At 64.6% G+C, this 111139-nt stretch carries 116 protein-coding genes, 1 tRNA gene and 5 pseudogenes (1 of these 122 cut by a window edge); 41 read left to right on the forward strand and 81 right to left on the reverse strand.

Translation table 11 applies throughout. The annotated features are described in order from the left end of the window. Window positions 1–145 precede the first annotated feature (145 nt). Window positions 146–1088 (forward strand): annotated as a pseudogene (locus IPJ88_00005) (DUF3641 domain-containing protein). A 205-nt stretch (window positions 1089–1293) separates the two neighbouring features. After that, on the forward strand, window positions 1294–1479 hold the full coding sequence (locus tag IPJ88_00010; GenBank protein ID QQR90186.1) for a hypothetical protein: 186 nt from the start codon (window positions 1294–1296) through the stop codon (window positions 1477–1479). 24 nt (window positions 1480–1503) lie between these two features. On the opposite strand, the gene IPJ88_00015 is transcribed toward IPJ88_00010, so the two are convergent. After that, a complete protein-coding gene (locus IPJ88_00015; protein ID QQR90187.1) occupies window positions 1504–1764 on the reverse strand; it encodes a hypothetical protein in 261 nt (86 codons plus the stop codon). A gap of 447 nt (window positions 1765–2211) precedes the next feature. On the opposite strand from IPJ88_00015, the gene IPJ88_00020 reads away from it, so the two are divergent. The 7 genes and pseudogenes from IPJ88_00020 (at window position 2212) to IPJ88_00050 (ending at window position 8261) form a co-directional block, all read left to right on the forward strand. Beyond that, entirely contained in the window at window positions 2212–2766 is a 555-nt protein-coding gene (locus tag IPJ88_00020) for a hypothetical protein (protein QQR91916.1), read from the forward strand. 167 nt (window positions 2767–2933) lie between these two features. Then, window positions 2934–4001 (forward strand): inorganic phosphate transporter, encoded by a 1068-nt coding sequence (locus tag IPJ88_00025; protein QQR90188.1) that lies wholly within the window; start codon window positions 2934–2936, stop codon window positions 3999–4001. A 198-nt stretch (window positions 4002–4199) separates the two neighbouring features. Continuing rightward, entirely contained in the window at window positions 4200–4754 is a 555-nt protein-coding gene (locus IPJ88_00030) for a TVP38/TMEM64 family protein (protein QQR91917.1), read from the forward strand. Beyond that, window positions 4751–6296 (forward strand): annotated as a pseudogene (locus IPJ88_00035) (mercuric reductase). Before IPJ88_00030 ends, IPJ88_00035 begins: the two are co-directional and overlap by 4 nt. A 14-nt stretch (window positions 6297–6310) precedes the next feature. Next, on the forward strand, window positions 6311–6979 hold the full coding sequence (locus IPJ88_00040) for a TIGR04282 family arsenosugar biosynthesis glycosyltransferase (protein ID QQR90189.1): 669 nt from the start codon (window positions 6311–6313) through the stop codon (window positions 6977–6979). Beyond that, window positions 6976–7683, forward strand: a complete 708-nt coding sequence (locus tag IPJ88_00045; protein ID QQR90190.1) for a TIGR04283 family arsenosugar biosynthesis glycosyltransferase — start codon at window positions 6976–6978, stop codon at window positions 7681–7683. The genes IPJ88_00040 and IPJ88_00045 overlap by 4 nt, the downstream gene beginning before the upstream one ends. Then, window positions 7683–8261 carry a carboxymuconolactone decarboxylase family protein gene (locus IPJ88_00050; GenBank protein ID QQR91918.1) on the forward strand — a complete coding sequence of 193 codons (579 nt, stop codon included), beginning with the start codon at window positions 7683–7685 and terminating at the stop codon, window positions 8259–8261. The genes IPJ88_00045 and IPJ88_00050 overlap by 1 nt, the downstream gene beginning before the upstream one ends. Before the next feature lie 66 nt (window positions 8262–8327). Here the strand turns inward: IPJ88_00050 and IPJ88_00055 are convergent, their stop codons facing one another. From IPJ88_00055 to IPJ88_00190, 28 genes are all read right to left on the reverse strand, one after another. Then, window positions 8328–8636 carry a hypothetical protein gene (locus IPJ88_00055; protein QQR90191.1) on the reverse strand — a complete coding sequence of 103 codons (309 nt, stop codon included), beginning with the start codon at window positions 8634–8636 and terminating at the stop codon, window positions 8328–8330. Between the two features lie 173 nt (window positions 8637–8809). Next, window positions 8810–9040 carry a hypothetical protein gene (locus IPJ88_00060; GenBank protein QQR91919.1) on the reverse strand — a complete coding sequence of 77 codons (231 nt, stop codon included), beginning with the start codon at window positions 9038–9040 and terminating at the stop codon, window positions 8810–8812. A gap of 8 nt (window positions 9041–9048) precedes the next feature. After that, window positions 9049–9447 carry a gamma-glutamylcyclotransferase gene (locus IPJ88_00065; GenBank protein QQR90192.1) on the reverse strand — a complete coding sequence of 133 codons (399 nt, stop codon included), beginning with the start codon at window positions 9445–9447 and terminating at the stop codon, window positions 9049–9051. Continuing rightward, the gene (locus IPJ88_00070) at window positions 9444–9884 is read right to left on the reverse strand and encodes a gamma-glutamylcyclotransferase (GenBank protein ID QQR91920.1); all 441 of its coding nucleotides are present in this window, start codon (window positions 9882–9884) and stop codon (window positions 9444–9446) included. Before IPJ88_00070 ends, IPJ88_00065 begins: the two co-directional genes overlap by 4 nt. Before the next feature lie 109 nt (window positions 9885–9993). Then, complete coding sequence (locus IPJ88_00075) at window positions 9994–10911, reverse strand: amidoligase family protein (GenBank protein ID QQR90193.1); 918 nt, start codon at window positions 10909–10911, stop codon at window positions 9994–9996. Window positions 10912–11110: 199 nt separating this feature from the next. Continuing rightward, window positions 11111–11728, reverse strand: a complete 618-nt coding sequence (locus tag IPJ88_00080; protein ID QQR90194.1) for a hypothetical protein — start codon at window positions 11726–11728, stop codon at window positions 11111–11113. A gap of 109 nt (window positions 11729–11837) precedes the next feature. Then, entirely contained in the window at window positions 11838–12125 is a 288-nt protein-coding gene (locus IPJ88_00085) for a hypothetical protein (protein QQR90195.1), read from the reverse strand. Then, window positions 12122–12316 carry a hypothetical protein gene (locus tag IPJ88_00090; GenBank protein ID QQR90196.1) on the reverse strand — a complete coding sequence of 65 codons (195 nt, stop codon included), beginning with the start codon at window positions 12314–12316 and terminating at the stop codon, window positions 12122–12124. Before IPJ88_00090 ends, IPJ88_00085 begins: the two co-directional genes overlap by 4 nt. 71 nt (window positions 12317–12387) lie before the next feature. Next, window positions 12388–12660, reverse strand: a complete 273-nt coding sequence (locus IPJ88_00095; protein QQR90197.1) for a hypothetical protein — start codon at window positions 12658–12660, stop codon at window positions 12388–12390. A gap of 122 nt (window positions 12661–12782) precedes the next feature. Next, complete coding sequence (locus IPJ88_00100; protein ID QQR90198.1) at window positions 12783–13370, reverse strand: hypothetical protein; 588 nt, start codon at window positions 13368–13370, stop codon at window positions 12783–12785. Continuing rightward, the gene (locus IPJ88_00105; GenBank protein ID QQR90199.1) at window positions 13370–13606 is read right to left on the reverse strand and encodes a hypothetical protein; all 237 of its coding nucleotides are present in this window, start codon (window positions 13604–13606) and stop codon (window positions 13370–13372) included. Before IPJ88_00105 ends, IPJ88_00100 begins: the two co-directional genes overlap by 1 nt. Before the next feature lie 16 nt (window positions 13607–13622). After that, window positions 13623–14312, reverse strand: a complete 690-nt coding sequence (locus IPJ88_00110; GenBank protein ID QQR91921.1) for an N-acetylmuramoyl-L-alanine amidase — start codon at window positions 14310–14312, stop codon at window positions 13623–13625. A 44-nt stretch (window positions 14313–14356) separates the two neighbouring features. Next, window positions 14357–14791 carry a hypothetical protein gene (locus IPJ88_00115; protein ID QQR90200.1) on the reverse strand — a complete coding sequence of 145 codons (435 nt, stop codon included), beginning with the start codon at window positions 14789–14791 and terminating at the stop codon, window positions 14357–14359. A 10-nt stretch (window positions 14792–14801) separates the two neighbouring features. Continuing rightward, window positions 14802–16706, reverse strand: coding sequence for a hypothetical protein (locus tag IPJ88_00120; protein ID QQR90201.1), 1905 nt, complete (start codon window positions 16704–16706; stop codon window positions 14802–14804). 72 nt (window positions 16707–16778) lie between these two features. After that, a complete protein-coding gene (locus tag IPJ88_00125) occupies window positions 16779–18116 on the reverse strand; it encodes a phage tail protein (protein QQR90202.1) in 1338 nt (445 codons plus the stop codon). A gap of 10 nt (window positions 18117–18126) precedes the next feature. Further along, on the reverse strand, window positions 18127–18516 hold the full coding sequence (locus tag IPJ88_00130) for a hypothetical protein (GenBank protein QQR90203.1): 390 nt from the start codon (window positions 18514–18516) through the stop codon (window positions 18127–18129). 4 nt (window positions 18517–18520) lie between these two features. After that, the gene (locus IPJ88_00135; GenBank protein QQR90204.1) at window positions 18521–19216 is read right to left on the reverse strand and encodes a hypothetical protein; all 696 of its coding nucleotides are present in this window, start codon (window positions 19214–19216) and stop codon (window positions 18521–18523) included. A gap of 10 nt (window positions 19217–19226) precedes the next feature. Next, window positions 19227–19775, reverse strand: coding sequence for a hypothetical protein (locus IPJ88_00140; GenBank protein ID QQR90205.1), 549 nt, complete (start codon window positions 19773–19775; stop codon window positions 19227–19229). Beyond that, window positions 19775–21295, reverse strand: a complete 1521-nt coding sequence (locus IPJ88_00145; protein ID QQR90206.1) for a baseplate J/gp47 family protein — start codon at window positions 21293–21295, stop codon at window positions 19775–19777. Before IPJ88_00145 ends, IPJ88_00140 begins: the two co-directional genes overlap by 1 nt. A gap of 65 nt (window positions 21296–21360) precedes the next feature. Then, window positions 21361–21741 (reverse strand): hypothetical protein, encoded by a 381-nt coding sequence (locus tag IPJ88_00150; protein QQR90207.1) that lies wholly within the window; start codon window positions 21739–21741, stop codon window positions 21361–21363. A gap of 10 nt (window positions 21742–21751) precedes the next feature. Continuing rightward, entirely contained in the window at window positions 21752–22426 is a 675-nt protein-coding gene (locus tag IPJ88_00155; protein ID QQR90208.1) for a hypothetical protein, read from the reverse strand. Window positions 22427–22436: 10 nt separating this feature from the next. Next, window positions 22437–23015: a hypothetical protein gene (locus tag IPJ88_00160; protein QQR90209.1), complete on the reverse strand. Its 579-nt coding sequence runs from the start codon at window positions 23013–23015 to the stop codon at window positions 22437–22439. A gap of 13 nt (window positions 23016–23028) precedes the next feature. Beyond that, on the reverse strand, window positions 23029–24312 hold the full coding sequence (locus IPJ88_00165) for a phage late control D family protein (protein QQR90210.1): 1284 nt from the start codon (window positions 24310–24312) through the stop codon (window positions 23029–23031). Next, entirely contained in the window at window positions 24309–24650 is a 342-nt protein-coding gene (locus IPJ88_00170; protein ID QQR90211.1) for a hypothetical protein, read from the reverse strand. Before IPJ88_00170 ends, IPJ88_00165 begins: the two co-directional genes overlap by 4 nt. Further along, window positions 24650–25162, reverse strand: coding sequence for a peptidoglycan-binding protein (locus tag IPJ88_00175; protein ID QQR90212.1), 513 nt, complete (start codon window positions 25160–25162; stop codon window positions 24650–24652). Before IPJ88_00175 ends, IPJ88_00170 begins: the two co-directional genes overlap by 1 nt. 13 nt (window positions 25163–25175) lie before the next feature. After that, window positions 25176–27854 carry a phage tail tape measure protein gene (locus tag IPJ88_00180; GenBank protein ID QQR90213.1) on the reverse strand — a complete coding sequence of 893 codons (2679 nt, stop codon included), beginning with the start codon at window positions 27852–27854 and terminating at the stop codon, window positions 25176–25178. Between the two features lie 3 nt (window positions 27855–27857). Further along, window positions 27858–28049, reverse strand: a complete 192-nt coding sequence (locus tag IPJ88_00185) for a hypothetical protein (GenBank protein ID QQR90214.1) — start codon at window positions 28047–28049, stop codon at window positions 27858–27860. Then, window positions 28046–28822: a hypothetical protein gene (locus IPJ88_00190; GenBank protein QQR90215.1), complete on the reverse strand. Its 777-nt coding sequence runs from the start codon at window positions 28820–28822 to the stop codon at window positions 28046–28048. The genes IPJ88_00185 and IPJ88_00190 overlap by 4 nt, the downstream gene beginning before the upstream one ends. A gap of 81 nt (window positions 28823–28903) precedes the next feature. On the opposite strand from IPJ88_00190, the gene IPJ88_00195 reads away from it, so the two are divergent. After that, window positions 28904–29665, forward strand: a complete 762-nt coding sequence (locus tag IPJ88_00195; protein QQR90216.1) for a hypothetical protein — start codon at window positions 28904–28906, stop codon at window positions 29663–29665. A gap of 4 nt (window positions 29666–29669) precedes the next feature. Here IPJ88_00195 and IPJ88_00200 read toward each other — a convergent pair whose 3' ends face one another. The 20 genes and pseudogenes from IPJ88_00200 to IPJ88_00295 form a co-directional block, all read right to left on the reverse strand. Next, window positions 29670–30131, reverse strand: a complete 462-nt coding sequence (locus tag IPJ88_00200; GenBank protein ID QQR90217.1) for a phage tail protein — start codon at window positions 30129–30131, stop codon at window positions 29670–29672. Between the two features lie 14 nt (window positions 30132–30145). After that, window positions 30146–32368 carry a phage tail protein gene (locus tag IPJ88_00205; protein QQR90218.1) on the reverse strand — a complete coding sequence of 741 codons (2223 nt, stop codon included), beginning with the start codon at window positions 32366–32368 and terminating at the stop codon, window positions 30146–30148. Then, entirely contained in the window at window positions 32365–32721 is a 357-nt protein-coding gene (locus IPJ88_00210; GenBank protein ID QQR90219.1) for a hypothetical protein, read from the reverse strand. Before IPJ88_00210 ends, IPJ88_00205 begins: the two co-directional genes overlap by 4 nt. Further along, a complete protein-coding gene (locus IPJ88_00215) occupies window positions 32718–33620 on the reverse strand; it encodes an IPT/TIG domain-containing protein (GenBank protein QQR90220.1) in 903 nt (300 codons plus the stop codon). Before IPJ88_00215 ends, IPJ88_00210 begins: the two co-directional genes overlap by 4 nt. Beyond that, the gene (locus IPJ88_00220) at window positions 33620–34216 is read right to left on the reverse strand and encodes a hypothetical protein (GenBank protein QQR90221.1); all 597 of its coding nucleotides are present in this window, start codon (window positions 34214–34216) and stop codon (window positions 33620–33622) included. The genes IPJ88_00215 and IPJ88_00220 overlap by 1 nt, the downstream gene beginning before the upstream one ends. 3 nt (window positions 34217–34219) lie before the next feature. Next, window positions 34220–34861, reverse strand: a complete 642-nt coding sequence (locus IPJ88_00225) for a hypothetical protein (GenBank protein ID QQR90222.1) — start codon at window positions 34859–34861, stop codon at window positions 34220–34222. Further along, complete coding sequence (locus tag IPJ88_00230) at window positions 34858–35070, reverse strand: hypothetical protein (protein ID QQR91922.1); 213 nt, start codon at window positions 35068–35070, stop codon at window positions 34858–34860. Before IPJ88_00230 ends, IPJ88_00225 begins: the two co-directional genes overlap by 4 nt. Before the next feature lie 71 nt (window positions 35071–35141). Then, complete coding sequence (locus IPJ88_00235) at window positions 35142–35675, reverse strand: hypothetical protein (GenBank protein ID QQR90223.1); 534 nt, start codon at window positions 35673–35675, stop codon at window positions 35142–35144. Continuing rightward, window positions 35675–36313, reverse strand: a complete 639-nt coding sequence (locus tag IPJ88_00240; GenBank protein QQR90224.1) for a hypothetical protein — start codon at window positions 36311–36313, stop codon at window positions 35675–35677. Before IPJ88_00240 ends, IPJ88_00235 begins: the two co-directional genes overlap by 1 nt. A gap of 1 nt (window position 36314) precedes the next feature. Next, a complete protein-coding gene (locus IPJ88_00245) occupies window positions 36315–36710 on the reverse strand; it encodes a hypothetical protein (GenBank protein ID QQR90225.1) in 396 nt (131 codons plus the stop codon). A gap of 94 nt (window positions 36711–36804) precedes the next feature. Next, window positions 36805–37663 (reverse strand): annotated as a pseudogene (locus IPJ88_00250) (phage major capsid protein). A 24-nt stretch (window positions 37664–37687) separates the two neighbouring features. Further along, window positions 37688–37927: pseudogene (locus IPJ88_00255) on the reverse strand (hypothetical protein). 603 nt (window positions 37928–38530) lie between these two features. Further along, window positions 38531–40699, reverse strand: a complete 2169-nt coding sequence (locus tag IPJ88_00260; protein QQR90226.1) for a DNA adenine methylase — start codon at window positions 40697–40699, stop codon at window positions 38531–38533. A gap of 236 nt (window positions 40700–40935) precedes the next feature. Continuing rightward, on the reverse strand, window positions 40936–42021 hold the full coding sequence (locus tag IPJ88_00265; GenBank protein ID QQR90227.1) for a head morphogenesis protein: 1086 nt from the start codon (window positions 42019–42021) through the stop codon (window positions 40936–40938). Continuing rightward, window positions 41996–42295, reverse strand: a complete 300-nt coding sequence (locus IPJ88_00270; GenBank protein ID QQR90228.1) for a hypothetical protein — start codon at window positions 42293–42295, stop codon at window positions 41996–41998. Before IPJ88_00270 ends, IPJ88_00265 begins: the two co-directional genes overlap by 26 nt. Continuing rightward, window positions 42292–42546: a hypothetical protein gene (locus tag IPJ88_00275; GenBank protein QQR90229.1), complete on the reverse strand. Its 255-nt coding sequence runs from the start codon at window positions 42544–42546 to the stop codon at window positions 42292–42294. The genes IPJ88_00270 and IPJ88_00275 overlap by 4 nt, the downstream gene beginning before the upstream one ends. Then, window positions 42536–44347, reverse strand: a complete 1812-nt coding sequence (locus IPJ88_00280; protein QQR90230.1) for a phage portal protein — start codon at window positions 44345–44347, stop codon at window positions 42536–42538. Before IPJ88_00280 ends, IPJ88_00275 begins: the two co-directional genes overlap by 11 nt. Continuing rightward, window positions 44344–44553 (reverse strand): hypothetical protein, encoded by a 210-nt coding sequence (locus tag IPJ88_00285; protein QQR90231.1) that lies wholly within the window; start codon window positions 44551–44553, stop codon window positions 44344–44346. The genes IPJ88_00280 and IPJ88_00285 overlap by 4 nt, the downstream gene beginning before the upstream one ends. A gap of 249 nt (window positions 44554–44802) precedes the next feature. Beyond that, the gene (locus IPJ88_00290; protein ID QQR90232.1) at window positions 44803–44988 is read right to left on the reverse strand and encodes a hypothetical protein; all 186 of its coding nucleotides are present in this window, start codon (window positions 44986–44988) and stop codon (window positions 44803–44805) included. A gap of 97 nt (window positions 44989–45085) precedes the next feature. Continuing rightward, window positions 45086–46519: a hypothetical protein gene (locus tag IPJ88_00295; protein ID QQR91923.1), complete on the reverse strand. Its 1434-nt coding sequence runs from the start codon at window positions 46517–46519 to the stop codon at window positions 45086–45088. A 101-nt stretch (window positions 46520–46620) separates the two neighbouring features. Here IPJ88_00295 and IPJ88_00300 point away from each other — a divergent pair, with 101 nt between their 5' ends. Next, complete coding sequence (locus IPJ88_00300) at window positions 46621–47238, forward strand: tyrosine-type recombinase/integrase (GenBank protein ID QQR90233.1); 618 nt, start codon at window positions 46621–46623, stop codon at window positions 47236–47238. A 261-nt stretch (window positions 47239–47499) separates the two neighbouring features. Beyond that, entirely contained in the window at window positions 47500–47748 is a 249-nt protein-coding gene (locus tag IPJ88_00305; protein ID QQR90234.1) for a hypothetical protein, read from the forward strand. Between the two features lie 185 nt (window positions 47749–47933). Here the strand turns inward: IPJ88_00305 and IPJ88_00310 are convergent, their stop codons facing one another. From IPJ88_00310 to IPJ88_00375, 14 genes are all read right to left on the reverse strand, one after another. Beyond that, window positions 47934–49172, reverse strand: coding sequence for an AT hook motif domain protein (locus IPJ88_00310; GenBank protein ID QQR90235.1), 1239 nt, complete (start codon window positions 49170–49172; stop codon window positions 47934–47936). Between the two features lie 8 nt (window positions 49173–49180). Continuing rightward, on the reverse strand, window positions 49181–49972 hold the full coding sequence (locus IPJ88_00315) for a hypothetical protein (GenBank protein ID QQR90236.1): 792 nt from the start codon (window positions 49970–49972) through the stop codon (window positions 49181–49183). After that, window positions 49969–50307, reverse strand: coding sequence for a hypothetical protein (locus IPJ88_00320; protein QQR90237.1), 339 nt, complete (start codon window positions 50305–50307; stop codon window positions 49969–49971). Before IPJ88_00320 ends, IPJ88_00315 begins: the two co-directional genes overlap by 4 nt. Further along, window positions 50304–51437 carry a DUF4406 domain-containing protein gene (locus tag IPJ88_00325; GenBank protein ID QQR90238.1) on the reverse strand — a complete coding sequence of 378 codons (1134 nt, stop codon included), beginning with the start codon at window positions 51435–51437 and terminating at the stop codon, window positions 50304–50306. The genes IPJ88_00320 and IPJ88_00325 overlap by 4 nt, the downstream gene beginning before the upstream one ends. Further along, window positions 51437–52618, reverse strand: coding sequence for a PD-(D/E)XK nuclease family protein (locus tag IPJ88_00330; protein ID QQR90239.1), 1182 nt, complete (start codon window positions 52616–52618; stop codon window positions 51437–51439). Before IPJ88_00330 ends, IPJ88_00325 begins: the two co-directional genes overlap by 1 nt. After that, window positions 52615–53247, reverse strand: coding sequence for a hypothetical protein (locus IPJ88_00335; protein ID QQR90240.1), 633 nt, complete (start codon window positions 53245–53247; stop codon window positions 52615–52617). The genes IPJ88_00330 and IPJ88_00335 overlap by 4 nt, the downstream gene beginning before the upstream one ends. 54 nt (window positions 53248–53301) lie before the next feature. Continuing rightward, window positions 53302–53829 (reverse strand): hypothetical protein, encoded by a 528-nt coding sequence (locus IPJ88_00340; protein QQR90241.1) that lies wholly within the window; start codon window positions 53827–53829, stop codon window positions 53302–53304. A gap of 511 nt (window positions 53830–54340) precedes the next feature. Then, window positions 54341–55051 carry an ABC transporter ATP-binding protein gene (locus tag IPJ88_00345; protein QQR90242.1) on the reverse strand — a complete coding sequence of 237 codons (711 nt, stop codon included), beginning with the start codon at window positions 55049–55051 and terminating at the stop codon, window positions 54341–54343. A gap of 2 nt (window positions 55052–55053) precedes the next feature. Continuing rightward, on the reverse strand, window positions 55054–56265 hold the full coding sequence (locus tag IPJ88_00350; protein ID QQR90243.1) for an ABC transporter permease: 1212 nt from the start codon (window positions 56263–56265) through the stop codon (window positions 55054–55056). Continuing rightward, the gene (locus IPJ88_00355) at window positions 56262–57434 is read right to left on the reverse strand and encodes an efflux RND transporter periplasmic adaptor subunit (protein ID QQR90244.1); all 1173 of its coding nucleotides are present in this window, start codon (window positions 57432–57434) and stop codon (window positions 56262–56264) included. Before IPJ88_00355 ends, IPJ88_00350 begins: the two co-directional genes overlap by 4 nt. Before the next feature lie 5 nt (window positions 57435–57439). Further along, window positions 57440–57988, reverse strand: a complete 549-nt coding sequence (locus IPJ88_00360) for a cytochrome b/b6 domain-containing protein (protein QQR90245.1) — start codon at window positions 57986–57988, stop codon at window positions 57440–57442. 413 nt (window positions 57989–58401) lie between these two features. Beyond that, window positions 58402–58827 carry a hypothetical protein gene (locus IPJ88_00365; protein ID QQR90246.1) on the reverse strand — a complete coding sequence of 142 codons (426 nt, stop codon included), beginning with the start codon at window positions 58825–58827 and terminating at the stop codon, window positions 58402–58404. Next, window positions 58824–59261: a hypothetical protein gene (locus IPJ88_00370; GenBank protein ID QQR90247.1), complete on the reverse strand. Its 438-nt coding sequence runs from the start codon at window positions 59259–59261 to the stop codon at window positions 58824–58826. Before IPJ88_00370 ends, IPJ88_00365 begins: the two co-directional genes overlap by 4 nt. After that, entirely contained in the window at window positions 59258–59878 is a 621-nt protein-coding gene (locus IPJ88_00375) for a TetR/AcrR family transcriptional regulator (GenBank protein QQR90248.1), read from the reverse strand. Before IPJ88_00375 ends, IPJ88_00370 begins: the two co-directional genes overlap by 4 nt. Window positions 59879–60106: 228 nt before the next feature. On the opposite strand from IPJ88_00375, the gene IPJ88_00380 reads away from it, so the two are divergent. The 7 genes and pseudogenes from IPJ88_00380 to IPJ88_00410 all read left to right on the forward strand — a co-directional run bounded on the left by IPJ88_00380 (window position 60107) and on the right by IPJ88_00410 (window position 68796). Continuing rightward, on the forward strand, window positions 60107–60346 hold the full coding sequence (locus tag IPJ88_00380) for a hypothetical protein (GenBank protein ID QQR90249.1): 240 nt from the start codon (window positions 60107–60109) through the stop codon (window positions 60344–60346). A gap of 97 nt (window positions 60347–60443) precedes the next feature. Beyond that, window positions 60444–61283 carry a sigma-70 family RNA polymerase sigma factor gene (locus IPJ88_00385; GenBank protein ID QQR90250.1) on the forward strand — a complete coding sequence of 280 codons (840 nt, stop codon included), beginning with the start codon at window positions 60444–60446 and terminating at the stop codon, window positions 61281–61283. Between the two features lie 23 nt (window positions 61284–61306). Further along, the gene (locus tag IPJ88_00390) at window positions 61307–61540 is read left to right on the forward strand and encodes a hypothetical protein (protein QQR90251.1); all 234 of its coding nucleotides are present in this window, start codon (window positions 61307–61309) and stop codon (window positions 61538–61540) included. 3 nt (window positions 61541–61543) lie between these two features. Further along, entirely contained in the window at window positions 61544–62278 is a 735-nt protein-coding gene (locus IPJ88_00395; protein ID QQR90252.1) for a hypothetical protein, read from the forward strand. A gap of 23 nt (window positions 62279–62301) precedes the next feature. After that, on the forward strand, window positions 62302–64236 hold the full coding sequence (locus IPJ88_00400) for an ATP-dependent DNA helicase (protein QQR90253.1): 1935 nt from the start codon (window positions 62302–62304) through the stop codon (window positions 64234–64236). After that, on the forward strand, window positions 64220–65635 hold the full coding sequence (locus IPJ88_00405; GenBank protein ID QQR90254.1) for a DEAD/DEAH box helicase: 1416 nt from the start codon (window positions 64220–64222) through the stop codon (window positions 65633–65635). Before IPJ88_00400 ends, IPJ88_00405 begins: the two co-directional genes overlap by 17 nt. Further along, window positions 65632–68796: pseudogene (locus IPJ88_00410) on the forward strand (hypothetical protein). The gene IPJ88_00405 and the pseudogene IPJ88_00410 overlap by 4 nt, the downstream one beginning before the upstream one ends. On the opposite strand, the gene IPJ88_00415 reads toward IPJ88_00410, so the two are convergent. The 4 genes from IPJ88_00415 to IPJ88_00430 all read right to left on the reverse strand — a co-directional run bounded on the left by IPJ88_00415 (window position 68762) and on the right by IPJ88_00430 (window position 72224). Further along, window positions 68762–69988: a hypothetical protein gene (locus IPJ88_00415; protein ID QQR90255.1), complete on the reverse strand. Its 1227-nt coding sequence runs from the start codon at window positions 69986–69988 to the stop codon at window positions 68762–68764. The pseudogene IPJ88_00410 and the gene IPJ88_00415 overlap by 35 nt on opposite strands. Next, the gene (locus tag IPJ88_00420; protein ID QQR90256.1) at window positions 69930–71123 is read right to left on the reverse strand and encodes a hypothetical protein; all 1194 of its coding nucleotides are present in this window, start codon (window positions 71121–71123) and stop codon (window positions 69930–69932) included. The genes IPJ88_00415 and IPJ88_00420 overlap by 59 nt, the downstream gene beginning before the upstream one ends. A 67-nt stretch (window positions 71124–71190) precedes the next feature. Continuing rightward, window positions 71191–71877: an ImmA/IrrE family metallo-endopeptidase gene (locus tag IPJ88_00425; GenBank protein ID QQR90257.1), complete on the reverse strand. Its 687-nt coding sequence runs from the start codon at window positions 71875–71877 to the stop codon at window positions 71191–71193. Then, window positions 71877–72224, reverse strand: coding sequence for a helix-turn-helix transcriptional regulator (locus IPJ88_00430; protein QQR90258.1), 348 nt, complete (start codon window positions 72222–72224; stop codon window positions 71877–71879). Before IPJ88_00430 ends, IPJ88_00425 begins: the two co-directional genes overlap by 1 nt. A gap of 141 nt (window positions 72225–72365) precedes the next feature. Between IPJ88_00430 and IPJ88_00435 the strand changes: the two genes are divergently transcribed. The 5 genes from IPJ88_00435 to IPJ88_00455 all read left to right on the forward strand — a co-directional run bounded on the left by IPJ88_00435 (window position 72366) and on the right by IPJ88_00455 (window position 75375). Then, entirely contained in the window at window positions 72366–72569 is a 204-nt protein-coding gene (locus IPJ88_00435; protein ID QQR90259.1) for a hypothetical protein, read from the forward strand. 88 nt (window positions 72570–72657) lie between these two features. Beyond that, window positions 72658–73200, forward strand: coding sequence for a DUF2924 domain-containing protein (locus IPJ88_00440; protein ID QQR90260.1), 543 nt, complete (start codon window positions 72658–72660; stop codon window positions 73198–73200). Continuing rightward, entirely contained in the window at window positions 73197–73382 is a 186-nt protein-coding gene (locus IPJ88_00445; GenBank protein QQR90261.1) for a hypothetical protein, read from the forward strand. The genes IPJ88_00440 and IPJ88_00445 overlap by 4 nt, the downstream gene beginning before the upstream one ends. Beyond that, window positions 73379–74923 carry a recombinase family protein gene (locus tag IPJ88_00450; protein ID QQR90262.1) on the forward strand — a complete coding sequence of 515 codons (1545 nt, stop codon included), beginning with the start codon at window positions 73379–73381 and terminating at the stop codon, window positions 74921–74923. Before IPJ88_00445 ends, IPJ88_00450 begins: the two co-directional genes overlap by 4 nt. 158 nt (window positions 74924–75081) lie before the next feature. Next, window positions 75082–75375, forward strand: a complete 294-nt coding sequence (locus IPJ88_00455) for a hypothetical protein (protein ID QQR91924.1) — start codon at window positions 75082–75084, stop codon at window positions 75373–75375. Here IPJ88_00455 and IPJ88_00460 read toward each other — a convergent pair. Then, on the reverse strand, window positions 75339–78938 hold the full coding sequence (locus IPJ88_00460) for a TM0106 family RecB-like putative nuclease (GenBank protein ID QQR90263.1): 3600 nt from the start codon (window positions 78936–78938) through the stop codon (window positions 75339–75341). The two genes, IPJ88_00455 and IPJ88_00460, sit on opposite strands and share 37 nt — an antisense overlap. A 106-nt stretch (window positions 78939–79044) precedes the next feature. Here IPJ88_00460 and IPJ88_00465 point away from each other — a divergent pair, with 106 nt between their 5' ends. The 4 genes from IPJ88_00465 (at window position 79045) to IPJ88_00480 (ending at window position 83294) form a co-directional block, all read left to right on the forward strand. Further along, complete coding sequence (locus tag IPJ88_00465; GenBank protein QQR90264.1) at window positions 79045–79245, forward strand: helix-turn-helix domain-containing protein; 201 nt, start codon at window positions 79045–79047, stop codon at window positions 79243–79245. Window positions 79246–79315: 70 nt separating this feature from the next. Further along, window positions 79316–81550: a DNA methylase gene (locus IPJ88_00470; protein QQR90265.1), complete on the forward strand. Its 2235-nt coding sequence runs from the start codon at window positions 79316–79318 to the stop codon at window positions 81548–81550. Continuing rightward, entirely contained in the window at window positions 81547–82590 is a 1044-nt protein-coding gene (locus tag IPJ88_00475; protein QQR90266.1) for a hypothetical protein, read from the forward strand. Before IPJ88_00470 ends, IPJ88_00475 begins: the two co-directional genes overlap by 4 nt. Before the next feature lie 2 nt (window positions 82591–82592). Further along, complete coding sequence (locus tag IPJ88_00480) at window positions 82593–83294, forward strand: DUF3578 domain-containing protein (GenBank protein ID QQR90267.1); 702 nt, start codon at window positions 82593–82595, stop codon at window positions 83292–83294. Window positions 83295–83640: 346 nt separating this feature from the next. Here the strand turns inward: IPJ88_00480 and IPJ88_00485 are convergent. After that, a tRNA-Asn gene (locus IPJ88_00485) sits at window positions 83641–83716 on the reverse strand. A gap of 85 nt (window positions 83717–83801) precedes the next feature. Continuing rightward, a complete protein-coding gene (locus IPJ88_00490; GenBank protein ID QQR90268.1) occupies window positions 83802–87794 on the reverse strand; it encodes a zinc-ribbon domain-containing protein in 3993 nt (1330 codons plus the stop codon). An 88-nt stretch (window positions 87795–87882) separates the two neighbouring features. Between IPJ88_00490 and IPJ88_00495 the strand changes: the two genes are divergently transcribed. Both IPJ88_00495 and IPJ88_00500 read left to right on the forward strand, forming a co-directional pair. After that, on the forward strand, window positions 87883–88179 hold the full coding sequence (locus tag IPJ88_00495) for a cell division protein ZapA (GenBank protein ID QQR90269.1): 297 nt from the start codon (window positions 87883–87885) through the stop codon (window positions 88177–88179). Window positions 88180–88196: 17 nt separating this feature from the next. Continuing rightward, window positions 88197–88820: a 5-formyltetrahydrofolate cyclo-ligase gene (locus tag IPJ88_00500; protein ID QQR90270.1), complete on the forward strand. Its 624-nt coding sequence runs from the start codon at window positions 88197–88199 to the stop codon at window positions 88818–88820. Here the strand turns inward: IPJ88_00500 and gatB are convergent. Beyond that, on the reverse strand, window positions 88806–90305 hold the full coding sequence (gene gatB, locus IPJ88_00505; protein ID QQR90271.1) for an Asp-tRNA(Asn)/Glu-tRNA(Gln) amidotransferase subunit GatB: 1500 nt from the start codon (window positions 90303–90305) through the stop codon (window positions 88806–88808). The genes IPJ88_00500 and gatB overlap by 15 nt on opposite strands. Between gatB and IPJ88_00510 the strand changes: the two genes are divergently transcribed. From IPJ88_00510 to uvrC, 4 genes are all read left to right on the forward strand, one after another. Beyond that, window positions 90304–91827 carry a sigma-54-dependent Fis family transcriptional regulator gene (locus tag IPJ88_00510; GenBank protein QQR90272.1) on the forward strand — a complete coding sequence of 508 codons (1524 nt, stop codon included), beginning with the start codon at window positions 90304–90306 and terminating at the stop codon, window positions 91825–91827. The genes gatB and IPJ88_00510 overlap by 2 nt on opposite strands. Window positions 91828–91972: 145 nt before the next feature. After that, window positions 91973–92665, forward strand: a complete 693-nt coding sequence (locus IPJ88_00515; protein QQR90273.1) for a sigma-70 family RNA polymerase sigma factor — start codon at window positions 91973–91975, stop codon at window positions 92663–92665. A 28-nt stretch (window positions 92666–92693) separates the two neighbouring features. Then, complete coding sequence (locus IPJ88_00520) at window positions 92694–93755, forward strand: HD domain-containing protein (protein ID QQR90274.1); 1062 nt, start codon at window positions 92694–92696, stop codon at window positions 93753–93755. Between the two features lie 67 nt (window positions 93756–93822). Beyond that, window positions 93823–95712, forward strand: a complete 1890-nt coding sequence (uvrC, locus tag IPJ88_00525) for an excinuclease ABC subunit UvrC (GenBank protein ID QQR90275.1) — start codon at window positions 93823–93825, stop codon at window positions 95710–95712. A gap of 19 nt (window positions 95713–95731) precedes the next feature. Here uvrC and IPJ88_00530 read toward each other — a convergent pair whose 3' ends face one another. From IPJ88_00530 to IPJ88_00545, 4 genes are all read right to left on the reverse strand, one after another. After that, complete coding sequence (locus IPJ88_00530) at window positions 95732–97126, reverse strand: HAMP domain-containing protein (GenBank protein ID QQR90276.1); 1395 nt, start codon at window positions 97124–97126, stop codon at window positions 95732–95734. After that, the gene (locus IPJ88_00535) at window positions 97127–97570 is read right to left on the reverse strand and encodes a PilZ domain-containing protein (protein QQR90277.1); all 444 of its coding nucleotides are present in this window, start codon (window positions 97568–97570) and stop codon (window positions 97127–97129) included. A gap of 103 nt (window positions 97571–97673) precedes the next feature. After that, the gene (locus IPJ88_00540; GenBank protein ID QQR90278.1) at window positions 97674–98642 is read right to left on the reverse strand and encodes a response regulator; all 969 of its coding nucleotides are present in this window, start codon (window positions 98640–98642) and stop codon (window positions 97674–97676) included. Between the two features lie 129 nt (window positions 98643–98771). Further along, entirely contained in the window at window positions 98772–99377 is a 606-nt protein-coding gene (locus tag IPJ88_00545) for a hypothetical protein (GenBank protein ID QQR90279.1), read from the reverse strand. Window positions 99378–99440: 63 nt separating this feature from the next. On the opposite strand from IPJ88_00545, the gene IPJ88_00550 reads away from it, so the two are divergent. Together IPJ88_00550 and pyk are read left to right on the forward strand one after the other, a co-directional pair. Next, complete coding sequence (locus IPJ88_00550; GenBank protein ID QQR90280.1) at window positions 99441–100487, forward strand: Glu/Leu/Phe/Val dehydrogenase; 1047 nt, start codon at window positions 99441–99443, stop codon at window positions 100485–100487. Beyond that, window positions 100484–101887: a pyruvate kinase gene (pyk, locus tag IPJ88_00555; GenBank protein QQR90281.1), complete on the forward strand. Its 1404-nt coding sequence runs from the start codon at window positions 100484–100486 to the stop codon at window positions 101885–101887. Before IPJ88_00550 ends, pyk begins: the two co-directional genes overlap by 4 nt. A gap of 401 nt (window positions 101888–102288) precedes the next feature. Here pyk and IPJ88_00560 read toward each other — a convergent pair whose 3' ends face one another. From IPJ88_00560 to IPJ88_00585, 6 genes are all read right to left on the reverse strand, one after another. Continuing rightward, window positions 102289–102675 carry a group 1 truncated hemoglobin gene (locus tag IPJ88_00560; GenBank protein QQR90282.1) on the reverse strand — a complete coding sequence of 129 codons (387 nt, stop codon included), beginning with the start codon at window positions 102673–102675 and terminating at the stop codon, window positions 102289–102291. Window positions 102676–102684: 9 nt separating this feature from the next. After that, window positions 102685–103599 carry a cysteine synthase A gene (cysK, locus tag IPJ88_00565; GenBank protein ID QQR90283.1) on the reverse strand — a complete coding sequence of 305 codons (915 nt, stop codon included), beginning with the start codon at window positions 103597–103599 and terminating at the stop codon, window positions 102685–102687. A gap of 28 nt (window positions 103600–103627) precedes the next feature. Then, window positions 103628–104614 (reverse strand): PhoH family protein, encoded by a 987-nt coding sequence (locus IPJ88_00570; GenBank protein ID QQR91925.1) that lies wholly within the window; start codon window positions 104612–104614, stop codon window positions 103628–103630. 110 nt (window positions 104615–104724) lie between these two features. Then, window positions 104725–105447, reverse strand: a complete 723-nt coding sequence (locus IPJ88_00575) for a tetratricopeptide repeat protein (GenBank protein QQR90284.1) — start codon at window positions 105445–105447, stop codon at window positions 104725–104727. A 148-nt stretch (window positions 105448–105595) separates the two neighbouring features. Further along, window positions 105596–106381: an outer membrane protein assembly factor BamD gene (gene bamD, locus IPJ88_00580; protein ID QQR90285.1), complete on the reverse strand. Its 786-nt coding sequence runs from the start codon at window positions 106379–106381 to the stop codon at window positions 105596–105598. 2 nt (window positions 106382–106383) lie between these two features. Next, on the reverse strand, window positions 106384–107634 hold the full coding sequence (locus IPJ88_00585; GenBank protein ID QQR90286.1) for a hypothetical protein: 1251 nt from the start codon (window positions 107632–107634) through the stop codon (window positions 106384–106386). Between the two features lie 28 nt (window positions 107635–107662). On the opposite strand from IPJ88_00585, the gene IPJ88_00590 reads away from it, so the two are divergent. The 5 genes from IPJ88_00590 to IPJ88_00610 all read left to right on the forward strand — a co-directional run. Continuing rightward, window positions 107663–108094 carry a CBS domain-containing protein gene (locus IPJ88_00590; GenBank protein ID QQR90287.1) on the forward strand — a complete coding sequence of 144 codons (432 nt, stop codon included), beginning with the start codon at window positions 107663–107665 and terminating at the stop codon, window positions 108092–108094. Further along, window positions 108091–108936 (forward strand): hypothetical protein, encoded by an 846-nt coding sequence (locus IPJ88_00595; protein ID QQR90288.1) that lies wholly within the window; start codon window positions 108091–108093, stop codon window positions 108934–108936. The genes IPJ88_00590 and IPJ88_00595 overlap by 4 nt, the downstream gene beginning before the upstream one ends. Further along, window positions 108933–110105, forward strand: a complete 1173-nt coding sequence (locus IPJ88_00600; GenBank protein ID QQR90289.1) for an alkaline phosphatase family protein — start codon at window positions 108933–108935, stop codon at window positions 110103–110105. Before IPJ88_00595 ends, IPJ88_00600 begins: the two co-directional genes overlap by 4 nt. After that, window positions 110065–110316 carry a hypothetical protein gene (locus tag IPJ88_00605; GenBank protein QQR90290.1) on the forward strand — a complete coding sequence of 84 codons (252 nt, stop codon included), beginning with the start codon at window positions 110065–110067 and terminating at the stop codon, window positions 110314–110316. The genes IPJ88_00600 and IPJ88_00605 overlap by 41 nt, the downstream gene beginning before the upstream one ends. 90 nt (window positions 110317–110406) lie before the next feature. Further along, window positions 110407–111139: the 5' portion of an alkaline phosphatase family protein gene (locus IPJ88_00610; GenBank protein QQR90291.1), read on the forward strand. The gene runs 857 nt beyond the window's last position; only the first 733 of its 1590 coding nucleotides appear in the window; the start codon lies at window positions 110407–110409; its stop codon lies off the right edge, out of view.

A 111139-nucleotide genomic window follows, 5' to 3' on the forward strand; every position in this document is an offset into this window, starting at 1 on the left:
ATGTCCACCGCAGCCAGTCAGCCGCTCGGCTCCTGCCGCTATTCGACAGTCACCCATCCTTCGATCGAGCACTCCGAGCAGCAGCGCCGAGCCTCACTCAGGGCGGGTGCGAACGCTCCAAGTCAACGTCGGCAAGCTGTGCAACATGGCTTGTCACCACTGCCACGTCGAAGCCGGTCCCAAGCGAACCGAAGTATGTCGCGCGAGGTGGCCGATCGGTTTACCAACCCGCTCGTCAAAACCCTGAGGTGGAGGTCGTAGACTTACCGGCGGGGCACCTGAGCTCAACCCGAACTTTCGCAGGCTGGGTCGAGGCCACGAGACGCCTTGGCAGGCGAGTCATCGATCGCTGCAACTTGACCGTCTTGTTCGAGCCGAGCCTCCAGGGGTTGTCAGAGTTCCTCGCGGCCCACGAGGTCGAGATTGTCGTCAGTCTCCTTGCTACAGCGCAGAGAACGTCGAGAAGCAGCGTGGGCGCGGTGCGTTCGACAAGGCATCGAAGGGACTGCTTCGCTCAACTCCGCTTGGGCTACGGACGACCGGGCTCGCCGCTCAAGCTTGAATCTCGTCTACAACCCCGTCGGCGCCTCGCTTCCGCCTGCCCAGGCGAAGCTCGAGGCCAAGTACAAAGAGGAGCTGTCGCGGCACTTCGGAATCGAGTTTCACGACCTGCTGACGATCACGAACATGCCCATCAAGCGGTTCGCACGCGCTCGAACGGGCGAACAACCTCGAAGGCTACATGAGCCTCTCGTGAACCACTTCAGCGTAGGCACCGTGCCCGAGTTGAAGTGTGCCGTTCGCTCGTGAGGTGAGCTGGGCGGCGAGCTCTACGACTGCGACTTCAACCAAATGCTCGAGATCCCCTCGGCGCCGGAAATCGTACCGATCTGGGACGTCGAGTCGTTCGCCGAGCTCGAACAGGCTTACGGGTGGCGACCGCGAGCCACTGTTTCGGCTGCACGGCGGGAGCTGGGTCGAGCTGCTCGGGGCGCGCTGCGATGAGCCGGACGAAGCACTGCCAGGCTCGCGCCGGGCGACACTGCTCCTGCACTTCAGCTGCCCGCGATCGACGGCAGGACCTTTGACGTCGCAAGCCTCGCCGGTCGGCCCTACCTGCTGTCAGTTCTTCGCTTCGCGAGCTGCCCTTTCTTGCAACTTGCGGGTCCATGAGCTGGTGCAACGGTTCAGCGAGCTCGGCGGCAGAGCCTCGATCATTGCGGTCTTGACTCGCCGCTCGAGAACCTCCAGCGGCATGCACAGCGTCACGCAGCGCCGTTTCGATCTTGGCCGATGAGACGGGGTGCATACCGCGCCTACGCCATCGAACGCTCGCTGAGTGGGACGCTCATGGGGATGACCCGCCGCGCCCCCACACTTCTGCGGGCCATGGCTCGCGGGTACGTACCGACGTCACTGAAGGGAGCTTCATCGATGCCTGCGGACTTCTTGATTGACGGGGGTCGTGCAGACGGTTAGCTACTACGGCTGCGACGAAGGCGATCATCTGGCCTTCGACGTGGCGGTCAGATTCTCGAGAGAGCGCATCGCCCAGATGCCTTGGCGGCGACGGGAGGTGTCCGGTGACCAGGGGCGTGCTGTTTCTCTGCACGGGTAAGCGTGCCGCAGCCAGATGGCCGAAGGCATTGCACGAGCGATCATGCCTCCCGGCGTGCGCATCTTCAGCGCCAGGACGAAGCTAAGGGCGTGGACACCCGCGCCGTGCAGGTGATGCACGAGCTCGGGCTCGACATCGCCGGGCATCGATCAAGGCTCTTGACGATGCGTCGATAGGAGAGTTCGACCTCGTCGATTGCGTTGTGCGGCGATGCCGCCGAACACTGCCCGAGCGTGCCGGGGTGTCAACATACGAACACTGGCCCATTGTAGACCCAGCGGGCGCCGCGGGGTCCGAAGAGCAGGTACTCGCTGAATTTCCGGAGAGTGCGCGACGAGCTGTTGAAGCGCATCTCGGAGTTGGCGGTTCGGCTCGCTCCCGAGCCGGCGCTCGGTGTCATCGGCGGTAGCGGGTTCTACGAGCTGCCAGGGCTCTCCGATGCGCGCCGGGTAGCTGTCAGCACGCCGTTCGGCGATGCCTCTGGACCGCTCGTCGAGGGCCGACTTGCTGGGCGGCGCGTGGTCTTCTTGGCGAGGCATGGAGAGGAGCATCGCCTCGCCAGGTGAGGTGAATGCCCGCGCGAACATCCCACGCTGAAGCGGGCTGGAGTCGCGTCTGGTGTCTGTTTCTGCGGTCGGCTCGCTGCGCGGGAGATCGCGCCCGGCGACGTGGTGCTTCCGAATCAGTTCATTGACCGCACCATGGGGCGACCATCCACGTTCTTTGGGCAGGCGTGGTGGCGCACGCGAGCCTTGCGGATCCAGTCTGTCGCCACCTCGCTTCATCGATCGCCAGTGCGGCACGAGAGCACGGCGCGCGCGTACATCCGCAGGGCACGTACGTCTGTATCGAGGGCCCCAGTTCTCTCGAGCCGAGTCGGCGCTTTCGAGGAGCATCGGCGCGGACGTCGTCGGCATGATGAACTGCCCGAGGCTCGGCTCGCTCGTGAGGCAGAGCTCTGCTACGCGACGCTCGCACTCCCGACCGACTACGACTCCTGGCGCCCCGACGACGAGGTGCGCGTCACCGACGTTCTCTCGGTCCTGATGGCGAACGTGGCGCGAGCGAAGGCCATCCCGCTTCGGCGTTCGCCTCGCTTACAGCGAACGACTGCGCCTGTCAGCACACGCTCGACGCCGCGCTCCTGACACGGCCTGACTCCATCGACGCGGCGGCGCGGCTCCGGCTGCACGCCGTGCTCGCTCGCCGTCTCGGCGGCGACGTCAAGGGCATCGCGGGGGCAGCGTGACGCTTACCACAGGTAACACTGGCTGCCCTTGGCTTCGCGCTTGCGTTTGTGAATGGGGCAAACGACGTGTCCAAGGGCATCGCAACCCTCGTCGGGAGCGGGGTGTCCGAGTACCGGCGCGCGAGATTATGGGGCACGATCTGGACTGCGATCGGAGGCCTTCTCGGAGCAATCCTTGCGACCGCAATGGTGACGACGTTCGGCAACGGTCTGCTCGCGCCGGGCACGACGCAGTCCCTGGGGGCGGGCGTCGCAACCCTCCTCGGCGCGTCGGCATGGGTGCTCATCGCTACGCGCACCGGACTTCCGGTGTCCACGACCCATGCGATCGTCGGGTCGCTCGTTGGCGTGGCGGCCGTCGCCTACGGCGTCGATGGTGTTCGCTGGAACGCGCTGGGCGGCAAGGTGGTGTTGCCCCTGCTGCTCACTCCGATGCTCTCGTTCGCGCTCGTCACCGTGCTCCTGAAGGCGACCAGACGCTTTCGGGGTTCGGCGGTAGCGCACATGCCGGACTGTCTCTGCGCCGAAGTAGCGGCGACGGGACCCGCGCTCGCGGGCATCTCGCGCTCTGCAGGCCCGCAAGTTGCTCGTGCGACGGGGTTGCAGTTGGTCGTTGCTCCTCAGGCCGATTGCGCGGTGGAGCGTCCCGCGGCCGCGCGGCTGACGCTCGATCACCTTCACTGGTTCACCGCAGGTGCCGCAAGTTTCGCTCGTGGAATGAATGACGCCCCGAAGATCGTCGCGCTGGTGCTTGCTGCCTCAGCGCTCGGGGGGGCTGCGTCCATGGGACATCCGCCGCTCTTCCTACTCGTTACCGCGGGCATGGTTGTCGGGAGCCTCGTCGGGGGACGTCGTGTCACGCGCGTGCTCGCGGAGAAGGTCACACCCATGGATCATCGCGAGGGCTTCCTCGCTAACCTCGTTACCGCGGGGCTCGTGACCACGGGCGCGACACTCGGGTTGCCGATGTCGACGACGCATGTTTCCTCGGGTGGCATCATCGGTGCGGGCGCGCAGCGCTCGTCCCTCAATACGAAAACACTGAGGGACATCGTCCTCGCTTGGGTCGTCACCGTTCCCGCGGCGGCTGCGCTCGGCATCGGCGCGTTCCTCTTGGGACGGTGGTTGACATGACCAGCGGCCGCCCTGCTTCCAGCACCAGGCGCGCAGTTCGCGTGCTGATCGCGAGCGGGCTGCTTGTCGCAGTAGCAACGGGCCTCGTGCTCTTCCCGATGGGACGCTGGACGCTCGCGCTGGTGGAGTGGGTACGCGGTGCCGGTGCGGCGGGGAGTTGTCGTCTTCGCGCTGACGTACGTGGCGGCGACGGCGCTGATGCTCCCAGGCTCGCTGCTCACTCTCGGTGCGGGCTTCGCTTACGGCCCGGTCTGGGGAGCGTTGCTGGTCTCGCCGATCAGCGTGCTTGCCTCGAGCTTGTCATTTGCCCTCGGGCGATTTGTCGCGCGCGATTGGATCTCTCGCAGAGTCGCCAGGGACGGGCGGTTCGCGGCGATCGACGCTGCCGTGGGCGAGAGCGGGTTCAAGATCGTCACGCTACTGCGCCTGTCGCCGGTGTTGCCGTTTAACTTGCTGAACTACGCGCTCGGCCTAACCCGCGTTCGCCCGCGCGACTACGTCCTCGGATCTTGGGTGGGCATGCTCCCGGGCACGGTGATGTACGTCTATCTCGGCTCACTCGTCACGAGCGCGAGCCAGCTCGCGAGTGGCGAGCGAACGGACGCCGGCCCCTGGGCGCGCATCCTTTACTTGGGCGGACTCGCGGCCACGCTGCTGGTCACGATCATCATTACGCGGGTCGCTCGGCGGGCGCTCGGAACCGCACTCGGGCGCGCCTCAGCTGCAACGTCGCCGCAGGAGGGGCAAACATGAGCCTGGCCATGACAGCGACCTCTTCACCCCGCCCAACCATCGAGGTGCTGCCGGACGACGCCCATAACCGCGAGTTGGTCTCGCATGTCCATCCAAAGGGCTGGGAGAATCCGACGCCGAGCGGGCCGTACAACTTGGTCGTGATCGGTGGTGGCACCGCGGGGCTCGTCTCGGCGATGGGCGCGGCCGGCCTCGGCGCTCGCGTCGCACTCATCGAGCGACACCTTCTGGGCGGCGATTGTCTCAACTATGGGTGTGTCCCGTCCAAGGCGCTGATCCGTGCGGCACGGGCTGTGTTCGACGCGCGAGAGGTCGCGTCGTTCGGCGGTCGTGCTCCCGAGCCCATCGCGCTCGACTTCGCCGCTGTCATGGAGAGGATGCGCCGGCTACGAGCTGGCATCGCGCATCACGACTCGGCGAAGCGCTTCAAGGAGAGCGGGATCGACGTGTTCCTGGGAGACGCCAAGTTCGTGTCGCCTGAGGAGGTCGAGGTGGCGGGGGCGCAGCTTCGGTTTGCACGGGCAGTCATTGCGACCGGAGCACGTGCCGCGACGCTACCGATTCCCGGACTCGCCGAGGTGGGCTTCCTGACCAACGAATCGGTGTTCACGTTGACCACCCTGCCGCAAAGGCTGGCCGTCATCGGCGCGGGTCCGATCGGGTGTGAGCTGGCCCAGGCATTTCGGCGCTTCGGAAGCGAGGAGACGATCCTCAGCGTCGACCCACGCGTGCTGCCTCGGGAGGATCCTGACGCGGCCACGGTGTTGCACGCGCAGCTCACCGACGAGGGCATCTCGCTCGTCCTGGGCGCCAAGCTCACCAAGGTCGACGCAAGCCCCAAGGCAGCAGGCTCTCGTTTGACCGCGGCCGCGGCGACGAGGAGATCACAGCGGACGCCATCCTCGTGGCCGTCGGACGCGCGCCCAACGTCGAGGGGCTTGCTCTCGAGGCTGCGGGGGTGGCCTTCGACCGATCCGGCGTGAAGGTCGACGACCGCCTTCGGAGCTCCAACCCACGCATCTACGCCGCAGGGGACATCTGTAGCCCCTACAAGTTCACCCACGCTGCGGATGCGATGGCTCGCGTGGTGCTTCAGAACGCGCTGTTCATGGGGCGCAAGAAGGCCAGCTCGCTGGTGATTCCGTGGAGCACGTACACCGATCCCGAGATCGCCCATGTCGGGCTCTACGAGCACGAGGCCAGGATCGGGGGCTCTCCGTTAAGACCTTCACGGTCCAGCTCGGCGAAGTCGATCGCGCGGTACTGGACGGCGAGACGAAGGGCTTTGCGCGACTTCATGTCGACGAACGGGACGGGCGCATCCTTGGAGCTACCGTCGTTGCGCGTCACGCCGGCGAGATGGTGGGTGAGGTGTGCCTAGCGATCACGGAGGGACTCTCCGCAGGGTCCCTGTCCAAGACCATTCATCCGTATCCGACTCAAGCAGAAGTGTGGAAGCGCCTCGGGGATGCGTACGCCCGCACGCGGCTCAAGCCGTGGATCACGCGCCTCTTTGAACGCTACTTCAAGTGGCGCCGATAGGTGGAATGCAGATCATGAACTCCCGCGACACAACCTTGTGCATCTTCGCGAAGGCGCCACGTGCCGGTGCTGTGAAGACGCGTCTCGCCGCGACCATCGGCGCAGACGCCGCGGCTCAGCTGGCTGACGCCTTCTTCTGGGACACGCTCGAGGTCGCCGAGAAGCTCGCGTCAGTCCGCGTGGTGGTTGCGCTTTCCGGCAACGAGCTGTTGCTCCCCGCACTCCGTGACCGCGTCGACGTCTGGCACCAGGGCGAGGGTGATCTTGGCGCCCGCCTCCAGCGGAACCTCCGACGAGCATTGACCGAGAGTCCCCGCGTCCTGGCCGTCGGAACCGATTCGCCCGGACTTCCGGTCGCGCTCCTCGAGCAAGCATTGGTCGCCCTCGACACGCACGACGCAGTGCTTGGCCCAGCCGATGACGGGGGCTTCTATCTCCTCGGAACGAGGAAATGCCCAGAAGGTCTGCTATCCGGCTTGCCCTGGAGCAGCGCGGATACGAGAGAGAGGACTCTTGCGCGGCTTGAAGAGCGTGGACTGTCCGTAGCGCTCTTGGCTCCGTGGTTCGACGTGGACCGCGAGCGGGACCTCGAGCGCCTGCGCACCTTGCTTGTCGCGGGAGAGATTCACGCGCCAGCGACCTGTCGGGTCTTGGGGATCCGCCCCGAGGGAGTGGCGCAATGAACACCAAGGCGCGCCCGCGAGTCTCCGTCGTGATGCCGGTGCTGAACGAGGAGCGGCGGATCGCGCAGGCCCTCGAGAGCCTATTGACTGTCGCCGCCGTGCACGAGGTCATCGTGGTCGATGGTGGGAGCACGGACGCGACCGCCAACCTCGTCGGCGCGCATTCCCGCGTCGCCTTCCTTCGCGCGGAGCGCGGACGAGCGAAGCAGATGAATGCTGGAGCCCGAGCGGCGAGCGGTGACGTGCTGCTCTTTCTGCATGCCGACGTAACGCTCCCGGACGATGCCATCTCGCAGGCAGTGGGCGCGCTTCGTGATCCTGGCGTCGTCGCCGGCGCCTTCCGAACCTGGACGGTTGCGGATGGCGGCGCGGCACCGCTCTGGGCGCCCCTCCTGCATCTGGCCGACCTCCGGTCCCGGTATACACGCCTGCCTTATGGCGACCAGGCCGTCTTCGTTCGGGCCGCGGTATTCAGCGAGCTCGGCGGATTCCCTGACCAGCCGCTCATGGAGGACCTCGAGCTCAGCCGGCGGCTTCGCGAAGTTGGCGGCGTCGTCACGGTGCCCGCCTCCGTGCGTGTCTCGGGCAGGCGCTTCCCGACACGGCCAGCGTACTACACGTTGCTGGTGAACATCTTCCCGCTCCTGTACCGACTGGGGATGCCGCCGCGCGTCCTGGCAAACCTGTACGGGCATCCGCGATGATGGCTCGCGAAACCAAGGACCAAGCACAACGGGTGAGTGGCCTGTCCGCGCCGTCCGCGCCGCTTTGGGTTCGGGTGTTGTATGCGCTGCAGCGAGGCCGGAGCGGGGTCGTGCTCGAGCCCACCCGTGTCTGGGCGCGCGCACCTGCGGCCATGCGCGGCTTTCTTCATTTCGTAGCAGCAGTCGACCGAAAAAGTTCGCCCATCGAGCCCGCGCTTCGGTCGCTGGTCATGGTCAAAGTATCCCAGGTCAACGCGTGTGCCTTCTGCGTCGACCTCAACGCAGCGAGGTTGCAAGAGCGAGGTGTCAGCCCGGAGAAGGTGCTGGCCCTCGCCAACTACGAGGGGTCGACGCTGTTTTCGTCCAAGGAACGCGTCGTGCTGGACCACGCCGTCGCCATGACGAGAAGCGATCGGGGCGTCGACGACGAGATCATCAGCCGACTGCGGGAGTTCTTTGACGATAACGCAATCGTTGAGCTGACGGCGCTCATTGCTCTTCAGAACGCCTCGAGCAAGTTCAACGCTGCGCTCGGAATTCCATCCCAGGGCTTCTGCCCCGTGATCCCTGCGCGGTGATCGCTGGAGACGCGTACCCATCCAGCCCATTCAGAAGTCCGGAGACTCGATCGCTCGCCCGGCCAGTCACCTTTGTCTCACAAGCTTCGTCAGCAGCGCCATCCCCCGCTCGGCCTCGGCGGGCGTCGCGTCGGCCAGCTCGAGGTACACGCGGCCGCGGGCGTCGTAGAAGCTCTCGGTCTGGACGATCCAGCGCTCCCGCTCAGGCGTCGCCAGCTCGACCTCGGCGGCGAGCTTGTGGAGCGCGGCGCTCACCAGGCGGTGGGTCGTGCCCTTCGGGAGCCGGATCTCGATCTGCGGCTCGGCGGTCCCGTAGCGGCTCTCGCCCTGGCTCACCGTCTTCGTCGTCTGCGTGTTCTGGCTCGTGGTCTGCATCGTCGTCCTCGCGTTCTGCAGGGCGGCTCGTCGCCCGTTGCGAGGGACATACAGGCTTCTGTTCGCGCCCCCAGCAAGGCCAAGAACGTCGATTTCCGATGTATTTTCCGGCAGTTGGAATAGTTGCGAGGTTCCGCGCCCTTCGGGCTGCGAAGCCGACGGAGGCCGGTCGCCTACATCCGCTGCGTGAGCCCGGTGCGGAGCATCTCGGCGACGAGCGACACAGCCAGCGCCTCGTCGCTCTCGCCCTTCACGTCGAGCTCGACCTCCTCGAACTTGCGCGCGTTGGCGACGACCCATTCGATGTACTTCGGCACCGTGAAGTCCTCGACGCCGAAGGCGATGTCCTGCATCGCGCGGACGATCTGCAGGGCCGTGCCTTGGAACACGCGCCCGTCTCTCATCACGATCTTCATGCTCTCCACTCCTTGCTGCGCGCTCGCCAGCTGCCCGAGTCGATGACGGGAAGACCTTCGACCTGCTCGGGCGCGAGGAGGTAGGTCTCGACGGTGGCGCCGCCCTCGAGGGCGATGCGCGAGCGCCGGTAGAAGCGCGGGTGCCCCTCGAGTCGATCGAGCGCGGCGAGCGTCGGCTCGTCGACCTCATACACCTCGCCCGCCACCGCATGCTCGCCACCGCGCACAAGCCCGGGGAACGCGCCGAGGTCGCGCAGCTCGAACGCCGGCTTCGTCCTGGCCGCCGCGACGAGCCGCGCGCCGACGAGGAGCCGGTGGTTCGGCTCGCCGGCAAGGAGCGTCCCGTAGACGAAGACGCGCGTGGGCGCGCCACGCTGGCCCTTGGGCGCGTTCATGGCTCCACCCCTGCAGCGGTGGCCAGGGGCGCGACGTCGAAGCCCAGGCGATCGTACGCGCGCCACAGCACGCGGACGTAGCCGGGCTGCGGCGCCCAGGGCTCGAAGCCGTCCTCGGGCTGCAGGTACGTCGTCGCGCGTCGGCGCCGGCCGTGCTCGTCGAGCACCACCTTCACGACGCGCTCGTAGGCGAACGGATGGCCCTCGCAGCGGTCGAGCGCACGCAGGTCCGCCTCCTCGATGCGGTAGAGGAGCCCCTCGACGCGGGCGCCGCGTGCCCGCACGACGCTCGCGACGGCCCCGTCCCAGCGGTGGCTGAAGCCCCCGAAGGCGAGCGCGTAGTTGGGCAGCACCGCAAGCGCCACGGGCTGCGCGCTCGCGCACCGCGAGCGCATCTGCTCGTCGTCGAGGTTCGAGCCGTACGCGAAGTAGAGCACCTGTCCCATCTTCTCATCTCGCTGCGGGTCGAGACCCGCCGTAGTCATCCATCGCCTCCGTTCGCGGGCGAGTCCAGGGCCGGCGTGCTGGCCGGCCCCGCGCCCGTCCTCACGCTGCTGCTCGGGCATCGACCACCTCCTCGCTCGCCGGAGCGTTCGGGGCCAGGCGGCGGTCGCGGCGCTCGCCCTTCCACGCCGCGGAGCCCGCGAGCTTCTTCGTCAGGTGCAGCCGCGCCGTCTTGAACTCGTCGCCGATGAGCCCGAGGTTCAGGAGCACCACCCGGAAGTCGTACTTGGCGGTGGCCGGGTTGAACTCGCGGCGCTTGCTCGACGCGGCCTTCGAGCCGAGGGCCTTCGCCGCCATCGCGAGCGCCAGCTGCACGTAGGCCTTCACCTCGCCCGCGTGCAGCGTCCCGTTGAAGTAGCGCAGCTCGATCGTGCCCCGGAAGAAGAGGCTGTTGAGGTTGAGCCCGTGGTAGCGCGTCTGGTCGTAGCGCTGCGGGCTCGTGTTCCGGTACCCGTACCAGGCGTCGCTCACCTCCTGCATCGTCTTCGGGCGCCGCGCTTCGAGGCGCTGGATGAAGCTCGCGTCGATCGGGCGGCAGTAGCGGCTCAGGCGCGTCTCGCTGACCCCGAGCGCGTGCTCGAGGAGGCGCTCCTGCTTGTGCACCAGCTTCACCAGGTTCGTGACGCTCTTGGCGTCGAAGCGGCTGCCGTCGATGTGGATGTGGATGCCCGTCGAGGGGTCGGCCTTCGCGCCCGCGGTGCGCACCGCCCGGACGACGTTCTGCAGCTCGTCGATGTCGTCGTAGCCGAGGACCGGCGAGACGATCTCGCCGCTGTTCTCGCCGCCGCTGAGCGAGCCGTCCGGGACCACCTGCCAGCGGCGCCCGCGCGCGTCGGTGATGCGCCAGCTGCGGTACTCGTCGGCGACCGTGCCCCCGACCACGCTGTGGATGGCGCGGGCGAGCTTCTCGCGGCTCAGGCCCACCGTCTCGATCTCGATCCCGAATCGCAGCGTCTTCATCGTCGTCGTCCTCGCGTTTCGCGCGGGGCCCAGTGCCCGTCGCGTGAGGACATACAGGCTTCCGTTCGCGCCCCTAGCAAGGCCAGAACACGGCGCTTTCTGATGTATTTTCAGGCACTTGGAATAGGCGCGACCTTCCGCGGACTTGGGGCGTCGCGGCCGTCAGGCCACCGCGACGCCCCCCGGATCTCGGTGCCCTTCACGCGCTGGCTGCGCCCGCATTCGTGAAGAGCGCTGCGGCCTCCTCGGCGCCCAGGTGCGAGAGGTAGTGGCCGAGCGCGCGGCGGAAGAACTCCATGCGGTTCTTGATGCCGCGCGTGCGCCACGCCTCGTCCATGCGCTCGACGACCTCGGCCTCGAGTCGCAGCGGGAGGATCTTCACGTCGACGGGCTCGCCGTTGCGCTCGCGCGTCTTGCGCGGGCCGACCGGGATGCGGCCCTTCTCGGCCTCGCGGATCTTCCAGATGAGGTAGCGGCGGTCGTCGCTGCCCGTCGCGCGGCCGACCGCCTCGAGGTACTTCGCCTGCAGCTCCTCGATGCTCATCGACGTGAAGCGTCCCCTCACGTGCGTCGGCGTGGCCACGCTCGCGTCCGACGCGGCGCTCTCCTCGGCGGGCGTGTCGACCGCGGGCGGCGGGCTCTCGGGCGCGGCCGGCTGCTCCGCTCGGGCGGCGAGCGTCTCCTCGATGCGCCGGATGAGGAACTTCCGGTTCGGGCTCCGCGACGTCTCGCCCACCACCTCGCGGAAGCGCGCCTGCAGCTCCGGCAGGCGCAGTCGCTCGAGCTCGTTCCTGGTTCGCTTGTTTCGGTTGCTCATGGTCCGTCTCCTCGTCGGGCGCCGGGTACACGTCACCCTTCACGCGCGCGCCCTGGCTCGCGTGTCGGGCTGCGCTCCGCGATGGAGCGCTCTGTCGGTCAGTTCGTCGTCAGTCCTTCAAGTCGGCGAAGCACTCGAGGTCGATCGCGCGCGGGTCGCAGTGCACGAAGCTCGCGCTCCCGTCTGCGCGCACGTGCGCGACGTCGAGGCGATCGAGTTTCGTCACGCCGCCGAGTCGTGCGAGGACCTCGTCGTCCGTGAGGAAGTAGTCGTCCGCGTCGACGTTCACGTCGGGGCGCAGGGCGCCGCGCATCACGCCGAAGATGCGCACGCGCTGCCCGTTGAACCCGGGGATCTCGCTGCCGACGTACGTCGTCGTTGCGCCGATGACCTTCATCGCTCCTCCTTCTTCGCGGCGGCGAGCCCCGCCCGGTACGCGGCCTCGAGCGCGGCGCGCAGCTGCCACACCGCGAGGTCGTGGAAGTCGAGGCTGTCCGAGCGGCGCGTCTCGAGCGTCGAGAGCCCGAGATGCTGCTTCGCGATGTCCTCGATGACCTTGCTGTCGCTGGCTGATCGCTCGCGCTTCATGCGGGACATACAGGCTTCCGTTCGCGGGGCTAGCAAGGTCGTTCCGAGAAGAATCGACCTCGCTGCTCCACTCAGCGCGACGCGACTCGCCACGCGGCCTTCGAGCCGTAGCGAAGCTGCTGGCCCTCGACGAGGAAGACGTCGTTCGGCGCGGTGCCCTTCTCGTAGCGGGGCTCCTCGCGCTCGTCGTCTTCGCAGTCCTCCTCGTCGTCGTCGACGAACTCCTCGCGCACCGCGACGCCGGCGACGGCGTTCTCGAAGGGCCAGCTCTCCTGGCTCATGATCATCACCTCGGCGTCGGGGTCCTGGTCCTGCAGCAGCTCGATCAGCTCGCTCACCTTCATCGTCGTGCTCCGCTTCGGGGTGGTCCGTGAATGCGCCCCGTTCGCGAGGGACATACAGGCTTCCTTCTGCGGGCTATCCAAGGCGAAGAAGCGAGAATCGACCTCGCCAACGGAACTGCGCGTTACCGCGCGAGAAGCCCGGGCAGCCTCGCCAGATCGATCCACCCGCGCAGCACGCGGGCACCGACGCGGAGCGCGGTGGCGCCGACACCGAAGCTCGTCTCGCGGGCGCGCCCCGCGGGCTTGTTGACGCTGCTGTCCCAGAGCCCGTAGTCGAAGGTCGCGACGCGGCCGTGCTCCTCGTCGAGCCGCTCGAGCACGCAGACATGCTCGGGCGGTGCGAGGTACAGGATGTCGCCGGGCCTCGGTCGCAGGTCGCGCTTCGCCCAGACGAACGCGTCGCCGGTCGCGAAGACGAGCCGCGAGAGGTTCGTGCCGCTCTGCCACGGCGCGCGACCGCCGTCGTCGTCGCGATTGAGGACGCGCTCGTCGCGGAAGCCCAGCTCACGCAGCACGTAGTGCGCGAGGTCGCCGCAGGCCGAGTAGCCCTTCCAGCGGTTGCGCCCCTCGGTGACGAGCTCGAACACGGGGTCGCCGAGCACGCGGCCCGCGGCTCCGTTGCAGGCGAAGCGCGCCGCCTCGACGGCGGCGGCACGGAGCGTGGCCTCGTCGACGAAGCGACGCGCGGGCGGCGAGGCCTGCGCGTTCATCACGCCGCCTTGTCGTGCAGGTCCTCGATCGCGTCCTTGAGCGCGACGAGCGCGGCCTCGACCTTGGTGACGGCCTCCGTCTGCGCGCGGCCCATCTCCGCGACCTTGTCGAACAGCTCGCGGAGCGCGGCGTCCTTCTTCTCGTTGATGCGCCAGAAGGCCCAGCCGAGGACCGCCACGAGCCCGTAAGGGCCGGTCGCCTGAAGCCACGTCGCGATGGTGCTGAACTCGTTCATGTCGTTCTCCTCGTCGTCAGGCCACGGGCGTGGCGGGAAGCAGGTCTCGAACGTCAGCGGCGCGACGCACGCCCGTCGAGCGCCGCACCGCCTCCTCGAACGCGACGTCCGGAGCGAGCCCGACCTCGAGACGCAGCCACGCGTAGAGGACCAGCCACGCGCCGTCGGCGTGTCCGAAGTAGTGGTGCGCGAGCACGCCGGGTAGCGCCTTGCTTGCCTCGGCGAGCGGCCCGAGCTGGAAGCTCGCGGCACGCAGCCCTGGCCAGCGACGCGGCACCTCGAGGCCCGGCGCCGGCGCACTCGTCGCCCACCGCACGAGCGAGGCCACCGCCTCGGCCTGGGCGGGCGTCGGCAGCACGTACAGCCCCTCGTGTGCCCACGGAGCCTTGATGCTCCGCTCCCACGGGAGGCCCTTGCGGAGGAGCCGCGGGTAGTATGGGTTCACGACCTCCACGCCGAACGACGGGCCGTTGTGCGCGGGCCCCGCATGCCAGAGCACGTCGCTCGCGAGGTCGCCGTGCTGGGTCAGCGCGCCGTCCGGTCCCAGGACCAGATGCACGCTGAGCCCGCGCTTCTTCAGCACGGCGATCGTCGAATCGACGCTGCGCGTGACGGTCTCGTGGATGACGAGCTCGGTCGCGCGCGTGCGCTTGCCCTTCGACGCGAAGCGCGCCGTGCCGTCGTCGAGGAACGTCCGGACGGGCACGCTGTCGGGCGCGCTGGTAGCAAGGCCGCGGACGACAAGCCCGCTCACTGCCCAGGCTCCTTCACGCGGGCGGCCTCGGGAACGCGCGCCTCGATCTTCAGCCCACGCGGGAACCAGCGCGCGACGTCCTCGGCCGCCACCGGCTTCGCGAGCTTCGCGTCCACTCGCCCCTGCTGGTCCTTGAGCGGCGGGATGACCCGCTTGCGCTTCACCAGCTCGGCGTGGACCTCGTCGACGAGCATCCGGTGGAGGTGGCCGAAGCTGCCCGGCGCCGGGTGCCCGGGCTCGTCATCCGGCGAGCGAAGCAGGAACTCCGTCGAGCGACACGTCGGGCACGCGGGGAGCGGGACCACGCTCGCGTCGGTCTGGTCGTCGCGGGCGACTCCGACCTCGAGCGAGTCGAGCACGATGCGGTTCTCGGCGGCGCACTTGCCGCAGCGTTGAAGGACCTCGGTGGCGTTCAGCTCGTGGATCGACATCGAGGCCTCCTCAGGCGACCGCCGTGTACGTGCCGAACCACCAGACCGTCCCGAGCGCCGGAATGGTTTGGTAGCTGAAGTAGCCGAACCCATCGCGATCGACGGTGAACGTCGACGGGTTCCCCGTGAAGCCGCCCGACTGACTGAGCGACGAGAACGTGATCGACGACGGCGACGCCGGGAAGCGGTTGCGGAAGTTCGTCGCGCCGCCGCCCGCGAGCGTGCGCGTCGCGTTGTCGGCGTTCGAGTACTCCATCCCGAGGCGGCCGACCTCCTGGACGCTGCCCGTCAGCTCGAACGCCGAGTTCGTGGTGCTGCTCATCGGCAGATTCCACGAGCGATCCCACGTCGTGAACGTCGCCTCGTTGTTGAAGTCGTGGAGGAACTCGAGCGAGTTGCGACCGAAGCGGAAGGCCGCCGAGTTGTAGAGCGTGCTGTCGCGCGTCCAGCCGGCGCCGTTCCACGAGGCGTTCAGCGTGAACCAGACGGAGTCGCTGTCCGCGTAGATGCGCAGGTGCGTAGGCGCGGTGCCCGACGCATTCGAGTCGAGGATGAGCGCCTTCGAGCCGCCGAGCGCGGGCTGCCGGATCGTTCGGTGCTGGCCGGGGTTCGCCTCGTTGCCGCGGAAGTGGTCGCCCTCGACGGCGTCCAGGATCTCGGCGAGCGAGGTCTCGACGTTCACCGCGTTGAGGTTGTTGCCGGCGTCGGCGACGGAGATGGCCGACGCCGCGTGGGCGCCCGCGGCCTGGTTCACGTGGCCGTTGAGGCCGCCGAGCAGCGTCACGAGAGCCGCTCGCAGCGTGCCCGCACCGATGGCCGTGGGCGCGCCGGCGATGGCGTCGACGCCCACGAGGCCCGCGCCCGGAGCCGAGGCGCCGGTCGCCAGGAGGTCGGTGACGATCTCCTGCAGCTGCGACTGCACGTTGATGCCCGCGATGTTGTTGTGCGCCGTCGCAGCGATGGCGCTGGCTGCGTGCGCTCCGGTCGCAGCGCTCACGTGCGTGTTCAGGAAGCCGAGGAGCGCGGCGAGCTGCGTCTTCACGGTGCCAGCGGCCAGCGCGTTCGGAGCACCGGCCGACGCGTCGACGCCGACGCGGGTGGCACCGGACGAGCCCACGGCGCCGGTCGTGAGGTCGTCGACGACCTCGTCGATGGCCGCCTGCACATTGGCGGCGCCGACGAAGCCGTGCGCAACGTAGTCGACGGCGGTCGCGGCGTGCCGGCGTGCCGCCGCGGTGAAGTGGTCGCGCAGCTCCGCGTCCACCTCGTCGAGCGAGGCCTGCACCGTAGCCGCGAGCGGGGCGAGGATGCTCCAAGCCCCCGTCACGACGGAGACCGAGGAGCCCTGCGCGAAGATGAAGGCCTGCCGTCGCGAGGTGTCGAGGTCGGCGACGAGGATCTGCGTCTGCCCGGGGCGTCGCCGCACGTCGCAGAGCAGCAGCTCGTCGGCCTGCAGCGCCGCCTTGGGCGCGACGCCGATGGCGCCCTCGGGCGCCTGACGGACCACGAGCTCGAACGACTCGTCACGCCGGAAGAACACCTGCTGCGAGTTGCCGTCCGTCCGGGGATCGGAGAGCAGCCGCTTGAAGCGGAGGAAGATGCCGAGCCAGCGCTCGTTGCCGACGGTCGCCACGTCGGTCGGGATGCCGACGAGGTCGACGGCGCAGTCCACCGTCTGGCCGGTGCCGAAGAACATGCGCTGGCCGAGGTTGTCGTAGGCGCGCGCCGGTGCGGTCAGGTCGACCGTGAGGTCCGGTACCGGCGAGTGCGGCGCGGGGACAGCACCCGCGACGATGCCGTAGATGTTCAGGTCCGCGGCGAGGTCCCGGTCGGCCTTCTCGAGCAAGGCGAACGCGAGGTCGAGCTCGGCCTCGGTGACGCGCTGGCGGAAGTAGAAGTCGACGCGATCGGCCATGTCCTTGCCTCGGAGCGCACGGGGCCCTCCGGTGAGGCAAAGCCGGCCGACGCGGCTCTCGGGGACAGGCCTTCAGTGCAGGTCCGTGGTCTCCCCCAGGTCGCTGAGACCCAGCTCCCAGTGGTTCGGCAGGATGGGCGGGAGCGGCTCGACCAGATCGACGAAGTGGGTGTGCGCGGGCTTGAGGTACTCGACGATGGCGCGGAGCTGCCGGCGCTCGCGATCGGCCAGGATGCGCGCGACCTCGACGTTGAAGGCGTACCGGGCGAAGCGGTCCGAGGGCCCGAGGACCCAGTCGATGCCCAGCTCGGACTCGCCGAGGATGAGCGTGTCGGCGTTGAACGGCGAGATGGCCGAGATGTCGATGCCGAGGAAGAAGCGGATCGCGTTCTGGATGCCCTTCGCCGTCCCCTTCTGCCGGTACATCTCGACGAGCACCGACGCGAGTCGGCGCTTCCCCATGGTGTCGAGCTCGAACGGGAACGGGTTGCCGAGGTCGCGGAGGATGAGGTCGAGGAAGGCCTCGGGCGCGCGCTCGAAGTCGAAGATGTCCGGCCAGCGATCCACGTCGGCCAGCAGCAGGTCGGTCACCTCCTGCAGGCAGGCGATGAACCGGAAAAGGTCCCCGGTCTGATCGTCGCGGCGGTTGTGCTTGGGGAGCATCCGCCAGAGGTCGAAGCGGCGCGTCTGCGGTCGCGCGGGGCGGAACCCCGTGAAGGTCGCGCGGTCGTAAGGCGCGAGGACGACGTTGCCGAACAGGTCCGTGACGCCGAGCGCCACGACCTCGTGCACGACGTCCGGGGTCATCTCGGTGTCGAGCGTGAGCAGCACGACGCTGCCGTCGATGGCCGAAGCCACGACGGCCAACGGCACGGCCGGCGCTCCCATCGGCGTCAGGACAAAGCTCGAGCCGCCCGGGAGCAGGACGGGCTCGTCGAAGGCGACGCGCACCGTCTTCTGCGCGAGCGCCTGCGCTCCGACGACCCGCGGCGCCGTCCGGTCCTCGACGACGAACGAGTACACCTCGTCGACGGAGGCGGCACCGCCCACCGTCTGCCCGGCCACGCGCACCGAGACCGTGGCGAGGCTCGCCATCGGAACCACCGGGTGCAGCACGACGCGAAGCGTGTCCGCCGTCTGCGTGGCGCCGGCGAGCGGGCCGGCGAAGGCGGCGGTGATCTCCGGCAGCGCGCCGCCGTCGAAGGCCAGCACCCCGTCGACCCAGACGTGCACGCTGGCTCGGTTCACGCCGTCCGCGCCGGTGTCGATCAGCTCGAGGGCGAGCGTCGCGTCGACGGGCACGCCGGTCTCGCCCGGGCTCGGGTCACGGTTCACGACCACCAGCCGCGGCGTGCTCACGACGAGCGCGACGCTGTCGACGTAGAGCGCGGGAAGCTCGAGCGTGCTCATGCCGGTGCCCTCATGCGGTCACCAGCTCGAGGCGCACGCCTACTGTGTGCACACCCGACAGCTTCGAGACGTTGGCAGCGAGGTCCGTGACGAGTCGCTCCCGGCCCGGCTTCGCGCGCATGCGTGCGAGCGCGGTGCCGTCGACGACGAGGGACGCCTCCCATGCGAGCCACGCGGGCGTGCTCGCCGGCACCCGAAGCCGAAGCAGCGCTCGCACCAGCTTCACGCCCGTGAGGTCCGTCGACTGCGTCACCTCCGTGTGGTCGCCGAGACCGAGGTCGAAGAAGCGCCCCGGCTCTTCCTCGCCGAGCACGAAGGCGTAGTCGCCACCGGTCGCCTTCGAGGTGAGCAGGCGTCCCTGGCCTCGCCCGAGTCGGCTCGTGAACGCGGTGAGCGCCATCGACTCACACCTGCCGGAACAGCTCGACGTGGTCGAAGAAGGAGCGCCGGGTCACGTCCTTCACCGAGCAGCCGAAGCCGCCGCGCCCCGAGGTGAGCGGCTGGCTGCCGGAGTTGATGCCGAGGTGGTCGTCGATGAACTCGACCATCCCGGAGACCGGCTGCCAATCGGGCGGCGTGCCGAGGGCGTGCGCCGCGAGGTCGTTCTGGAAGACCTTGAGCACGACGTCGCCGTTCGTGTTCACGATGACGTCGAGCCGCAGATGCACCCAGGTCGCCTGCGCGAAGCTCGCCGCCGACTTGAGCAGCACGCCGGGACCATCGGCGTTCGGCAGGCCCACCGTGACGGCGCCCTTGCGGAGCACGATGCGGTGCGGATCGTCGTCGGACAGCCCGAGCAGGTACGCGCTGTCGTTGACCGAGTTCCCCTGGCAGCAGAGGAACAGGAACGGCGAGAAGCCCGTGGGCCCGCCGCCAGGGCCGCGCTGAACGACGCCGCGAATGGAGCCGCCCTTCGCCATCGGAGCGAAGCTCGCGAGGTTCGCGAACAGGGCTACCGCGCCATCGACGGCCGCGAGGGAGTTGAAGGCGTAGAGGAAGCTCCCGCCGCCCGGGGGTCGAGCGATGCCCGCGGTGACGCCGCGATCCACCGTCGCGATGTCGAGCCCGTCGTTCAGGTACGTCCAGTCTGCTTCGGCCATCGGTCACTCCTCAGAGGGTGGTCATGTTCGTCCAGGCGTTGTTGAAGTCCTCGACGGCCTGCACGCCTCCGTCGAACAGCGCGGTGCTCGCCGTCACCGCAGCCCACGTCCACGCGTAGACCTGGTTCGAGCGCCACTGGTCCTCGAAGTCCTCGCGCGGCTCGCCGTCGAACACGCCCGTCGCGGCCGTCACCAACGCCCAGTCGCGCAGGTACGGCACGTTGCTCCAGCCCGTCTCGCAGTCCTCGACGGCGCCGCCACCGAAGGCGCACGTGACGAGCTGCGCGGGCGGCAGCTCGTAGAGGTAGACCGCGTTGGCCCAGCCGCTGTCGAACTCCTCGTAGCCCTTGAGCGCGCTGTCGAAGAACGCGAGCACCACGGTCACGTCGTCGAGCGACGCGAGGAGCGCGAACCAGCGCTCGAAGTCCTCCCAGGCGTCCTCGGGCGCGGCGCCGAAGCCGGCGAGGACCTCAAGGCTGGTCACGGCGGTGAGCGTCCAGTGCTCGGCCTCGCCGGGCAGCGCCCCCTCGTCCTCGAAGCTCGGGTTGAGGAGCGCCATCAGAGCAGCTCCCCCGTGTCGCCGTTGCGAAGGGTCACGGTTCCGAGCACCGGGAACTCGCGCACGTTCAGCTTCACATCGGCGGGCAGCCCGTTGAGCGTCAGGTCGAGGCGTGCGTCGCCCATCTTGCGCACGCCGGGCGTGTCGCGGATGACGTTGAACAGATCTGACCAGGCGATCTCGCCGACCGCGTTCCCCTCGGCGTCCTTGATGTTGAAGCCGAAGTCGACGAGCGGGTTGGGCGTGCCGTCCTGCTCGCTGACGCGGAAGTAGCTCGCGAGGTTCGCGCGCACCCGGTCACGCACGTCGCTGCCGGCGAAGCCCTGGCGCAGGAAGAGGCGCGCAGCGACATCAATGACTCGGTAGACCGGGTCCTGCACGCTCACCTGGAAGGTCAGCGTGCACGGGTAGACCTCGGTGACCTGCCGCAGCACCAGGTTCTTCAGCGCGGGCGTCGGTACTGCCGCTCCCGCCGTCGACTGCGGGATGACGTAGAGGATGCCCGTGTTCTCCGCGATGGTCGGGTCCTCGTTCGAGGTGAGCATCAGCGCCCGCGCGACGCTCGGGAGCCTGCGCGCGTTGATCTCGAAGTCCTCCCTCGCGACCGTGCGCGTGAGCGCGCGCAGGCTCTCCGGGGCGAGCAGCTTCGCGGAGGCCACCGTCTGGCGATCGGCGCCGCCCGAGGCGGGCAGCGGGTTGCGGACGGAGACCTGCACCGGGTTGCCGTACGCATCCTTGAAGGCACCCTCGATGACGACGATGCGGTCTGCGTCGACGTTCCCGACGCTGCCGCCGCCCGTCTTGTAGGTGACCGAGACCGTGCCGCTCGGGGGCATGCCGCTCACGCCGTTGCCGAAGCGCAGCGTGGCGCGGTCGTTCTGGTCGACGGCCACGACCAAGTGGCGGTCGTTGGCGCGCGAGTCGAGGAAGCTGTCGACCTCGGTGAACGCGCCCTGCGGTGTGGTCACGAGCGCGGAGCCGTCGAGGTACGGGGCGTAGTCGAGGTGCAGCTCGAGGTCGGCGAGGCCGCGCGCGTCGAAGAGCTGGGTGTACGTCTTCGAGTTCTCGACCACGGCGACGACGCGCGGCGGGTCGGCTCCCGGGGCGATGACGGCGGGCGCGAGCAGCTGGAAGCGGACCGGCTCGGTGACCTCCTGCGTGCGCAGCACGGTGCCGGCCGGGATGGTGACGCTCGCGGCCGGAGGGCGCACGAGCTGCACAAGGACGTCGGCGGTCGCGGCCTGCGCGCCCTGCAGCCGGTAGCCGAGCATCTTCGCGAGGGCCATCACGCTCTTGCGCTGCGTGGCGGTCACGAGGCGCGACTCGCGAGCGAGGTTGTCCTGGTAGAACGTGAGCACGTCGCCGACGAAGGCGTAGAGCTCGACCAGCAGGTTCCCGAAGCTCGCGACGTCGAAGTCCGTCCAGTCCGGGAAGACGCTCTTCACAAGCGCGATCAGCCGCGCCCGAAGGGCGTCGAAATCCTTGTCGGTGTAGTCGACGGACTCGGGCAGCGTGGCCACGGCGGTAAGCCTCCGTGGAGGCAAAGCCGTCGAGCCTCGGCTCTCGGGGACCCGGCCCCAGACGGTCAGCGCTCGAAGGACACGGCCACGGCCGCCGCCACGTCCCGCTCGCGCACCCGCACGCGAAGCGTGAGGGCCGGCCCGTCCTGCTCGACGCTCAGGCTGACGAGCTGGGCGCCGGGCACCCAGCGCTTGAGGGCGTCGCGCACGTAGACGCGGGCCAGCTCCTTGAGGGCCGCGTCGTTGCGCTGGTGGCGCAGGAGCGCGAGGCCAGCCCCGAAGTTCGTCCGCCAGGGCAGCTCGCCCGAGGAGCGCGCCGTGGCGCCCTCGGTGAGCAGCGCCTGGCGCACCTTGGACGCGAGCAGCGCCTCGCCGCTGCCGACGGCGAAGTCGCGCTTCTTGTCGCGGCGGAACGGGATGAGGAGGTTCTGCGGCTGCTGGCTCATGGTCGTCTCCTCACGGCACCGGCACCGCGCTGCGCACGGTCTGCAGGGCCTCGATGATCGCGTCGATCGGCGGGATGACGTCGTCGAGCGGACGCCCGGCGAGGTTCGAGAGGTCCGGCACCTCGGGCCCACCCACGATGCCGAGGAAGATGTTCAGGATGCCGATGAGCTTGCCGAGGCTGGCGAGGGACTTGCCGACGTTGGCCGCCTCCTGCGCCACGTTCGCCTGAGCGCAGCTCGTGATGGCCATGAGCCCCGCGTCCTCGAGCTCGGTCGCACGGTCGATGGCGCCGAGGATCTGCTGCATCTGCTGCTGCAGGTGCATGAGCTGGCTGCGCGCCTGCCGGAGCGTGTCGATGACGAGGTCGATGATGCCGATGATGGTGTACGGCAGCGACAGCTGCGGGATGAGCCGCAAGAGCTTCGCCACCTTCTCGGCCAGCTCCGGGATGCACGCCGCGAGCGCGGTCGGGTCGGGAGGCGGGCCGAGCGAGTCTGGGATGGCCTTCACGCAGTTGAAGACGGCCACCACGGTGTCGATGATGTCGAACAGCGGCATCAGCGGTGTGAGCGCCGGCTGGATCGCCTGCATCAGGTTGATCTGCTGCATCGTCACGCCGCCCGGCAGCGTGATGGACAGCGGATCGGGGATCTCCGGAATCTCGAGGCAGATGGGCAGCGCCACGGCGTCCTCCTCAGATGGGCTCGGCGATGGGGCGGACCACCCGCCCGGCGATCGTGACCTGCGTGGCCTCGAGCGAGATGGCGCCGACCGCGCGCAGCGTGAGCGCCGTCGTCGCCTCGAGCGTGACCGTGTTCTCCTCGGCGTCGAAGATGAGGTGGTCGCCGGTCTTCTTGTTGGTGAGCTTGAGCTTCCGGCTGTCCTTCGACTCGTCGAGCTCGATGCGGAAGGTCTGCGTCGCGAAGACGCGGTTGTCCGGGGGCGTCTTCTGCGCCTCCTCGGGCACTTCGCTCTCGCCGTTCGGCTTCCCCCAGTGCGCGGCCAGGTAGTACGGAGCCTCGACGTTCCCCTGGTTGAAGAACACCGCGACCTCGGCTCCCTCCTCGGGAACAGCGAAGAGGCCGCGGTCCTTCGAACCGCCGCCGCCCGTGCCGAGCGGCCAGGCCCACGCGCTCTCCGGCTCGAGCACGCCGGGGATGCAGACGCGCACGCGCCCGAGCTGCTCCTCGTCGTCGCGCTTCGTCACGTAGCCGACGTACAGCCCGACGAGCCGGGTGTCGTGCGTGTGGATGTCGTCGTCGAAGGTGCTCATCGGTGGCTCTCCGTCATCGCGGCACGCTCATGCCGGCCTCTGGGTCCTCGGCGCCGATGGCGCGCCCGTCGCGCCGGTACTCGACGTGCGACGCACCGCTCGCCGGGTCGATGACCTCGACCTCGGTCATCGCGCCGCCCTCTGCAGGGGTCGCGCGATTGGGCGAGCCCCCCTGGGGCTGGCCTTGCGCAGCGGCCCCGGCCTGTCGCCGAGCCCCGGTGCCGTCGCGCGTGAGCTTCAGCTCCACGACGTAGCCGGAGGACGAGATGACGTGCTTCGCCTCGGTCACGTAGTACTTGCCCGAGAGCAGTCCGGAGATGCCGCGCACCTCGAGCACCTCCTTCGCGCGCAGCGTCGGATCGCCCACGACCTGCATCGAGAGCTTCACCGTCTCGCGCTCGGCGCGGCGGAAGCGCGCAGCCGACTCTCGCTCCGCGGCGGCCGGCGTCGGCGCCGAGGTCGGGTGGACGCTCGTCGTCGCGTTGCGCTCCTGCAGCGACGACGAGCCCGTCTCGGGGTCCACGACCTCGAGGACGTCGCTGAGCGTGGCGCGCTCGACGGTGCTGCTGCTTGCCCGCGACTCGATCGTCGCCTTCGTCAGCGGGTCGCGCCCGCGCACCTCGACGCGCCCTGTCCGGCGCGAGAGGTCCGACTCGACGTTGAGCGAGATGATGTCGCCTCGCCCCGGGTCGGAGAACCAGGTGAGCACGTGGCTCGGCGCGCTCGCCTGGTTCCGCGAGCGCCAGTGGAGCCCGCCGTCGTCGACGAAGTACTCGAACTCCTCCCGTGCAGCGAGGCGCCGGAGGAAGCGTGCGTCCGTCTCGGCGGTCTGGTTGATGGTGTCGAGCACCTCGCTCGAGTCCTCGACGTCCGCGAACTCGCCCTCGTAGCCGTGCTCGGCGGCGATCTCCTTGGCCACGTCGCTGCGCGACTTGTTCGTCCACGCGCGCGTCTTGGCCTCGCGGTTCATCAGCACGCTGGTGGCCTGGCCCTCGATGGTCAGCGTCTGGAAGCCCTTGAGCTTCTTCACGACCACCCGGCGCGGCGGGGCCATGTTGCCCGGGTAGCCCCAGGACACCTCGAGTGTGGCGCCGCCGATCAGCTCCTCGCGGTCGAAGAGCGCGAGGTCAAAGTTGTCGAGCTGGAGCGAGACCTTGTCGGCCTGGCGCTCGGCGTCCTCGTAGGTGAAGCCGATGATGCGGCCGTCGAGGTTGAGCGGCTCGCCGCTCGGAGCCCGCTCGTTCGAGAGCACGGTGATGCGGACACCGGGCCCGCTTCGGTCGACGAGCTCGGTCATGCTTCGACCCTCCGGCGCTGCTCGCTCAGGATGACGTCGGTGAGCACGCGCAGGCTCGGCACCAAGAGGCGACGGCCGACCTCCAGCTCGAGCGTCGGGTCGACGATCGGATCGGGCTGAAAGTCAGCGAGCACCCACCAGAAGCCGCAGGCCCGCGGGAGCGGCGCGAAGTAGCGCCCCGCAAGGTCGAAGAGCATGTCGCCCTGTGCGACGATGTGGACGCGCGTGTCCGTGTGCTCGCGAAAGCGGTAGGGCTCGCGCTCCGTGAGGAACAGCTGCGCGAGCTCGTCACGCACGCCGAGCGCGAAGGAGTGCCGGGAGCCGGTACGCGGCGCCATCACTCGACCTCCTCGCGCAGCTCTTCGCTGGTCACGCGCGTGTCGAGGATCTCCTCGAAGGAGACGCTCGCCGTGTAGACGAGCACCATCCCGTCGACGGCGAGCTGCTTGTACTGGAACTCCACGCTGGCGACGACGCACTCGACGGTGACGACGCTCGGCCAGATGAAGATGACGCGGGGCGGCGCCGTCGCGGCCACGCCCTCGGTGCCCTCGGGGGGCACCGTGAGCGCGCGCAGGAACGCTCGGAAGTCGAGGATGTTCACGTCGCCCGGCTGCTCGGCGGCGAAGAAGCGGTCGAGGTAGAACTCGACGCCCGAGAGCTGCCGGTTCGCCGTGCTCTGGAACTGCAGCACCTGATGCGAGAGCCCGGGCACCGCGAGGCGGTTCCAGTTCACCTGCAGCTTCTCGGTCACCTGCGTCGGGTTGAAGAGGCACTCGAGCGACTCCCCGCTCGTGACGTTCACGAGCAGGCAGCGAGGAGCGCGGGCGAGAGCAGCATCGAGCGACACGCGTCCTCCTTCCTCAGTACGCCGGGACCGGCGAGAACGAGCGGGTGGCCGAGTCGCGGTCCGCTCGATGGACCGCGGTGGCGAGGGTCGTGCCGTCGACCTGGAGGTTGACGGTGATGGGCGGCGACGCGGCCGGCGCGGCTGGCGTCATCGGGAAGGACGCGGGGATGGCGGGCGCCATCGCCGCGACCGCGGGCATCGACGACATGGCGTCGCTCGCCGGTGCGCCGGGCGCCGCGGTCCCCGGTCGCGTCGGGCGCGTGAACGTCAGGTCCTGCACGCCCATGCCCTCGGCCATGTCGGCGCGGAGCGAGTCGCGGAAGTCGCGGATGCCCTGCTGCCAGTGGGTGCCCTCGCCGAAGAGTCCGGTGAGCGCATCGACCACGCCCGCGATGGCACCGGCCAGCTCGAGCACCACGCCGATGATGGCGTCGACGACTCCGAAGGCGACGAGCTTCATGCCCATCCAGATGTCGCTCCAGCTGCCGGTGAAGATGCCGCCGATGATGAAGACGACGCCGGTGATGACGTCGGCGAGGCCCGAGAAGACCGACATCACGATCTGGATGGCTGCGCTGATGACGGCGACGGCCGCCGAGACGATCGACACGAGCACGCCGATGGCGCTGATGATCCAGCCGATGACGAAGGCGATGACGTTGCCGAGCGCGGTCCAGGCGCTGCCGTTCTGCTGCGTCGCCGAGGTGCTGCCGAACATGTAGTTGATGACCTCCTGGATCTTCGAGCCGAGCTGCGAGAGCGCGCTCCAGAGCACCGAGCCGCCAGCGCTGATCCACTCCCAGCCCTGCGCAACGCCCTCGGCGACCTCGACCACGGCCGTCATCGCCTGGACGATCAGCTCGAACACGGTCGCGAGCACGCGGCCGACCCGCTCGCCGGTGAGGCCGAACTCGCGGAACCGCGACGAGGCCGTCCCTGCGTCGTCCCGCTCCGAGAGGAAGCCGAGCGCCGTCCCGAGGCGCCGCAGCGCGTTCATGAATGCGTCGATCGTCGGGCGCGCGGCCTCGATGCCCGCGGAGAACCCCGTCGCGATGCCCGCGAAGAAGTTCCGGATGCGGTTCACCCAGAGGAACACGTTGATGAGGAAGTCCTTCAGCCCCTGGTTCTCGGCGCGGTTCAGCTCGTCGCGCACGGCGCCCGAGAAGCCGCCCTGGTCGAAGAGCTGCGTGAGCCCGCGGAAGGCGAGCGAGATGCGCGCTCCCACGCCCTGGAAGAAGTCCGCGATGCCGCCGACGTTGTTCCGGAAGGCGACGACGAAGCCGGCGACCGCGAGCGCGAGCACGCCGAAGATGAGCACCGCCGGCAGGATCGTCGCGAGCAGGCCGCCGAGCGTGATGCCCGCCGCCTTGAGCCCGATGATGAGCAGCGCGATGCCGGCCTTGGCAGCGATGACGGCGCCGACCATCGCGACGACCGCACCGGCTCCCACGACGAACGCCGCGAAGGCGCGCTTCACCGGCGCGGGCAGCTGGCGGAAGACGCCGAGCACGGCGTTCACCACGTCGACGACGATGGTGACGAGCGGACGGAAGACCTGCGCGAAGGGCTCGCCCGCGACGATCGCGAGCGTCTCGAGGGACCCCGCGAGGAGCCGCTTCTGCCCCTCGAACGTGTTGAGCATCTGCTCGCGGAAGCGCGCGGCCGTGCCGCCAGCGTTCTCGAACTGGTCGCGCAGGTACGCGATGGCCTGGGCGCCGCGGACGGTCTCGCCGGTGTTCGTGCGGATGCCGCTCGTGACCTGCGTGAGGATGGCGTTCACGCCTCCGAGCGCCTCGCGCCCGAAGGCCTGCAGCAGGAAGGCCGAGCGCTGCGACTCGCTCATGCGATCGAGCGCCGGCGCCATGTCGCCCAGCACGTCGAGGAACGCGCGGAAGCCGCCTTGGCTGTCGACCACGGCGACGCCGATGCCACGAAGCCGCTGCTGCACCTGCGGGTCCGCCAGACGCTCCATCGCCACCGCCGTCGCCGTCGAGGCGCGCTCGACACCGGGGATGACGTTCTTCACGAGGCCGAGGGCGATGAGCGTCTCGGAGAGCGACTGGTGCAGCGCCTGGGCTCCGCGCGAGGCGGTGCCGAGCGCCATGGGCAGCTCGCTCGCGTTGAGCGCGAAGACGTTGACCGCCTGCAGCATGCGGTCGACCGAGATCGAGGCCTGGTCCGTCGAGATGCCAAAGGCCTTCATCGCCTGCGAGGCGAGCCCCGCCGCCTGCTGCGGCGACAGCTCCCCGAGCGAACCTGCGGCGAGGTCGAGCACGGGGATGAGGAGCTGCATCGACTCCTGCGCGTTGAAGCCTGCCTGCGCGAGCTCGCGGAGCCCCATCGTCGCCTCGGTGGGCGAGAACTGCGTGGCGATGCCCGCGTCGATGGCCGCCCCACGGAGCTGCTCCAGCTCCACGGCGGTGGCGCCGGACACGGCGGCGACCGCGGCGATCGACTGCTCGAAGCGACCTGCGGCGTTGGCGAGCGAGAACGCTGCACCCACCGTGGCGGCGCCGGCCGTGAAGACCGCGAGGCCGACGCCGAGCTGCTGGAAGGCGCTCTGGATGTTCTCGGTGCCGAGCCCGACGCGGCGGTCGAGGCTCGTGAAGTTCCGCTCGAGGTTCGAGATGGCCCCGGAGGCCAGGTCACGCGCGGTGAAGACGAAGCCGAGGCCGAGGTTGTTGAGCGCCATCGGTCACCTCCGCTTCGCGGCCTTCTCGAGTTCCTTCGCCTCCCGGGCGCGCTGCTGACCGATGCGCTCGATCAGCCAGTCGCGATCCGTCGTCGGCAGCTCGAGCGCATCGTCGAGCGTCACTGCGAGGCCTGAGCCTCCGTGCTGCTGCCAGCAGAGCTGGAAGATGCCCTCGCGCCAGCTCTCCATGGTCACGTCGGGGAAGAGGTGCTCCGGGCTTTCCGCCTCGCAGTCCTGTCCCGGCCCGGCAGGAAGAACCCCTTGTCGAAAGGGAGGTCGACGTCCTGCGTGCCGAAGCACTCGGGGCACTCGATCTCGATGGTCGTGTCCACGCCGCAGTCGACGCGGTCGAACTCGTCGACCAGGAAGTCCGCGTCGCGGAGCGTGAGGTCCTCGAGAAACTGGCGCTTGGCCTTCGCCTCGAGGCCGTCCACGTCGAGCACGCGGTACGCGAGCACCGCCGAGAGGAGCTTGTCGGGCGCGGAGCGCTGGAGCGCCGGGAGCTTGCGCTCGTCCTCGCCGGTGAGGAGCCGGAAGCGCACGCGCTTGCCGGCGTCGGGCAGCGTCGTCTCGAAGCGGTTCCCGCCGACGAACGCGGCGCGGCTCTCCTCAGAGAGCGGGCGCACCGGGAGCTTGGTCAGCTCGACCTCCCAGTCGATGCGCGCGCGGCAGGCGTCGTTCCGGCAGCTGACACCGAAGGCGTACTCCGGCCCGTAGGTCAGCGCGCGTACCATTAGCAGGGCGAAGAACCGGTCGCCCTGGAGCACCTTGCCCCAGTCGACCTTGCCGCCCTCGCCGAAGACGTAGGGCCCCGGGTCGAGGGTCTCCTCCCAGCACGAGCCGAGCAGCTCGTCGATCTGCCCGCCGTTCTTGGCGAGCTTGCGGTCAGCGAGGACGCGCTCCTCGCGAACCTTCATGCCGCGAACGCGGCCCGAGAGCCCCGAAGGGCACGTGATGACGTCTGCCATGCGCTGCCTCCTCGGGGGCAAAGCCGCCGAGAAGGGGCGCCGGGGACAGGGACGACGAACGGTGCGTGGTATGGGTAGACGATGCTGGACCCAGCAATCAAGGCCGCGGCGGACGCCGTGCTCCGCGCAGTTCCGATGGAACTCGTGACGCTCTACACGCGATATGCACTGCTCCTGAACGCGCTGGACGTGACGCGGAAGGAGTACGAGAGCCGCGAGTCGGTGACTCTCTCGACGACGATGAACATCCCCGCCGGGTTGCGGCTCCCAGTCGAACCTGATGTTCAGCTCGATCGCGCAGGACTCGTCGAAGCCTACGGCGAGGAACTCCCCGTCGCCTTCTGCAGCGGCTTCCTCGTCGACCTCGTATCGCACTTCGACGCTTGGATGGAGGACGTCTACGAGCAGGTGCTCCCGATCCTAGAGCCCGCGTTGTCAGCGAAGGACATCGAGAGGAAGGTCCGCTCTGCGTGGACCGATTCCGGCGGGATGCCCGCCCTGCGTCGCACGTTTTTGGTGGACCTCGCGCTTCAAGCGCCCGCCGGAAAGATCTCGACGCCAAGCATGGTCTTCGACCGATACGAGGAGATGCGCGAACTCCGTCACGCGGTCATGCACTCCGGCGGCGCGCTCACACAGAAGCACGTCACGAAGCTTCAGGCACTCGGAGCTTCTGTAGCGGCTGGTGCCCCGGCCGGAGCGTCGACCGTTTCGACCGGGCTGGTACCGAGCGGGCTTGCAGTTGGTGCGAAGGTCGTCGTCGGTGCCGGGCAACTACTGGTCCTTCGGCGTTGGGCCTTCGACTCGCTCGCGTACTTCCTCAACTCGTTTCAGGTGTCGTAGCTGCTCACTGCACCAGCTCGAAGAAGTCGTACGTGAGCGTGACCTGCTCGATGACGTTCTCGTCGCTCTCGTTGTCCCACTCGCCGGCGACGAACTTGATCGGCCACGCGCGCGAGAGCGACCAGCGGCGCAGGGTCACGCCGTCGCGGTCCTGCTGCACGACGTCGAGGTTGCGCTTGTAGTTCACGTCGGTGAGCCCGAGGCCGCTCGACGTGATGGCGACGTCCTGGAACCAGTCGAAGAGGTCGCGGTCCTCGGTGGCGCCGCGCTCGAGGGTCACGTCGGAGAACGTGAGGCGGCCGGGGCTCTTGTTCGGGATGAGCGAGCCGCCCTCGAAGTACTGGACGTTCGCGACCTCGACGGACAGCTCGCTGCACTTCTGGAAGCCAGCGTGGCCGACGTCGTCGATCTCGACGATGAACTTGAACTTCTTGTGGAAGCTGCGCGGGTTGCCGATGACGGTCATGGGTTAGCTCCTCCTCACACGCCCGCCGCAGCCAGCTCGGCCTCGAGGGCCCGCGTGTCCTGGCTGATGCGAAGGATGATGAACTCGGCCGGCTTGTTCGTGGCGAGGCCCACCCGAGCGATGAGCTGGCCGGCGAAGATGACGGTGGGGGTGTTCAGCTGGTCGGAGACGTCGACGAAGAAGGCCTTGGCCGGCTCTCGCGAGCGGAACGCCCCGTTGTTCATCTGCGCGAGGAGGAACGCCGTGATCGTGCGCCGCACCTGCGCGCGGAGCCCCTCGGTGTTGTTCTTGTGCCGCGCGAACTCGAGCCCCTGCTTGAGACTTCGCTCGATGAAGATCACGCCTCGACGCTCGGCGATGTACGGGAAGTTGCCGTCCCCCTTGAGCGTGCGCGAGCCGTCGATGTAGCGCGGCAGCCCGGGCCCCGTGGTGAGCGGGTTGATGCGGTGCGGGTACACGAGGTCGCGCTTGCGCTCCTCGAGCACCTCGTCCGTCTCGAAGCCGAGCACGCCGAACATGCGCCCGGCGTCGATCCCCGCGGGCGGGTCGTAGACGCCGCCAGGGCGCGCGGAGTCGGTGCGCGAGTAGACGCCGGCGACGATGCCCGAGGGCGGGACGACGAGCTGCTCGGACGACCCGAAGACGCTCTTGGCCGGGTTGAGCACCTTCACGCGGGGCCAGTAGACGGCCGCGAACTCCGAGAGGTTCTCGAGCGACGCCGTCGTCGCGACGTAGGTCACGATGTCCGTCGCGCTCTGGTTCGCCGGAGGGTCCAGCACCGCGAAGACGGCGCCGTCGCGGTCCACCTCGGCGTAGCGGACCATCGCGTTGTGGACCGCCGGCGTGGCGCGCCCCGGCACGAGCAGCAGCGTCAGCTCCTGCACCTGGTCGAGCGCGTGGAGCCCGGTCTTGCCCACGTCGGAGCCGATGAAGTCGTTGTCGTCGAGCCCGACGAGACCGTCACCGCCGCCAGCCAGCGAGACGGTCTGCGGGGGCGGCACCGGCATGCCGACGAGGAGCTGGTCGATCGCGCGCACGTAGAGCGAGCCCGTGCGCGGGTCGTTCACGACGCGGTCCACGTAGCGGGCGTCGTCGGGGTTCATCGAGACGTTCGGGAAGGCCTCGCGGTAGACGCCGTCCTCGACGACGAGGAGGTCGAACGCGGTCGGCGAGCCGTTGGTCGCGGCTCGGACCTCGGCGTCGATCCGGTTCGCGTACGCGCCGGGGTCCTTGCCCTCGACGCGCACCGCGTTGGCGGTGCCGGAGGCCGCGCCCGTGTGAAGCGTCGTGTCGAGCCCGAACGCCGCAGCCGTCGCTGCGCGCGCCTGCACGCTCGCGGCCGGGCCGGTGGCGACGGTGCGGACGTCGAGCACGCCGCCGATGCCGGGCGCGACCACGACGGTCGGCATCGCCGCCTCGACGACGGTCTTCACTTCGAAGACGTCCACGGCGCGGAGGTTCGCGACGTTGCCGCCGCCCACCGACGCGGCGCCAGGGAACGCCAGGACGGCGTTCGCGGTGCCGCCCGTGACCTGCACTCGGCTCGAGGTGCCCTCGGTGTCGCTCGCGAGGCGGACGATGCCGCCCGGCGTCGTGGCGCGCCCTCCGACGATGACGGCGTTGATCGCCGCCGCGACCTCGGTCGCCGTGGCGTTGATGATGTCGGCGAAGTCCGCCGACGAGAATGCGACCGCCTGCTCGAGGCCGTTGTCGACCCGGAGGAGCAGCGTCATGCCGTCGGCGAGCGCGTACGGGCCTGCGCCGCCTGCGGCCATGGCGGCCGCCGAGCCGTTGAAGACGGCATCCACGTCGGCGCCGCCATCCACGGCGAGACGGATCAGGTCGCCGTCGACGAGCACGAAGGGACCCGCGGCGGCGCCGAGCAGCACGCCCGGCGTGGGGCCACCACCAGCCACGAGGAAGCCGGCAGCGCGCACGGCGGTGACCGAGGCGGGCGTGGCGACGTCGGTGTAGTGCGCCGTGCGGACCACCCAGAGCTGGCTGCCGCCGTTCTCGAAGAAGCCCATCGCGGCCAGCGCGAGGTCCGAGTCGGGCGTGAAGCCGCCGAACTTCGTCTGGAACTCGTCGAACGACGAGCAAAGCACGGCCTGCCCGATGGGCCCGCGCTCGGTGAGCCCGACCGCACCCGCGACGGACGTGGGAGCCGAGGGGATGCCGCGAACCTTCGGCTCCTCCTCGACGATGACGACCTTGGACGACAGGAGCTGTCCGCTCACGGTGCACCTCGCTTCTTCTTGGCCCTGCTGACGTCAGGGGGACGGCTGGCCTCGGGAGCCGAGGTCGGCGTGGGAGTCGTGGAGGGCGCGGGCCGCGTGGGCTCCGCGACGTGGCGCTTCACGGCGAGCTCGCCGCGCCGGACGGCGCGCACCACGTCGGGAACGGCGAGCACGGCGTCGTCGAGCGCGGGGCTCGTCACGCCCGTGGCGAGCGTGAGCGAGCGCGGGGTGCGCCGGGGAGCGCGGCCCTGCTCGACGTCGCAGGCGCACTCGCCGAGCGCCTTGCAGTACGTCTCGTGGGCCAGGACGAAGACCTGGCAGCGGTTGCTCGTGTTCGTGAGCGAGACGGTCACGGGGCACCTCCTGCGAACGGCTGCGTCTGCAGCTGCGGGTCGGTGACGGCCTTGCCGAGGTCGAGCGGTAGCCCCTCGTCGACGTCGAAGCCGCGCACGACGAAGCCGCAGGTGAAGGCGCGGACGTCGTCCTTGCCCCCGAGCTGGGTGCGGAACTCGCCATCGGCGTCCAGCTCCCAGCGCGCGACGCCGCGGGCTGCATCGTTCGGATCGCGGGGAAGCTCGAGCCAGCGGTTCCGATTCAGGAACGTCGCCACCGCGGCCATGAGGTTGAACAGCTCGGCGGTGCGCTCCGAAGCGGCGGTCAGCGTGAAGACGAGGTCCACCGTGTACGGCGGCTTGCGGCGCACCAGCTCGGGGCCCGAGGAGCCGGCGACCACGTCTTCGTGGGGAACGTTGGCCGAGTAGAAGCGATTCGGACGCAGCGTCGGGCCGGAGAGCACGAGCGAGGGCACCTTCGCCATCGCGATGACGCTGAGCCCGTCGATGACGGTGTCGTCGTAGTCGACCGAGACGGTGGCGCTCACGTTGGCGAGCACCTGCCGCTTCAGCTCGCGGAGCAGCTGGCGGACGATGCGGGTGAGGTCTGCTTCCCGGGCGACGGTGGCGCGCGCGAAGCGGTAGGCCCCGGCGAGCAGCACGGACTCCCCCGCGATCGGCACCTCGCTCGCGTCGAGGTTCTGCAGCTCGACGTCGGCGACGCCCGCTTCGTGAGCGGGCGTTCGCACGTCCACGAGGCTGGCACCGGCCTCCTCACGAACGGCAACGATGGTCGCGGCTCGCCCGCCGAAGCGGACGGCCACGCTCGGAGCGAAGCCGGTGCCGACGAGCCGCACGAGGTCGCCGCCGCTGGCGGGACCGGTGCCGGGAGTCGCCGAGGCGAGCGTCGGGATGGCCATCAGACGGGCCCTCCGAAGCCGAGCTGCTGCGCGACCCGCTCGAGGAAGCGACGGCTCGCGCCCTCGCGGAACTTCTCGAACGCGGGTCGCAGGAAGGGGCGCGCAGGTACCTGCACGACGACCACGCCGCGCCCGCTGCCTCCGGTCGGCTCCTTGCCGGCCTGCCGCAGCAGCGCGAACAGGAAGCGCCGCATCTTCGGTGTGATGGGGATGACGACGGGTGGGCCGCCGTACTCGTGGAGCTGTGCGAGATCGACGAGGCTCTCGCCGCCGCTCGAACGGGCCGAGCGCGGGACGCCGATGAAGGCCTCGTCGCCCTCGACGATGACGGTGATGGAGTTGCGGAGGTCGCCGCGAACGAGCAGCGCCTTCGTGCCGCCGAAGCCCTCGAGCTGACGCGCCGCGAGCGTGAGCGGAGCCGGCGGCTTGATGGGCTCGCCGCCCGGCGCTTGGCTCGTGAGCCCCTGGACGATCTCGTTCCGGAGCCCCTGCGCCTCCTGGCGAATGGCCACACCGATGGCCGAGCGCAGGCGCTGCGGTCCAGCTGCAAGCAGCTGCCGCGCGCGAGCCCAGTCACCGGTGCGCATCACCGCCATGGCTCAGACCACTCCCTTCGCGCGCAGGCGCGGCACGTGCTCGTCGAGCCAGCCGAGCGCGACGTGCGTCGCCTCGTTGATGACCGCGCCCTTGCGGATGGACACCGCGGAGAGCGCGAGGGACTTCGCCGCGACGTCCACGTCCTCCGGTCGGCAGCCGTAGTCGCCGAGCACCTCAGCGATGCGGCGCGCGGACGGCGTCGTGCCGTAGCGCCAGAAGTGCAGCTCGAGGTTCGAGCGGTAGGCCTCGGCTTCCCAGCGGGCACGCGCGGCGCGGTCCGCGAGGTACGAGACCTCGAACGAGAGCCCCTCGCGGTCGTGCTGCACGACGTGCTGGTGCTCGTGCACGCAGATGACGACCTGACTCCAGAGGTCCCAGCCGCCTCGCGGCGAGCCGACCTCGAAGGGCGTGTAGATGCGCCGCCCGAGGGTCGTCGTGAAGTTCCGAAGAAAGCGGTCGCGGCTCTGGATGCCAAGGGCGTCGAGCGCCTGCGCGACGAGCTGCATCTCGAACGCGTCGCGCTTGTTCACGACCGTCGTCCGGTAGTGGTCCTGCATGAAGCGCCAGAACGCCCAGACCTCCTCGGGCTGGATGTCGACGAACACCTTGCCCACGACGGGCAGTGACTGGAGGAAGCCCTTCATCGGTCGCTCCCGCCGGCTGCGGCGGCGTCGGCCGCGGGCACGCAGGTGTGGCCGGTGACGCGCCCGTCCTCGGTCGTCTCATCGACGAACGCGCACACGAACGGTGCGCCGCTCTGCTCGCTCACGAGGTCGCAGTCGGCGAGCTCGTGGTACGAGCCGTCCGCGTCGCAGATCTCCGCGACGTTGCCCGAGCACCGCGTCGCGCCCAGCACGCAGTCGTCGATCGGACGGCAGTGCGCGAAGAAGCACGCAGCGAAGACCGAGGCGATGGCACAGCTCTTCATGCGACGCTCCGTGCGGCAGGTCGGTCCTGGAAGGACACGAGGAGGAGGTTTCGGCTCGGGCGCCGCCGGTGGAGTCCGAACCCGATGGACCGCGCCTCGGTCACGTAGAGACCGGGCGGCGTGCGCACGGCCTGCACGAGCGCTCCGTCGAGCGCGTACAGCGCGCCAAGGCGGTCGCTCGGGCGAATGAGGGCATCGCCCGAGGCGGCGTCGACGAGGCCGAGCCGCTCGAGGTCCCTGAAGTGAAAGACCAGATCGAAGCTCGACCTGGGCGTGTTTCCTGAGGTCGCCATACGCAGAGCTTCAAAAGCCTCCGGCTCCACCTGGCAGGGGACGCGGACCGGTGGGTGCTCGCGACGAAAGGGCTCCGCGACGCCATCGTCATCGGCGTCGACCAAGACCGGCTCCTTGAAGTCGGGGTCGTAGCCGCCCGCGAGCGCGCCGGCGCCGTCCGGATCAACCGTCGCCATCGAGGCGGTGTCGAGCCGGTGCAGCTCGGCCAGGAACGGGAAGATGAGGCGGCCGCGCATCACGCCGCTCCGAGCGGCGACGGCCTCACGTAGGGCGCGAGCAGCGCGTCGACCTCCGGGTCGCCGGTGAGCTGGCGAGCGGCCTGCTTCGCGGCGTCGAGCCGGTAGCTCTGGTCGCGCGTTCGCTCCTCGATGATGCGCCAACGACTGCGGGCCTCGAACGAGGCGTCGTCCGCCAGCGGCGCGAGACCTCGGAGGACGAGCAGCAGACAGGCGCGACGGATCGCGAGCGGCGTGCGGCCCTCGGGCGTGCCGTCGTCCTCGGTGAACCCCCAGAGCCCCTCGACGACGACGTTGCCACGGCCTCGGGGGAACACGCGGCAGTGGCGCAGCGTCAGGCGGGGCGCATCGAAGCCGGCCTGCACCGGGGCGCCAACGACCACGAGGTCCTCGAACGCCAGCGACAGCTCGCTGTCGCCGAGGGCGAGGCGATCCACGCGGATGGGCGGTACCGGCGGCTCCACGGACGGTGCCCCGCGACCGTCGAGCCGGTACGTGACGGTGCGTGGCTCGAAGAACCAGCCCGTCACGCGGTCGATGAGCCGCGTCGCCTCGTCGAGCAGCAGCTCGAGGCGTGCATCGCTCGCCGCGGCCGCCGCCACGCCCTCGGCGCGCAGGTCGGCGACCGAGGCGTACACGTCACTCCCGCTCGCGCTTGCCGCGGCGAGCGTCCTTCTCGTCGTCCTTGGCGGCCGGAGCCGCCGCGGTCTTCGGGAGGTCGTCTGTGGTGAGGGCGCCTGCCGAACGAGCGGCCACCACCTTGAGGTCGTCGGTCGCGCTGCGCTTGACCTTCGAGGCCTCGGTCTCGGTTGACTCGAGCACCTTGGCCTCAGCCTCGGTGCACACGTCGAAGGCGGGCGGCGAGTGGCGGTCGCTCGGCACCTCGCGCACAGCGCGCAGGTACTCGGCAACCGGCTTCTCCACGCGGTACCAGCCGCGCTCCTCCTGGAACTTGATGCCGGCGTAGGTGTAGCGCCGGAGCACGTGGCCCCGCCGCGGGTCGAAGGGCTTGAGGCGAACGAGTAGCGTATCCATAGGTTCTCCTCAGCTCAGAGCTGGACGTTGATGGCCTTGGCCACGCCCGGCTCCTCGGCGAACTTCACGTCGAAGCGCAGGGTCGCGACGATCTTCAGCGTGCCCTCCGAAATGTCTCGGTCGGACTCGACTCGGATCTGGCGCCAGATGCCGACGTGGATGTTCTTCGGGTTGCAGAGCAGGATGACGGTCTGGTCGCTGCCGACGCCGAGGTTCTCGGGGAACAGCGGGATCGGTTGCACCGGCACGCCGGAGTAGAGGACCGGCGCATCGCCCTCGAGGAACTTGTCGCCGACGGCGGTGGCGCGCTCCGCGAGCGTGTTGCGGTAGTCGAGGTCCGCGTCGACGCTGGTGAGATAGCGCATCGCGCTCTTGTCGCGCAGGTGCTCGCTCGGCAGCGTCTTCACGAGGTCGCGCAGCAGGTCCTTCGAGATCGGGTTGCCTGCTGCGTCGACGACGTGGCTCGTCGCCTGCTTGAGCACGCCGTCCATCGTCGCGAGGAACGGGTCCGCCGACACGGTGTCGCCGCTGACGAGGACCTCCTCCATGTCGCGGGCGATGGCGTCCGCCATCATCTCCATGATCGTCTGGCGCAGCTCGCCGCGCTCGATGCTGTCCTCGAGCACCTCGTCGGAGAGGCGCACCTCGGCCTTGAACAGCTTGGCATCGAGCTCGACCTGCGAGAGGTCGGGTGCGGCGCGCTGACCGGCCGGGAGCGCGGTCGCCTCCTGCCCGGGCCGCAGGATGCGGGTGCCGAACTTGATCTTCGAGATCTGCTGCTTCGGCGAGGCCATCGGAACGACGGTCGCCTGCTGCATGAGGACGGACTGCTTGATGAGCAGGCGCATGAACTTCTGCGCCTGCGCGGGCTTGAGAATGCCGCCTCCCGCCGTCAGATCGGCGAGCGCGAGGTCGGCCTTCTCCAGGATGGTGCGGTTGTCGAGATAGCTCATGTCGCGGCTCCTTGAGACGGGGAATCAGAGGTCGTGGAAGGAGACCGCCTTGTCGACGTTCTCCCGGTCCTTCGGCTTGTTGAGATCGAGCGGCCATCCCACGTCCTCGACGCTGGCCTTCGACACGTGCTCGGCTGGCGCGGCGCTGTTCGGCAGTCCGAACTGCTTCTCCACGCGGCCGAGGCGCTGCTGCTGTTCCTTCACGGTGTCCGAGAGCGCGCGGAACGAGTCGGCGAGCTTCGAGAGGCTCTCGGCGACAGGCGCGCCGGGCTCGGTGGGTGCGGTGGCGGTGGGGGCCTCGCGCTTCTCCGTCTTCGCCGGGGCGGTCTTGCCGGCGAGCTCGGCGAGACGCGAGAGCGCCTGCTTGGCTGCGGCGACGTCGCTCGCGAAGGTGCTCGTGCCAGCGGGCTTCGCGGGGTCTTCGGTCTTCGCGCGCGCCTGCACGTCGGCCGGCGCGTTCGGGTCGACGGCGTCGCTCGGAGCCGCGAAGCCGGTTCGCTCCAAGATCTGCTCGGCGGTGGCGCGCAGCTGCTCGGCGAGCAGCGAGGCGCAGGTCGTTGCTGTCGGCGCCCAGGGAGCCGAGCAGCTCGACGATGGCCGTGAGGCTCTCGAGCGCGGCCAGCGCGGCCCCGAGCGGCGAACCATCGGTTACCGTCCACGTTGCGTCTGCGGACGGCGTCATCGAGGCATCGGCGCCGTCCGTGGTGGCCTTCTCGGCCGGGGTGTTGTCGTCCATGGCGTCATCCCTCTTCACGATGAGAAAGCGGTGCTTGTTGGCGGCGCGGTCGACGAGGGAGACCTCCTCGACGACCATGTCGATGAGCCGGTGCACGCCGTCGGCGCCCTCGGCCTTGTTGATCCGGTTCGTCATGCGGCCTCCGTCTGCGGCTGGGCGTCAGGCGTCGCGGGCGGCGGTGCCGGCGCCGGTGCGGGCTCGGGGACCCGGCGCGCCGAGCCGCCGATCGAGAAGCCGGTGAGGTCGCCGCTCTTCACGCGGTCCCACAGCTCGTCGGAGAGCACGCGCACCGCGAGCATCCAGGTGCCCTTGCGCACGGTGAGCTCGCCGATCGTGAAGTCGGTGGGCGCGAGGTAGCTCTCGAGCACCTTCACCTGGTCGTTCACCCGGAGCCGGTGCATCAGCCCGAGCCCGCCGAACTCCTCCATGAAGCGATGGGCGGCGGCGCGGATCTCCTCGGTCGAGTAGATGTCGCCCTGCGCGTCGACGACCTCGGGCTCCAGCACGATGCCGAGCACGTAACGCTCGTCGTTCGGATCGAGGCCCTTCACGAGCTGGGTCGTCTTGTCGAAGACCAGCGCGTCGAGGCTCGGATCGAGCGGCAGGTGCTCGCACTTGGCGACAAGCTCGAAGTCCTCGGCCTTGCGCACCGGGTAGTTGGCGACGAAGAGGCGCATCGCCTGCTTCACGCCGCCGCGGCCCGAAGCCTCGCGGACCTTGAGACGGAAGACGTGGCCGACCCGCTTGAAGGCCGCGACGTTCTCGGGCGTCGGGTTCAGGACCGCGATGAACTTGCCGCGCACCTTCGAGAGCGCGTCGACGAACTGCTCGAGGTCGATGACGTTGTCCTTGTCGAACCACTCGCCCGGGTACGGCGGGTCGATGAAGAAGAACGTGTCGGGCGAGTCGTAGGCCTTGAGCGTCTTTCGGTAGTCCTGCCGAAGCACCGTGACGTCCTTCAGCCGCTCGGCGGCCTTCAGGTACTTCTCCGGGTTCGTTGTGGAGCCGAGGTGCTGCTGCGCCGGGTGCGTGCCGTCGGGGCGACAGTCGCGGGCGTGCGTGCGGACGAAGACGAGCTTGTAGAAGCGCGCGACGTCGTCCTTCGGCGCCATGTCGCGCGCCTTGAGGAAGCTCTCCTCGGTGACGGTCCACTCGAAGCGGCGCCGCAGCTCCTCGATGCGCTCGGGCGTCATCGCCTTGATGCTCCGATGGAGGAACACGACGTCGTCGTCGAGGTCCGCGAGCACCTCCTTCTCGCTCGGCTCCTTCGCGTGCAGCACCGCCGCCGCGCCCGCGAAGGGCTCGACGTAGGTCTTGTGCGCCGGGATGAGCGGCACGATGCGCTTGGCGTAGTGGAACGAGCCGCCGAAGGTGCCGAAGGGCTGGGCCTTCTCGAGCTCGTCCGCGTCGGTCTCGACGACGCCGTCCCAGTCCTCGATGACGACGCTCTCGTCGAGCCCCTTGAGCGTGGGCTCGTAGTTCGCGACGAGCAGCTGCGTGAGCACCGACGAGCCGCCAACGCCGCGCATGGCGGCGATGGTGCGCGGGGTCCGGATCCGCTTCGTCCAGAAGCCGGAGTCCTTCACCATCGCGGGGAACTTCCCGCGGATGCCGTAGGTGATGAGGAACTTGCCCTTGAGCGACTTGAGGAGCTTGAAGAAGCGCTCCTCGTCGAAGTCCGACTCGCCGACGTCGACGTTGTAGCCGGGGTACGGCGGATCGAGGAAGAAGACCGTGTCCTTCGAGTCGTACTTGCGGACGACCTTCTCGTAGTCGCCGCCGTACACCTTCACGCGCTTCAGGCGCGGCGCGAACTGCTCGATGCGCTTGATGGTCTTGGCTTCGACTCCGACGACCGACGGGCTGAAGCTGCGCCCGCGCATCTTCCCGTAGGAGAAGTGCGTCAGGTACAGGAAGCGGTGCAGGCGCTCGACGTCGTCCTCGGGCTCGACATCGAGCAGCCCCTTGAACGTCTTCTCGTCGCCGGTCCACGGCAGCTTCTTCAACCGCTCGAGGTCGGCGGTCGTGAGCTTCTTGAGGAGCCGGTAGGCGTCGGCGATCTCCGGGTCAGCGTCGTTGATGACCTCGACGTCGGAGGGCTCCTTCGCGAACAGCACCGCGGCGCTGCCGGCGAAGGGCTCGACGTAGGTCTTGTGGGCGGGGAGCATCGCCACGAGCCGCTGCGCGATGCGCTTCTTGCCCGCGGGCGAGCCCCAGATGGTCTTCTCGACCGGCTCGCCCTGGCTCGCCGCGAGGACGCGACGGGCGTAAGCGATGGCCGCCTCGCGTCGGTCACGCATCGCGCAGCGCCTCCGGGTCGGAGCCCCAGAGCGGGTCCTTCGTGGTGGGTGCGTTCAGGTCCCGCGGCCAGACCACGGGCTCGTCGCGCTTCTGCTCCCGCGACGGCGCGGACGGAGCCTTGCCGTTCCCCTGGTCCGGGGCGGGGCTCTCTGGCTCGCGCGGCTTCGCAGTCTCGGGCATGCGTCGACCTCCGCTGGGGGCAAAGCAGCCGCCCGGAGGAAGCGGGGACACGTGCTCACACGACCGCGAGCGTCGTGGTGCGACAGAGGCCGTGGTACGGCGGGAAGCCGATGCCGACCTCGCGAAGGGCGCCATCGGAGGCCAGCGCCCGGAAGTCGCCCCGATCATCGCGGGTGCCGAAGGCCGACCGGGTCACCTCGGCGAGCGGGGTCCGGCCGGCGCCGCCGTCGACGTAGAGCCGCGTCCGTCCGGTCTCGGGGTCGAGGCTCTCGCGCACCCACGGCAGCTCACGCTTGATGTCCTCAGGCTGCTCCAGCCGCTCGACCCGCTCGAAGCGCTGGAGGGCGTCGGCCACGGCGAAGCTCTTGCCGTGCAGGTAGCGGCAGATGTGCGTCGTGCGCTCGTCCAGCACCGCCTCGATGACGTAGCGCTGGATGCCGGCCTCGGCGTAGCTGCTCATCTGGGCGAACGAGCGCCCCTGGCCCATGAACGAGCTCGCGACCACCTCCCAGTAGAACGGCGCCCTTTCGACGAGCGCCGCCCGAGCCGCACGCTCGAGGTCGGCCGCGATGTCGTCCCGTCCGAGACCCTGCTCGAGCCCGGCCGCGACGATCCTGCGTGCCTCCTCGCCGAGTCCCTCGACGCGGCGACCGTACTCGTCGCGCACGAAGTTGCCCTGAGAACTGACGACGTGGGTGACGACGCGCCGGTCGAGGGCGTTGAAGTCGGCGGCGATGGCCAGCCCCTGCTGTCGCCGGGCCTGCGTTCGAGTCGCCGCCACCACCGACTCGGCCGCGTCGCCGAGCGGCACCTGAATGCGCGCGGGGATGATGGCCGTCGCCCGGCCCGCGGCTGCAATCGCCTCGGAGACCAGCCGGCGCCTCTCGGCTGCGGTCGTGCGCGGCCAGTCGATGTCGAGGACAGCCATCGCGTCGCGAACCGCGTCCACATCGGCGCGCCCGGTGGCCCGCCGCAGGCGGGCGGCGAGGAGCGCGACGGCGCGATCGAACCCGCCCGGTGTTCCGAGGTTGATCGCCTTCCCGAGCGGCAGCCGCAGGTAGTCGCCGAGCAGCTCGTCGGCGGCGATCCGGGCCTCATGCACGACCAGGAGCCGGTCAGCGGTAGCGGACGTTCCGCACATCGGCGTCCTCCTCGAGCCGCAGCTCGCCGTGGCTCAGGTGCAGGAGCACCCGGCAGAAGGTGCAGCGCACCGCCCGCGAGAACGTGAGGTCGCCCGGGTCCGGCTCCTCGTCGATGTCGAGCCCCGCGTCACCGTTGAGCGCCGGGGTGACGAAGCCGCAGCGGGGACAACACACGTGGTAGCCGACAAGCAGACCGCCGCGGTCCTGCGGCACGCGCCGCACCTCGCCGCGCTCGAGCCGGCATGGGCGCTTGGTGGACGGCACGATCCTCACAGCCCGCCTCCGACCACCAGCGGGCCTCGTCGGCGAGCGCGCACCTCGACCCCAGCCTCGCTCGGCGAGAACACGACCTCGTGGCTCGACGCGCAGCGGTCGCAGAGCGCGAAGACGAGGAGGCCGTTCCGCCAGAGCGTGGTCGTCTCGTCGAGAGCCGCGTGCCTCCGGCACATGCGGCACTCGATGACGCCGCGCTCGGCGTCGAGCTGCGCTTGCTGCACCCACGCCCGCTGCAGCTCAGGTCGCATCGCGCGCCTCGCCGAACCAGGCGTCGAACTCCTCGCGGGGAACCTTCACGTGCTCGACGTCGAGGTACCGCCGCGCAAGGTCGAGGCGACCGTGGGCGAGGCGCTCCTCCTCTGCGCGGAGGTCTTCGCGGAGCGCGAGCAGCTGCTTCGCGCTCGGGAGCAGCGCGTCGGGCCCCGAGGCCTTCGGCTTGAGGTCCTCGACGCCCGTCTGGATGCCGGCGAGCGTCAGCGTGATCGGCCGCTTGGTCCAGTCGTCGCCGATCTTGCGGAACTCCCGGTTGAAGATGTCGCCGGCGAGCAGGCGCCCTTCCTCGGGCGTGAGCACACCAACGCGCACGAGCCGCTCGACCATCTCCGTCATGCGCTCGGGGTCGCGCGTGACCGGGGTCTGCGAGCGGAACCGCCAGAAGCGCAGGCCCATGTCGGCGAGCACCTTGCGGTTCATCAGGAAGTCGAACTCGTCGCGCTCGGGCTGAAAGACCTGGTCCTCGGCGAAGCGCAGCGCGCTCTCGGCCGTCGCGCGGTTGAAGTCCTTGCTCTCGCCGCGCAAGAGGCGCGGGAGGCGGAACGAGCTGCCGACCTTGTCGATGTTCCGCTCGTCGTAGAGCTGAAAGAGCGCGTCGTGCTGCTGGGCGTCCGTCAGCGGGCGCAGTTCGATCTTCGCGCGGCCCCCATCGCCGGTGCCGCCGCCGTCCGCCTCGAGGATCAGGATCTTGTGGAAGTTCGCCTTGCCCTTGAGGTTCTCGTCGATGAACCGCTCGATGCGTGGCACCGAGGCGTCCGAGAGCCGGCCGCCGGAGACAAGCAGCGCGAGCGGCGGCACGCTCTTGTTCTCGAAGTAGAGGTAGTTGACCTCCTCCATCTGGCGCGAGCCCAGCACCGACAGGAGCGTGCCCACCCAGCGCGGCACTCCATAGGGCGAGCGCGGCGAGTGGATCGCGAAGTGGAGCAGCTCGGTCGCGGGCCCGTCGTCGGCCTGCGCCGCCTTGAGCGCGGCGATGTCCGGGAAGACGCGGCCCGTGGAGCGGGAGACGACGCGCGGGTCACCGAAGGACTTGAAGTACACCCGCTCGGCGCCCTGGATCTGCACGTAGCGACGGAGCCGGCGCCGGGCGCTGACCGTGTCGAAGCTGATCGTGGAGACGCGGACGCGCTCGCGGACCTCGACAGCCTCTCGATCGAGCGGCAGCAGGCGCACCGTGTACGACGGCACGTAGACGAAGCGCGCGAGGTCGCCCTTGCCGTCGCGCAGCACCTCCCAGAACGCGTTGCCCGTCACCTCGAGGTCCTGGCGCGTGCGACGCCGGAGATCGACGAAGGAGTGGTCGAAGCAGCAGAAGTCGAAGAACGAGTCGAGCCGCGCCCGCTCGACCCGGGCGGCCTGGCGCAGCTCTGTGAAGCGCGCGGCCACCTCCTCTGCCGGCGGCGTGAGCGGCGTCCCCTCGGGCAGCGTGCCGGCGTCGCGCGCGGCGATGCGTTCGAGCATCAGCGCGTCGGACACCTTCTGCCGCGCGTCCTCGGCGTCGAAGTCGATGGCCGGCTCGAAGCGGTAGCCGAAGCCGTCGATGTTGGTCGCGTACGAGTCGACGTTCTGACGGAGCGAGTTCGAGTGCTCGACGAGGAGGCACAGCGCCTCGGGGTCGTAGGGCGGCTGCAGCGCGCCGGCCGCGACGAAGGCGGTCGACACCTCTTCGCCGCCTGGACGGCTCGCCGGGTCCTGCACCCGGGCGCCGACCACCACGGCCTTTAGGATGGTCTGGAGGTTGCGATCGGCCTCGTGGATCGCGTCGGGGCTCGTCACCGGCCCGCCTCCGCGTAGGCGACGAGCCCAGTCGGCGTGAACGACACGGCGCGCGCCCGCTGGCCACGCTTCGCGAGGTGGTCATGCGCGGCGGCGAGCAGCCCGTCCTCGGTGCGCGCCTCGAGCTCGACCTCGGGGCCGGGCTCGGGCGGCGTGCCCGGGGGCTTGCCTGCTGGGATGACGAAGATCTTGAGGGTGCGCCGCATGGTGGACTCCGCAAAACAGCGGAGGCGAGGCGCTTGGCCAGCCTGCGAGGAGGCAGTCCACCTGGGCACCGAGCAGCTGGACCGCGCGCCTCGCCTCCGGGGGAAGCAAAGCGCCGCGCCTGGGGCGGGGACAGCGCGGGTCGGTGGTGGGGGCAGCTGCGTGGCGCCGCCAAGGGCCGGCGCCGTCGGCGCGGAACGCGACGTCACGCATGCCCTGGACCGTCGAAGTCGCGGTAGAGCGGCGAACACTTACACGCGAGAGGCGGCTCGCGTGACTTCGTCGGCGCTCGACGCGCCCACTCCCGCCACCTCGAATGGCTTTGACGCTGCAGCTCGCGCGGGATGGCGTTCGCGTCCGCTTTGCGCACGGACGTCATGGACTTCGCGTTGCCCAGCCTGGGCCGGCCCAGCCAAGGCTCTCTGACAAGAACTCACCGGCCATGCCTGTTGCGTGGCCATCCCGTCGAGTAGAGGACGCAGGGGTCATCCGGCTATCCTGCATGTCTGGGCGGAAACGCTCAACGCTTCCGCTTCAGCCGATGACCCGCACGCCGATCTCTCCGGCCCTCGGCTTGTCGGCCTGCCGCTCCCGCTGACACGCGAGGGCGACCGCCCAGAACTTGTCGGCGTGCCCGCGGGCGTTGCGCTCGGCGTCGAAGCTGACCTTCCCCGAGGGCAGCACGCGGCGCTTGATGGCGTGGATCTGCGCGACGAGGTCGCGGTCGCGCGGCATCGTCACATCGCGCCGCTGGAGCAGGATCTTGAAGTCGGTCGCCCAGCGCTCCTTCGCCTCGTTGGTGAAGTTCTCGCCGATGACCTGGGGGAACTCGCGCGCGAGGTTCTCGGCGAGGTTCATGCCGATGCCACTGCGGTCGATCGAGAGCCGGGCGACGGGCAGCGTGCCGAGGAGGCGTCGCAGCTCGGCCTCCTGCTCCGCGAACGGCGTCCCCTCGAAGCTCTTGAGCATCCGGCACGTGAAGCGCCCCTCGATCTCCTCGAAGACGGCCAGCTCCGAGCGGTCGCGCGTGCGGCCCACGTCGAAGCCAGCGACGATGCGTCCTTCCGGTGCGCGCACGCTGGTCGGCTCGTCGCAGAGGACGAGGTCGTCGCTGGTGCACGGGAGGATCAGCTCGTAGGGGTAGAAGCTGTACGTCTCGTCGACGAAGCGCCCCTCGAACTCCTGCTGGAAGTCCTCGAGTGGCAGCGAGTCGAACTGCTCGATGAGCGTGGGCCGGCCGAACTTCGCGACGCGCTCCTCGGTGGGCAGGTTCGGCGCGTCGTTCGCGGCAGCCCGCACGTCGGCGCAGAAGAACCGGCACAGCCACCACGGCACCAGCTGCCGGAGGTGGTGCGGGTACTTCCGCAGTTCCTCGTTCGCGATCTCCCAGAAGATGCCGCGGCGCCCGAGCGGCGTGCTGCAGCCGGTGAGCTGCCCGTTCGAGCGCAGGATGAGCGCCGTCGAGCCCCGGTACACCTCGCGGTCGTTCACATAGTGCGCGAGCTCGTCGAGGTAGACGTCGCCCTTCTTGCCGCGAGGCGCCTTCGACGGATGCGAGAGGATGCGCGAGAGCCGCTTGTTCGTGCCGTTCGACTCGAAGGCCAGCTCCGTCTTCGAGTCGACGACGAGCCGCTTCTGGTAGGCGAGCGGCAGCTCCTCGTGGACCTGGCGCGCGACGAGGATCTTCTCCTTCGCGTCGTCGAGGTTGTAGCTGACGAAGACCGCCGTGTGCTTCTCGCGCAGGTGGCAGCGAGCGAGCGCTTCGAGCGCGAAGAGGAACGAGAAGCCGACCTGGCGGCTCTTCGTGACCCAGCGGAACCGGGAGCGGTTCTGCAGGAAGTTCAGCTGGTACTGCTCGAGCGCGATGGGCTCGTCGTCGTACGAGAGCAGGCCCTCGGCGAAGCCCCACTCGGTGCCGATCCAGTCCGCGAACTCCTCCTCGGTGCGCTTCACGATCCCGAGCGTCATGCCGCCCTCCGCGCGCAGGTCGCGCGTGACCTTGCCTTCGTCGCCGACGGAAGCCTGTATGGGCTCGTCCACCGCGCCGAAGCACCGAAGGGAGAGCCGCCATGACCGCCTACGCCGACACGATCTCGCGCCCCGCGCGCACGCTCACCGAGAGCGAGCAACGCCTGCTGCTCAAGTTCACGGGGCAGCGCCTCGACGGGTTCCGTGACCACGTCATCTACAGCCTCGCCCTCGGGGCCGGGCTTCGCGAGCACGAGATCCTCGCGCTCGACGTCGGCGACGTCTTCGACGACAGCGGGCACGCCAAGCGTCGGCTGGCGCTTCGGATCTTCAAGCGGTCGAGCGAGGAGCCCGCGCCACAGGAGGTGCTGCTGCCCGACGTCGTCCGCGCCAAGCTCGACAAGCTCCTCGCCGGGCGCAAGCGCGCCGGGGAGGCCCTCGCCGCCACGACGCCCGTGTTCGCGAGCCGCCTCGGGCGCCGGCTCTCCGCTCGGCAGCTGCGCCACGCCTTCGGCGTCTGGCAGAAGCGCGCCGGCTTCGAGCGCCACTTCAACTTCCACGCGCTCCGTCACACGGCCTGCACGAACCTCTACCGCGGCAGCCGCGACCTCCGGCTCACGCAGCGCTTCGCCCGCCACAAGTCGGTGCTGACGACCAGCATCTACACGCACCCCTCGGACGAGGAGCTGCTCCGCTCGGTCCAGGGGCTCATCTGCTGACGGAGTCCCCGAGGGCTCCGCTCGCGGGCTTGTGCTCAGTTTCGCGGGCACTCGCACGACGTAACCGAACGAGCCTCCGTGCTCAGTTCGGTCGCGCGCGTTCGATTCGCAAATCCAGGGCTGCTCAGTTTCCTGGAATTGACCCACTCGAAAACGGCCCCAGGCACTGCGCCGGGCGTGCGCGGCTGTGCGAAAAACGGACCCTCCCCCCCTACCTGCGGCAGGTTGTAGGCAGGTGCCGGCCTCCCGCGGCCCGGGGGCGTGGGCGGGCGCCGGCGCGAGGACGAGCACGAGGCCGACGAGCCAGGGAAAGCGGCCATTGGGGACGGCGCCCGAGCCGCCGAACAGGCCCCGCAAGCCCGCGACTTCACGCAGGGGCTCCGCGACGAACCGCCGCTTTTCTCTCTTAGCGGCGGTTCGCTCGGCGCCGTCGACGAGCCTGTCGGCGCCGGCCGCGGCCTGCTCGATCGCGGCGGCCTCGTCGCCGTGCGCGCGGCCGCGAGACTGTGAGCTCGCTGTGCTCGAGCACTCGGCCTCCTCGATCGCGCCAAGTCCGCGAGATTCCGAGGGGGCCGTATCGGAGGCGTGTTCTTCGGGCGCGAGGTGAGCCTGGTGGGCGCGACTGTTCGAGGCTCTCTCGTCGCCGCGTGGGGCGCGCCCTTCGGCCCGCACGCGCGCCGCTGCATCGGGAGCGCTCATCGTCCGTCCTCCTCGGCGTCCGCGCGCCGTGGGCCAACGTCGGCGCCCTGACGCGGGAGCAGGCGCGGCTCGACGCGCTCGACCGCGCGCAGGAGCCGGACCTCGAGCAGCGCCTCGTCGTCGGCCTCGGCCGCGTCCATCTGCTCGGCCAGCTCGCGGGCGAGGCGAACCACCTCGCGCACCTCGCGGGACACGTTCGGTTCCCGGGCGGCGTCCTCGCTGGGGGGCGGCGGGGGGTCATCGGGCGAAACTGAGCGCCCCGACGCGCTCGGAAACGCGTTCGGATTCGCCCGCTCAGTTTCGTTCGCGGGCACGCTGGTCACGTCGATGACGCCGGCCATCTCGGGCGTCGCTTCGCGCTGGTCCCGGAGCATCCGCGCGTAGCGCTCCTGGATGCTCTCGAGCGACAGGATGGTGCGCACCTCGGAGCGCGAGTCGGCGCCGCCGAGGATGAACGCCTTGAGCCTCGCGAGCGTGTTCACGTCGGTCGGGTTGTCGGAGCGGACGCGGCCTTCCTTCAGCGCCTTCTCGAAGCTGAGGAGGAACTCGTCGATCATCTGGACGAGCCGGTCCTCGCCGACCGCGATGGCCTCGGCGCGCAGCTCGATGAGCTTCTCCTCGGTGCGGACCGCGACGCGCGTCGCCGTCTGCTCGCGGCGCTTCATGCAGTTGTGGCTCTTCGCGTAGCTGGCGATCACGCTCGGGGCGACGCCGTAGCGCTCGGCGAGCTGGCGGTACGGCGGGTACACCGTCGTCGTCGCGCCGTTCTCCAGCACCTTCACCTCGCCGAACACGAGCAGCCGATCCAGCTCCTCGTAGGAGATGAGCGGCGCCTCGGCCTTGCGCGGGCGTCCCGGTCTCCGCTTCGGCTCGGGCTGCTCCGGCGTGGACGTGCTCGCCACGGACGCAGGGGGAGTCGGCCCGGGCGTCGTCGCGGCGGGTGCGGCCTCCTGGTCCTTGAGCGTGATGGGCTCGATCGGTGTGCCCGCCTGGAACGCGGCCTTCCGCTCGACGCAGCGGCTCTGCTTCGCGAACGCCGCGACGAGGCTCGGCGCCACCTTGAACCTCTTGGCCACCTCGCGCTGCGAGGGCCAGACGCGCGTCTCCGCGCCATCGGCACCGGCGATCAGCTCGCCCTCGACCAGGAGGCGATCGACCTCGTGGTACGGCATCTTCGGCCCATCCTCGCGACGCGGGCGTCCTCCCTTTCGCTGCTCCGGTTCGCGCTTCTCCATCTCGCTCCTCAGAAGCCGCTGGCGAGCAGCAGCGGGGACTGGCCGAGCATCGTCCGGAGGCGCCGCAGCACGCGGGTCCGCTGCCGCTTCAGCCGCTGGTACATCCGCTCGCGCTCGAGGTCGTCGTCGGGCGCGACGCGGTCGACGTAGCTGCGCAGCAGCTCTCGTCGCAGCACGGTGGCCGCGACCACCTCGAGGCTGCTCTGCGGGATGCCTTCCTCCGCGGCCCGCTCGAGCAGGAGCGCGAGATCGAACAGTTCCTCGTCGGTCGTCTCGAGGCGCCGAGCGTTGATGGACTCGGTGCCGAACATCGCCAGCTCGTCGGGGTCGGCGCTCGGATGCTGCTGCTCGCGCTCCTTGCGGAGGAACGCGAACACCTGGCGCTCGGTCCGCTGTCGGAGCCGCATCGCGATCCGGTCGGCGTGCTCGTCGACGGGCAGCTCGCCGAGCGCGGCTAGGAACGCGGTGATCACGACCTGGTCGAGCTCGTCGCGGGGCACGGCGTCGCTGACGAGCCGGTGCCGCAGCCTGCTCAGCATCGGGTAGTACGCGACGAGGAGCACCGAGGCCCAGAGCGCCTCGCCGCTCGCCCGGTGCTCGGAGAGCAGCGCTCGCGTGAGCGCGTCCCGCTCGGGGTAGGTGTGCTCGCGATCGTCGGCGAGCGCCGCCAGCACGGACGCGACGTCGGCATGGCCGGCGAGAGCAGCGTGTCGGGCCCGGCTCTCGTCGAAGACCCGGCGCGGCGCAGCGAGAGCGTCTCGCCGCAGCCGCTCGATGACGGTGCGGAGGGCGCTGCTCATCGGTCCCGCCGTTCCCACCACTCGCGGACGAGCTCGAGGAAGTCCTCGAGCTGCATCGTGACGAGCGGCGTCGCGTGGTCGTCCTTGCAGACGGCGATGGGCCAGCGCCCGGGCGGGCAGGCGTCGAGCGCCTGCCTCATCGCCGCGCGCACGTTGGTGCGGTGGTGGTGCTTCGCCTCGACCCAGAAGCACGGGACCTCGACGTCCGAGGCCTCCTCGCCCGAGCGGCACTGGAGCCCGCGACGGATGCCGGCGTCGGGCATCACCTCGCGGAAGCGGTGCACCAGCTCGCGCTCGAACGCCGCGCCCTTCCTGCGGGAGTGTGCGCCGCTCATGCGAGCACCTCCGTCTCGAAGCGAACCGGGATGCCGCGACGCTTCGCGTACTCGACCTCGCGCTTCATGCCGGCCGTGACGCGACCGCCGAACACGCGAACCTCGTCGCAGGTGTCGACCAGCTCGAGGCAGAAGCGCAGCGCCTGCTCTCGCTCCGTCGCCTCGTCGAGGAGCTGCGGCAGGTAGAGGTGCGGCGCGACGGGCATCACCCCGAGCGCGACGAGCTGGCGGCTGAGGCCGCGGACGCGCTCGACGTTGCCGGCCGGATCGTCGGCGAACGGGTGGCAGACGTAGACGCGCCGGAGCCGGCTGCGTTCGAGGCGACGGCGCCTCACCAGCTCGGCGGCGAGGTAGTGCAGCCCGTCGAGCAGCTCGGCGTAGGCCTCGCTCGGGTAGTCGCGCCCGTCGTCGACGCGCCACGGGCCGTACTGCCTGCGTCCCTGCTCGAGGCGCGAGAGCAGCGCATCGAACAGCTCTCGCTCGTCGCCGACGAGACCCGCGAGGCGACCACCGAGTCGCATGCGCTCGGAGAGCCTGCGTGCGACCTCGAGCGCGCACCTCGCATCGGCGAGCGCGCGATGCGGTCTCGGGCGGTCGAGCCCGAAGTAGGTCGCGAGCGAGTCGAGGGAGAGCGACGACAGCTCGCCGCCGGCGACGAGCGGCCACGCGAGGCTCGCGGTGTCGAGGCGGTGGTAGTCGACGCGCGGAAGCGCGAGCCCCGCTCGGCGGTAGCCGGCCTCGAGGAAGGCCCAGTCGAAGCCGACGTTGTGGCCGGCGACGAGTGCGCCTTCGAGGAGCGGCGCGACGGCGAGCAGCGCCTCCCGCAGCGACACCGCGTTCGTCCACGCGGCCTTCGAGAACCCGCAGATGGCGAGCGCCTCGGGCTGCGCGTCGTCGAGCCGCTCGGGGGTGACGAGCGTCTGGTACTCGGCGAGCACCTCGAGGGTGCGCGCATCCACGCGCAGCACCGCGACCTCGACGATGTCGTGTCGGGAGGGATCGAGGCCCGTGGTCTCGAGGTCGACGAAGGCCAACGCCTTGAGCGGCACGGGCACGTCCGAGCGCAGGACGTCGCGGCGAAGAACGAGCGCGGGAGCGTCGCGCTCCGGGAGGTTGAGCGCGGGCAGCATCACGCCACCTCCTTCGCCCAGAAGCGCGGCGAGTGCGTCTTGTCGGCGTGCGCTTCGAGCTCGGCCTTCAGCAGCGAGACGCGCGGCTTGTCGAGCTTCTTGCCGAGGCTCTTGAGGAGCGCGTCGAGGGCCTTCTTGTCGATGGCCCCGAGCTTCTCGAGCAGCTCGTCGCGCGTGAGCCCGGTCGCGTCGCCGAGCAGCGTGAGCGTCGGCTCGATCGGGTAGTCGAGGCTCGTCGTCGCGTACATCCGGTAGCGGACGCCGCCGAGGACGAGCTGGTCCTGCTCCTTGAGGTGCGCCTTGAGGATGTCCTCCAGCTCCTCCTTGCGCGCGTAGAGCGCCTTCGCGAGTCGGGCGACCTCCTCGCGCTCGCGAGCGACGGCCTCGAGATCGGCGAGGTCCTCGCAGAGGAACTCGCGCTTGCCGGCGAGCGCGTCGGCGTAGGCCGGGCAGTGCTGGCGGTGGTCGCAGTAGGAGCAGTTCGCGTTGAGGCGAGCCGGGTACTCCTTCGCGGTCTCGGTCTGCCGCCCGAGCGTCTCGACGTAGGCGAGCGCGTCGGCGAGCTGCTCCGCGGTGCGCGTCGTCTGCTGGCGGATGCCGTGCCGCAGCATCCAGAACGTGAGCTTCACCTTCTTCGCCCACGGCCAGAGGCGCTGCGCGGCGACGTGGTAGAGGCTCAGCTGCAGCGAGGTGTCGACCTCGTCGCGCATGAACAGCTGGCGGTTGGTCTTGTAGTCGATGACCTCGACGGTCTCGTCGTCGACCCAGTCGACGCGATCGATGAAGCCGAGCACCGTGAAGGGCCCGACCGGGAGCCGGAACTCCTTCTCGATGGCGAGGACGTCGCGGTGGTCGACGACGCCCTGCTCGCGAACGAAGTCGCGGAGGATCTTCAGGCCCTCCTCGAAGACGTCGACGCCGGTGAGCCCCTCGGCGGTCCAGGCCTCGCGGTAGACCTCGAGCGCGCGCTCCTCGGAGAGCGGGCCGGTGCGCTCGTCGTCGAGCACCTCCTTGATGAGCCGCTCGAGGACGGCGTGCACCAGCTTGCCGAAGCGGAGCGGGAGCCCGGGCTCGGCCTGGCGCTTCTCGATGTAGTGCAGCCGGTAGCTGAGCGGGCACTGCTCGAAGCGACTGAGTCGCGAGTACGAGAGATGGGCGTTGCGGAACGGTTCCGTGGTCATGAGCGCTTCTCCGGGCGCTCCGGGCGCTCATGGTTGGGGGTCTTCTCGAACGCGACGACGTGCGAGCCGGGGAACACCGAGAGCACGCGCATCACCGTCGCGGCGTGCTCGGGCGTGATCTCCTTGCGGGGCTTGCCGGTGTACGCGGGCACCAGCCACAGCTCGCCGTAGGTGTCCGAGTGCAGCTGCACCTCGACGCCGAGCGCCTTGAAGCTCTCGATGTCCTCCGTCGTGAAGCCGCGGAGCTGGTCGACATCGATGGTCGGCTCGGACGCGGGCCTCGCGGGCGCAGCGGTCATCGCCGACGCGGCGGGCTTCGGCTTCGGCGGCTCCTCCGGGAGCGCGACGGGGTTGCCGAACAGGTCGCGTGCGATCGAGGGAGGCTTCGGCGGCTCGACGACCACCGGCGTGGCGGCGACGACGGGTAGAGCGCGCTTGTTCGGTCCGTTGTGCTTCTGCCACTCGGTGCAGACGAACTCGTCCGGCAGCGCGCACGTGCCGCCCTGCTGGAAGTGGAGGCAGCGCTTGCCCTCGCCCCGCGTGTACTTCTCGCAGGTGATGCCGGGCGGGCGTTCCGCTGCCGGCGTGGGCGGCGGCGGTGCCGATCTGATGAGGTCCTTGAGTGCCATCGCGTTCCTGGCCGGCGCGTTCGGGGCGCCGGTGGGTGGGAAACGCGGGCTCGCTCAGCGAGATGGGACAGGCGCGGGATGACTCCCGACGAACTTGTGCGCCGAGGGGACGTGGACGATGACGGTGCGGCGCCGGTCCTCCTCGGGCCCGAACCGCATGCGCTCCGACCGGGCGTGGACGACCTCTCGGAAGTGCACCCAGCCGAAGTGGAAGAGGCTCCGCATCGTGCGCGCGGGGCACGTCGGGCGCTTCGCCTGGTGCAGCGTCTTGGCGATCGACTCGAGGTGCAGCGCCACGAAGCCGTTGTCGCCGTGGGCGAAGTCGGCTCCGTCCTTCAGCGTGCCGTCCTCGATCGCCAAGAGGATGGCCAGCACCAGCTCAGGGAAGGCGTGCCGCTTGTCCTCGGCACTCCTGCGCTCCTGGCTCATCGAGCGCATCAGGCGTGACGAGGACGCGCGCGAGAGCAGCCCCGCGCGCGTGAGCCGCGCAGCGAGGCGCTGGAACTCGAGGATGAGCGCGTCGCGCTCCTCCTTCGTGGGGAACGGGACGGGGGCATCGTCGGTGGTGGTGGTGTCGTTCATGGGGGGCAAACGCGGCCCCGAACGACGACCTGGGACACAGCGCGGAATGCCGGACGGGATGGCAGCGGCTCGGCTGACCACGAGCCCTGTCCGCCAGCATGTTTCCCGAGTTACGACGGCAGGTTGCGTGCGTTTTGGACAGCGGACGCCGTCCAGCGGGTAGCACCACACGCGCATCGCGAGATTTCTTTCGGTGCCTCGAAGGCTCGAAGGCGCCCTCAAAGAAATCGCGAAGTGCTCTTGAGTAGACCTACTCGAAGAAAGCTGTCCAGAGAGAGAAGAGATATCTAACTATTGAAGAAGAGAAGGGAAGAGGCTGGACAGAGCAGGTGTCCTGGCCAGACCCGCAGCCGGCAGCGCGTCCGGCATGTTCGAGTGCTGTCCCGGCGCCATCAACCTCCAGCGTCCCGCTGTGACGACCCCGGTGGCGCGGAGGGCCTCGCCTCACCAACTTGCCCGTCCCAGTTCCCGTGTCGCGCAGCGCCTGCGCTTCGGCGGTCAGGTGAGAGCCTCATGGCGCGGCAGCCGGCACCGGGCGCTCCTGTTGATGGGGGCGGATCCGCCCATCCTCCATCTCGTAGAGCACATCGAACACCTCGAGCGCTCGGTGGTCGTGGGTGACCACCAAGACCGCAGCGCCGCGGTCGTGCGCGACTTTTCGGAATAGCTCCATGACGCTTCGGCTGCGAACGCTGTCGAGTGCGGCGGTCGGTTCGTCCGCGAGGATCAGCGAAGGTTCGTTCGCCAAGGCTCTAGCGATGGCCACGCGCTGCTGCTCGCCGCCGCTGAGCATCTCGGGGTACGAGCGCTCCCGTCCGGCAACATCGAGGTACTCGAGCAGCTCACGAGCACGCTTTCTGCCATCGCTCTTGCCACCGAACTCGCAGGCGATCTCCACGTTCTCCCTCGCCGTGAGGAACGACGTGAGATTCGCCTTCTGGAACACGAAGCCAAGGTGACGCCTGCGCAGCGCGGCAAGGTCTGCCAGCGGAACGCCGTCCTTCACGACGAGGCGCCCCCCGAAAAACACCTCACCCGTATCGGCCGGCGAGACGAAGCCCAAGGCCTTGATGAGGGTGGACTTGCCTGAACCGCTCGGCCCAAGCAATGCGGCGACCGTCCCGCGGGCGATCGTCAGGCTGACGTGGTCCAAAGCCTTCACCGCGGCCGGCCCAGTTCCGTACGTTTTGCTCAGGTCCACGGCGCGGACTGCGTCTTCCATCGTCAGCCCTCCAGCGCGGTCGACGGGTCGATGCGCATCACGTGCGTGAGACCGAGGATGCTGGCGAGGGTGACGATGCCCATCGTCGCGACCGGCGCCACGAGCGAGATGGTCTCCGTGATGAGAACCCGACGAGGGAACATCGGGAAGACAAGCTCGCCCATCGCGAAGGCAACCGCATAGCCCAGCGCACCCAGCAGCCACGCCTGCTGCAGGATCAGGCCAAGGAGGCGGGTTCGCGGCGCACCCATGAGCTTGAGCACGGCGAGATCGTGCGTCTTCTCGAGCGTGAGGTTGTACATGACCATCATGATGATCACGGCAGCCGTGAGTGTGAGGATCACGGTGAAGAGCCCGATCTGCATCCGTGCGCGCTGGACGACGCCACCGAGGAGCAGTGCCTCCTCCTCGTCCTGCGAGTAGACGCTGACGTCGCCCCAGCTCCGCATGACCTCCCGCACTTCGGCGATCCGATGCGGGTCCGCTTGGACAAGCACCGCAGCCACGGGGGGCGAAGCAAGCGCAGGCGCACGCCAGCGCGAATCGGTCGCGAGGTCCTCGAGAGCGGGCTGCCCGCGGCCGAGGTCCGTGCGGCGCAAGCGTGCCACCACGCGCTGACGTTCGAGCACCGCCGCCTCAGCAGGCTGGTCGAAGGCGATGAGCTCGGCATCCGCGACGCTCACGAAGGCGACGGATTCGCCACCGGAGGTAAGTGCGTTCTTCGTGAGCCCCACCACACGGTACTGCTCGCCTGCGAGTGCGAGCGACTCCCCGATGCCGAGCCCGAGGGAGGCGTCGACGATCATCTCTCCGTGCGGTTGCTGCAAACGTCGCCCACGCACGAGCGGCAACGAGCGTCCCGGATCGTCTGGCCAGCCGAGCCCGACGAGGGCGATGCGCATGACGGCGCCGCGGTGCTCTCGCTGAATGAGCTGATATGTGTACGGCCGTGCTGTGCGCACACCGGGCACTGCCGCGGCTCGTGCCTCGACGCTTGGGTCGAGCCGCGAACCTTCCGCGAACGGTCCACGAGTGTCGCGCTGGACGAGCCACAGGTCGGCGTGCATCGCGCGGGTCAGGATCGTCGCGTCATCCACCATTCCCGCGTAGATGCCTTGCATCGCGACGACGACGCTGAGGAGAAGGCCAAGCCCAGCGGCTGTGCCGACGAACCGGGCGAGGTGCCTGCGGACGTCTCGGAGCGCCAGGTTCACTGTGCCACCCAGCGCCGCCCGAGCGGCAGGGTTGCGGCCGCACCGGGCGCAGCCAGGACGGCCTCGCCCTCCGCGAGTCCCTCGAGAACCTCGACCTGGTCGTTTCCCGTGAGGCCGAACCGTGGACGGACCAGCGCGACTCTGCCGCCGCGATCGGCGTACACGAAGGCACCCGTTGCGTCGTGGTGGACCATGCGGACCGGAACTCGTAGGGCACGGTCCCGGCGTCCGACTTCGACCCGCACGTCGGCGCGCTGGCCGATGGCAACGCGCCGCTCCAGTCGCTCGGGCGTGACCTCGACCAGAAGCTCGTGCGTCTGCCGGTCCGCCTCCCACGAGATTCTGCTTACGCGGCCCGCGACTGACGCAGCCGTGCCTGGAAAGAAGATCGCGGCGGGCTGATCCGCGGCGAGCAGCGGCAGCATCGTCTCGTCCACCGCGGCGTTGACGTACACGCGGTTCGTGTCGACGATTCGCAACACGGTCGAGCCGATGGTGACCGTGTCGCCGGGCTCGCGCAGCCTGCGCGTCACGAGTCCATCGAAGGGTGCCAGCAGTGTGGCGCGCACCATGGCGACCCGTCGCTGCTCGGCGCCGCCTGCCGCGACGTCGATGCCGCGTGTCGCCTCCGAACGCTGCGCGAGAACGCGATCGAGCTCGGCGCGAGCCACACGGAGGCGGTCGCTCGTCTCATCGCGCTGCTGCCCCGGAACCGCCCCCGCGTTGAACAGCGCGAGCGTCCGCGTCGCCTCTCGTTCTGCGGTCGCGAGGAGCGCCCGCGCACGCTCCTCCTCCGCAGCAAGTCGCTGCAACGAGGCGCGCGCCGCACCGATGCCGGTCTGTGCGGAGCGCAGGTCAGCTTGGGCCTGATCCGTCTCGAGCCGCGCAAGTTCCTGGCCGAGGGTGACGCGGGCTCCTTCATCGACCAGAACCTCGCTGAGCCTTCCCACGAGGTCGAACCCCACGGCAGCTTCGCGCTGGCTCTCGATGGTCCCGCGTCCGAACGCTTCCTGCGTGATGGTGCCGCGATCGATCCGAGCGACCTCCACGCTGACAGGCGACCAGACGCGGAACCACAAGACGAGCAGCACGACCCCGACGAGTACGACGACCCACAGGCCGCGGCGCACGATGCCGAGCGCTCGACGGAAGACGGTCGAAGCAGCCATGGGCCTCACCGCGCGTCTCGCTCGCGAATGGGCGACTCACCGCCCAGGAACGGCACCATCCGCCTGAGCACTCCACCTTTGCGAACCTGCTGGAGCATCACGCCACCCACGTGAAGGAGCACGAGGCCGAGCAGCGCGAACACGAGCGCCTCGTGCGCCTGACGGGACGCGAGCGCTTCCAACGCCGGAGCTTCATTGAGCTGCCCGCGCAGGTAGTCTGGCCACGCGCTTAGCGCTCCGGTGACGAATCCACTCGCGCCGATGGCGAAGGTCACCGCATAGAGGAGCGCGTGAATCACGCCGACCCCTCGGCGGTGAAGCTCGGAGACAGGCAGCGGTGTCACTGCAGGCCCGCGGCGCCGGACGACGAGACGCGCGACGGTGAGCAGCATCAGCGTCGCCCCACCGAGCGTGTGCATCCGCGAGATGAGCAGCCGCCCGCTCGAGTCAGCCGGAAGGTCCGTCATGACGAACCCTGCCGTCGCCAGTCCGACAATGAGTGCCGCCGCGAGCCAGTGGAGCGCGACGCTTGTGTTCGACCAACGCTCACGCATGGCGGCCTCCCTCGAACAAGCGGGGCAAGAGGAGCGCCTGCGCTACCCAGAACCCCGAGCGGAGGGTCATCGCGATCAGCGTCCGCGTCTCATGGGAACCGCCCGAGAGCACGTGAACCCCGAACGCCGCGAAGACGAGCAGCGTCGATATCGCGAGCCCTCGCGCCACCCAGATCTCCACCCGCGACCGAGCAGCGTGGCGAGCCCTCCGGCGACGTAGGCGAACCCGGCGCCAAAGTTGAACATCAAAACGAACGGGACGACGTTCCCGGCCTCTGCTCGCGCGTCGGGCCCACCCCAAAGTACGTTCCCACCCTCGAGCAATGTGGCGACGCCGAATACGACGGCCAGGCCACCGAGGAGCCAGCGCCCAGCAGCGGGGCGCGACCTGGGTCGAGCGACAGTTGCGGTGCTCATGTTGCAGCCCTCCCGTCGCCCCAGTGCTTCAGCGCCAGCACGCCGGTGAGCACGACCGAGGCCGTCATCGCCACGGCGCCGAGCAGCACGAAGATCGGCGAGAGGCCGAGGTACACCTCACCGAGGATCCCGGCGGGCATGAGGAGCCCCGCGAGGCCGAGCCCCGCGGCCGCGTTGCGCGCCCTGTCACTCGCCGCCGCGAGACGCACGAGCACGAACCCCAGCGCGAGGTTGAGCAGCGCGAAGAGGTTCCCGTGTACATGCGCGAGGCGCGCCTCGAAGTGCTTACCCACCGAGTAGCTGGCGACCCAGGCTTCCTTGTCAGGCGCGAAGTCACGCAGGTAGATGAGGAGGAACCCGTAGAGCATGAAGCCCGCCATGACGAGCAGGCCCACGCCGACGTTGTAGCGACCGGTCTTCATTGGTGGTGCTCCTCTCCGCGTCCGAGGTGATGAACGAGCAGCACGAGGTCGGTCCCGGTGTCCGGCTCGACGGAGTGCGGAACGTTCGGCGCAAGGACGACCGCGTGTGTGGGGTCGAGGCGCAGCCGCTCGGCGCCGGCCACCACGGTGCCGCTACCCTGAAGCGCCGTGATCGTCACCGGCACCTCGGAGTGGTGCGTCGGCAGCACGGTGCCGGCCCGAAGCACGATGCTCGCGAGCTTCAATGCGGGCTCGTCGACGAGCACCCGAACTTCGCGCGGCTCGCCCGCGCTCGGCGTGCCGGGGAGCTCGACGACGCGACTTGCTGGTCCGCCAAGCGTGGGTGCGTGGTGCTGCGCCGCGGACTGCGTGGCACAGCCGCCAAGCGACAGCGCAGCGACCGTGACGGTGGAGGAGAGAATCAGACGCATCATGGGGAACTCTTTCTGCTCGACGTGGGAGCGACAGCGGGCGAACGGAGGAGCGCGAGCAGGCTGCCCAGAACTGCGCGCGCTTCGGCATCTCGCTGCCGAGCCTTCGAGGGAGAGAGCGCCAGCATCTGCACCGTACCCATGACGATCGGTGCGAGCGTCTCGGCGGGTAGATCTGAGCGCAGCTCGCCTGCGTCCTGGCCCTCGCGCACGCACTCGAGCACGAACGCGCGTGTCTTCTGCACGCAGGCCGCAAGGCGGGCCGAGCCGCTCTGAGGGAGCGCGAGGAGGAACTGCTCCGAGAGAACGAGCCGCAGGATACCGAGCTGATTGCCCACGGCCGTGCTTCGGGCCTCGATGAAGCGTTCGAGGCGCTCGACGGGGGGAAGCGTCGACGGCGGGTACGTGGACTCGAGAACAGCTTCGACGCGCGTCACGACAGCGTCGAGCAGCGCTTCGAGCGATGCGAAGTGCCTGAAGATCGCACCGGTCGAGAGCCCGACCTGCGCCGCGAGGCTGCGGGTGCTCAAGGCCGCGATGCCCTTCGTCGCGATGATGTGCAGCGCGGCGTCGGTCAGCTCGACCTGTCGATCTTCGGATGTGCGGCGAAGCGCTCCCATGCACACGAGAGTAAGCACTTACTTGCTTCCGCGCAAGCGGGTGCGCGCAAGCACCGGGATCTCCGCCGTATTTTGGTGCGCGCTGGGGGTGCAACAGAAGTGGTTAGGGGATGGGGGAGAGGGATCCCGGAACCGGGCTGCTTTCCCACCCTGGCTTCCACCATCCCCTCACGCCCGACGCTGCCTCCTGTGCTCGCGGATGAACCGCGGGCCGCGAGGAGAGCAGCCATGCGTACCACGTCCACCAACACCACCGACTGCCGTTGCAAGAACTGCCAGGCCCTGCTGGCGAAGCACGACCGCGACGGCCTCAGCATCCGTCGCGGCGACATGCAGACCACGGTGACCGGCGCCGACTTCACCGTCGCCGTCACTTGCTACCGCTGCAAGACGCTCAACGTCCTCGCGTCGCCGCGCAAGCCGACGCCGACGCCCACGTCCGCGCTCCCGAGGGCGACGGCCGCGTAGCTCGCGGCCTGCCCCTCACCTCAAGTCCACCGAGCGCATTGACGCCCTGAATCGGCCACCAAGGAGCGCCTGACGCCCGCCGGAAAGGCGGCGCGTCATGCGCGCAAGCTGGGAGGCTCTGCACGCGGGCCTCGATCGTTCCGTTCGTACTCTTCAGGCAGATCAGGCGTTCCAACAGGCGAAGCAACTGCACCCGGCGCTGGCGGGGTTCGACGAGCCCAAGAAGCTCGTCGCGCACCTCACGAGCAAGGCCGGCGACCTCGACGAGAAGGACCGCATCCTCGGCACCCTCGTCACGCTGGTGCAGCGGCGAGAGCACCACGAGGTCGCGAGCGCGCTCCTCTGGCTCGGGCTCTGGCCGGGGCTCGACGCCGTCTACCGGCGCCGGCTCCGGCACTTCCGCGACCAGCCCGACGAGCTCGTTGCCGAGCTGGCCGAGGCCTTCACCGCGCTGGTCGAGCGCCTCGACCTCACCGCTGTTCACCGCGTGGCCGCGACGTTGGTGCGGAGCACCGAGCGCGACGTGATGGACCACCGCAAGCGCCGGTGGGCCGAGGTGAACCACGGCCTCGAGGGCGAGCCGAACGAGCCGCTCCGCGACCTCGAGGGGGACATCTTCAGCGCGAGCTGGTTCGACAAGGCGTCGCTCCAGCGCTGGGCAGCGTCCGACCACGATCTCCCGAGCCTCTCGTTCGACGAGGACGTCGCGGTCCTGCGCGCGTGGCTCGAGCCGATCGTCGGCGCCGACGCCGAGCTGCTGCTCGCGGTGCTGGTGCTCGACGAGACCCAGCGCGAGGCCGGCGAGCGCCTGGGGCTCACGCACGACGCGGCCCGCAAGCGCTTCCAGCGCGCGCTCGGACGGCTCCGCGAGCACCTCGCGACCTCCCTGTCCCACTCCGGCCGCGAGAGCCGCGTTTGCCCCCCACGCAACCGCTGAACCGCCCGGAGGAGCCCACCGACATGGACCACGCGCAGCCCATCACCAGCCCGACCGACGACGACGACTTCGTGCGTCTGCCGGGCCTCTTCCGCCGCTGGGAGCTCGAACAGGTCGTCGAGCCCGGCACGGACTTCCACCTCGAGGAGGCGGGTAACGCCTCCGACGGAACCCCGCTCTTCGCCGTGTACCGGCGCGAGCGGACGCAGACGAGCAGCACGAGCAGCAGCAACCCCAACCCCAAGAAGGAGCAGTGACCAATGGCACCGAGCATGTGGCAGCAGACCGAAGAGATGGCGAAGAAGCACGACCAGGGCGGAAGCCTCTGGCTCAAGCTCGGGAACGACGGCGACAAGGCGGTCGTCGTGTTCCTCGGCGAGCCTCACCCGCGTGAGGTCTGCTTCGTGGACGGCAAGTACATGCCGTTCGACGAGAAGCTGAAGGCGCAGGGGCTCAAGCCCTCGCTGCGTGTGGCGCTCAGCGTCGCGCTCTACGACTCGAAGGAGGTGAAGGTCCTCGAGCAGGGCGTGATGTTCTTCAAGGACCTCGTCCGCGTCCGCGAGAAGTACGGCCTCGAGAAGTGGGCCTTCGAGATCCAGCGCCACGGCGCCGCCAAGGATCCGAAGACGACCTACTCCATCCTGCCCGAGCACCAGCTCTCGGCCGAGCAGCAGAAGGCGTTCCACGCGCTCCCGCAGCACGACCTCGAGAAGCTCTACGCCCCCGAGAGCGAGGGCGGCAGCAGCGCGCCGCTCGGCAGCTACGACCAGAAGTCCGACGGCACCGTCGACCCGAAGGTGGCGCAGGGCATCGCCACGCAGCTCAAGGCGCTGCCGCGCGAGGCGGTCGATCGCTTCCTCCAGAAGTTCGGCGTGCAGCGCATCAAGGACCTGCCGGCCGCGCAGGTCGAGAAGGCGCGCGCGTTCGTCGAGCAGCTGCAGACCGAGCTGGCCGCGCCCGCCGCGACCGAGACCGAGGTCGATCCGTTCGCCTGAGCGCCCGGCGCGAGGAGCCACCCATGAATGACTACCTCTCCGAGGTCTTCGGGGACGGCGGGCTCTTCGCCTCGCGGTTCCCCGGCTACGAAATGCGCGAGGGCCAGGTGGCGCTCGCCCGCATGGTCGACGAGGCCATGCGCGGCGGGCGCCACGCCCTCGGCGAAGGGCCCTGCGGCACCGGCAAGAGCGTCGGGTACGCGGTGCCCGCCGTCTGGCACGCGCACCACGAGAAGAAGCGCGTCGTCATCGCGACGGCGAACATCGCGCTCCAGGAGCAGCTCGTCCGCAAGGACCTGCCGATGCTCGCGAGCGTGCTGCCGTGGCCGTTCACGTTCGCGCTCTTGAAGGGGCGCAACAACTACGTCTGCCTCGATCGCCTCGCAGAGTCCGAGGCCCGCGGCGAGCTGCGCGGGCTCTTCGACGACGGGCAGCAGCGCCAGCTCGACGACGTGCTCGCGTGGGCCGAGGCGACGAAGACCGGCGACGTCTCCGAGCTGCCGTTCATCCCGGCGCCGCAGGTCTGGTCCCGCTTCGCCGTGGGCTCCGACGAGTGCAAGGGCGACGGCTGCCCGTTCCGCGACGAGTGCTTCTCGGAGCGGGCGAAGGCGGTCGCTCAGGGCGCGGACATCATCGTCACGAACTACCACCTGCTGTTCGCCCATCTCGCGGTGCGCAGGGAGACCGGTCAGGACCTCGTGCTCCCTGCGCACGACCTGCTCATCCTCGACGAGGCGCACGAGGCCGCGGACATCGCCCGCGAGTTCTTCGGCTTCACCGTCTCCGAGCACACGTTCGCTCGGCTCGCGACGGCGGCCGCCGACTTCGGCCACAAGCAGCTCGCCGGGGAGCTGCGCCAGGAAGCGGGGCGGCTCTTCGAGCGGCTCGCCGACTTCGCGCGGTCGCCCCGGTACAAGAAGCGGCTCAAGGCCCCGGGCTTCGCCTCCGACGCGGGCGTCCAGCGCGCGCTGCGCTCGCTCGTGGCGCAAGCCACCGCGCGAGCCGAGGATGAGGCGCGGGACCAGAAGGAGCGCGCGACGGCGCGCAACGTGGCGCGCAACGCGGCGGTCGCCGGGGCGCGGCTCGACGAGGGGCTGCAGCAGACGGACGCCGACAAGGTCTACTGGCTCGACGTCGATCCGAAGGGCCGCGCGAAGCTGCGCGCCAAGCCCATCGACGTGAGCGAGCTGCTCCGCGCCGAGCTGTTCGCCCGCTGCCCTTCGGTGTCGCTCGTGTCGGCGACGCTCACCACCTCGGGCAACTTCGACTTCGTCCGCCGCGAGGCGGGCGTGCCCGAGGGGGCGCTCGAGGTCATCGCCGAGACGCCGTTCGACTTCGAGTCGCAGGCGCTGCTCGTCGTGCCGGAGCGCATGCCCGATCCGCGCGAACCCGGCTTCATCGATTCCGCCGTCGACATCTTCCGGCAGGTGCTCGAGGCCTGCGACGGCCGCACCCTCGGGCTCTTCACGTCGTACCGGAACCTGAACGCCGTCTACGACCGCGTCGTGGGCGGCAAGCACCGCGTCCTGCGCCAGGGTGACCTGCCGCGTGCGGAGCTGACCCGCCTCTTCAAGGAGGACGTCGGCTCGGTGCTGCTCGGCACGGAGAGCTTCTGGACCGGCATCGACGTGCCGGGCGAGGCGCTCACCGGGCTCGTCATCGACAAGCTGCCGTTCCCGCATCCGGACGATCCGGTCATCGATGCCATCTGCGAGCGCGACCCGCGGGCGTTCGACAACTACCTGGTGCCGCTCGCGATCATCGCGCTGCGCCAGGGCGTCGGTCGCCTCATCCGTTGCAAGACCGACGTCGGCGTCGTCGTGATTCTCGACAAGCGCCTCGCCGAGAAGGGCTACGGCAGGAAGTTCCTGAAGAGCCTGCCACCGATGCTCTCCACCCGGCGCCTGGAGAACATCGCCCGCTTCCTCGAGGAGGCCGCCTATGCGCGCGCGAGTTGATTCGGCGCTCACCATCGACGCCCGCGAGGTGCCGCCGAAGGTGGTCGAGCGTCTGTGCCGCACGCTCTCGTTCCCGAACCCGGCGTACCTGGATCGCCTGCGCCTCGGGCTTCACCCCGGCGCCGAGCTCGAGACGGTGTGCTTCGTGGAGCAGCTGGGCGGCGAGCTGCGGCTGCCCCGCGGGGCCATCCATGTGCTGCGCCGAGCCGGAGCGCAGGAGGGGCTCATCGTCGCCTGCGACGACGAGCGCGTGCTGCCGGAGGCGCAGCTCGACCCCCTGCGCGAGCTGCCGCTCCGCGGGTACCAGGAGGCGGCGGTCGACAAGCTCGCGAAGGTCACGCAAGGCACCGTCGTCATCCCGTGCGGCGGCGGGAAGACCCGCGTGGGCATGGGCGCCATCGCGCGGCTCCGCACGCCGACGCTCATCCTCGTCCACACGCTCGACCTCGCGGAGCAGTGGCTCGGCGAGCTGCGCGACAAGCTGGGCGTCGAGGCCGGCCTCATCGGCGACGGCGAGGAGCAGGTCGCGCCCGTCACGGTCGCCGTCATCCAGGCGCTCGTTCGCTGGGAGCCGACGAAGCTCGACGCGTTCCTCCGCGGGTTCGGGCTGCTCATCCTCGACGAGGCCCATCACGTCGCGGCCAGCACCTTCCACTCCGTGGTCGACCGCTGCCCGGCGCGCTACCGCCTCGGGCTCACCGCGACCCCCGAGCGCGAGGACGGACTCACCGCGCTGCTCGACCTCTTCCTCGGGGCGCCGCTCGTCGTCGTCACGCACGAGGAGTTGGTCGCTGCGGGCGTGCTGACGGTGCCCGAGATCCGCAGCGTCGAGACCGACTTCACGTACCCGTACACCGGCGCCGAGGACTACGCGCCGATGCTCGCCGCCGTCGCGTCCGACGGCGCGCGCAACCGGCTCATCGTCGACGCCGTCACCCGCGAGGCTCGGGCCGGCCACGTCTGCCTCGTGCTCTCGGGGCGCATCGACCACTGCGAGCGGCTCGCCGAGGGCATCGCCGCAGGCGGCGTGTCGGCGGCGGTGCTCACCGGCGAGGTGAAGCGCGAGCGCCGCAAGGTGCTCCTCGACGAGGCCCGCGCCGGCAAGCTGTCCGTCCTCGTCGCCACGAGCCTCGCGGACGAGGGGCTCGACCTGCCGCGCCTGTCGCGCGTGTTCCTGGCGTACCCGGGCCGGGCACGCGGGCGCACCGTGCAGCGCCTCGGGCGCCTGATGCGGCCGCACGCCGACAAGCAGGACGCGGCGCTGTTCGACTTCGTCGATCGCAAGGTGCCCATCCTGCGTCGCCACCACCTCGAGCGCCGGAAGCTCTACGCCGAGGTGCTCGGGGTTCCGGCCTCGAAGCTCGGCACGCGCAAGGCGGCCGGGGGCGCGCACGCATGAGCGGCCCGGCTCCGAACCCCGAGGTCATTCGCTCCACCTGGCGCTGGCTCGCCCACGGCGCGCACGGCGTCTCCGAGGTCCGCGTCATCCGCCCAGCCGGCGGCATCGTCGGCATCGGCTTCTTCGACGACGAGGAGGCCTTCGTCCGCGAGTGCGTTCGCACCAACGCGGCGGGCAATGTCTACGTCGGCATCCAGCCGCGGCCGAGGCGTCTGTTCGAGCTGGCGCCCAACGTCGTCCGGCCGCTCAAGAGCGGCGCCGGCCGCAAGGACGTCGAGGTCGTCACCGCCACGGTCATCGACCTCGACCCCGTGCGCCCGAAGGACACCGCCAGCACCGACGCCGAGCTCGGGCTGGCGATGGCAGCCGCCGAGGCGGCGTCGGCCTGGTGCGAGTCCGAGGGGCTCTCGCGGCCCCGGCTCATGATGAGCGGCAACGGGGCGCAGCTCTGGTTCGCGCTGCCGCCGACGCCGCTCGAGGGCGAGCGACGCGAGCGCCTGCAAGCGGGCCTCAAGAGCTTCGAGGCCACGGTGCGCGAGCGCGTCCAGACCGACGCCGTGCACGTGGACTCCATCCACGACGTCGCCCGCATCATCAAGGTCATCGGCACCGTGAGCCACAAGGGCGACGGCCAGGGCGACCGACCGCACCGGGTCAGCGCGGCGCTCTCGGGCTTCGACCGCCTCGAGGACGCGCGCCTCCTGGCTCGCCTCGACGAGGAGCCCAAGCCGGAGCTGCCGCTGACGCCGGCGCCGCGCGTGTCGCTGCCGGTGCTCGGCTAGGCACCCGCGCCGGGGACGGCGAAGGCGAACCGCACGCCGGAGGGCGAGTACGACTGGGAACACCCGGTCGAGATGTGCGGCCCGGTGCAGCGGCTCTGGGAGCAAGGCGGCGAGGACCGCAGCCTCGCCATCTTCAACATGGTGCGCTTCTTCGCGCACAAGGGGCTCGCACTCGACGAGCTCACGGACCTCGTGATCGAGTACGACCGCCGCGGACTCGGCAAGCTCAAGGGCCGCGACGGCCCGGCATACATCCGCAAGGCCCACGAGAAGGTGCTGGCGACAGCGCGCGAGGACGGCTCCATCGCGCCGCCGTGTCACTCGCTGCAGAAGCTCAACTACTGCCGCGTGAACCGCGAGCCCGGCGCGCGCTGCGACCTCTACGACTTCGTCTTCGACATCGAGAAGGCCATCGAGGCGGTGCCCGGCGATGTGCCCGCGCGCGAGCTGGAGTACCGGCTCAAGCCCATTCTCGACGCCATCGCGCACCGCGACCCTTCGGTGCAGAGCAAGTACCTGGGGCTCGTCGAGAAGCGCTTCGGCCTCAAGGCGAAGGACCTGCGCAAGGCTGTCGCCCGCGTAGCGACGGCGCCGCCGAAGGACGACGACGAGCGCGGCGAGGCCGAGAGCACCGACGACGCCATCGAGGGAGAGATCTACGAGGACACCTGCTTCTACTACTGCGTGACCGCGCGCGGGGAGTCGAAGGTCGTCTCGTCGTTCACCATCAACCCGACGATGCGCGTGGTCACCGAGGACGGCGAGCTGATCCTCGGCGAGGCGCACACCGACAAGGGCACGACGGTGCCCTCGCTGCGGCTGCCGCTGACGTCGTTCCACTCGAAGCGCGACCTGATTCGCCAGCTGCCCTCGGCCGACCTGCAATGGACGGGCAGCGACAACAACGTCCAGGGGCTGCTGCGCGTGCTCGCGCGCCGCCCGGTGCCACGTCGCCCCGGCTCGAACATGCTCGGCGACTACAACAAGGGCGAGCACCACGTCTGGCTCGGTCCGGACTGCGCCATCAGCAAGGACGGGTTCCTCTCGCCGTCGCCGGTCATCTACGTCCCGAGCGGCGCCTCGCTCGACAAGCGCGTCTCGTACACGCCGACCGACGACGACACGTTCCTCGAGATCGCGAGCACGGTGTTCCGCTACCTGCCGCAGGTGAACACGCCCGAGGTCATCCTGCCCATCCTCGGCTGGTTCTTCGCGACGCCGATGAAGGCGAGCTTCATGAAGGCGGTCGGCTCGTTCCCGACGCTCTTCGTCTGGGGCACGCAGGGCTCGGGCAAGTCGAGCCTGTGCATCGACATCATGTGGCCGCTGTTCGGCGTGCGCGACGCCGAGCCCTACAGTGCGACCGAGACGGAGTTCGCGCTCCTGAAGCTCCTCACCTCGACGCGCTCGGTGCCGGTCTTCATCGACGAGTACAAGCCCTACGACATGCAGCGGCAGCGGCTCAATACGCTGCACCGCTACCTGCGGCGGCTCTACCGGGGCGAGACGGAGGAGCGCGGGCGACCCGACCTCAAGGTGAACACCTACCACCTCCAAGCGCCGGTCTGCGTCGCCGGCGAGACGCGCCCGACCGAGGCTGCGCTGCTCGAGCGCATCCTCACCTCGAACCCCGAGAAGACGACGCTCAGGGAGAAGAGCGGCTACCGCGAGGCGCACCGGGAGCTGCGCTCCGTCGACCTCGTGCTCTTCGCGCCGAGGTACATCCAGTTCTGCCTGGGCCGCGACTTCGCCGCCGACCTCGAGGTCGCGCACGGCGTCTGCGAGGCGCTGCTGGGCGAGCGGAAGGTGCCCATCCGCATCGTGGAGAACCTCACCGCGATGCTGCTCGGCGTGCACCTCTTCGAGGAGTTCGCGAAGACCTGCGGCTGCGAGCTGCCCGACGAGCTCGGCGCCCGCGCCGCCGTGGATGCGATCCTCGAGGACGTGCTCGAGACGGACCACGGCGTGAAGAACGCCCTCGACCACTTCCTCGAGATGCTCGGCGTGATGGCGGTGCAGGGGCACCTCAAGCACCGCATCCACTACGTGTTCGACAACGGGCGTCTCGCCCTGCACCTCGAGAGCGCCTACGACGCCTTCCGCGCGCACTGCAAGCGCATCGACTACGAGGGCGAGGTCGTCGACCTCAAGGCCCTGCGCCGCCTGATCATGGAGAACAAGAAGCAGGGCGGCTTCGTTGTCGAGGAGAGCGAGCGCGTCGTGTTCGACGGCCGCGACGGCCGCCGCCGTGCGGTGCTCGTGGACCTCACGAAGACGAAGGTCGTGACCGCCGACGACTTCCCGCAGCCCGACGACTCCGACCGCGGCGGCTTCCGCGACAACTTCAAGTCGCGCTACGGGTGGAACGACGCGTCGTAGCCGGCGTCTTCACCGCCTCGGCGTCGCCGGGGACTCCGAGGCGCCGGCAGTCCCGCAGGAGGGTGGCCGCGTTCTGCAGGCCCTCCTCCTGCTTCTTCGTCGGCTTCGTCTTGGTGCCGTCCTTTTTCACCGTCGTGGTTGTGGCGACGAACTCGAGGCGCGCGAGCGACTCGTCGAACTCGATGTTCTCGGGCGGGACGCCGAGGCGGATGAGCCCCTCGCCACGCTGTACGCGGAGCAGTGCCTTGCGCTCATCCTCGCTCAGGCCCGGCAGGTCGTACTTCGAGAGGTCCACTCGCAGGTCGTTCAAGGCCGGGTCCTTGTCGCTTCCGTCGCGAAGCCGCGACTTGTCGAGCCAGCCGTCGTCCTTGCCGTTCTTACGGGCCGCGGCGAGCAGCAGCAGGCGCAAGAACTTCAGGTCGCTCTTTCGGCAGCCGCCGAAGTCGTGGCCGTTGATCTCCACCACGTGCCGGTCTCCCGGCCGCGTCGCGAAGCGCACCTTCACGTAGTCGAGATCCATCGTCTGGTCGGCGATCACGCGTGTGCGGTAGTCGGGCGTCAGTTCCTCCAGCGCTCGGACCAGTCCGAGGTCGCCGCGTGCCTCGTCGAGCAGCTCGAGCGGCGCGATCTTCTCGCTGGCGGCGAACGGCACGCGGGGGTTCCTCGCGACGAGCACGATGAGCGCGTCGTGGCCGAGCTGCGCGCGGAGTCCGCGACAGAGCTGCTCGAACCCGCGCGTCGCCGAACGGAGCCACACCACGGGCACCGACAGACCGCGACGACGCAACAGCCCCACGCCGACGAACGGCGGCGGCACCGCGACGGTGAGAGGCTCCAGTCCGTTGCGGGCAGCGAGCGCGGTGAACACGTCCTTCGCTCGGCAGCGCAGCCCCTCGACCTCGGTGCGCGCGACCCAGGTCCAGCCCGGCCAGCACGCGGGGTCGTTCGGGCAGGCCACCCCGACGAGCCGATCCTTCTTCCGCGTGTCGTAGTCGAAGTTAGGCGTGCAGCCGTGCTCGCAGCCGGCGGGCTCGTACCCGTCGTCCTTGCCGTACTCGAGGATGCGCTCCCGGACCATGAGCGCCGGCTCGGCGCCGGCGGCCAGGACCTCGTCGTAGCTCACCCGCGCGTCGTCACTGCGCCGCAGCTTCGAGAACAGCAGCGCCCACGGCTTCACGTCGTCCGCTCGCATCGATGCCCCACTCCTTCAGGTAGCGACGGATGACGCGGTCGCGCTCCGTGTCGTTCAGGTTCGAGCTGTTCGGGTTGAACAGGCTCACGGTGCGGTACTTCGTCCGGCCCTTGCCCTCGAAGCGAAACTGCAGCCGCACGCCGTCGATGGCGTCGACGCCGAGATCCACGCCGTGCTCGGCGAGCACCATGCGCACGCCCTCGACCGAGAGGCCGGGCTTCATCTCGATGGTCACGCGCTTCACGTCGCGGTGCCCGGGCTTCGCCACGACGCGCACGAGCGAGACCTCCTCGATCTTGTCGAAGCCGCGCGTCGGGAAGTCGAAGTCCGAGTCGCGCAGCGGGTCGAAGCAGAACTTCGGGCTCTTCGTCGCGTCCTCGAAGTACTCGGCGTCGCCGACGAAGATCTCCGCGAAGAGGTCGCGCAGCTTCTCGCGCTCCGTCGTGCGCGGCGCCTTCACCAGCAGCGTCGAGGTCTCGAAGTGGAAGACCGCGGCGAGCCGGATGACGGGGCGCTGCCAGTCCGGCTCGACGACTCCCTTGTCGTTGAAGCGATCGAAGGGCGCGACCTCGTCCTCGTGGAAGACGAACAGCGCGAACTTCTCGTCGTTGGCGAAGTCCTCGATCTGGCAGCGAGCGCCGAAGGCCGTGTCGCGGAAGTGGCTCGCCATGGCCAGCTTCATCCGAGCCTTCGCCTCGGGCGTCGGCTTCAGCGTGACGGGGTAGCGACCGTGGAACTCCTTGAGGTGCTCCATCATGTCGACCGCGTAGGTCTGGTGGGCGTCGGCGAAGCGCTTCTCGTCGGCGACGAACAGGCGCACCGCCAGGTCCTGCGCCGACCACGCGCGACTCTCGTCGATCAGCTTGGCGCTGCCGTTGGTCCACACCACGAGCGCGAGCTGCTCGAGGTAGGGGCGCGCGTGCGTCGCGCACATGTCGTTGACCGGCAGGAGCGCGGACTCGATGCGCTCGCGGTCATCCTCGGGCAGCGCCTTCCACGCGCGATAGACCTGCTCGCCGGGCGGGCCGTCGCCGTCGAGCGTGAGGTCCACGTCCGCCCACTCCTGCAGGATCTTCAGGGCGTCAGGGGTGAGGTGGCGGAAGAAGGACTTCGGGTTCCATTCGCGATTGGCCATGTGCTCTCCGTGGAGACTGTTGCCTAAACAGGGGACATCGAGGGCAAGCGAAACCGCTCTCCTGGCATCAGAGAAGGCTCCGCTGGGGGTTGGACGCGTCGGTGACCAGCTTCAGGGCGACGAGACGGATCTGCATCGCCTGGTTCGACACGTTCGAGAAGCTGCCGCGCTCGATGACCTCGGCGGCAAGAGACCTCAGCTCGGGCACCAGCTCGCCGGCCTTGCGACGCGCCTCGAGGCGATCGATGGCCAGGGGGTCGCCGGTCACCAGGCGCGCCGCGGCGCGGACATCGGTCGCCGGCATGAGCAGGTACGCGGCGAAGCGGTCGGCCTGGATCTCGGCCGAGTCTCGCTGCCCGTCGCGGCAGACGATCGCCGGCCCGGGCTTCGCGTTCGGCTCCCGCGCGAACAGCGGGACCGTGACCTTCTCCATCTCGATGATCGGCCGGTGCAGCACCCAGTGCCCGGTCTCGTGGGCGAGCGTGAAGGAGAAGCGCCCCTCGTTCCCTTCGAGCGAGGAGTCGATCATCACGTGCCCGTCGTCGAGCCACGTCGCCCCGAGCACGTCGTTCTTGCCGAGGCGGGTTCGAAGGTCGCCGATGCTGAGCGACAGCCCGAGGAGGCCCTCGACGATGTCGTCGACCGGGATGGGCGGCCGAGGCGGCGCGCCCTTCCACTTGGCGTACTTGCGCAGCAGCTCGGTGGCTGCGCTCTCCAGCTGGCGATCGGCCAGGAACGGGACCTTCAGCTCCATTACCGCTTCCCCTTCTTCTGCGCCTCAAGCAGCTTCATGAGGTCGTCGCCGGAGTAGTTCTGCTCCTTCGCCGACCGAAGGAACGCGGGCATGCCCGGATCACCCTTGATGACCTTCTCCACATCCTCCGGCACGCGGCCGGCGAGCTGCATCAGCTCGTCGAAGTCGTCGTTCAACAACGTCGCCAGCTTCTGGATCACGTCCTCGGCGGGCGGGGTCTTCTCGTCCATGGTCTCGATGCGCGATAGGTAAGTGGGGGAGATGCCGACCTTCGTGGCGGTCTCCCGGAGCCCGAGCTTCTGCTCGGCCCTCTTGCGGCGAATGCGTTCTCCAAGCCGTTCCTTCACGTCGTCCTCTCTGAACGCCCCGCGAGCAGCAGGGCGGCGATGTAGTGTCCCCTAAATACTAAACATCGTGGTCGAGATCAAGGGGCAACATGCCCGCCCGGCCGCGTCCCATCGCGAACTCCGCGCCCGCGTTTCACCCCCATGAACACGGGAACCGCGAGACCGCCGGCCATCGAGCTGGAGCCGCCCAAGATCGCCGAGGAGCGCCTGGCCGATCTCCGACGTCGACGGGCCGAGGCCGCCGACGTCCTGGCCGAGACCCTCCTCGACATCTGGCTGCGGGAACGCCGTGCCCGCCGCGAGGCAGGGCTGCGCGAGCCCCGCGAAGGAGGTCGAAGTGCCTGATCTCCCTCTGGTTCTCGCCTTGTCTTCCACCGGGGAAGAAGCCGTCATGCCCACCCGCGGGCATGGCGCCCGCGCCGAAGGAGGCACGATGTCAAAGACCACTGCACGAGCCCGAGCCAACGCGCGCGAGCTCGGCGACGTCCCCACGCAGCTCGCCGCGCTCGAGAAGATGAACGTCGGCCAGCTCGCCGAGAAGTACCGCGAGCTGTACGGCGAGCCGACCCGGACGAGGAACAAGGACTACCTGCGCAAGCGCCTCTCCTGGCGCGTCCAGGAGCTGGCCGAGGGCGGGCTCCCGGCGAGCGCCCTCGAGCGCATCGCCCAGCTCGGCGACGACGTGCCCGAGCGCTGGCGCATGCGGCAGTCGGCGCAGGAGAAGGACGCTGGCCCGGTGCAGGCGCTCGAGCCTCGCGATCCACGCATCCCTTCGGTGGGCGCCGTCCTGCGCCGCGTCTTCAACGGCGTCGCGCACGAGGTCACCATCTGCGCCGAGGGCTTCGACTACGCGGGCGAGCGCTTCAAGACGCTCTCGGCCATTGCGAAGCACATCACGGGCACGCCCTGGAACGGCTTCCTCTTCTTCGGCCTGAAGAAGCGCGTCGAGACGACGAGCGAGGAGAGCGCGGCATGAGCGACATCCCTTTCTACCGGACGCAGATGGGGCACCGCTTCTACGAGGCCACGGCGCCGTCCATCGCGCGCGAGCTGGCTCGCCTCAACGACAACCTCGAGCGGCTCCTCGCCGTCGTCGAGCGCGACACGAAGGCCGACGAGGAGCCGCCGACCGACGCGAAGCCCGAGGAGCCGCGATGACGAAGCGCACGCCAACCCCGGCGCCCGGGAGCGAGACCAAGCGGTGCGCCATCTACACGCGCAAGTCGACGACGATGGGGCTCGAGCAGGAGTTCAACTCGCTCGATGCCCAGCGCGAGTCGGGCCTCGCGTACATCCAGCGGCAGACCGGCTGGAAGGTCGTCGACGAGCGCTACGACGACGGCGGCTTCACTGGCGCCAACACCGACCGGCCGGCGTTCACGCGACTGCTTGCCGACGTCGAGGCCGGGAAGATCGACGTCATCGTCGTCTACAAGGTCGACCGCCTGAGTCGCTCGCTGCTCGACTTCGCCAAGATGATGGAGCGCTTCACGGCGGCGGGCGTGTCGTTCGTGTCCGTCACGCAGAACTTCTCGACGGCCGACGCGATGGGTCGGCTCACGCTCAACATGTTGATGAGCTTCGCCGAGTTTGAGAGGTCCATGATCTCCGAGCGCACGCGCGACAAGATCGCCGCCTCGCGCCGCAAGGGGAAGTGGACGGGTGGCCCGGTGCCCTTCGGCTACTCGGTGAAGGACAAGAAGCTCCTCGTGAACGAGGTCGAGGCGCAGATTGTCCGCGAGGCCTTCACGCTCTTCCTTCAGCACCGGCAGATGGCGATGGTCGCGCGCACGCTGACGGAGCGCGGGCTGCTGCCGCGGGGCTCGAGTCGCCCGCCGGAGGAAGGGCTGCGCTGGTCGAAGGACGCCATCGCGCGCGTGCTCCGGAACCCGCTCTACGCGGGCTTCATGATGTACGGCGACGAGCTGCACCCGGGCGAGCATCCGCGGCTGATCGACGAGTCCACCTTCCGCCACGCCGAGCGCATCCTCGCGGGCACCGGGCGCGAGCTGCGCTTCACCGGCACGAACCCCGACTACGTGCTGCGAGGGCTGCTCCGCTGCGGGCTCTGCCGCGAGGCGATGTGTCCGGGCTCGACGACGAAGAACGGGAAGGTCTATCGGTTCTACCGATGTTCGAAGCGCGACAAGCACGGCAAGGAGGCGTGCCGCGCACGCGCGCTGCCGGCGGGTGCGCTCGAGGACTTCGTCGCGCAGCGCATCACCACAGCGACGGCTGACGGCACGCTTGCCGTGCACGTGAAGGCCGCGCTCGACGCGCGCATCGACGGCAAGCGGAAGGCGATCGAGAAGATCCGCGCTGACCTCCCGGGCAGGGTGGCGGCCGCGTCGGTGAACGCGTCGAAGTACACCGAGGAGCTGGGCAAGTTCGAGGGCCGGGCGCGCGAGCTCGTCGAGGCGAAGCTCCGCGTCGAGACCGACCGGCTCGTGGCCGCCGAGCGCCAGCTCGCGGAGACGGAGCGCGACCGCCTCGACCTCGAGGTCGCCGACGCCGAGGCGAAGTGGATCGCTGACGCGCTGCGTGACTTTGCACGCATCTGGACCGCGATGACGCCCGAGAACCAGGGGCGCCTCCTACGCGCGCTCGTCGCCGCCGTCCGCGTGAAGGAAGAGAGCGGCGTCGTCGAGGTCGAGCTGGTGAACTTCGCCGCCGACCCGGGCGCCAAGGAGGCCGCATGACCCTCGAGCCCGCGACGGCGCCAACGACGGAGACGCCGAGCGACCGCCACATCCTGACGGGCACGCTGTTCCGCAGGCGCAGCTCGCGCGTGACGCTCGCCGAGACGCCGCCGCCCCCGAAGCCCGAGCCCGTTCGCCGGCCCGCCAAGGTGGCCCGGATGCTCGCCCTCGCGCACCACCTGCAGGGCGCCATCGACCGCGGCCTCGTGGCCGACCGGGCCGCCGTGGCGCGCAAGCTGGGGCTCACGCGCGCGCGGGTGACGCAGCTGCTGGACCTGCTGCTTCTGGCGCCCGATCTCCAGCTCGCGGTCCTGGCCCTCGAAGCGGTCGACGGCGCCGAGCCCATGAGCGAGCGCGCCCTGCGCGCCGTGGCGCACGCCGGGAGCTGGGTGGAGCAGCGGGTGGCCTTCAGCGTTCAGGCCGTGGCGACTGCCCGGGCCAGTTCCACGTAACGGCAGATCGCGTTCGCGAGCTGCATCTGCCTTGGGCTCTTGCATTCGGGCTCGAACAGGCGCGGGCTCGCGACAAGAATGCACGCGCAGCGCGCACGCGAGGTGGCGACGTTCAGGCGGTTGAGGCTGTAGAGGAACTCCATCCCGCGTGGCGCGTCCTCGGGTGTTGAGGTCGCCATCGAGTAGATGACGACGGGAGCCTCCTGGCCCTGGAACTTGTCGACGGTGCCCACGCGAACCCCGCGCCGGTCGAGCCGTTCGGAGAGCAGGGCGACCTGAGAGTTGTAGGGCGCGACGATCAGGATGTCGTTGGCCGTCATCGCGTGCATCGCTCCGTCGCTATCGATCCACCCCGCGTCGGGACGAAGCAGGCCCGCAACGATCCGGTCGATCACGTCGACCTCTTCGCTCGACGAGTTCTGGTTCCCTTCGTGCGCGACGGCGGCAACCCAGAGTCCGGATCCTTCGAACGGTGCTGTTCCAACGAGCACCTGCTGCTCGAGCCCGGCCCTCGCGTGGAGCCGTCCCTCGTAGAACACTTCCGAGGTGAACGCGCAGATGCTCGGCGCCAGCCGCCAGGTCTCCGGCAGGAAGATCCCACGATCGGCCGGGATGGTCTTGTGACCCCGCAGGATGTGTTCCAGCGCCGAGGCGTCGGCGCCCTCGGGGTGGGTGCCCTGCTGGGGCTGTTCGAGCTGCTGCGGATCGCCGAGCAGCACGACACTCCGCGCGGCCTGCGAGGCGGCGAGAACATTCGCGAGCGACATCTGACCCGCCTCGTCCACGAAGAGGACGTCGATCACGCCCAGCGACGCCGGGCGCGCCCAGAGCCACTGGGTCCCGCCGACCACGTGAGCCCGGCCGTCGCCGAGTCGGGCGATGACCTCGTCGTTGTTAGTGCACTCCTCCATGCTCGATGGTGGGTCGCTCTTGGTGGTGACCTTGTGAACGCAGTTGACCTGAACCCGGAGCCTGCCGGCAGCTACTGCGACGTCGTCGAGCAGTTTGCGAATGACCTTGTGGCTGACCGCAGTGACCCCGACGCGGGCGCCTCGTTGAACGAGCTCGCAGATCATCTGGGCACCAGTGAACGTCTTCCCGGCACCCGGAGGCCCCTGGATGGCGAGGACCGTATCGTCGAGATCTGCCGCGATGCGAACCGCGAATTGGATAGCGGTCTCGGCCGTTCCGATCTCAAAGGTCCCGGCTCGAAGTCGAGGGGGCCGACCAAGGAGGATCTCGCGCGCAGCGCGGTACTGAGTCCCGCCGGAAACACCGTGCTGAACCACGTCCTCGGCGATGCGCAGAAGCGCCTCGGCAAGCACGTCGGTATTCACGGCCGAGTGCGCGAACACGGCGGGGGGATGCACGTCAGCCTGTGCGCCGCGCTTCTTCACGTCCACCGTGCGAGTCACACGATCGATGGCATCGACGCCCCCGAAGGCCGTTCCGTCGGGTAGATGCAGTTCATCGCCTTTGCAAACGTCGGTCTCCTGGCGCGGGTAGTCGTAGCGATCGATCGGACTCTTCTTCGTCCCGCCGACGCGGGCAACAAAGTGCAGGCCGGAGAGCGCCGCCTTCTCGGCGAACAGCTCGTCCTCGGACAGATCGCGCAACCGGAAGAACTCCCACCAGGGCGCCTTGGCTTCGCGCCGATGCCAGTCGAGAAGATGCGCGAGCAACCACCGCCCCTGTTGATCATCATTCCGCTCGGCGCGATCCGCAGGAACGTCGTCCGTGAGCGCCGCCACGAGCGCTTGCACCCGGCGGGCACGATCGTCGAGCTTCTCCGGCGCCGCGCCATCCGTGGGTACCGGACGCGGGACCGGCGTCCCTGCGGCTTCGAGAGAAGCACGAAGCTGTTCTAGCCAGTCGCGCAGGCGCAGAGCCGAGACGCAATCGTCGCGGTTGTAGCCTTCGACCGCGGCCCTCACCTCGTCGGTGATCGCGTCCGCGGCGCCGAGCTCGAGCGCGCGTTCGATCACGCGCAGGTTCGTTCTCGCATCAGCGAGGGCAACGGTACGAGTGAAGCCGTAGAAGGGCTCGAGGTCCTTGATCGAATACCTCTCCAGGCTCGCGCGCAGCGAGTGCTTCACGACGGCGTACAGGTCCACGAACAACTCGGCGCGGAGCATGCGATCGATCTCGGTCTCGCGGGTCGCATGCCGGCCCATCAACCGCTTGAACGCCGAGGGCTCGTAGGGAGCGTAGTGGTAGACGTGCATCGTGGGGTTCACCGCCCAAGAACCGAGGATCTCGTCCACGACCGCCTCGAACGCCGCGCGCTCCTCGCTGTCCGAGCAGGCCCAGAACGCGCGCGCCGAGGTGGTGCCATCGGGCGCGACGGTTACCAGGCCGAAGAGGTACTCGCGCCCGCCGTCCCGCGCGAACGGATCGCCTTCGAGGTCGAGGAAGACATCACCGGGCGACGGGGGCGGCAGCCGAGCGAGTCCCTGGTCCGGCGTGATGGGGAGCAACTCGTGAACCGGGACGCCCTGGGTCCGACCCGCGAGCTGAAGCCGAGCTTGCTCGCGCACGCGGACGTACGTCTCGACGGCACCCCGTCGAGGCGTGAACTGCAGAGGCAAGGGGAGCGTGCCGAGCTGCGCGAGCGTGGTGACGCCCGCGGCCTGCAGCTCTCGGCTCTGGAGCCGCGCGATGCCGGCGACGAGCGATAGATGATCGTCGGCGCGACGCCGCTTGTCGCAGACACTCCACCACCGGCACACGTCGCAGTGCTCCACGGGCTCGGGGTAGTTCGCGGCCGCGATCGCATCGGGCTCCTGCTGCGCGGTCACCTCGAGGCGGGCGCGGATGAACCGGAAGTAGGCCGAGAAGTCCTGGACCCGGAAGGTTTGAACGGGCGCATCCGGATCCGGCGTGACGACGTGGAAGGTCTCGGGGATCGCGTCCTGAACGAGGCCCAGCATCTCGGGGTAGAGCGCGAGCTGGAGGACGGTGCCGCCTCGGGTCTCCTTGGCGAGCTTCGTGTCGACGACCTGATACGACCATTCGCCGAGCCCGCTCGTGGTCTCGACCCGTCGAAGCACGTCGGGCCGGCCGAACCAACGGCCATTCCGGAGCGCGGGCTGAAGGATGACGTTCGCGCCCGCGCGCATGGCGTCCAACGTGCGGGCCACCGCATCGTCGCCGCCTTGCTCGGCGAGGTCGACCACGACCAGCCCTTCGGCGCGAAGGGCGTCCGCGTAGCCCCGCTCGTGGTCGAGCCCGCGTTGCTGGAGGACGAGCATGACCGGGTCGACCCAGGTGGGCGCCTCGCGCTGGCCGTGCGCCACCGCCAGATCCAGGGCGGTCCGGTGCCGGCAGCCCAGGAACTGGGACAGGTCCGACGCGGACAGCTCGATCGTGGTGCCGGAAGAACGCACCGAAGCATCTTGCCACGGCGGACGGCGGGGGCCGAGCTCACGCTGCAGGACGGCACGAACCGCACCAAGCAGGCCGGCCTGGCGCTCGAAGCAGTCGACGGCGAGCGGGCCCTGCGTGCTGTGGCGCACGCCGGGAGCTGGGTGGAGCAGCGGGGGTCGTGGAGAACCGGTGCGCATCCGCCGGCAGCCTGATGTCACTGCGCACTTGACCAGATAGCGTTCGATGGAATACGTTCCCGTTCGGTGGAGTCTCGTTCCACCTAGCGGAGCGCACACCACGCCAATGGTCGAAGAAGTCCTCACCATCAAGGACATCGCGGAAATCCTGAAGCTTGCCGAGAAGACCGTCTACTCGATGGCGAGCAGCGGGGAGCTTCCGGCCTTCAAAATCCGAGGGCAGTGGCGCGTTCGGCGGGCGGATTTCGAACGCTGGATGACGGACAAGGCAAGCAATCGGGCGAAGTCCGACGAGGATGGGGTCTGATGCTGGCAGGAGAACATCTGTTCAGGTTCTCGGCATGCGATGGTAGCGTCGCGCGTCAGGAGGTATTCCAATGACGCGACGCATTACGGCAGCAGCCACGCTAGAGCCGTCGGGACTCGAGGCGGTCTTCGACGCAGCCTTCGCAACCGAACTCGCGCTGCGCGAGAAACAGATTCAGCAGAACTATCGACCAGTTATCGGAATCCACAAGTGGTTCGCCCGGCGCCCCGGTACCGTCTTCCGGTCGCTGCTGCTCGCTGAGTTCGCTGCAGAGCCGCTGCGCGACTCATTCTGGAAAGCACATCAGCTCTCCGGGGTGATTGGCGATCCCTTCATGGGCGGCGGCACCCCGGTCTACGAAGCCAACCGCCTGGGCTTCCACGTTGTCGGGTGCGACATCAATCCGATGGCGCACTGGATTGTGCGGCAGAGCTTGGCCCCGCTCGACATCGTCGCGTTCGCAGCCGATGCAGCAAGCGTCGTTGACGATGTCGCGGCAGATGTCGGCTCTCTCTACAAGACCAAGTGCGATGGCTGCGGAAGTGCTGCGAACGTCAAGTACTTCCTCTGGGTGAAGACAGCGCGTTGCCCTCACTGCGACGAAATGAACGACCTGTTTCCCGGCTACCGACTCGCAGAGGCCGAGCGTCATCCCCGCCATGTTCTCGCGTGCAGCGGATGCGGCGCGCTCAACGAGTACGAGACCCCGCCGACACGTGAAGCGCCGGGCAAGTGCACGGACTGCGGGCACGCGGTTCACATGGAAGGGAACGTTTCGCGCAAGAAGCTCGAGTGCCGCGCATGCAATAAGGCATTTTCCGTTGGGACCTTCGCGCAGGCGCCGGAACACCGGATGTGGGCTCTCGAGTACCACTGCGAGCGCTGCTACAAGGGGACGCCGGGGCGACAGTTCAAGCGACCGGATCGACAGGACCTCGCGAGAGTGAAGGACGCGGAACGTCGCCTTTCTCGCGAGGGCGCAAACCTTCCGATTCCTGACGACGAGATTCCGGCTGGTGATGAAAGCGACCGGCTTCATCGCTGGGGCTACCGGCGCTACCGCGAGATGTTCGGCACCAGGCAGCTCCTGGGCCTTGGGATTCTGCTCAAGCGCATTCGGTGCGTACGTGACGTCTCCGTTCGGCACGCGTTGCTGACCGTGTTCTCCGACACGTTGCGGTACCAGAACATGTTGTGCCGATACGATACCTACGCCCTCAAGTGCCAGGACATCTTCAGCGTCCACGGGTTCCCGGTCGGACTCGTTCAGTGTGAGAACAACCTGCTCGGTATCGCAGGGATCGGCTCCGGCTCGTTCCGTCACTTCGTCGAGAAGTACGTGCGCGCGAAGCAGTACTGTCGTGCGCCCTTCGAGACGCGCCACTCTGGAAAGAAGAAGGAAATTGTCCCCATCGCTGGAGAGACAATCGAGGCGTCGATGGTGGCGCACCTCCCGGACAGCAGGACCGTAAAGCAGGCGCTCCTTGTGAACGCGCCGTCTCAGAACGCTCCACTTCAGGCGAACTCACTCGATGGCGTCTTCACCGACCCACCGTACTTCGACAACGTCCAATACGCGGAGTTGATCGACTTCTGCTTCGCGTGGCTTCGGCAGGCTCTCCTCGACGAGGAGGAGTCATTCGTGAAGAAGAGCACGCGCTCCTCGGACGAACTCACAGGGAACGAGACCCTGGGCCGGGGAATCGATCACTTCGCGGCTGGCATCTCGGAGGTGTTCCAGCACTTCGCGAAGGCGCTGAAGCCGGGCGGACCATTCGTTTTCACGTATCACCACAACGATCCGACGGCGTATCTGCCCCTCGTGCTCGCCATCCTCGACGCGAACCTCGACTGCACCGCGACACTTCCGGCGGCTGCAGAGATGACAGCCTCTCTCCACATCGCGGGCACCGGCTCGTCGATCCTCGACTCCGTCTTCGTCTGCCGCAAACCGCTGGCGGCGCGACGCGCGAAGGCACGGCAAGTCGAGATGCCGTTGGATGTCAGCAATGAGTGCCGAGCAGCACTCGCCGCCGACGCAGCGGCGATGCGAAGCGGTGGCGTCAAGATCACCGTTGGCGACCTTCGCTGTTTGATCGCTGGCCATGTGGCTCGCATCGCGATTCGCACGCTGCGGCCTGCTTGGAACCGCGAAGCGCCCTTGCCTGAGCGGCTGCGGACGGCCCGCCAGTGCCTCGAGCAGATCACCCTCATGGCGGACGTCTCTTCGACGGTGGAGGTCGTGGCGTCTGGCGGCTCACACGCGCGCACCGCCAGTTCGTCACAACGGGAAGCCCGGCCATGACCCATCCCTTCGAACTCACTGCTGTCCAGCTTCAAGATCGCCTCGACGAGATGGTCGAGATGACCTTCGGGGACCTTCAGTCTCAGTTTCTGACTCTCCCTCGGGGCGCGGGGTTCATCGACTACGGTGACTTCCAGACCGCGTATGAAGTGCTGAAGAGCGAGACGCAGGCGTTCGCCACATTCACTGAGGACTCCGTGTGGAAGGCGCTTCGCCATGACGCGCTCACACTGGTAGTTCTCCGGACGATTCTCGGTTTCTCGCCGCCCGAGTGGGCGGACCTGGCAAGGTCCGAGCGCGAGAGTGACATTTCCCAGAACGCGGCGCGGACGCTCGATACGAAGGTGCGGAAGAACCGGAAGATGTTCGACCGTGGCGGCAACGGCGACGGCGCCACGATGACTAGAACACGCGCCTTGGTGTCCGTCGCAATCGAGTACATCACTCGAGGAGCGCCGGCAGCCGCACAGGACACCGTGCACCGGCTCGCCAAGGTCGATACAACGGCTGGACTGTCGTCGGTCCAGCACGCGGCGAACTTCCATGTGCCGTACGCGGTGCTTCTATACGAGCGATACTTGGGACGTCCCTTCGCAAGCCACCGCGACGCCGTTTCCGAGCTGGTCGGTGACGTGATGGAGAGCGCGATCGAGGAGCAGCTCGCGCGTCGTCGCATCACGTTCAGGAAGACCAAGCGCGCCGAACGCGTCGAGGGCTTCGAGCAGGCGCCCGACTTCTTCGTGCCGACTGAGTTCTCGCCGACGATCATTATCGAGGCGAAGATCACGGGTGACGACGGGACGGCGCGCGACAAGGTCTCGCGAATCCTTCGACTGGCCGCCATGCGTGACGAGCGCCAGCGTGAGGGCCGGCCGACCTTCGAGGTCGTCGCCTGCATCGACGGACGCGGGTTCGGTGTTCGGCGTCAAGACATGCGCGACATGCTCAAGGCAACTCGGGGCAAGGTGTTCACGCTGGCTTCGTTGGATCGGCTTGTCGAGAACACGCGCCTGAAGGAGTTCCTGCCAAAGGAAGCATGACGATGACGAAGGGGAAGCAGGTCGCGGACGGGCGAGAACGCAAGACTGACGAGATCCAGCGTGCGCTGGAGGCAATCGTGGGCCGCTACACGCGCGCGCGCGCCTACGAGGCATTCGGGAAGCAGAACCCGCTCTGGGCTGAGTTCGAACGCGTCGCTTCGGCACTCAAGGGTTCAGCCGACGTCGTCCGGTTTCCGAATGTCGTCGTCCGCTGGTCCGCAGGTCAGGGGCGCTGGGCGACGGTTCCGTGGATCGCTGCCCTCGACTCTCGAGAGACCAGCAAGACCAGCGAGGGCGTCTACGTCATCTACCTATTCCGCGCCGACATGTCCGGCGTGTACCTCACGCTCAACCAGGGAACCTCTTGGGTGATGGCAGGCTACGGCGGCAGCGGCCCCGCTCAGCTTCGTGAACGAGCGGCTCAGCTCCGGGCACGCTCAGGCTCGCTCAAGGCCGCAGGCTTCGATGTGAGCGAAGGGATCGACCTCAAGAGCGACGTGCCGCTGATCCGCGGGTACCAAGACTCGACGGTCGCCTACAAGTTCTACGCGCGAAACCAGATCCCCGATGACGCGGCTCTGCTCAAGGATCTCGCTGCCGTGCTCGCCGTCTACGACAAGCTCGTGCCGTCGCGAAGGATCCTCGGCCTGCCGGGCGAGGGCTCGATGCGCGACCGCCTTCGGTCGAACTACGAGGACGACTGAGCGACGGCGCGCGTGGGCGGCTGCGCTTCGTCCTCGCTGCGCGAGCCGCTGGCCAGTTAAACGTCAGCGGCTCCGTCCCGCGAAAACGGGCCTCGCTGTTAAACGCTCTCGGTTCCTCTCTCCCCGCGGGCCAGAAGAGAGAGCGCGAACGCCGTCCAGAACGCCCTCGTCGCGCGCTCCTTCACGCCCGCGGCGCTCTCTGCGCGAACGCTGTCCACGCGCGCGTCGTGCTCGCCGAGCGTCGAAGGTCGCGGAAACGTGGGGGAGAAACGCAACGGCCCCGGAGATCGCTCTCCGAGGCCGCTGTTAAAAAGTGCGGGGTCGCGTTTCCGCGACCCCGCGTGAATGGCTCCGGGAGCAGGACTCGAACCTGCGACCAGGCGATTAACAGCCGCCCGCTCTACCAACTGAGCTATCGCGGAAAAGTCTGCGCACTCTATCTCGACGACAGATCCTGTCAATACTATTTCAATCGATCAGTGAGATCAAAAAAGCACTATAAAACCACTAAGACCCGGAACCTTCCTGATTTTTGTAAGCTTTGATAATTGCTTCGACTTCTTCGCGGTCGATAGCGGTGGCTGGAGCAAGATCGAGATAATGCTGATAGTGCTCAAGGGCCTCTGCTCGGCGGTGCTCAAGCACAAGAGCTTCGGCAATAAGGCGATGTGCTTCGGATAACCAGTCCGGGGCGTCTGTCTCGGAGCTGCCCGCTTTAACGGCTCTTTCTAGAGCGTCTAATCCAGGCTTCACGCGGCCGCTTTCGATCATCAATGCACCCAAACGATACCACCACTGGCCCTTGCGCTCATCATAAGACACTGCTTGCTCGTAAGCTTCGATGGCTTGGCTTATCTTGCGAAGTTGATCGTAGGCATCGCCAAGGTCAGCATAAACTTCATAGCGGCTTGGCTTAATCTTTATGACTCGCTCAAAGTCTCGACGAGCATCTTCCACGGCGCCGGTTCGCAACATTACCTTGCCACGCACCCAATATGCATCACCAAGACTCGGATCGAGTTTGATGGCAGTATTGGAAAAATCCAGCGCAGAGCCAATATTTGTTCCAGCCTCAAGGGCCGCCCACCCTGCATACATAAAATATTCGCCTTGCTTCGAGTCAAGCGCCGTCGCTTTTCTAAACTCCTCGAGCGCAACGTTTAATTTTTTACGATCGAAAGCCACTCGGCCCATGAAAAAGGCAACCTCGGCCGAGTTAGGTCGAATTTCCCGTACCTTTTCCAGCGTCTCGGCAGCTGCATCGGTATGCCCGGCTTCGACTTGGCTTGCACCTAGACGCATCAAAAGATTCGAGTCCTGCGGGCTTTTCTCAAGTGCAGTTCGATAATTTCGCACAGCAGCCTCCCACTGACCACGTGCTTCAAAGATGCGTCCTTGCTCGACAGCTAGTCCAGGAAAAGAAGGATCTTTCTTCTCAACCTCGTTGAGCACCGAACTTGCTTCATCCAGCTTACCGGCGTGTCGCAGTCCCATGCCTAGATCAAAACGAGCAGGAAGATTGTCCGGTTCAAGTTCAAGAGCTGATCTAAACTGCTTTAATGCTGCGTCGATTTCACCTCTTGAAAGCTCAGCTCTACCTAGCATGCGCCGACGCTCGGCGTTGTCTGCGACTTTGCCCTCCGCATTACGCAAAATTCGAGCCGCATCTTCGGTCTTATCCATTGAGAAGAAAAGCTGTGAAAGAGCCAGGTATCCAGAGAAGTCATGTGGTGCGATTTTTATAGCTTCCCGATACAGCTTCTCCGCGACATCCGGATTTTTGAGAGCCTCTTCTGCCTTTCCAAGCCATAGTTTTACTTCTGGATCCTCGGGTAGCTCAGTCGCCAACGCTGCCATGAGTTCCTTAGCCGATTGAGCACGTTCGAGCTCCAGCATGGCTTGAGCCGCACCGAGCTTCGCACTCACCACGGGATCATTGCGATCGCCCGTGATCTGAAGCGGTTCCTTATCTTCGCTGGATTTCGAATTGATAACGGAATCAAAACGCGCAAGCGCATCACCAGGTCGTTTATCAGCAAGCAAAACTCGACCGGCGCCCAAGAGCGCTTCTGTTCTGCCAGCATCCGCCGCTAAAGCTTTCTCAAAAACCAACGACGCTTCGCCAATACGTCCTTCTTGCTCGTAAATCAAACCAAGCAAAGACCACGCTGCGCCGCGTTGATATTTGGAAGCTGCTAGCACTTGACCTTCCACTTTTTTGAGACCTGCTCCCTCGTTTGCAAGAGCCTCAATCTCAGGACTACTTTGCCCAAGCTTCTTCCAAAGCAACCGTGCTTTGGCCAAACGCGCCTCAACATGCAAAGGGCTACTCGCAAGCACAGCTTCTGTTTTCTTAATAGCATTAGCGTCCTGGGCTTTGAAAAAAGAAATCCTAGCCAAACCCCATTTTGCTGAGCTGCCGCCTCCGTTTTTCGCAGCGGCTTCAAAAGCCCGTTGAGCATCTTCAATTTTCATGCTTTTTAGAGCCAGTTCACCGGCGAGAAGCTCCACCATCGGATCATTTGGCAACTCAACCCTTGCCTCAGCGAGTTTGCTTAGACTCTCATCAAGCTTGCCTTTGTGCGCATCCGAAGCAGCAACGCCAAGTGACGCTGCGGGAGCATCAAATTGACGGTCTCTGAGCCGCTGCAAAATGCCTGTCATGCGCGTTGTGCTTGCTGCGTTTTCGCCAAAACGAATTTGATGGTAACTCTCATGAAACAAACTTTTGCTTAATAGCAGCCGATTGAGACCGAAACGGTCGCGTCCCTTAGCGAGAATTTGCAAAGCCTTTTTACTGTTCGCAAAGGTATCCTGCACCACAAGGGCTTCTGCTTGTGAAACGATTTGCTTTGCTTCCGCGGGCGTTCCTGCAGCCGGGTAAAAGCGTTCAATAGCATACATGCCAAAATAGCCATAAGGCGTAAAACCAAGACCCGCTCCAAGACCAAGCAACATCAACAAAATACCGCTAGCGATTATAACCGGCATGAACCGCTTTAACTTGCTCGGCCGCTCGTCGGTGTCGTCGATTTCATCGCCACCGAAATCGTCGATAACACCTGGCACTCCGGCTGCTACGTCAAACTCCACACCGCCAGCAGCTTGAGGAATGTCGGCGAATTCCATCGAATCACCCACTTCAGGGGCGCCTAAATCAACTTCACCAAAACCAAGGTCTGCGCTTGCATCATCTTGCTCGAAGCCAAGGTCAGCTTCCGCGCCAATATCGAATTCAGCATCGGGCGCCACGTGCTGCGAATTGTCTGCTGCCGGAGCGGGGCTCGATTGTTCACCAAAGAGCTCTGCAAATGCATCGGCTTCGGTATCGCTATGCCCATCGCTCGTAAGATCGGTCATCAAGTCAAGGGCACTCACATCCGATGGGACAGAATCTTGTCCAAAAATATCGCCTGTTCCAAAGGCGTCAGGCTTACCGCTCGTTCCCTGTAACTCAAAATCCCGATTACCCGAAGAAACTGAAGCCGGCGGATCAGAAAATCCCAACTCAAGATCTTGAAACTCAAGGCCAGCGCTTTCATCTGCTTCGGAAACGGGCATGCTCGGCATGGGGGCAGGTAAACCCGAATCGCCTCGAGGTCGGACCAAGCCTTGTACGTTTTGCGGCGACGGTAGCGCTGCTAGACTTTTAGGAGAAGGAAGGTCAACACCCAACGAAGCGGCGGGCAAATTCGGATCGTACTTGCCAACGGCTTTTGAACTTTCCTGACCCGGAGCAACACTTGGCGCTTTTAATTCCAGATCAAAACTTAGTTCAGATTCTGATGATTGTTCACTCGCTGCCTTTTTGGATGTTGGAAGATCTCGAACGGTGCTCGAGGCAACTCGGGCAGGCAAATCAACTTTCTGAGGAAGGCCCGGTAGTTCAGCAAATCCATCTTTACCAGGCATTTTTCCGGGAGCAGGAAGATCAACTACATAAGGGCCCTCGGATTGATTTTGCGCCGCGGGAATGCTCAAAGCGGGCAGATCGGCATCCAAAGAAGGCAACAACGATGCTTTATCAAAGCGAAGATTTTTAGATACAAAAGGTGGGCTACTTGCTCTGGGCGCTGGAAGATCGGCATTATCGCGAAGTGCAGGTAAATCCGGATCAAAGCCTGGAGATTTGGCTCTAATCGAAGGAGGCGGAGGTGGTGGCTTCTTTACCGCCGGCAGCTTGCTAACTTGTTTTGGATCGAAACCTTTGCGAATCGATGCAAGTTCGACCCGGCCGAGCACTGGGGGTACCGAAATTTCAACTTTGCGAGGAAGATCGGAAGTTTGCAATCCACGTGGCAGTGGCGTTGCGCGACGTGTTTTTTCATGAGGCAACGCAACACCCGGTTTTGATGCAGGCAGTTCCGCACTTGGCGCTGCAGGTGGTCTTACGGTAAACGAAGTACCACACTTTGGGCAGCGCATCTTTGTGCCGCCGGAAGGCAATCGTCGTTCATCTACATCATATGGCGCTTTGCACGAGGCACAGGTAATTTTCATGCCAATGGACCCCACGTTTTCATCTACAATTTGGATGCTAACACGCTTCTCCTTGACCTCGAACATCTCTGCAGCATAAATGAACGACATGAAGCACACTGTGAGCCTAGAAATCGGTGGTACTCGATACCGCCTGAGTGCAGACGCAGAGGAAGAACACCTACGAAAACTCGGTCAAATTGTGAATGATCGGATTGAAGCGCTAGGAAATGGGGCCGACCGCGCAAGTGCCGCCCAAAAATTGGTAGTGGTAGCGCTAGGCCTGGCCGATGACCTTCTGTCGCTGGAAAATCGCCAACGCGTCCTGCAGCAAACCACGAAGGATATCGTTCAAAGCGCCATCGATCGTATCGATCAACGCTTGGAGCTTGGCCAAAACGCCTAAGCTTGATCGTAAAAGCCATGGTACTCAAAGCGCTCGATCTTCCCGAAGACCAATTGCGCGCTCAGGTTAAGGCGCAGCTGCGTGCTCGCATGCAAAGCCTTCGCGATGCCCTTCCTTTGCAAGCAGGTCAGAAGCGTGCATCAAAAATTATCGAAACACTTAAAAATACCGCTGAGCTCAAAAAGGCGAAAACCTTAGCAGCATATTTACCTTTCGGAAGCGAGATAGAACTCAGACCATTCCTAGAGGATTGGTTGGCAAAAGGTAAAATACTTTTTCTACCGCGCTCGCAGCTGAGCAACCACACGATGAGCTTTCATCGCGTCTTTTCATTGCAAGCGCTGCAACCAGGAAGCTTTGATATCGAAGAGCCTGCTGGCGATGCGCCTCTTCTGGAAGACAGCTCCTTGGACGTCATCCTTGTACCCGCGCTGGCCGTTGATCCGACAGGACACCGCATCGGCTATGGACGAGGCTACTATGATCGATGGTTCGCGCAGTCCCAAACGACTGCTTTTCGCATCTGTCTCGTTTATGACTTTCAATTGATCCCAGAAGCTCCTGCCCACGAGCACGATCAGCTGGTTCAACTTGTTATTACCGACACCGCTAGCTATCGAACTAAGCTAGCTGCCAAGTAAACGTCGCAAACTTTCATTAACGAGTTTGGGATTAGCGGCGCCACCTGTTGCCCTCATCACTTGACCGACAAAGAAACCAATCAGCGACTGCTTGCCATCTTTGTATTGCGCCACTTTATCCGGATTCGCATCGAGAACTTTTTGTACCTCGGCATCGATCGCTCCCACATCGGTAACCTGCGCTAGCCCCTGCTCATCGACAATCTGCTTAGGCGTATGCCCGGTACTAATCATGGCGGAAAATACATCTTTCGCCATTTTTCCACTGATAACGTTGTCTTCCACCAAAATCAAAAGCTCAGCAAGATCTTGCGCCGTCACCGGTATATTGGCTTCTAAACCTGTGGTCTGCGTGTGTCTTAGGACTTCCCCTTGCACAAAATTAGCAACCCGCTTGCCGATCGCATCGGTTTTTTTCGAAGGCCACTGTTTCTTGCAAAGCTGCACGCTCTGTTCAAAGAAACCCGCTACAGCCGGATGGCCACTAAGAACCTCGGCGTCTTTTTCAGTTAAGCCAAGTTCACTTTGCCACCGCTCACGTTTGGCTTCAGCCAGTTCAGGAAGCTTTTCTTTTTGTTCAGCGATAAAGCTTTCTCTCAATACCAAAGGTGGTAGGTCGGGATCGGGGAAATAGCGGTAGTCATGCGCTTCTTCCTTTCCGCGCATCGCCAAAGTCTTGCCTTGCCCATCGCTCCATGTTCGCGTTTCTTGAACAACGGTTCCACCGCCTGAGATCAAGGCTTCTTGACGAATTATTTCGTATTCGATGGCTTTGCGAACGAAACGAAAGGAATTGATATTTTTTAGCTCGACACGCGTACCAAATTTTTCTTGACCCACAGGACGAATCGAGACGTTTGCATCACAGCGAAAGGAGCCCTCTTCAAGATTGCCATCGTTTACGCCAACAAAAAGCAGCACTTCACGAAGCTGCCGCAAATAAGCCTCTGCTTCGGCAGCGCTTCGCATATCGGGGTGACTAACAATTTCGATCAACGGAACGCCGGAACGGTTAAAGTCGACCAAGGTGTCGCTTCCGCCACCTGCGCCGTGAATATTCTTTGCTGCATCTTCTTCCATGTGGATTCGCTGAATCCGCAAAGTGCGGGGTTTGTTGTCGATTTGAATCTCGACTTTCCCCTCTTCAGCATAGGGACGATCGAATTGCGAGATCTGATAGCCCTTCGGTAGATCTGGATAGAAATAGTGCTTGCGATCAAAACGACTCCAAGGGCGAACGCTGCAGCCTAGAGCCAAAGCCGCTTGCACAGCCATTTCAACAGCCTTCGCGTTCAGGACCGGCAATGCACCAGGCAATCCCAGACACACGGGTGCGATCTGTGTGTTGGGAGCAGCCCCAAACGCAGCCGATGCTGTTGAAAACAACTTTGAGTGACTGAGTAATTGGGCGTGCACCTCTAGACCAATCACAGGTTCAAACGCAGACTTGCTGCTGGCATTATGCTCTTTTAATGCGGTAGACATGACGGAGCTTATACTGCAAGGTTCCTTTTTAGGCGAGAGCATGGCTGGGCAGATTCTAATTATCGATGATGACAAAGCTTTTGGCAGCGGACTTGCCAGAAACCTACGTGGCGACGGGCATGAAGTCAGTGTCGCGCGAAACGCAAAAGAAGCTCGCCTGGCCATGAGCCAAGAGGCCGACGCGGTCGTCCTCGACTATCAACTTCCCGACGGGAACGGCATCAACCTGCTTCAGGAGCTCAAATCGCTTTACCCCAACGTCATGTTTATCATGGTTACAGCCTTTCCCGACGTTGATATCGCTGTGCAAGCCATGCGCGGCGGGGCCTTTGACTACGTCTCCAAAGGCAGCGACATTCGCGAATCGCTGTTGCGTATTGAGCGCGGTGTTGACGTCGCTACACTAAAACGCCAGGTAGCTGAAACCGCTTTACAGGACGAGCACGGAACCCCTGCCGATCAAATGCTGCTAGGCAAAAGCCCACAAATGCATCGCTTGCGCGAAACACTCGATGCATTGGCGGTCGCCGACAATACAACGGTACTTGTCTCTGGAGAAACAGGCACCGGTAAAAGCTTGATTGCACGCATCGTACACGGACGATCAAAAAGGCGATACGAACCTTTTGTCGCAGTTGACTGCACAACAATTCCAACCACCCTCATTGAAAGCGAACTATTCGGACATCAAAAAGGCGCGTTCAGTGGTGCTATCAAAACGAAACAGGGCCGCGTCGAAGTCGCTGGCAACGGAACCTTGTTTCTTGATGAGATTGGCGAACTTGATCTTGCGATTCAAACAAAATTACTTCGACTAATTGAGGAGCGCGAGTTTACTCGAGTGGGAGGAACACATCCACTTAGCCTACGCGCACGCATTATCACCGCTACCAATCGCAATTTATCTCGAGCGGTAGAAGAAGGACGTTTTCGTCAAGACTTACGATTCCGCTTGGAAGTGTTCGTCGTTGAAGTTCCCACACTGCGTGAACGAAGCTATGACATTGCATTGCTCGCAAACCATTTCGTTCAGGAGCAAGCACGCGCACTTGGTCGAGAGGGACTAACCCTCGACGGCGAAGTGCTTGCTTTAATGGAGCGTTACCCTTTTCCAGGAAACATTCGAGAACTTAAAAACATGATCGCGCAAGCCGCTTTGCTCGCACGTGATGCTCTTTTGGGCATTGACGAATTTCCCGTGCTTCGACGTGTCAAAAGTGGTTGGTCCCCACCCATACAAAGCCAAAGACCGAGTAGCCGACCTTTGGATTCTACACCGCCACGCTATCGCCTTAGTCAGTCTCCAGAATCGACACTCAAAGACTCACGTCCTCTTTCAAGAGGCTCAAGACCACCTTACGCACTCTCCGAAATACGTAAAAAACATCAACTCACTGAAAAACAGAATTTGATTGAAGCGCTCAGCGCTACCGGGGGAAATGTAACCCAGGCGGCCAAGCAACTTGGTCTTTCGCGTTTTCAGTTAATGCGCCGGCTAAAAAAATACCAGCTGGATAAGTAAAAATCGTGCGAAACCGATCCGATATTGTGCGACTTAAAGCGCGCTTTCGCACGATCTCGCCCGTTTGAAAGATCTCAATCTAAGAATATCATTTGATTTCAGCCAATCTCAAGCTGGCACGAAGTTTGTATATCTAAAGGTCTAGATGGTTGAAAACCACCATAGCGCAACAAACCCGCGCGACCTTAGCTGGAGCGATACCCAAACCCGGGAGGCCCTTGCCCAATACAGGGGCCTCCTTATTCATCTTGCGAAAAAATACAGCTTTGCAGCACAGCAATGCGGCGGGCTCGACACTGAAGATCTGGTCTCCGAAGGACAAATCGCTACGCTGGAAGCATTACGCGACTTCCGCAATTTCGGCATGAGCGAAAAAAACTGGGTTGCTCTCAGAGTCCGACAACGCATGATCGACGCGATTCGTAGAATGGATCCCCGATCACGGACCACCACCTGCCGGTCCCAAACCCACGAGGCAGAAACAGCCAATCCGTCCCCTCCTCGACTGCGTCTGGTGCATGGTTATAAAAACACTCAAGAAAAAGCTCCGATCTACGATTACTCCCAAGCCATTCGTCTTGTGGCGGACTCAGATACGCCTACCGCTGACGACATCGTATACAGGAACTCACAGCGACAACTTATTGCCACTGCGTTAACCTATTTATCGGAACGTCAACGCATGGCTTTGCAACTAAAACTACAAGAGGATTTAGACCTTCAAGAAATCGGGATACGCATGGGGATAAGCATCTCCCGCGTCCGCCAATTGCAGCAACGCGCGATTGCAAATTTGCACCAACTTGTCGTTCACAATTCTGAAGCGCAAACGGCCTAGTAAACGGAAACTCAAGGAAACGAGAAGCATGTCGACAAACGAAAAATCACACAAACCACTACCGCGCGCTTCGATACTGCTTGTCGATGATGAACCTCTTTTTTTGAGAAGCATAAAACGTGACCTTATTCGCCTTGGTTACAGCACCGCCTCAGCGAGCGACCCGAGTATCGCCTTAGCCATGTTGGAAGTGCGGCACTTCGACGTTGTGGTTTCCGATTTACAGATGCCCATGCCAGACGGACAGGTATTTGCTGTCCATGCATCGCGTACGGCACCCACTACCCCCATTGTAGTTCTAACAGGCGAAGATAGCTTAAGGCGTATTCACGAATCGCTCGATCACACCACAGTTGAAGCTGTTATGCCCAAGCCCTATCAAACTCAGCAACTCGAAGAAGCCATTCAAAAAGCGCTAGTGCAAAGTCGCATTCGCTTGCAGAGCCATGAGGGTGAAGCGCGTGTTATTGCCACAGGTCTAGTGCGGGCACTGGCTCTTCGGGACATTGAGACTGAAAGTCATTCAAGACGCGTAGCCGCTTGGGCTGCTATTTTAGGGAAAGCCTTCGGTATCGATGGGGAAGAGCTTCTACAGATCGAACTTGGATCTCTTTTGCATGATGTGGGGAAAATAGGCGTCCCCGATTCGATTCTGCGTAAGCCTGGAAAACTCGACGCCGAGGAGTGGAATGAGATGCGCAAACATCCTGCCTATGGACGTGAAATGGTCAGTGGCATTGCAGCACTTGAAGGTGCCAGCAAAGTTATTTACGGCCACCATGAACGCTGGGACGGCAAAGGATATCCTCATGGCTTAGTTGGCAAAGACATTCCGATTGGCGCGAGAATTTTTGCGATTGTGGACACCTACGATGCCATGACAAGTGATCGTGTTTATCGAGCTGCACTTTCACACGACGATGCTGTCGAGGAGATTCGGAGTTTGGCAGAGGTACAGTACGATCCCAGACTTGTTGAATGTTTCTTGGCAATTGATCCAGACATGTGGCAGGACATTCGACAACGCTTTCGAGATGATCGGCTCTCTTTCGTTGAAATGGAGAAGCACGACGAAACGGCCGCTGCCTAAATCGTTACACCCCTTGAAATACGTTAAATCGGTGGCGCTCCTGGCGCATTGTGCGTAGATTTAGGACATGCATGCTTTGCTCAAAGGACTGATTTCTCGGCTTCCTCTAAAGCCTGGCGTGTACATCTTTAAAAACGCTCAGTCGGAATATCTTTATATCGGCAAGGCAAGCAACCTACGAAATCGGGTGCGCAGCTATTTCCAAGAGAGCACAACCGATACGCGCTTTTTCATTCCTTTTTTACACGATGAAGTTGAGAGCATTGAAACGATCGTCGTGGCCAATGAAAAAGAAGCTGCGCTTCTTGAAAACACGCTCATCAAACAGCACAAGCCCAAGTACAATGTTAAGCTTCGTGATGACAAAGAGTACCTCTCTTTACGACTTGACCCCAAGATAGCCTGGCCCCGATTGGAAGCGGTTCGAAAACCGCAGGACGACGAAGCGCTGTATTTCGGACCCTACCCGTCTGCGACTACCGCACGACGCACGCTACGCTTGATTAATCGACACTTCAGACTTCGAACCTGCACGGACCGCGAGTTCTCTTCAAGAAAACGCCCCTGCTTGCAATACCAAATCAAACGCTGTCCAGCACCATGCGTACTTTCCGTTGATAAAGCGCAATATGATGAACAGATAAAAAGTGTGGCTCTCTTTCTCAACGGTCAACACGATCGCCTTTTAAATTTACTAAACCAGCGAATGCACGAAGCATCACTGGACGAGTCTTATGAACTGGCGGCTATTTACCGAGACCAACTAAACGCCGTACAGAACGCCGTTGAAAAACAAAGTGTCGCTATGAACACGTCTTTGGATCAGGATGTGATCCATCTTTTTCGCGAAGAGAAAAACGCTGCTATTGCAATGCTTTGGATCCGTTCCGGAAAACTCATTCAAGTCCGTAATTTTTTCATCAAGAACATTCACATACCGGACGAGGAGCTTTTAAGCGCTTTTGTCTCTGACTATTACAGCAACATGTCGTTTGCACCGGATGAGATAGTAGTCCCACAAAAGCTTGAGCTGATGGATGGCATCCAAGCCATGCTTAGTGAAAAAGGAAAAAAAGCAGTCAAACTTCGAGTCCCGCAAAAAGGTATTCGCTTGAAGCTCCTATCCCTTGCACGAGACAACGCTGAGAAGAATTTCAAAGAACATAAAAAGCAGCAACTGAATCGTGACGCCATGTTGGCTTCACTTCAAAAACTTTTACGTCTTGAGACCTTACCGAGGCGCATCGAGTGCATCGATATCTCTCATAGCGCTGGTCAAGACACTGTAGCGTCAATTGTCTCGATGCAAGATGGTCTCCTTAATAGCGACGGGTACCGCAGCTTTACGATAAAGACAACAAACAGTGGCGATGACTACACCGCGATGCATGAAGCCCTTAGTCGACGCTTTCGTAGAGCGCGCGATCAAGAAAAAGGCTGGGAACTTCCCGACCTTCTGGTCGTAGACGGCGGCAAAGGTCAACTCAAGATAGCTGAGACTGTTCTAAGAGAAATGGCCATTGATAATGTCGCTATAGCAGGCCTTGCCAAAGGCCGCATCAACGCATTAGGACAATCGGTCGAGGAACGCATTTTTACTGTAAATCGAAAGAACCCTGTCAGCGTTTCGGATCACCGTGAAACTCTTTTTCTTACCACCTTACGTGATGAAGCCCACCGTCGCGCCAACCGTCTGCGGATCGGAAAAAACGCGCAGCGCTTCCGTATACAGCGCCTTGATCAAATAGCTGGAGTGGGAAAAAAGACTCGCATCAACCTTATCAAGGCACTTGGATCACTCGACGCTGTAAAAAAAGCGGACCTTCCGCAGCTGCTCGCAGCGGGAGCAAACAAAAAGCAAGCTCAAGCCATCTATGAGATCTTTCATGGCGATGCAAGCGCCGCATCTCAAGAAGCAGAGCTGAGCGCTGTTGATAATGCTTTTGACCTTGAGTAGGCAACTGGAGGAATAGTTTTTAGCTATCAACAGCCGGCAATCGCATCTCAAAACGTGCTCCGCCGTGAGCTGCTGCACCGGCGCTTATACTTCCACCTAAACTCTCAACAATGTTGTGACAAACCGCGAGGCCCAGTCCAGTTCCTCCGCCAACGTCTTTGGTGGTTACAAAGGGATCAAAAAGTTTCTCAGCGATCTTTGGATCAATACCTGGGCCAGAATCTGTCACTGCAAGAAGTACCATATTGCGGTTGGGAAGCGCCGATAACTCAATTTGGATACTACCTTCTCCGTCGATGGCGTCTGCGGCATTGAGCAGCAAGTTAAGGAGTACTTGAGTGAGTTCGTCTGCATCTCCTTTGACATGCGGAGTGCCTTCAACGATACGCCTTTCAATGGTGACATTGCTCATATCTTTTTGAGGCGTCACCAAGCGAACGGCGTGCTCGATCACTTCGGATAAGTTACTGCGTGACTCACTTGCTTTAGGAGAAGGCCCCTGACGGGAAAAATCAAGCAAGCCACGTATGATTTTATTTATGCGCTCAGTTTCACGTTGAATGCGGTCAAGAAATTCTTTGTTCTCTTCTTTGCTGAGCCTTCCCGCTTGAATCAACTGAACAAAACCCAGAATCGCTGCTAAGGGGTTGCCGATTTCATGGGCAACGCCTGCAGCCAAACGCCCTACCGATGCAAGCTTTTCACTGCGCACTAAATCGCGTTGCGCTTCTTTCAGCTTTTTTGTGGTTTCTTCTAAGCGACGAACACGATCGACCAAAGCTTCGCGTTCAGCGCGAAGCTGTTGCGCCATGTTGTTGTAGACTGCTGCTAAGTGAGCAATCTCAGCAACACCTTGCACGGGAACCGCTTCATATGCACCACCCATGGTCAAACGTTGCGAGGCGCGGGTGAGGCGCTCGACGGGCCGTACAATGCCATAGGTTAATGCAACAAAGGTAAGCAGCAGCATAAAACCACCAGCCACAATCACGTAGGGAATGAGCAAACGGCCAGCCGACTGGTGAACGGCATTGTCGGGACGTTTGACCCAAAGTCTAACTTCGCCGCCTTCTCTTAGCGGAGCACGAACGGCCTGTCCTCGCTCCGGGCTTCCCCAGACAAAGGTCGTTTTGCCAGCAGCATCAATACGGGCTGCAACAAGACCCGAGCCATGCGATAGCGCCGCTAAGATATCGCGCCAGGACTGCTGTTTTTGAATGTCATGCCCATCGTCAATCATCGCAGCAAGAACGCGTGCGTTGGCGGAGGCAGCTCGCATGCGATCAACTGATCGCACATGCTCCATAAGAGGCCCTGCTGCTACCCCGATGAGCAGAAAGGAGCCCGCAAATGCCACGCAAAGCACAATCATGATTTGTGCGCGCAAGCCAAGACGGGTGTAGTGGTGCAGCATTTAGCTCATCGCATGAAGCTGGGACTTCGCGTAGAAAATTCCCTGGACACTGGCTGCGTAATCTGGCCTCAAGCGACGTTTGGGCACCGGTGGGGCAAAGCCCTCAAGACGCGTCGATAGAAGATGCTTTGAGACGCGATCAAAGTACTTAAAGCGAATTGCAATGGCGCGACCTTCGTCACTGCGACGGTAACCGTGTATGGTGCGCACAACTTCGGCTTCTGCATCAAACCATAAATTGCCCACAGGTGATTTGAACGAGACGACCAGCTGCTCTCCCGGAGCAACATACTTGTCCGTCTCCACTTGCATCCCTTCGATGGAAAGATCCAAAGTACGTTGGCCAAGCAATTCAAACTGCGCGTCGGAAACGACCTGACAAGGCACATTCACTGCTCGACGAAGAACTTGCCGGTTAGAAGCTGTAAGCACAATTGAAGCCATCTTTCCCCTCCAGAACTCAGCATAGGGCTAGCGAAGTCCTGAGGTCCAAAAATGGCATACACATACCTACATCTGAGCACACAAAACGAAAAGCGCTTTATTTTCAGCGATCTAAACTGTCGATGCGCATCTTAAGATCGGCGTAGCGCCGTAAAAAAGCTTCATGGTGACGCCGAAAGGCCCGGATGTAGCGCCTTTCCTGCTGCAACTGTCGCAGCTCGTTGATTACAGACTGCAAGCGTTCGACAAGGTAGCCCGTTCCAGTAAAAGGCCGCTCAACATCAATCGCATGCCCGCCCTGATACCGTTCTAAATGGCCACCGTTTTGCTCCGAATAGAGTAACCCAATCGTTTCTGCGTGATAGTTTTGAATGGATTTTAAAAGGGTGGGACCGGGAAGGTCTTGAAGCTCCGCGCGCACCGCTACAATCTCGAAGGGCTGATCCGATGCTTTTTCAAGCGCAGCGCCGCCATTCATCTCCATATGCAAATCGCATTCCTTGGCGTCCATGCCGCGTCGGGCAGCCTCAAGAATTTCTTTGCGATCATCGACCAACAACACACGTGGTCGTCGCAGCATAATTGAATCCGAAGCATCTTTGTAAAGCACCCGCCCCATATCAAGCATAATCTTCATGGATTCTTCCAGTACCGACTGTACAGAACGTAAAAGTGTGCTGTCCGCGCTAAGTGAGCCGTGCTTGTCTACCTCACGCAGAACTTCGGCACGCAAACGCGGAATCTCCTCGGGAGTTTTCATGACCACGTCGATGACACCAAGCCGCATGGCAGCCACGGCAGCTTCAAAAGAGCGTCGTGAGGAGAGCAAAAGTACCGAGGTTGCCGGGCTGTGCTCTCGCAGAAAACGTACGAGTTCCAGGCCCGCACCCACACCGCCAAAATCGAGATCCACGATCGCAACAGAGAAAAACTTCCGAGTGGCTAGATCGCGCGCCTCCATGGGATCGACGACAACCGTGCACAAGTGCCCTTCTTTTTCAAAAAGCTGTTTCATTCCGTCGCGATCGCGACTTAGGGAATCAAGAACTATAATTTCCGAAGAATTTACCATGAAACTACTGCACTAAAGTGGTGCCTTATGACGGGAGTGTTGCAAGACGGAGCATAGCGTAGCTTACGCAGCACAACCACTTTGAAGTGCCCTCTGACAGATCAAAAGCGCAATTTCTACGCTTTGTTCTCAATTTCGGTAGGAAAACAGCTTGAAAAAATCTTTGAAACTTAGAAGCGCATAGCTCGTGAAATCATCAAAGGTAGAAAGACTGCCTGCATGCTCGGAGCCGAGTCCGTGCTGATAGCGAAAACCAAAACGGATAAACAGCCCGCTTGAGCCCTTCCCAAGCAAAATTGGCAGATCGAAGCCTGTTCCCAACACCAAGCCAAGTGCCGCTTCGCCCTCGCTCAGTACCGTAACGGTGCCGATTTCAAGACCAAACGAATCGATCCACAGGTCGATGTAGCGTTCCTGAGAGGAGCGGTTTGTAAAAAAACGCCATAAAAACAAAGGCCTAAGGTCGAGTGCGCTGATAAGATGGTATTCATCGGAAGCACGCATCTCGGCTGCCGCCACAAGACCGATCGAGTCAAGATAGCGGAGCCGAAGATCGGCGACGGCAAAGCCGCGGTGTTCTTCGTTTAGCTCGAGCCCTGCGCCCGCAGCGATGCTATAAGCAAAATCGCCATCCAATCGGCCATAAAGACCGTCTCCTTCGGCAGCCAAGGCCGAAGCGGAAATAAGCCAAAAAAGGCAAAGCGAAACCCCGTAATGAGTTTTGATGGCTGCCACGTTGAAGCTCTAGACACAATTCTGGTAGTTACCCGACCTACGATTATTTTGATGGGATAGCATATGGAACTCTTAGATGAAATGCAGGCTTTAACTTATGGCAACCTTTATGTCAGTGTTGAAGCAACGGCGAAGTTAAAAGCAATTATTGCAGTGCACGACACGCGTCTCGGCCCAGCGCTTGGTGGATGTCGTTTTGCAGCGTATCCGGATCAGAACTCCGCCATACGCGACGCCATGCGCCTTGCACGCGGCATGACATTCAAAGCTGCCCTGGCTAGACTTCCCCATGGCGGAGGCAAAAGTGTGATTTTGTTGCCCGACGGCGAATTCGACCGGGAGCAATTGTTCAAAGCCTTTGGTCGCATGATCAACCGACTCTCAGGTCAATATTACAGCGCCGAAGACAGCGGGACCACGACAGCGGATATGCTCGCGATACGTAGCGAAACACCTTACGTCACTGGCATTGACTCCCAGCACGGTGGCTCAGGCGATCCCTCGCCGTTCACCGCTCTCGGCGTTCGGCGCGGAATCGAAGCATGCATGCGCTTTATCAACGGAAGCGACAGTTTAGAAGGCATCCGTGTCGCTATCCAAGGCGTTGGCGCAGTTGGCTACCACCTTGCCAAAGAACTTCACGCGTTGGGTGCAAACTTAGTAGTGGCAGATACCAACAAAGAACGTTGCCACAAAGTTGTCGAGGAGTTTGGCGCCTCGATGCTAGGCGTTGATGAAATTACGAAGACTGCCTGCGATGTCTTTAGCCCCTGTGCACTCGGCGGCGCCATCAACGATCTCAGCGTTGAGCAAATCAAATGCAAAGTGGTCGCTGGAGCGGCAAACAATCAGCTCGCTACCGCCGATCAAGGCAATCAGCTAAAACGACGGGGCATTCTTTATGCACCAGACTATGCAATAAATGCAGGTGGTTTGATTAACGTTGCGCAGGAGCTTAAAACGTACGATGAAGGCATTGTACGTGAGCGCACTATGAAAATTTACGATACAATTTGGGAAATTTTAGAGCGCGCTAAAAAAGAAGATCGTTCGTCCGATGAAATCGCAGACCGAATGGCTCAAGCACGATTGGAAGAAGTACACTCATGAGACACGCAAAAATAGTTTGCACCCTTGGCCCTGCAAGTGCCACACCTGAAATGGTCGAGGCGCTTATTGTCGCTGGCATGGACTGCGCCCGCCTAAATTTCTCTCACGGGGATCATGAAACACACCGCAAAACCACGAAAATGGTTCGAGAGGCAGCCGCCAAACTGCGAAAATCCGTCGCTATCCTAAGCGACCTTACCGGCCCTAAAATCCGTGTCGGCCGATTTAAAAACGACAAGATCATCCTGGAACAAGACGCAGAATTCACCCTCACGGTTCGCAAAATACTTGGAAATGATAAAGAGGTTTCTGTCAACTACCCAGACTTCGCAAAAGATTTGCGCGAAGGCATGGACGTACTTTTGGACGATGGCCTTCTTCGTTTGCGTACCCTACGCATTGAGGGTGATGACGTAATTTGCAGAGTCGAAGTCGGCGGAGAGCTCTCGAATAACAAGGGGATCAATATCCCGGGCACGCCATTGAGCACACCTTCTCTTACCGCAAAAGATCGCGAAGATCTTGATTTCGCTGTCGGTGAACTCAAGACAGATTATTTAGCTTTGTCCTTCGTTCGAACAGCCGACGATGTGAAGCAAGCTCAGCATTTGGCACACGGCACGCCCGTGATTGCCAAAATTGAAAAGCCTGAGGCTATTGATAACCTCGCAGCCATTGCTGATGCAGCAGATGCAGTCATGATCGCACGCGGTGACCTCGGTGTAGAGGTGGGCTCTGAACGAGTCCCCGTCATTCAAAAGAAAATTATTCGCGAAGTTAATAAGCGCAACAAAATTGTCATTACAGCGACTCAAATGCTTGATTCGATGATTCGCAATCCACGTCCGACCCGTGCCGAAGCAGCAGATGTCGCCAATGCAGTTATTGACGGATCCGATGCGTTGATGCTCAGCGCAGAAACAGCCTCCGGCCGTTATCCTTTGGAGTCGGTACGCATGATGGACGCGATCATTCGCGAAGTAGAAAGCGAAGTGATTAGCGAAACACCTGATCGCGTCAAACCAGAAACACAAATCAGCGATCTCGGCTTTCCAAACGCCGCCGCCGGCGCTGCTGCTCTTTTATCGTCAGCACTTCCCATCAAGGCTATTGTGACTTTTACACGTGATGGGCGTACTGGAAATCTACTTTCCAGTTATAGGCCGCGCGTTCCAATCATCGCCATCACAACAGAGCCAAGCGTAGCCAACACTTTGGCCGTCAACTGGGGGGTCGTTCCTTACGTGGATATCCCGCCAACCGAACTTTCCGAAGCACTACGCATGGCAACATCACTTTTAGTGCGTGAAAAATTTTGCAAAAAAGGCGATGCATTCGTTCTCGTCCTAGGCTGGCCCCCCTCAGCCGCCACCAACACAGTCAAACTCCACCAGATATAGAATGGTGGAGGCATGCAGACGAGGGGGACGGTGCGCTTAAGCCTTCAAGACCACCAACTGCGGAAGGCTTAGAGTCAAAGTTCTCCCCTAACGTCTTAGTGCGCCACGTGCAGACGCTCCAGCGCACCGTCCCCCTCGTCTGCAGGCTAGCAAGACCGATTGCTGTATTTCCTCCAGCTACCTGTCAAAGCTAAACGCCAATTTGTGGATATTCAACGGCAACAGAAACCCAAGGAGGGTGGTGTTCCTGGGCGTCTGCATGTGGCGCACGTAGGTAAATATTGGGATAAAAGAAGTGGTCAGCCTTCCGCAGTTGGTAGTCTTGAAAGGTCAGGAACACCACCCTCCTTGGGTTTCTGTCTCAGCAGATGCTGCGACAAGAACAATTTCTAAGACTTATTCTATCGGCACTCGCCTGGGTTGTCTTTGGTAATTTCGGATCTTAGAGATTCGGTGTGCTCGAGCCATGCATCAATAATATTTTGAGGCACATTATGCTGCTCGAGAGTCTTTTTAAGAATCATTTTTCGACGATCAAACTGCCCGCCCATAATACGGTGCGAAGCATGGGCCTGAGTTAGTGGGCGGCCAGAATAACTTACGGGCCCCCCTAGCCATTGCGCTGCGTGCTCATACTCAAAACGAGTCAGACGTTCTTTGCTTATTGAGGAGAAAAAAAACCCTATCATTGGATCGGAAAAAAGCCTTTGTACAAAGTCAGAAATGATGCTTTTCAGCTTCGCTTTCCCGCCAATGCCCTCGAAAAAATTTGGTAGTTGCTGAGACACAAAACAACTCTAGCACAAATAGCGTTCGCCGGTATCGCAAAGGATCGTAACGATACGTTGATTGCTTTTGAGTTTCTCGGCAACCTGCAGCGCTGCATGAACGTTTGCGCCAGACGAAGGACCAATCAGCAAGCCCTCATCTTCCGAAAGACGACGAACCATACGTTCCGCATCGAGATCGCTTACGGTCACTATCTCGTCAACAAGGTCACGCTCAAGAATACTTGGCACAAAGCCAGCACCAATCCCTTGAATGGCGTGCGAACCCGGCTCAGCTCCAGAAAGGACTGCACTCGCCTTGGGCTCAACCGCAATCATTTTTATGGCATTGTTCTTTTCTTTGAACAAACGCGCGCTACCCGTGATGGTCCCGCCGGTCCCTACCCCCGCAATGAAAACATCGATTTTGCCCTCAGTTGCATCCCAAATTTCCTGCGCAGTGCCCGTATAATGTGCGTTTGGATTGGCCGGATTTTTAAATTGCTGAGGCATAAAGCTGTGCCTTTTTTGCTTGGCAATTTCTTCTGCTTTCGACACGGCTCCGGCCATGCCTTCTTCCGCAGGAGTAAGCACGACATCCGCACCATATGCTTTAAGCAAATAACGTCGCGCAGCACTCATTCCCTCTGGCATAACAACCGTACATTTATAACCACGCACTGCGGAAATCATAGCCAAACTGATCCCAGTATTTCCGCTGGTAGCTTCAATAATTGTCGAATCTTTTTTCAAAACACCTTGCTTCTCTGCTGCCTGAATCATGGCTAAAGCCGCACGATCTTTAACGCTGCCTGCTGGGTTTTGCAGTTCCATTTTCGCGCATATTTCCGCGCCGTTTTCGGGACAAATCCGCTTTAAACGAAGCATCGGTGTGTTGCCAATAAGTTCAAGAACATTATCGCTAATCACAGGATTATTTTTCATAACACATGATTCCGTTTGAGATGCTGCATTAATAGTTTTTTCCCTGGCTCGACGCTTGCGACGCTCTACTATCGTAAGCCTTAATAATTTTTTGCACCAAAGGATGCCTCACGACATCTGTTTCAGAAAAAGGACATACCGCAATATCACTGACTGAAGAGAGCAGGTTAACTGCATCCGACAGTCCGCTCTCTTTGCCCATCGGCAGGTCGGTTTGTGTGACATCTCCTGTGACTACCGCCTTGGAATCGTAGCCCAAACGCGTGAGAAACATTTTCATCTGATCAACAGTCGTATTTTGTGCTTCATCGAGGATAACAAAACTATCGTTGAGCGTACGTCCGCGCATAAACGCTAGTGGAGCAACCTCGATGATTCCGCGGCCAATAAAGCCCTGTGCTTTATCGACATCCATCATGTCGTGCAAAGCGTCATATAAGGGACGCAAATAAGGATTCACTTTTTCTGCTAAATCGCCAGGAAGAAAACCTAGTTTTTCGCCTGCTTCAACGGCCGGTCTTGCAAGCACTATGCGTTTGACGCGCCGCTCAAGAAGAGCCCGTACCGCCATCGCCATCGCTAAATACGTTTTACCAGTACCTGCAGGTCCAACTCCAAAGACCAATACATGCTTGCGAATTGCATGAATATATCTCTGTTGGGCAGCACTTTTGGGAACAATTACTTTGCGCGGAGACTGCAAAACAACCTCACGCGCAGCCTCACCAAAACTTGCATCGGGATCATTCTTTAGTGCACGTGTTATTCGAAGCACTTCGATTTCTGAAAGCGGTGAGCCCGCTTTTATTAGAGCAATCAGTTCCTGGATGACTTTACGGGCCAAGGCAGACTCTTTGTCTGAGCCTGAAAAAATCAGACTAAGGCCCCGTTGTCCGATGCCAACGCCGAGTTCTTTTTCAACAATTCTTAGATGTTCGGAACCAGGACCACACAGGGCGAGCAAAATTCCGGAATCTTCAAGCTCAAGCGAAGTGGTCGCGTTTTTTTCATCCATAGTCTTCGACACTTTTTCCTCTACCTAGTGCTCTGATACTACTGTGATTTGCTATTTGCGCAAATCAAATAGGCCAAGCGCCAGCGTAAAGAAGCAGTGGCGTGGCGATATCAGCATGCCGGGGGCATTTGGCTTCGACGTTCAAGCAGCTTCAAGAAGGCTTTGGCTGTCTTGTTCTCGGAATCGTACTCCAAAACGGTATTCCATTGCGAAGCCGCTTCTTTATCTAAACCTTGAGCCAACAACACTACCCCCAATGCAACTCGCGCCTGTAAATAGCTCGATTGCATGCTGATTGCCTTTTCAAGTTCCGCTCGAGCTTGATCAAGATTACCTATCTGTCGATAAAAACGAGCCAAACGCATACGAAGGTCAACAAAGGTGGGCCTAAGTAAAACGGCTTTTTGCATCTGCTCGATTGCTTGATCGATCATGCCGACGTCGGAATAGGCATGCGCTACCTCTGCATGCAAGTTCGCAATTTTACCAAGTGCGAAGGAATCCGCTTGATCGGGTGCAGGGCTGCTCGCACGCAACGCCTGATTGTAAACTTCTTTGGCAGCATCGTAGTTGCCCAAATCGTTATAGGTAATGGCAAGGTTTAATGCTGCCTCGGTATAACGAGGATTTGACTCTAGCGCTTTTTCGAAAACTTCTTTGGCTTCAGTGAATCGACCGCTTTCGTGAAAAATTACGCCTAGCATATTCAATACATCCGGCAGATCTTTGCGCTCGGCGTAAACTTGAGCAAGGTAATTTTCCGCCCGTTCGTAGTCCGCCTTGCGGTAGTGTTCTCTGCCTAAAGCAACCAGTTCTTTTATTTTTCCGTCCATCTTCTACTAGCGTACCTGCACGTCACGCCCTTCGGCAAGATAGCGGAACACACCTACAAGTATGTTGCTGTGCCAAAGCTCCAAACAGGGGAAAATTGAATCAATGAACCCAATTAGTCTCTAAGGTCGCAACTCGCTTATGTTAGCGCTAATGCAGCTCTATAAGATAGCTTCGCGCTTGCTCCGCGTATTCCGTTTTAGGATACCGCTGCAGCAGTACAGTAAAAGTCTCTTTGGCTTTGCTTTTTTCTTTTAGGCTAAGCAGTGTTTTTGCCAAAGCGAACATCGCACGCGCCTCAAGGCCACTACCTTGGTAGGCATTGAGTACTGTCTGAAGGCGACCAATCGCAGCTCGTGGCTGGTCTCGACTGAGATAAAACTCAGCAACAGAAAGCTCGTGTTGTGCCAATAAGGCGAGCGCTTTTCGTTGCATCGTTTTGGCATCTTGAAGGCGATCGTGATTCGAGTAATTCATCATGTAGTGGCGAAGCTGCTCAAGGGCGCGTCGTGTTGGCCCTTGGTCACGCTGATACGCGGGCGGAGAAAGAATCCAGCCTTCTGGAATTTGTTTATAGTACGCTTCGGCAATCTTGAATTCAGCGTAGGGCACTTCCGTATGAGAGGGTCGTGCTCTTAGAAAATCACGATAAGCTTGGATAGCTTCGACAAATTTATCTTCTGTGAACATGCAGTCTGCAAGCCGTAACTCTGCAAGCGCTGCATAACGACTGTAGGAATATTTACGTCGTATATTCCGAAATTGAGCCTCCGCATCAACACAGTTCTCGTCTCTAAAGTCATTCATGGCGACTTCATAGGCTTGTTTCGCCTTATCACCATAGCTTAAGTTAGTACTGGGCGGAGCAGAACCGCAAGCAAAACACAAAGCACACACGATCGCTGCAAAGCAGCCCAAACGGATAAAACGCATCATTATTAATCACACAAAGGTCGTTGTTGCTCAGTCGGCAAGTGCACCAAACGCAACGGAAGTTGAAGATTGACATATCCCTCGAGCACTGGAAGTTCGATGCTTTTTGCAGCACTTAGTAAACATTCACGCAAACTCACATCGCCAGTTTCATCATCCATAATACAAGACTGGCTGATCTCTCCATGAGGGTTGAACTGAATAGCGACCTTTACCACACCACCGGTCACACCCGTTCCACAACTGTGTTCAAGACAGCGGTGTCCCGCCTTATCAAGTGCTTTTTGAATGTTCTGCAACTGCGTCGCACTGAGTTCCGCAAAAGGTGCGCCCGGAGCAATAGCAGGCAGCCCCGAACACAAACCTTCTTTACTCCGCTGCTTTGCAAGTCCGGGTTTGCCTAAGGTTGCCGAAGCCGGAAGTACCACAGCAAAGGCAGTAGCGAGATCAAGTGTCGAAATTGCCTTTAACACACGGTGTATCTGCCCAAGCGCAATATCGTCTTCGGCAACCACATAGGCACCGTCGAAAACACCGTCATAAGCGTCTTTAACTCTCGCTAAAGCATGAGGCAAATCACCTATTGCAAGCTTGTCGGCAAAAGGAGGATTAATCGCTAGCGAAGTCGTGCGTGCATAGACGCCTTCGTCGGTAAGGAAAACGGCCAGGGCTTGCTCATGAAGATCCATGGGCGATGTCGTCAGCGCCACAACCTTCGGACCTCGAGCGGCACGGCCAAGCACGCCCCAACGCGTGTGGATTTGTACAGCTTCGATCGTAGCAAGCAGCGGATCGATGTCATCGACAGATTCCGGCACTGGGCGGTGCGCAACAGCCACATCAGCTCGAAACTGCCAAGGCTGCTCTTTTACATCAAGTAAACATCCGGCATCTGAATGTGTCTGACCGGCACTATCAAGCGCCTTGATCAGCGCTACGAGATCAGCAAAAGTCTGCTCAGCGCCGATCTCGCGGGCATCAGAGCCTTCAATAATTTGCTCAGGCTCCGGGAATAGCGATTCAGCACCCTGGCTGATACCAGACTCCTGCTCAGTTGGCATCTGAGCAGCTTCGCCTCCACAGGCCACGAGCACGAGAAGAGTCATCAAAAACGTTGGTTTTCGAGCAAGCATGCTCAACTCATAGACGCCTAAGAAAAGATAAGCAAGGGCCCGATCTTCGAAGCGGCTTTTTCGGCTGAATGAGCCCATTTTGGGACTGCGCTTTTGCTTTAGAAGAGTGTGTTTTTGTGCCATAGTCGCAGGCGACAAAGAGAGGTTTACCATGAGTCAAACGACCGTTGCCGATATTATGTCTAAAGGCGTGGTATCGCTTAGCGCAGAAGAAGAAATCGGCCTTGCTTCGGAAGTTATGGAACTGGGTCGCATACGACATCTTCCTGTAGTTAAAGGAGGTCGATTGCTTGGACTTGTCACGCACCGCGATCTCCTCATCGCGCAAGCCCACTTGCTCACCCATCTTGGTTCTGAAAACGACGAAACAACCTATGTCTCAGCAACAGCAGCAGACATCATGACCACTGGAATCCGAACCGTGCATCCAGACACTCCCGCTGTGCAAGCTGCAGAAATTCTCGTCGATCATAAAATCGGCTGTCTTCCAGTTATCGAAGATGAGCGTTTGGTAGGCATTGTAACCGAGGCCGATTTTCTCAAATGGACAATTCGTGAGCTTCAGAAAAACGAGTCGCCATGAACGATGCGAATCATTGTGCCACGACGATCAACCAAAGCAAAATCGCTCCGAGCCGTGTTTGGCTAATCTCTAAAAAGCATATCAACCACACATGCTTTGGCTTGGTATTTTTATGTGCTCTTAGCGCTGGCTGTCACCGCAACCCGGCGAAACAAGAGAACCCGCCCCACATCGACACGCGACAAAGCAAAGTTGAAAAACAAGAAAGCACATCGAAAATCATCGACAAAGGGATGCACGAGTACTTTGATCATAGCACGGTAGCTCGTGACGCCATCGTAGAAGGCGAATTAACTGAAGCAACTTCAGCCTTCAACCGCTTAGCGACACACACCATTAGCACAAAAAATGCGCCCAAGAACTGGTTGCCATTTTTGGAAACATGGCGCGCTACAGCACGAATTGGCTCTCAAAGCACCGAGCTGAACCAAGCAGCCGAAGCCGTTGGAAAGCTTGGCGCACAATGTGCAGCATGCCATCAAGCGACCCGTTCGGGCCCGACTTACGATCCAAGCGGTTGGGTTGAAGAAATTGTCAGCCTGAAAACGCATATGCTTTTGTTACGCTGGGCTACCGATCGAATGTGGGAAGGCCTCACCGAACCTTGGGACCGCGCTTGGATAGTCGGCGCAGAAACACTAACTGAGGCGCCTCTAGAGCTACACGAGTTTCACAAGTTCTCAAGTAACAAAGCAGCACAAGTTAAAGATCTGGCCGTCGAGCTAAAAAGCATTGCCACCCAAGCACTCAAACAAAAAAGCCCTGAAGGCAAAGCGGATGCCTATTCACGCTTGCTTGTCACTTGCTCCAATTGCCATCGCTTACTTGATCGCGAAAGATGATCCCTCCGCGACGGGTCATGATTGTGGGCATCGATTGCGCTGCTCCGAAGCTCGTGTTTGATCGCTTTAAAGATCATCTTCCGAATCTGACACGGATGCGTAAACGCGGGATGTGGGGCCCATTGCGTTCAACCATACCACCCATCACGGTACCAGCTTGGATGAGCATGGCTTCAGGCTACGATCCTGGCGCACTTGGTCTTTATGGTTTTCGTAAACACGAAGCAGGCTCTTACGATCTAAAGCTTCATGACAGCTCGGACATGCATTTGCCTTGCCTTTGGGAACGATTGAGCGCTCAAGGCAAAAAGGCTGCCTCACTTTTTGTTCCCCTAAGCTATCCACCAAAGCCGTTTAACGGATGGTCAGTCACAGGCTGTCTGACTCCCGATACCGAATGCAACTACACTTGGCCGCAGGATTTCAAACAAGAGTTCGAAACTCACTTTGGTCCTTACCTCATCGACGCCGCTGAACACCGCCAAGACGATCGCGCCACGCTCTTTGAATCATTGTGCAACATGAGCAAACAACGCTTTGCCGCAGCACGGTATCTATGGAGCAAGCGTCAACTAGACTTTCTTATGATGGTCGATATCGGCATGGACCGCATGCACCATGCGTTCTGGAAACACGCCGATCCGAATCATCCTGAACATGATCCGAGCGACCCCAACATTAATATCGTGCGAGATTACTACGCCTATCTTGATAGCGAAATTGGTCAGTTGCTAAGCCTTTGTGATGAAAATACCAGCGTCTTCGTCGTGAGTGACCATGGAGCCCGCAGCTTACTTGGCGGCGTTAACATCAACGAATGGCTAATTGAGCATGGCTTTTTAAAACTCAAACACCGCCCAAGTTCGGTGAGCGCACTTCATCCTGAGATGGTTGACTGGAAGTCCACAAGCGCTTGGGCCGAAGGCGGATACTACGCACGACTTTTTATTAATCTGCAAGGGCGTGAGGCTCAGGGCTGCGTGCCTGCCGAGAACTACGAAGCCTTGCGAAATAGTCTTATGGATAAGCTCAGCTCAATTGATATTGCCGGCAAACAAGCGATTGCAGCCAAGGCGCTTCGAGCCCAAGATTGTTACGCCAAAGTCGCTAGGGCTGCCGCCGGACTTGATGGTGTTTTTCGACGATCTCAACTACCGAGCCATTGGTAGTGTCGGTCACGCTTCGTTGTTTAGTCCACACAACGATCGCGGTTTCGATAGCTGTAACCACGACTGGGACGGCGCCCTAATCATGGCTGGCGCGGGCATCCCAGCCCAGGGTTACATCGCGCACAGCCAGATCACCGATATCGCACCAACGGTGTTAACACTTATGAATCAAGCCATTGATCCAAGCATGGCAGGCAAGAGCTTACTTTAGCGGCTTTGAGCAAAACTACGGGCAGATGCCTCATGATTTAGAGCGTAGCCATTGATGAATTCTCTGAAGCTCGCTAATTGCTTGGGCACTATGCCAGCTTCATCTCTCATCATTGGCCTGGACGGTGCTGATTTGCATCTTGTTCAGGCTATGGGCAAAGAACAACTTCCCCATTTACATGCATTAATGGAACGAGGAGCCAGTGCGCATCTACAAAGTGTGCTTCCGCCAGCGACACTTCCGAACTGGTGTACCTTTCTTACCGGCCTAAACCCCGGCAAACATGGCGTGTTTGATTTCACAACCCGTAAAAATTATCGCGTCGCGTTTAGCGGAGGCACGCTGCGCGAAGCACCCACGGTGTTTAAGCGTCTCGATGCGCTCGGCAAGCGGTGCGCATGTCTTTTCTTCCCGGCGACTTGGCCACCAGAAGAGCTGGAGCACGGCTATTTTATTAGCGGTTGGGATGCCCCAGTTGCCTTTGAAGCTGACGATTCCTACATCTGGCCTCCAAAGCTGCGAGACACGATCAACAGGAAATTTGGCAAAATTAATTTCGATACCGTCGATGAATTCCACACCGAAGCCAAAGATTGGCACGCGCAGCTTCCTGCAGCACTTTGCACCCGCATCGAAAAGAAAACCGAACTTGTAAGTTTTCTCTTGGATCAAAAACTCTGGGACGCCTTCGCCGTTTATTTTGGCGAAAGCGATACAGCATCGCATCATCTTTGGAATTTTTACGATGCCAATTCACCGAGACGACCAAGTGCGCTAAGCCCGCAAATGACAACGGGCTTAGTAAAGGTTTATGCCGCTTTGG

This window comes from Myxococcales bacterium (genome assembly GCA_016699535.1).
Lineage (GTDB): Bacteria > Myxococcota_A > Polyangia > Polyangiales.

Excerpts from the sequence above, each read along its gene's own strand:
- IPJ88_00355 (QQR90244.1), bottom strand. The coding sequence starts at position 57,434 with ATGGCTGCTTCGACCGTCTTCCGTCGAGCGCTCGGCATCGTGCGCCGC.
- IPJ88_00200 (QQR90217.1), bottom strand. The coding sequence starts at position 30,131 with ATGACCGTCATCGGCAACCCGCGCAGCTTCCACAAGAAGTTCAAGTTC.
- IPJ88_00130 (QQR90203.1), bottom strand. The coding sequence starts at position 18,516 with ATGGCGCTCACCGCGTTCACGAGCCGACTCGGGCGAGGCCAGGGACGC.
- IPJ88_00075 (QQR90193.1), bottom strand. The coding sequence starts at position 10,911 with ATGAAGACGCTGCGATTCGGGATCGAGATCGAGACGGTGGGCCTGAGC.
- IPJ88_00440 (QQR90260.1), top strand. The coding sequence starts at position 72,658 with ATGTCAAAGACCACTGCACGAGCCCGAGCCAACGCGCGCGAGCTCGGC.
- IPJ88_00095 (QQR90197.1), bottom strand. The coding sequence starts at position 12,660 with ATGAAGGTGAGCGAGCTGATCGAGCTGCTGCAGGACCAGGACCCCGAC.
- IPJ88_00385 (QQR90250.1), top strand. The coding sequence starts at position 60,444 with ATGCGCGCAAGCTGGGAGGCTCTGCACGCGGGCCTCGATCGTTCCGTT.
- IPJ88_00445 (QQR90261.1), top strand. The coding sequence starts at position 73,197 with ATGAGCGACATCCCTTTCTACCGGACGCAGATGGGGCACCGCTTCTAC.
- IPJ88_00295 (QQR91923.1), bottom strand. The coding sequence starts at position 46,519 with ATGACGCTCGGGATCGTGAAGCGCACCGAGGAGGAGTTCGCGGACTGG.
- uvrC (QQR90275.1), top strand. The coding sequence starts at position 93,823 with ATGCATGCTTTGCTCAAAGGACTGATTTCTCGGCTTCCTCTAAAGCCT.
- IPJ88_00135 (QQR90204.1), bottom strand. The coding sequence starts at position 19,216 with ATGGCCGAAGCAGACTGGACGTACCTGAACGACGGGCTCGACATCGCG.
- IPJ88_00450 (QQR90262.1), top strand. The coding sequence starts at position 73,379 with ATGACGAAGCGCACGCCAACCCCGGCGCCCGGGAGCGAGACCAAGCGG.
- IPJ88_00370 (QQR90247.1), bottom strand. The coding sequence starts at position 59,261 with ATGATGCGTCTGATTCTCTCCTCCACCGTCACGGTCGCTGCGCTGTCG.
- gatB (QQR90271.1), bottom strand. The coding sequence starts at position 90,305 with ATGTCTACCGCATTAAAAGAGCATAATGCCAGCAGCAAGTCTGCGTTT.
- IPJ88_00120 (QQR90201.1), bottom strand. The coding sequence starts at position 16,706 with ATGGCCGATCGCGTCGACTTCTACTTCCGCCAGCGCGTCACCGAGGCC.
- IPJ88_00375 (QQR90248.1), bottom strand. The coding sequence starts at position 59,878 with ATGGGAGCGCTTCGCCGCACATCCGAAGATCGACAGGTCGAGCTGACC.
- IPJ88_00320 (QQR90237.1), bottom strand. The coding sequence starts at position 50,307 with ATGAGCGGCGCACACTCCCGCAGGAAGGGCGCGGCGTTCGAGCGCGAG.
- IPJ88_00325 (QQR90238.1), bottom strand. The coding sequence starts at position 51,437 with ATGCTGCCCGCGCTCAACCTCCCGGAGCGCGACGCTCCCGCGCTCGTT.
- IPJ88_00030 (QQR91917.1), top strand. The coding sequence starts at position 4,200 with ATGCTCCCAGGCTCGCTGCTCACTCTCGGTGCGGGCTTCGCTTACGGC.
- IPJ88_00570 (QQR91925.1), bottom strand. The coding sequence starts at position 104,614 with ATGGATGAAAAAAACGCGACCACTTCGCTTGAGCTTGAAGATTCCGGA.
- IPJ88_00360 (QQR90245.1), bottom strand. The coding sequence starts at position 57,988 with ATGCGTGAGCGTTGGTCGAACACAAGCGTCGCGCTCCACTGGCTCGCG.
- IPJ88_00500 (QQR90270.1), top strand. The coding sequence starts at position 88,197 with ATGGTACTCAAAGCGCTCGATCTTCCCGAAGACCAATTGCGCGCTCAG.
- IPJ88_00365 (QQR90246.1), bottom strand. The coding sequence starts at position 58,827 with ATGAAGACCGGTCGCTACAACGTCGGCGTGGGCCTGCTCGTCATGGCG.
- IPJ88_00390 (QQR90251.1), top strand. The coding sequence starts at position 61,307 with ATGGACCACGCGCAGCCCATCACCAGCCCGACCGACGACGACGACTTC.
- IPJ88_00115 (QQR90200.1), bottom strand. The coding sequence starts at position 14,791 with ATGTCGATCCACGAGCTGAACGCCACCGAGGTCCTTCAACGCTGCGGC.
- IPJ88_00515 (QQR90273.1), top strand. The coding sequence starts at position 91,973 with ATGGTTGAAAACCACCATAGCGCAACAAACCCGCGCGACCTTAGCTGG.
- IPJ88_00165 (QQR90210.1), bottom strand. The coding sequence starts at position 24,312 with ATGACCGAGCTCGTCGACCGAAGCGGGCCCGGTGTCCGCATCACCGTG.
- IPJ88_00520 (QQR90274.1), top strand. The coding sequence starts at position 92,694 with ATGTCGACAAACGAAAAATCACACAAACCACTACCGCGCGCTTCGATA.
- IPJ88_00050 (QQR91918.1), top strand. The coding sequence starts at position 7,683 with ATGGCTCGCGAAACCAAGGACCAAGCACAACGGGTGAGTGGCCTGTCC.
- IPJ88_00415 (QQR90255.1), bottom strand. The coding sequence starts at position 69,988 with ATGCGAGCGGACGACGTGAAGCCGTGGGCGCTGCTGTTCTCGAAGCTG.
- IPJ88_00380 (QQR90249.1), top strand. The coding sequence starts at position 60,107 with ATGCGTACCACGTCCACCAACACCACCGACTGCCGTTGCAAGAACTGC.
- IPJ88_00150 (QQR90207.1), bottom strand. The coding sequence starts at position 21,741 with ATGAGCCAGCAGCCGCAGAACCTCCTCATCCCGTTCCGCCGCGACAAG.
- IPJ88_00235 (QQR90223.1), bottom strand. The coding sequence starts at position 35,675 with ATGCGCGGCCGCCTCATCTTCCCGTTCCTGGCCGAGCTGCACCGGCTC.
- IPJ88_00015 (QQR90187.1), bottom strand. The coding sequence starts at position 1,764 with ATGCCCGGCGATGTCGAGCCCGAGCTCGTGCATCACCTGCACGGCGCG.
- IPJ88_00160 (QQR90209.1), bottom strand. The coding sequence starts at position 23,015 with ATGAGCACCTTCGACGACGACATCCACACGCACGACACCCGGCTCGTC.
- IPJ88_00170 (QQR90211.1), bottom strand. The coding sequence starts at position 24,650 with ATGGCGCCGCGTACCGGCTCCCGGCACTCCTTCGCGCTCGGCGTGCGT.
- IPJ88_00285 (QQR90231.1), bottom strand. The coding sequence starts at position 44,553 with ATGCGGCGCACCCTCAAGATCTTCGTCATCCCAGCAGGCAAGCCCCCG.
- IPJ88_00085 (QQR90195.1), bottom strand. The coding sequence starts at position 12,125 with ATGAAGGTCATCGGCGCAACGACGACGTACGTCGGCAGCGAGATCCCC.
- IPJ88_00080 (QQR90194.1), bottom strand. The coding sequence starts at position 11,728 with ATGAGCAACCGAAACAAGCGAACCAGGAACGAGCTCGAGCGACTGCGC.
- IPJ88_00300 (QQR90233.1), top strand. The coding sequence starts at position 46,621 with ATGACCGCCTACGCCGACACGATCTCGCGCCCCGCGCGCACGCTCACC.
- IPJ88_00455 (QQR91924.1), top strand. The coding sequence starts at position 75,082 with ATGCTCGCCCTCGCGCACCACCTGCAGGGCGCCATCGACCGCGGCCTC.
- IPJ88_00590 (QQR90287.1), top strand. The coding sequence starts at position 107,663 with ATGAGTCAAACGACCGTTGCCGATATTATGTCTAAAGGCGTGGTATCG.
- bamD (QQR90285.1), bottom strand. The coding sequence starts at position 106,381 with ATGATGCGTTTTATCCGTTTGGGCTGCTTTGCAGCGATCGTGTGTGCT.
- IPJ88_00090 (QQR90196.1), bottom strand. The coding sequence starts at position 12,316 with ATGAAGCGCGAGCGATCAGCCAGCGACAGCAAGGTCATCGAGGACATC.
- IPJ88_00125 (QQR90202.1), bottom strand. The coding sequence starts at position 18,116 with ATGAGCACGCTCGAGCTTCCCGCGCTCTACGTCGACAGCGTCGCGCTC.
- IPJ88_00340 (QQR90241.1), bottom strand. The coding sequence starts at position 53,829 with ATGAACGACACCACCACCACCGACGATGCCCCCGTCCCGTTCCCCACG.
- IPJ88_00315 (QQR90236.1), bottom strand. The coding sequence starts at position 49,972 with ATGAGCAGCGCCCTCCGCACCGTCATCGAGCGGCTGCGGCGAGACGCT.
- IPJ88_00465 (QQR90264.1), top strand. The coding sequence starts at position 79,045 with ATGGTCGAAGAAGTCCTCACCATCAAGGACATCGCGGAAATCCTGAAG.
- IPJ88_00595 (QQR90288.1), top strand. The coding sequence starts at position 108,091 with ATGAACGATGCGAATCATTGTGCCACGACGATCAACCAAAGCAAAATC.
- IPJ88_00060 (QQR91919.1), bottom strand. The coding sequence starts at position 9,040 with ATGAGAGACGGGCGCGTGTTCCAAGGCACGGCCCTGCAGATCGTCCGC.
- IPJ88_00495 (QQR90269.1), top strand. The coding sequence starts at position 87,883 with ATGAAGCACACTGTGAGCCTAGAAATCGGTGGTACTCGATACCGCCTG.
- IPJ88_00435 (QQR90259.1), top strand. The coding sequence starts at position 72,366 with ATGAACACGGGAACCGCGAGACCGCCGGCCATCGAGCTGGAGCCGCCC.
- IPJ88_00260 (QQR90226.1), bottom strand. The coding sequence starts at position 40,699 with ATGCGTGACCGACGCGAGGCGGCCATCGCTTACGCCCGTCGCGTCCTC.
- IPJ88_00225 (QQR90222.1), bottom strand. The coding sequence starts at position 34,861 with ATGAAGGGCTTCCTCCAGTCACTGCCCGTCGTGGGCAAGGTGTTCGTC.
- IPJ88_00065 (QQR90192.1), bottom strand. The coding sequence starts at position 9,447 with ATGAACGCGCCCAAGGGCCAGCGTGGCGCGCCCACGCGCGTCTTCGTC.
- IPJ88_00530 (QQR90276.1), bottom strand. The coding sequence starts at position 97,126 with ATGCTGCACCACTACACCCGTCTTGGCTTGCGCGCACAAATCATGATT.
- cysK (QQR90283.1), bottom strand. The coding sequence starts at position 103,599 with ATGAAAAATAATCCTGTGATTAGCGATAATGTTCTTGAACTTATTGGC.
- IPJ88_00490 (QQR90268.1), bottom strand. The coding sequence starts at position 87,794 with ATGAAAATTACCTGTGCCTCGTGCAAAGCGCCATATGATGTAGATGAA.
- IPJ88_00605 (QQR90290.1), top strand. The coding sequence starts at position 110,065 with ATGGTGTTTTTCGACGATCTCAACTACCGAGCCATTGGTAGTGTCGGT.
- IPJ88_00010 (QQR90186.1), top strand. The coding sequence starts at position 1,294 with ATGAGACGGGGTGCATACCGCGCCTACGCCATCGAACGCTCGCTGAGT.
- IPJ88_00470 (QQR90265.1), top strand. The coding sequence starts at position 79,316 with ATGACGCGACGCATTACGGCAGCAGCCACGCTAGAGCCGTCGGGACTC.
- IPJ88_00265 (QQR90227.1), bottom strand. The coding sequence starts at position 42,021 with ATGTGCGGAACGTCCGCTACCGCTGACCGGCTCCTGGTCGTGCATGAG.
- IPJ88_00335 (QQR90240.1), bottom strand. The coding sequence starts at position 53,247 with ATGGCACTCAAGGACCTCATCAGATCGGCACCGCCGCCGCCCACGCCG.
- IPJ88_00215 (QQR90220.1), bottom strand. The coding sequence starts at position 33,620 with ATGGCCATCCCGACGCTCGCCTCGGCGACTCCCGGCACCGGTCCCGCC.
- IPJ88_00055 (QQR90191.1), bottom strand. The coding sequence starts at position 8,636 with ATGCAGACCACGAGCCAGAACACGCAGACGACGAAGACGGTGAGCCAG.
- IPJ88_00405 (QQR90254.1), top strand. The coding sequence starts at position 64,220 with ATGCGCGCGCGAGTTGATTCGGCGCTCACCATCGACGCCCGCGAGGTG.
- IPJ88_00345 (QQR90242.1), bottom strand. The coding sequence starts at position 55,051 with ATGGAAGACGCAGTCCGCGCCGTGGACCTGAGCAAAACGTACGGAACT.
- IPJ88_00575 (QQR90284.1), bottom strand. The coding sequence starts at position 105,447 with ATGGACGGAAAAATAAAAGAACTGGTTGCTTTAGGCAGAGAACACTAC.
- IPJ88_00195 (QQR90216.1), top strand. The coding sequence starts at position 28,904 with ATGCTGGACCCAGCAATCAAGGCCGCGGCGGACGCCGTGCTCCGCGCA.
- IPJ88_00510 (QQR90272.1), top strand. The coding sequence starts at position 90,304 with ATGACGGAGCTTATACTGCAAGGTTCCTTTTTAGGCGAGAGCATGGCT.
- IPJ88_00245 (QQR90225.1), bottom strand. The coding sequence starts at position 36,710 with ATGGATACGCTACTCGTTCGCCTCAAGCCCTTCGACCCGCGGCGGGGC.
- IPJ88_00540 (QQR90278.1), bottom strand. The coding sequence starts at position 98,642 with ATGGTAAATTCTTCGGAAATTATAGTTCTTGATTCCCTAAGTCGCGAT.
- IPJ88_00180 (QQR90213.1), bottom strand. The coding sequence starts at position 27,854 with ATGGCGCTCAACAACCTCGGCCTCGGCTTCGTCTTCACCGCGCGTGAC.
- IPJ88_00400 (QQR90253.1), top strand. The coding sequence starts at position 62,302 with ATGAATGACTACCTCTCCGAGGTCTTCGGGGACGGCGGGCTCTTCGCC.
- IPJ88_00310 (QQR90235.1), bottom strand. The coding sequence starts at position 49,172 with ATGGAGAAGCGCGAACCGGAGCAGCGAAAGGGAGGACGCCCGCGTCGC.
- IPJ88_00330 (QQR90239.1), bottom strand. The coding sequence starts at position 52,618 with ATGACCACGGAACCGTTCCGCAACGCCCATCTCTCGTACTCGCGACTC.
- IPJ88_00190 (QQR90215.1), bottom strand. The coding sequence starts at position 28,822 with ATGGCAGACGTCATCACGTGCCCTTCGGGGCTCTCGGGCCGCGTTCGC.
- IPJ88_00140 (QQR90205.1), bottom strand. The coding sequence starts at position 19,775 with ATGGCGCTCCTCAACCCGAGCTTCGAGGACGAGGGGGCGCTGCCCGGC.
- IPJ88_00420 (QQR90256.1), bottom strand. The coding sequence starts at position 71,123 with ATGGCCAATCGCGAATGGAACCCGAAGTCCTTCTTCCGCCACCTCACC.
- IPJ88_00395 (QQR90252.1), top strand. The coding sequence starts at position 61,544 with ATGGCACCGAGCATGTGGCAGCAGACCGAAGAGATGGCGAAGAAGCAC.
- IPJ88_00585 (QQR90286.1), bottom strand. The coding sequence starts at position 107,634 with ATGGCACAAAAACACACTCTTCTAAAGCAAAAGCGCAGTCCCAAAATG.
- IPJ88_00460 (QQR90263.1), bottom strand. The coding sequence starts at position 78,938 with ATGCGCACCGGTTCTCCACGACCCCCGCTGCTCCACCCAGCTCCCGGC.
- IPJ88_00040 (QQR90189.1), top strand. The coding sequence starts at position 6,311 with ATGAACTCCCGCGACACAACCTTGTGCATCTTCGCGAAGGCGCCACGT.
- IPJ88_00275 (QQR90229.1), bottom strand. The coding sequence starts at position 42,546 with ATGCGACCTGAGCTGCAGCGGGCGTGGGTGCAGCAAGCGCAGCTCGAC.
- IPJ88_00105 (QQR90199.1), bottom strand. The coding sequence starts at position 13,606 with ATGAACGAGTTCAGCACCATCGCGACGTGGCTTCAGGCGACCGGCCCT.
- IPJ88_00100 (QQR90198.1), bottom strand. The coding sequence starts at position 13,370 with ATGAACGCGCAGGCCTCGCCGCCCGCGCGTCGCTTCGTCGACGAGGCC.
- pyk (QQR90281.1), top strand. The coding sequence starts at position 100,484 with ATGAGACACGCAAAAATAGTTTGCACCCTTGGCCCTGCAAGTGCCACA.
- IPJ88_00475 (QQR90266.1), top strand. The coding sequence starts at position 81,547 with ATGACCCATCCCTTCGAACTCACTGCTGTCCAGCTTCAAGATCGCCTC.
- IPJ88_00535 (QQR90277.1), bottom strand. The coding sequence starts at position 97,570 with ATGGCTTCAATTGTGCTTACAGCTTCTAACCGGCAAGTTCTTCGTCGA.
- IPJ88_00600 (QQR90289.1), top strand. The coding sequence starts at position 108,933 with ATGATCCCTCCGCGACGGGTCATGATTGTGGGCATCGATTGCGCTGCT.
- IPJ88_00550 (QQR90280.1), top strand. The coding sequence starts at position 99,441 with ATGGAACTCTTAGATGAAATGCAGGCTTTAACTTATGGCAACCTTTAT.
- IPJ88_00480 (QQR90267.1), top strand. The coding sequence starts at position 82,593 with ATGACGAAGGGGAAGCAGGTCGCGGACGGGCGAGAACGCAAGACTGAC.
- IPJ88_00045 (QQR90190.1), top strand. The coding sequence starts at position 6,976 with ATGAACACCAAGGCGCGCCCGCGAGTCTCCGTCGTGATGCCGGTGCTG.
- IPJ88_00220 (QQR90221.1), bottom strand. The coding sequence starts at position 34,216 with ATGGCGGTGATGCGCACCGGTGACTGGGCTCGCGCGCGGCAGCTGCTT.
- IPJ88_00425 (QQR90257.1), bottom strand. The coding sequence starts at position 71,877 with ATGGAGCTGAAGGTCCCGTTCCTGGCCGATCGCCAGCTGGAGAGCGCA.